The sequence below is a fragment of the Elusimicrobiota bacterium genome (assembly GCA_026388155.1).
GTDB lineage: Bacteria > Elusimicrobiota > Elusimicrobia > Elusimicrobiales > UBA9959 > UBA9634.
This window is the reverse complement of record JAPLKI010000016.1, coordinates 114,854-230,196: the sequence shown is the minus strand read 5'-3', so window position 1 is coordinate 230,196 and position 115,343 is coordinate 114,854. Positions and strand designations below refer to the sequence as shown.

The following is a 115,343-nucleotide window of genomic DNA, read 5'->3' as shown; positions in this document are numbered from 1 at the left end:
TGGTGCACGGCGACGATGAGGCGCGCGGCGCTCTGTCCGCCAAACTGGGGGAAGAAGGTTTTAAAAATGTTTTTTGTCCGCAAATGGGGGAAACCTTTAATCTGGCTTAACCCGGATAATGAACGCATGAGCGGGCAGGAAAAATGCCGTAGAATGTCAGCGGCCATCGGGGCGGCGCTCCTGCTCGTTTTCTTGGGGCTCCCGCCCGCCGGCGCTTCCCAAACCTATCGTTTTGTCTACGACCCGTCCGGTAATGGTTCCATGGAATCCGGCGCGGTTACCCTGTCGGCCGCCGAAGCCCTGCTTAACGACGGCTATGATTACGCCGCCCTGAAAGCGGGCGTGCATTCCCGCTGGTTCCTGCGGCCCCTCAACCTGCCCGCCTCAATATTGCTGCTGCCCTCTCCGGAAAAAATAATACACGAGTATTACGGTCACGGCTCGGTTATACGGGAATTCGGCTACAAAGACGCCCGATACGGCTGGTCCTGGTTCGTTTCCGATCCCCGCCCCAGTTATGCCATTTCCGACAAACTTACGGCGCTTGGAACTTATGAGCAAAAGCAGCTCTGGCTGGCCGCCGGCGCGGGAGCCAGCCAGCTTTACCTGCTTGACGCCGAAAAGGAGATATACCGCTCGGGCAGGATGAAAGTTTACGATTCCGGTATTTTTCGCGCCGCCTATTCGGACCTATCCTATCTGAAGGACGGGCTGGATCCCGCAAGGACTGAGGGCGGAGACGGAACCTCATGGCTGCGTAATTTCAGGACCCGTTACGGCGCGTCAGTGGGTCTCACTGAAAGCTATGCCGGCAAAAGCCGCCGGTCGTTGGACCGCGCCATGAAGTTCGACCCCTGTTTTTATTGGCTGTTTTACGTGTGGGCCCATTATTTCCTGACAGGCGGGCGCGACGCCCCGGCGCCCATGCTCCCCCTGGGAGGGGGGATCGGGGCCGCTTTCGCGCCTAAAGCCAGCCTGACACCTTCGGGCCCTGAGAACTATTATTATATCTTCCTCGGGGGAAAGGGCAGACTGCTTTCGCTTTACTACCGGACAGGCAAAACCCCCGAAGGTGAAATAAAAGGGGGCGGAGCGGAATTCGGCCCTGTTGATCTGGCAGGCCTTAAGCTGACCCCGGCGCTGGATATCTGGACCTTTCCCGGGGCAAAAGATCCGCAGCTGCCTTTGCGCGCGAGCGGGCGGAATTTCCAGTTAAAGGCGGATATGCCGCTATACCGCTCGCTCGGGCTGAGCGCAAAGGCCGCATATAAGACAAAAGGTTATCTGCTGGGATATCCTTCCCACTCAGGTTTTTACGGCTACGCCGGCGCTTCGCTTGCCTTTTAGCCCGCAAATCGGCAAATCAGCCTCCCATAACCATCCTCACGAAATTATGTATAATCATGTAATATATGATTAAAAGATTTATCTCGATGATGAAAGGAAAAGCCAAGGTTTCCGTTCCGGTTCCGGGCTTTTACGGGCTGGGCATAGCCCCGAAGCTCCTTGAAGCCCTTGACCGTATGAAATTCGTGGAACCCACCCCCATACAAAAACAAGCCATACCGATAGCCTGTTCGGGCAACGACATGGTCGGCATAGCCCAGACCGGTACCGGCAAAACCATAGCGTTCGCCATTCCGATGATACAGACGCTGGCCGCCAAGCCGGGCAAGGGGCTGATACTTGTGCCCACGCGCGAACTGGCCATACAGGTGAACGAAGTGTATAAACAATTCGCTCCGCTTCTGGGAATGACCTCCGTGGTGCTTATAGGAGGGGAAAACATCTCCGGCCAGCTTACCGCCCTTAAAAAGAAACCGCGCGTTATTGTGGCCACTCCCGGCCGCCTGCTCGACCATGTTCAGCAGAACACGGTAAAACTGGATGACGTTCAGGTGCTGGTTCTGGATGAAGCCGACCGTATGTTCGACATGGGATTCGCCCCTCAGATAAACCGCATACTGCAATATGTGCCGAAAGAACGCCAAACCATGCTGTTCTCCGCCACCATGCCGGATGAAATAATGAAACTCGCCGCCAAATACATGAAGCTTCCCACCCGCGTGGAAGTGGCCCGCTCCGGCACCGTGGTGGAAAATGTCGTGCAGGAAGTTTATGTGGTCAACCGCGGCCTCAAGCCGGCTTTGCTTTCAAAGCTGCTGGATAAGTATTGGGGCACCGTGCTGCTGTTCGTGCGCACCCGATATAACGCGTGCGACATCACACGCGATATCCGCGACATGGGCCACAGCGTGGCGGAAATTCATTCCGACCGCACTCTGGGCCAGCGCAAAGAAGCCCTTGAGGGATTTAAAACCGGCAAATACCGCATTCTGGTGGCCACCGACATAGCCGCGCGCGGCATAGATGTAGTAGGCATAGAAATAGTGCTGAATTACGACCTGCCCGACGACGATGAAAGCTATGTGCACCGTATAGGCCGCACCGGCCGCGCCGGTAAGGCGGGCCACGCCATTTCGTTCGTGACCCCCGAACAGGAAACAGACCTGCGCAATATTGAACGACTCATAAGAATGCAGATCAATATAGTATCCCATCCCGAAATTCCAGCCGCGAAGCTGATAGGCCTGCCTCCCCAGTCCAAGAACACCGGCGGGCGGGGAGGTTTCAGGGGAGGCGGAGGCGGAGCAAGCCCCAAAAACCTGCCCACCAGCTTCCGCATGAAGCGCCGCAGCATGTACAGAACAAAATAGCCTTTTAGTGAGCCGCAAGAGCCGTTGGCCCCACTACACATGAGCTAAGGGGCCCGCAACAGAATAATATGGACATTTGGCTGAGTCGATTTTGGAGCGAGCCGAAGCGGCGTGAAGCGACGCGTACTACATGTACGTTAGCGGAACGCCGCAAAGGCGCAGCCCAAAAGCGGCCAGCCCCCAGGGGGAGGCCCATCTTTGAACCGGCTGCCGCGTTGCTCCTCAGTCACATAGACACCGCTATGCTCCCTCGTCGCGCCTTGCATCCGGCTCAAATCTGGGCCTCCAAATGCTCATATTATTCTGTTGCGGGCCCTAAAGGCCCAAAGCAAAATAGAGCCGTTGACACAGCCGTTTAAGGCCGGGGGCCGCTATACTTAAGTTATGAAACCGGAAAAAGAAATAGTGGAAATACGCAGGGTGGCCGTGGAAGACGCGGCGTGGAAAAAGCAGTTTGACGCCTTTTACCGCGATTCTCCTCCGCCAAAGCCCACCCTTGCCATGCCCCACGCCTATTTCGCGGCCTATTGCGGCGGCGGTATAGTGGGACACTCGGTAGTTTATAAAAAGCGCTCGCGGTGGACGCTGGACGGTCTGCGGGTAAAACCTGAATGGAGAGAGCGCGGCATAGCCAAGGCCCTTACGGCGTCGCGCATCCGCTACGCCATTGAAAACGGGGCCAGGGAAATATGGTACGCCTGCGAGGACGGGAATTTAGTGACCACCTGCTGTCATTTGCGCTTCGGCTTTGAAAAAGTGTCCCCCAAGGGCCGCAACAGCACTCCGGCCGCTCTCAACAGCTATCGCCTTATAGTCACCGCCGAGCTGCTGCGGAAACTGAACCCTTAGGAACTGTTCAGGTGGAAAGATAAAAGCAAATGGCGAATAGTAGCAGCCGGAGAAACTTTAATGTTCACTATTAACTATTTGCTATTTGCTTGCTTAGTATTTGCCGCTTAATTATGACCGAAAACGAAAAAAACGATTCAGCAGGTTTCTACGGGCTTGGAATAGCCCCTAAACTTTTAGCCGCGCTTGACGCGCTGAAGTTTAAAACGCCCACGCCCATACAGGCAAGAGCCATCCCGCCCGCCCTTGAAGGAAAGGATCTTGTGGGCATCGCCCAGACCGGCACGGGCAAGACCATAGCGTTTGCCATACCCGTGCTTCAGCGCCTGGCGGGACTTAAAGGCAGGGGCCTTGTTCTTGTCCCGACCCGGGAACTGGCTTTGCAGGTAAACGAGGTGTTTAAACAATTCGCTTCGCTCGCGGGTATCCAGACTTCCGTGATAATCGGCGGAGAGTCCATAAGCCGCCAGCAGCAGGACCTGCGCAAAAAACCGCGCGTGATAATAGCCACGCCCGGCCGGCTTATCGACCACATGCAGCAGCGCACCGTGCGCCTTGACGATGTCTGCGTGCTCATACTGGACGAAGCGGACCGCATGTTCGACATGGGCTTTGCCCCGCAGATAAACCGCATACTTGAGCAGGTGCCCAAAGACCGCCAGACAATGCTGTTCTCGGCCACCATGCCCGACGGGATAATGAAGCTCGCCGCCGCCCGCATGAAACTGCCTCTCAGAGTGGAAGTAGCCAGGCCTGGCACCGCGATAGAAAAGACAAAACAGGAAGTTTTCATGGTTTCAAAAGCCGAAAAGGCGGCGCTGCTTACCACTATTTTAGGGCAATACGGCGGCAGCGTTCTTCTTTTCGTGCGCACCAAGCGCAGCGCTCACAGGATAGTGCAGAACATCCGCGAAAGCGGCTACAACGCGGCGGAAATCCATTCCAACCGTTCCCTTAACCAGCGGAAGGAGGCCCTGGACGGATTTAAAACTGGCCGCTACCGCGTGCTGGTGGCCACGGATATTGCCGCCCGCGGCATAGACGTTATCGGCATCGAGCTGGTAATAAACTACGACCTGCCGGACGAAAATGAAAATTATGTTCATCGCATAGGCCGCACCGGCCGGGCGGGCCAGCCCGGCCACGCCATTTCTTTCGCCACGCCCGACCAGCGCGGCGACCTGAAAGCCATAGAACGGCTTCTCCGGACTATACTGCCCGTTTTGCCTCTGCCGAAACTCGCTCCGATTGCCCGCACTCCGGCGAAACCCAAAGCCCCGGTCATACAATTAAATCCGTCGGCGCCCGTTTCAAAACCTGCGCAGCGGCCCAATCCCCCGCGACCGCCGGCACAAAGCCACTTTCAAAAAAGGGCTCCTCAATATCAGGGACAGCGCAGGCCTTCGGACAATACAAGGACCCCGGCGGCGCCTTATCGCCGGCAGTCAGGCCCCGCCCATAATTACACACGCCCGCATAACGCTCCAAACGAGCGGAGCAGGCCCCGCACTTTTGGCACAGAAAGCAGGGCTGGTCGCCCCGTTTATAACCCCACACACCAACAGATTGCCCCAAAAGCGCGGGGCAGAGATCAAAGCGGAAATTTCAGGTTTACCGCGCCGGGCGGGCACCGTGTTGAGGCTTCCCCTTATTTTGACGAACCGCGCAGCCATGGCCGCCCGCACGGCCCGCGCCCGCCTGCCCGCCGCAACCGCGGCCAGGGCGGAAGCCGCATGCGTCCGGAATGGCAGTCCGGCGGACAACGCCAAGGGCAACAGCCCCGCCAGGAACAGCAAAAAAAACCGGCGCCGGGAAGCTGGTTCGCCCGCTTCATGAAAAAAAAGAAAGACGATTACCTGGATTGAAATTGCCCTCTCCGAAAATAAAAGGTCCTCACGACGATAGCATGCTGGGTTTTGGGTGTTCTCGCAGCCAAATTTAGGGTTCGCGGGTCCTGTCGGGCGACTGGAACGCAAAACCAGGGTCGGGACAGTCACGGATAAACCGCATAGCTGTTTTCCGCGACCCCGGCTCGGCGGTTCTGCTGCGCAGGGAACCGCCTCCGCCCTTGCGGCCCGGACGCGAAGCATAATTATGCTTCGCTCTGGCCTATGGCCGTGCCGTTTCACGGGCTATGCCCATCAGACGGCCTAAAGCCGGACCTCACCGTGCCCGCCCTTCCGTTCCTCGGCCTCGCCGCTTATGCAAGTCTCGGCCTCCGGACGGTTTTGCTAACCCAGCTCCCCCGCCACCCGCTCCAAATAGTGAATCGCGACTTATTTAACACCAACCGCCCCCAACATAACCACCCGCCAAGTTTTCATAAATCGCGCTTAAACAGCAGGGGGTCTCATTGCGGAAGTTAGTAGCAGTCGGGCGATTTTGTTTTGTTATGGACTTTCTTCGGACGGGGGAGTATTGTATTATATGTACTGAAAGATTACCGCAAAGGGACATTACATGACAATTATAACGCAGGGAGTGCGATGGGACCTTAAAAGTTATTTCCCTGAATTCAACGGGCCTGAAATGCTCAAGTTTAAGAAAAAACTGGCGGCCGACGTGGCCGCGCTGCAGAAAAAAGCGGCAAAACTGGCCCCGCTCTCGGCAAAAACCGCCGCTGACTGGGAAAAGCTTCTGCTTACTGCAGAAAATGTTGAAACCCGGCTGGGCCATATTATTTCCTACGTAACCTGCCTTGAATCCGCTCACGCGGACAATGAGGAATACTCAGCTGAAAGCGCAAAACTATACTCGCTCGCGGCGGAATATGCAAAATTCGGAGTGGACCTGCTGCGGGCTTTCAAGAATGTCCCTGGAAATATTTTTACCGCTTTTACAAAGCGCGAAAAACTCGCGCCAGTGCGGCATTCCCTCGCTCGCGTGCGCGAGCAGGCGAAACACACCATGGGCCCGACCGAGGAAAAACTGGCGGCCGACCTTGGCGTGGACGGTTTTCAGTCCTGGGACCGGCTCTACAGCAAAATTTCAGGCAAACTTCAGTTCGACATGGTCTGGCCCGACGGGCGCAAAGAACGCCTGCCCGTCTCGCGCTGGCGCGCCCTTATGTCGGACGCGGACCGCAAGGTGGGCCGCGCCGCTTTTGAGGGGGGAAACATTGCCTGGGCCGGCATAGAAGACACTTGCGCAGCCGCCTTAAACGCCATTTCAGGCACACGGCTTACCCTTTACCGGCATCGCGGGATAAAACATTTTTTGGATCAGGCGCTTTTCGGCTCCGGCATAAAGCGCGGCACCCTTGACGCCATGTACGCGGCGGTATACAGGAACATAGATTCCGTGCGCGAGATACTGCGCGTTAAAGCCGGAGCTATGGACCGCAAGGGAATAGCCTTCTTCGAGCGCGAGGCTCCCCTGCCGATGAAAGATTCCAAACTCTATACCTGGGAAGAGGGCTCCGCCAAAGTTTCGGCGGCTTTTAATCAGTCTTATCCGGCACTCGCCCGCTACTATAAGGACTTCCTCGCGCATCGCCGCCTTGAGTCCGAGTCGCGCGGCGGCAAGCGGCCCGGCGCTTTTTGTACCGGTTCAAATTTAACCGGGGAGCAGCAGGTTTACATGACCTTCAACGGTTCGCTGGGCGACGTGAACACGATAGCGCACGAAATCGGGCACGCCTGGCACAGCCACCTGCTGAAGGAAATGCGGCCCTGGGCCAGGGAATACCCCATGACGCTGGCCGAAACAGCTTCCATTTTCGGCGAACATATACTGGCCGAGGGCGTGCAGGCCGACCCTGAAGTAAGCGATACGCAAAAACTCATGATGCTGGACGAATACCTTACCGGAGCGGCCGTCACCATACTGGATATAACCGTGCGCTTTGAGTTTGAAAAGGCCTTCCACGAAGAACGGCGCAAAGGTGAAGTTTCAGTGGCGCGTCTGAAAGAACTTATGACTTCCGCCCAGCGGCGCGTTTTCGGTGACGCGCTTGAGCCAGGCGGGGAAGACCCGCTGTTCTGGGCCTCAAAACTGCATTTTTATATGACCGGCGTGTCTTTTTATAACTTTCCTTACACCTTCGGCTTCCTGCTTGCGGCCACGCTTTTCAGAAAATTCAAGGCCGAAGGCCCGTCCTTCCTGCCTAAATACGAGGCCTTCCTGCGGCTGACCGGCTCGGATACCGTGGAAAACGTGGCCCGGCGCAGCCTTGGCGCCGATCTCGGCAGCCCCGCCTTCTGGGAGGCTTCAATAAAAGGCCTTCAGGAACCGCTTGCGCGCTACAAAAAACTCCTTGCCGCCGCGCGCGTCCCCGTCTGCTCCGGAAGCGCGCACAAGTTGTAAACGCCCCCGGTTTTTTTTATTATCATAGTGGGTAGCAGCGTGTTTCAGCAACTTTTAGGTGAAGTAGTGGAACTCGTATCGGAGAAAAGTTCACGCTAAATTGTTTATGTCCCCTGAAAATGGTCGCATAAATCGTACTGGAGGTCTCATGAAAACAAAAGTCTCAATTCCATGGTACAAGACCGCCCTCATCGGCGGGCTGTCGGGAGCCATAGTTTTCTTCATCCTCATCGGAGTGCGGGCCCAGACAGCTTTAACAGTGGCTGCCGTCCACGCCAACTCAAAGCTGTATGTAGGCACGGAAGTACAGGTGACGGGCATGGTCGCTAATGTCCACTCGGGCACTAAAACGGTCAACGGCCATAAGGTCCCCTGCACCAGGCTCAACCTCTACGAAATAGACTCCAAGGGCCGCGAAGGCAACCATTATATCTACGTGTCGCTGCCAACGAGCGATTTCACATCCATGCCGGTCAACGGCGGGATGGCAACGATAACAGGTCCCCTGAAGTGGCCTTATGAGATCGCCGCAATCGATCCATAAACCCGCTTCCGGCTGACGACTGATGTTTTTTGCCTCACCCTTCAGTCTTCAGCCTTCAGCCTTTCTTCATAAAGTAGGTCCAAAAACAGCGGGTGAGTAGGACCGATGGCCCATGACTTCGATCAAGGCGCAGGCTAGACTATTGGGTAAATATAGGGGGAAAACTATAAAAAAATAAACGGCATAATGCCGGCTGCAATAATAGCTGCCGTGCGCGAGTATTCAGCGCAGTCGGCTTCTTAAAGGGGCTTCTTCCGGCTGTTCATAATTTACGGACTGGAGGTTTGTGAATGCGTGTAACAAATACCATAAAAAAATCGCTGCTTTTCCCGCTGGCTCTATTTTCCATCCTGCCGTTAACCGGCGCTTCCGCCCAAAGCGCGCCTCAGGTGCCGCTGTATCTGGCGTTCGTTCTGCATATGCACCAGCCTATCTATAATCCCGGCGTTCCCATCAACTGGGATTACTTCAACATGAACACCGACCCGGATTCAAACTTCAGCGTCAGGCAGGTATTTGACGAAACCGGCTTCTGCTACCGCAGGCCCGCGACCATAATAAACAACAACCCCGAAGCCAAACTCACCGTGCATTTCACCGGCTCGCTTATAGAACAGCTGGATTTTCTGGCGAAGAACGGCTTTAATTCAAAAGGCACACCGCTTGACGGAATATGGAACGATTATAAAACCGCGGTAAAGACCGGCCGCCTTGAGATGATATCGGACGGTTATTATCATCCCATCTTCCCGCTTATAACCAAACAGGACGCGGAGCTGCAGGTAAAAAAACTGCTGCCGGTGGTCCAGGACCGCTTTCAGACCGTTCCAAAAGGCTTCTTCCCGCCTGAAATTGCTTTTGACACTTCAATAACTCCCTGGCTTAAGGAGTTGGGCTTTCAATGGTCGCTGTTCGACAGTTTCCATATTATGAACCTGCCGAACAAGGATAAATGGAGCAGGGAATACTCGGAGGCCGCTTTCAGGCCGCATCTTTCCGATTCCGGCGGAGTAAAATTCATCGTGATACCGCGCGAACACTGGCTGGGCTCCAATCAGAGCGACGGCATAAGCTCGGATTATCTTCTTCAACAGCTGGCCCAGATACAGAAATGGAACACCGACCCCGCAAGGCCTTTCCTTGTAGTAATAGTCACCGACGGAGACAACGGCTGGATGAGGCAGGCGGGCGGCGGCTACTACGACTGGTTCTGGCCCAATCTTCTGGACGCGCTGAAGGCCCCGCAGAACAGCTGGGTAAAGCTGGCCACGATATCCGAATATCTCAAAAACGTCTATACTCCTTCCGACGTCATTGCGGTAGAGCGCGGTTCCTGGGGAGTCGGTGGCGCGCACATAGACCTTTCAACCTGGGACAGCAGCGCGGTGCACAAGCAGATGTGGGACAAAGTCAACCAGGTCAGGCAGCAGTTGACCGCCCTTCAGGCCGCTGCCCCGGAACAGCAGAAAGCCCTGGCCTGGGATTATTTCGCCATGGCCGAGACCAGCTGCTACTGGTTCTGGAACAACACCGCCTGGGCGCAGAAATCCTCCGCCGCTCTTGACCTCGCTCTCAAAGCCATGCGGCAGGCCAAATCAGAGCCGGTTTCTGCAAGCGCCGGCGGTTCTCCCGCCTTCAAACAGCTGAAGGACATCGCCGTAGGAAAAAAGTGAAAATATTCTATCTGTCATTATGGAGAGTTCGAAAGGCTGTCAAATATAATAGAATAATCTGCATATCGCGGATCAGGGGTGAATGAATGAAAAACAAAGCGCTGCTGGTTTTATTATCGCTTGCGGGCTTTCTTGCTCCCGCTTTTTCAAAAGACGCTCGCGCCAATAAATGGGACTTCCGGGACGAAACCATTTACTTCGTTATGACCGACAGATTCGTGGACGGCGACAAGGCCAATAACAACATTTACGGCGATGAATACCAGCCGGGGAACCTGAAATACTATCAGGGAGGCGACTTTAAAGGACTGATACAAAACCTGGACCATATTAAGGACATGGGATTCACGGCTGTCTGGATTACCCCGCCTGTTATGCAGCCTCCCGGCAGGTATATGAACTCAAGCGGCTCCTATGACGCGGCGGGGTATCACGGTTACTGGGGCTGGGATTTTTCAAAGATAGACCAGCACCTGGAATCAAAGGATGTTTCTTACGCGGACCTTATCAGCGCCGTGCACGCCAAGGGGATGAAATTGATACAGGATATAGTGCCGAACCACGGCCACGGCGTAGACACGAATCCGTCCATACAATGGCATAACAGCAGGGGCAAGGTTTTCGGCCTCGGGAAGATGTTTGATTTCTACGACGACAAACAGAACTGGTTCCATCACGGCGGACCCACCGTGGCGGACCTTTTGGACCTTAACGAAGATAATCCGGAAACAGCGCAATGGCTGGTGGACATCTACAAGGGTTATCAGAACATGGGCGTGGACGCTTTCAGGATAGACACCGTAGCCTGGATGAAGCCGGAATTCTGGAAGACTTTCACCGGCGAAATGCACAAGAACCGGAAGGATTTTTTTATGTTCGGCGAGGTGTGGACCAACGGCGATTTCAACTGGCTGGCCAGCTACACGAACCTCGCTCCCGGCGACCCGATGAACTCGGCCATGAGCGTGCTGGACATGCCGGGCTCCGCCATGAGCTCGTGGGGCCAGTTTGAACAGGTGTTCAAGGGCGGGGATTACAATCAGGTGGACAATGTCCTGAGGAACGACCCCAAATACAAGGACGCCACTTACCTGGTGACTTTCCTGGACAATCACGACAAACCCCGGTTCAACGGCCCCGGCTGGGACGGCAGTTCGGCAACGACCGAGCAGTATTTTGACGGGCTGAATTTTTATTTTACCGCGCGCGGCATCCCCTGCGTTTATTACGGCACCGAAGTGCAGATGGTGGGGGGCAGCGACCCGGATAACAGAAAATACCTGGGAGTGGACGGAATAAAAGCCTCAAAAACGAACCCGGTCTATCTTCATCTGCAAAAGCTCAATGCCGTGCGGCGCGCGAACCCCGCTTTACAGAAGGGCGTTCAGACCCGGCTGTACGGTTCAAAGGACCAGTATGTTTTTAAGCGCGAATATAACGGAGAATCTGTTTTCGTGTTCCTGAATAAGGAGCAGAACGGGGCCTCTGTCACTTTGAGCGTTCTGCCTCCGGGCAATTACATCGACCTTTATAGCGGCGAGACCTTCACTGTCGCCGGCAAGAGGGGGAAAGGCAGGTTCACGATCACTATTCCGGCCCACGGACTGCGCGCCCTTACAAGCGGCGTTGTCCGGGGCGAGCCATGGAAAATGCCTGAAAGCTATAGATTTGACCGGCCGCAGGCAAAAACCGCGGAAGATATTCAGAAGATAGAAGCTGAGGCCCAAAAGCTGGTCCCGCCGGCAAAGTAAACCCCGCACTTTTTCCGACAGCCCAAAGTGCGGGATAAACCGGAAAAGGCTAAGGTCGTTTATTTTTTAGCTTAAATTCCCAATATGCTGCCAGGATACATCACGGGGTTCAGCATCCCGGACAGCATGCACCAGAAACCGTAGATCTTCGACACTATATACCATGTCAGAGCCGCTATCACGACTGTATACGCCCATTTGGCCCGGCGGGACAAAAGCGGAGATTTCCAAACAAAAACAATACTGAACGGCCCCATAGCCAATAACGTCAGCGTTATTATACCCCAGTGCTTATAATACCAGGGAACACACTTTCCCTGCCCCTTTCCGCAGAAACGGCAATAATTGTCCTCAGGGGCTATTATCCCGGCGCAGGCCCAGCAAGCCGATGTGACGGAGTCTTCCATATGTTTCAAAATTTTTATAGAGATGTGACCCTGAGTAATAACCAGTAGCCTTAGTTGAATTTCTGTTCCGTAAAATCGGCAGTGATCACTTTTACTTTCAGTAATTTAAGGTAGGTCTTCATGCGGCTGTCGGTGACGGCCACGGCGAGAGTTATTCTTTCCCCGCCCTCAAACACTTCTTCGCGGGAATATTTTTTAGCGTAAATTAACTGCCCGTTGCCGTCCATGAACACTATCTTGCCGCTGAAAGACTCAAAGCGGCGGTTCGTGACGTTTTCAAGTTCCACAAAAAGCTTCACGCCCACCCTGTTGCCGCCCATGATATTTTCTTTCTTGATAAACGTCGCCGTTATAGGCTTGGGCGGTATTTTATCTGAGGCCCGTGGGGCGGTTTTTCCGCTTTCAAGCCTGGTGACTCGTTTTTCCACCTTGACCACCCTGACTTCAAGGCCAGTCAGACGTTTTTCAATTTTCTGCTGACAATGCGCGCCCGGGGAAAGAAGCGCCAACAAAAGCACCGCGCAGCCTGTGTTAACCCGAATCCTGTAGTTCAAGATGGTTTTCATCGGTAATAGTTTACAAATTTAACGGTATATCCTATAGTTAAAATCCCGGTTCAGCCGATAAAGCCCAGGTGTTCAAACAGGATCTTAAGGCCTATGGCTATCAGTATAAGCCCGCCAAGAGCCTCCATCCGGTTTTCAAAAAAGTGCCCCGTTTTTGAGCCCAGCGCCACGCCAAGAACAGAAAGAGCGAACGTCACCAGTCCTATTATAAGCGCGGGGCCGGCTATAGAAACCGTCAGCATGGAAAATGTGATACCCACGGCCAGAGCGTCAATACTGGTGGCAATCGAAAGCAGGGTAAGGGTTCCCGTATCAAAGGGGGAGGATTTGCTCCCGCAGGTTTGCTCTTCTTTCATTTTGAAAGACTCATGGATCATTTTCCCGCCTATAAAACCAAGCAGGCCGAAGGCCAGCCAATGGTCAAAACCTGAAATAAAATTTTTCAGCCGCAGGCCCGCAAGCCAGCCAAGCGCCGGCATCAGCGCCTGAAAGCCGCCGAAAAAAAGCCCCATTTTAACGGCATTGGGCAGATGCAGTTTTTTCATAGCGGCCCCGCTTGCCACCGCCACCGCAAAAGCGTCCATGGAAAGCCCCAATGCTATCAGCAATATTTCCAATGTTTTCACAATACGATTGTATAATTTAATGGACGGCGAGTTAAAATTCCAGAGAATAGAGGAGAGAGGTTAGCGGTTAGGGAAGGAGTCCCTTATTCATCCCCTAATCCCCTAACCGCTAGCCCCTATCCGCTGCCGTATAGGCCTTTAGACCCATACTCCGGGGGGGCTTTGGACCCTTAAAAAAGCTATTCATGTAAGCTATACTAATAAGTACAGACTCTGCAAAGTTAAGGGGTGAATAATGAAAAATATACTATATCTGATACTTGCCGTTACTATAGCTCCCAACGCCTATGCTTTGGATCTTGTTTCCCTTAAGGCTTCCGACATTAAACAACAGGAAATAAGCGTACCTGCGCCTGTTGCGCAAAAAGCGGAGCCGGCGGTAAAAACCGAGCAGACCAGGGCATACACAAACCTCTGGATGAACATCAATAATAATGTTTCCATGAAAGAGGTGGAAGCGCAGGATTATATGGCGAGAATAGACGTCACGGTCCGCAAAGTTTTTGATAGCCAGTTCGACGTGAACTGCAGAGTGGACAATAATTACCAATGGGCCACGGTACGCAAAAGCGGTAATACAAACTACCAGCTGAGCGGCTCGGGCATGTTCCTTAGTATGGATGAATGGGGGGGAAACTATAATATTTCAGGCAACGTGACTGAAAACGGCCAGACCAAATACCTCAATCTGACCATGTACAAAAGCTTCGACGAGTTCTCCTTCAACGTTAATTCCTACGGCCTGAACCTTAGTATAAACAAGACCGGAATAAACGGCAGCTTTGACACCACGCAATATTCAAAAACCGCCGTGGCCGCCGTAGTCACGTTCGCACTGGCCGTGCAGGCCGACAAATCAGCCCCCGCCGCTCAGCCCTCCAAGACGAAAACCAGCCAGTACGTACAGGTTTCCGGCGACGTAAACCTGACCGGCAACGGCTTTGTGCCGCAAAACGGCGGCTATACCACCGTCAATCTCACCGGCTCGGCCGCCTTCAGCGACGCCTCCGGCAAGATCCGGTCCAATCAGGCGTACATTACCGTGCCGGCCTCCATGTGGATACACCCGAACCAGTATGTGTTCCAAACCGTGTGGCCCAACGTTTCCGCGCAGTTTTACCAGGACGGCAAATATGTCGGCTCCGCTAATATGAGCGGCAGCATCAATGTCAGCGGCTGGCCCAGCGGCAGCTTCGTCTATCTAAACGGCAGAGGCCGCCTGAGCGGTTCCATTTACGTGAACGACGGGCAATAGCTCCGCTTTGACAAAAAAAGCGCCCCACTGCGGGGGCGCTTTTTTTATTGGCAAGCAGACTGTGGGTGCGGGGCCGATGGTTTACAAATGGCTATCCGAGCCTGTTTCTCACTTTATCCCAGGATCGGGTTATCAGAAAACTTTCTTCCATATTAGCGGCCATACGGAGGAATTTACTCATCGGCGCCGCGAACGTAAGCGTTTCTTTCGGTACATACGGTCTGGCCGACACGTCGAACATCCCGATGACCCCCCTTGGACGGGCGGAAGCTTTTTCGAGATAGGGGTATTGGATAATAGAGCCGCAGCCGGCGCAAAAAGGACAGAAAACCCCGTTCGGTTCCGCTTCATCGTAGTTCGCGAGAGTAAAAAGACCCGACAGGACATCAGGCGTCGCGAAGAAGACGACCGCGTCCGGAGAGTCCGATTCCTCCAGAAAGTCAAACCGCTTAAAAACTATATATTTGGCCGGAGCTGTGAACTTTGAAGCTGCCCCGAGCATCTCTTTGACCAGTTCGGGCGATTTTTTATAGCGCTCGCCTTCAAGCCTGTCCGGAATACCGCATGACAGGAAATACTCAAAGTTCGGCGCGAGGTCCGTTGTAAATCCGGCGTATCTTTTGCCGCCGGCGCAGCCGATAGAACCCGCTTCAAAGCAAAGAGAGGCGCCTTTGCGGACTTTTGCCAGCGCTCCGATAATACACTGGCGGCCTGATGGCGGCGCTGTCAGCTCGGCGCGATCCCCTGTGCCGGTGTAATAAAAAGCGATAGGGAGTTCCGCGCCGTTAAAATATTTATTCCATTCTTCTATGAACTTTTTTTTCACTGTCATGTCCATAGCGCTTTACCTCGTAATTGTTCTGTCAGCGTAACTGCTCAGGTAGCCAGAAGTAAGAATTCAGCAGTCAGAAGCAGGCCATCCTGAATTCTGACTACTGAATTCTGTATACCTGAAAGGGGCTGTTGGCTTTTCCAGCCGCCCCTATTTAGCCGGCGGATTTATTTTACTCAGGGCTTTGGCGGCAAATTTGCGCACGCCGGCGTCGGAATCGTTCAACGCTTTGTTAAGTTCAGGGATCGCGCTTTTGGCCTTTGTGCCCATTTTACCCAGGGCTTGGGCGGTTAATATGCGCACGCCGGCATCTGAATCGCTCAACGCTTTTATAAGTTCAGGAACGGCGCTTTTGGCCTTGGGGCCTATTTTACCCAGGGCTTGGGCGACGGCTTTGCGCACGCCGGCATCGGAATCGCCTAATGCCAGCGCAAGGTCAGGAACCGCGTTTTTGGCTCCGGAACCGAGTTTACCCAGGGTGCGGGCGGCAGCTGTGCGCGCGCCTATGTCAGAATCGCTTAAGGCTTTTATAAGTTCGGTAACCGCGTCTTTGTTTTGAGGACTTGTTTTATCCGGAGCCTGGGCATACGCTTTGCGCGCAATATCCTCAGCCTCGCTCACAGTGGTTTTGCTTTCAGGAACGGCGGTTTCGGCTTTAGGGTTTATTTTATCCAGGGCGGCGGCGGCATTCGCGCGCGCCTCATCGTTAGGATCGCCCAATAGTTTGGTGAGTTCCGGAACAGCGTCTTTGGCCTCAGGGCCTATTAAACCTAATGCGCCGGCGGCTAATTTGCGCAGTTTATCGTTAGAGTCACTCAACGCCTTTGTAAGTTCGGGAACGGCGCTTTTGGCCTCCGGGCCTATTTTCCCCAGGGCGCCGGCCGCGTTTTCGCGCACTTTGTTGTTAGAATCGCTTAATGATTTTGCGAGTTCAGAAACCGCGGTTTTGGCTTCGGGGCCTATTTTCCCCAGGGCGCCGGCCGCACTTATGCGCACCTCGTCATTAGAATCGCTCAACGATTTGATAAGGTCGGGAACAGCGGGTGCGGCGTCAGGACCTATTTTCCCCAGGGCCCAGGCCGCATTTATGCGCACCGCATTAAAATCGCCCAATCCCTTTGTGAGTTCGGCAATGGCGGTCTTAGCTTCCGGACCTATTTTACCCAGGGCGTCGGCGGCTAATGCGCGTACATCGACGGCGGAATCGCTCAATGCCTTTGTAAGTTCGGGGACGGCGGTTTTGGCTTCAAGGCCCATTTTGCCCAAGGCGGCAACAGCGCGGCTGCGCACCTTTTCCTCGGAATCGCTTAACGCTTTTATGAGATCGGCAAGAGTGTTAGAGCCTATTTTAGCCAGGGCGACAGTAGCCTCCCCGCGCATGTCGGCATTGTAAGAGCTTGAAAGCTTTGTAAGTTTAGGAACGGCAGTTTTGGCTTCCGGGCCGATTAAACCCAAGGCAACGGCCGCCGCCACGCGGACATCGGGATTGGAATCGCTTAACGCCTTTACAAGTTCGGGAACCGCGGTTTTGGCGTCGGGGCCTATTTTACCCAGAGCGTCGGCGGCAAATGCGCGCACATCGGTATCAGAATCACCCAACGCGTTTGTAAGGTCGGGAACCGCAGTTTTGGCGTCGGAGCCCAGTGCGCCCAGGGCGACAATGGCTGCCTTGCGCTTATAGCTGTTGGAATCGGTCAATGACTTTGTAAGGCGGGTAACCTCCGCTCTTGACTCGTAAGAATCGGCCTGTAATTCGGTTGCGGAATAAACAGCCAGAGAAACACAGGCGAGTGCCATAAAAATCCCGCGCTTGCGCATATTGATGTGACTGGTAAAACCTTTCGCATTTTCAGACATTTAACCCTCCTTAACTTTTGTGCCGCCTAACATTTGAGTTCAAAATTTAAATCCGGCCTTTTACAGCCTGGCGCACGGCCCAAAGGGCTGACAACACTAATATATTAAAGATTGACCGTTATTTCAATAACTTTTATTTTCCGTACTGCTTCCATACTCAGGATGTATCGCCAGGCAGTAATTTTCAAGTATGAACTGTTCGGTGCCGGGCATTATCTTTTTAACTTTACACACATCCGAGTTGGGCGGGCAGAGGCGCGCGAGCGGATGTCCGGCCTTGATATACTGAGGGCAGGCGGAACAAATACCTTCCAGTGTTTTCAACACCTGCTTCTTCTTCTCTTCCTTCAGCGTTTCAAAAAACTTCGCCGCGTCGCTTTTCATCCTGCCGGCAAAAGTGCGGGTGGGGTAAACCAGACTTAACTTCGGCTTGCAGAGTTTGGGCCAGGAGGCAGCCGCCGCTCCCGCGCCGCCGTAAATCAGCTCCGTACGGCTTAAAATACGCCCGCGGAGCGCCGCAGGGGCGGCCACATCCGGCGAATACTTGCTATGCGAAGTGAACCCGCCATAAAGGTCATATTTGGAAATACAGGCTTCAATGGCCGGATAAACTTTTTCTTTTTTCGGACCGGTCACAAAGCCGCCCTTGATGTCGCCCTCGCCGATAAAGAAAAAACCGAGCACGAACGGTTTTGCGAGCGTTTCATAAACGGAATCGGCCGGCAGGTCCTGGTATATCTCCGTTTTGGTCTGAGGGTAAAGCGCGTCCAGCCCCTGGCTCAGAAAGGCCGGGATATCGGTGCAGGCTTTCAAAGTTATCGAATCCTTAAATTTTGATTTTTCCGGCAGTGAGCAATTTCCGGTGAAGATCAGGAACCTGCCCTGGGAGCAGAAATCAATTATTGGCTCGTCGCCCTGAGGCGCGGCGTTATCCACATAAAACTGGCCAAAGCCCGGTTTAGGCAGTAAAAGAATAAAGGCTATAAGCCATATTTTCATATAAGGCAATTCACTGTTTTTTCCCGCCGACGGCTCCGGAGCTTTGGCGGAGCGGCCATCATAAGCAAAACTCCCCCGGCTGGTCCGGGGGAGTCGCGTTTTTTCCGTGTTTTTCCCTGTCAATCCTCTTCCAGTTTGGTCGGCATGATAAGCTTCTCGTTCTTCTTCAGTAGCGCGGCGGGAACCGGCCTGACCATTTTTGTCTGGGTCATCTCTTCCAGATACTTTTTGACCGTTGTTTTCCAATAGTTCTGGGTAATGTAGAAAACCTTGGCGCCGCCGAGCTCGTGCTGTACGTCGGGCCACGGATAAGAAGGCTGGGCCATTCCTATGCCCCATCTCTTGAGGCCGTTATAGCTTTCATAGGTCGCCCAGAATTCCTTCTGTTTCAAAGTTTCGAAACAGTATTCGCACTTCGCGTAATACATTATCGCCCCGGCCCGCAATCCTCTTCTGAAAGCCAGAGAATGAAGGCTGATATTGATATTCTCGTTCATCAGACGGCCGTTACAGAACGCAACCACATGTCCGTCAATAACACCGACGAGATGATAGGGGTCTTTCAGGCGGTTCCTGACCCAGCCGAGAATCTCGGCGTAGACCCGGGCTCCCACGATGTCGTAAAAATCATGGTCAATGTCCATTAACTTTTTGACATAGTCAAGGAATAAAGGGGCTTCCTCTCTTTTTATCGGGCGGATCACCATCGTTTCGCCGGTTTTCAGCTTTACCATCGCCGGCTCAAAAGGCGGTATATCCATTGACGGGCCGCACAATAACGGCTCAAGTTCAGAGACTTTGAAGGTTACCACTTCCTGCGAGACCTTTTCAGGGGGTGCTTTTATCATTTTTTTCTCCATTGTACGGACATTTTACCGCATCTTTTCAACAGGCAGGGATTCGCGTTGCCTGTCTGAGAAGTGCTTTTTCAGATTATACAATACTTTTTCAGATGAATATAACGCTTATCCGGCGCGGCGTCCGTTTATAAGGAGCCTGTTTAATATATTGAGAGGCCAAAGCGCTTTTTTAGTCAGGAAGGGGAAGTTGTTGACAATAAAAGCGGGCTTGTGATAAGATTATTACGCATTCATTTTTAATTGGCTATTTACTGAAAAAATCCGTCATTAAAAACGACTCAGATCAAGAGACTCCAGGAGGTTCCAATATGGGCAAAAAACATCAGATAGCATGGCTCCCCGGCGACGGCGTCGGCAAAGAAGTAATGGAAGCGGCGCGTATCGTCCTTGACCGCGTTGAATTTGACGCCGAATACATCCACGGCGACATCGGCTGGGACTTCTGGTGCAAGGAAGGCGACGCGTTCCCGCAGCGCACCATTGACCTCCTTAAGAGCGTGAAAGCCGCGCTGTTCGGGGCCATCACTTCAAAGCCGGTTAAGACCGCCGAGAAGGAGCTGATACCCGCGCTCCAGGGCAAGGGGATGGTTTACCGCTCGCCTATCGTGCGCATGAGGCAGCTGTTCGACCTCTATGTTTGCCTGCGCCCCTGCAAAGCCTACCCCGGCAACCCTCTCAACTACAAAGAGGGCATTGATATAGTGGTGTTCCGCGAAAACACAGAGGACCTCTATTCAGGCGTGGAATTCAATACCGTGCCGGACGAACTTCGCGACACGCTTATCAAACTTTCACCCCCGTTCAAAGCGTTTAAGAACTTAAAGAGCGATGAATACGCTATTTCCTGCAAGATAAACACAAAAAAAGGCTCGGAGCGCATTGCCCGGGCCGCCTTTGAGTTCGCCCGCAAGTTCAACCGGAAGAAAGTAACGGTGGTTCACAAAGCCAATGTCGTACGCGCGACAGACGGGCTGTTTTTAGAAGCGGCGCGCGCCGTGGCTAAGGACTACCCCGAGATAAAGATAGATGACGCGAACATTGACGCCATGACCATGTGGCTGATCAAGAACCCGTTCAACTACGACGTAATGGTCGCCCCGAACCTGTACGGCGACATAATCTCGGATCTGAGCGCGCAGCTGGTGGGGGGACTGGGTTTCGGCTGCTCGGCCAATATCGGAGAGAAACTGGCGGTGTTCGAACCCTCTCACGGCTCTGCGCCCAAGTACGCCGGCCTTTACAAAGTCAATCCCATCGCCACCATTCTCGCGGCAAAGATGATGCTTGAATGGCTCGGAGAGGCCGACAAAGCGAAGGCGATAGAGGACGCAACCGCCCTGGTGATTAAAGAGGGCAAAGTGCGCACTTACGATATGGGCGGTTCTGCCAGCACTCTTGATATGGCGCGGGCCATAGCGGACAAGTGCGCAGTAGCCGGCCCGGCGCGGACATGAATATAACACAGAATAATTCGCCGCGCATCCTGCTGCACGAAGTCGGCCCCCGGGACGGCCTGCAAGTGGAGAAGGAGGTAGTCCCCATTGAGAAGAAAGAGGCCTGGCTCCGGGACCTGATGGAGTCCGGTCTGGACATCATTCAGGTCGGCTCTTTCGTGCATCCCGAAAAAGTCCCGCAAATGGCGGACACGGACGAGCTGTTCCGCCGGCTGACAGCGAAAAAGACTTCCGCGGCCGTCCTCTCGGGACTGGTGCTTAATGAGAAAGGTTTGGAGCGGGGACTTGCCTGCGGCGTTGAGATGTTCTGCATGGGCGCTTCGGCCAGCGAGACCCACAGCCGAAAGAATACCGGCATGGGAACAGAGGAATCCACAAAGCGTATAATCGGCGCCGCGAAAACCGCCGTAGCCGCCGGTAAAAAAGTGCAGGTCTCGGTACAATCCGCGTTCGGCTGCGGGTTTGAAGGCGCTATCCCTGAGGAACGCGTACTCAATATGGTGCGGGCCTACCTTGAAGCGGGCCTGCGCAACATCAGCCTTGCCGACACGGCGGGACATGCCCATCCGGCGCAGGTGGAGCGGCTCTTCGGCGAAATTTTCAAGATGGACAAGGGCGTTGAGTGCGCCTGTCATTTCCACAACACTTACGGCCTCGGCATGGCGAACATCTTCGCCGCCATGCGCTCCGGTGTGACTTCAGTTGAAACGTCTTTTGCAGGCCTGGGCGGCTGCCCGTTCACAAAAGTCGCGGCCGGCAACGTTGCCACCGAGGATTTTGTCCACGCCCTTCAAAGGGAGGGCCTGCGCATGGACGTGAGCCTGGGCCTCCTTATCGCCGTCGCCCGCGACGCGGCCGCGCATTTCGGCCGCGACATGCAGGGCTTCGTTTACAAGATCGGACACATCCATATTAACAAGTCGCAGACCGTCAGCCAGCAGTAGCGAGTTACAGGATACACGCCACAGGTCACAAGCAAGCTTAGTATCAAGTTTCAAGCGAACTCTCATTCTTCACTTGTGACCTGAGACAAGCCTATGGTAGTGCAGTATCAGGGCCTATGGCTAACAAACGGCCATGAGACTTGCAACTTGTCATGTGACATGCAACTTGTGACAGCGGCGTGAACGCCGCTTAAAGGAGCATTTATGAGCAAACCAATCCTCTCGGGAATACGGGTGCTTGACCTTACCAACGTGTTAGCCGGGCCTTTTGCCACTCTGCACCTGGCGCTGCTGGGCGCCGAAGTAATTAAGATCGAAAACCCAAAAGACGGCGACCTGGCCCGGAAGCTCGGCATAATGCCGGCTTTGAACGACCAGTTGATGGGAACCAGTTTCCTGGCCCAGAACGCGAACAAAAAGTCGCTGACCCTGAACACCAAGACTCCGGAGGGTAAAGAGATCTTCCGGAAGCTGGTGAAAAATGCGGATGTGCTGGTGGAGAACTTCCGGCCCGACGTTATGGACCGGCTGGGCCTCGGCTATAAATCCCTTTCCGAAATAAATCCCCGCCTAGTCTACTGCGCCATCTCCGGCTTCGGCCATACCGGGCCCGACGCGTTCAAACCCGCCTACGACCAGATAATCCAGGGCTTGAGCGGCGTTATGGACATCAACGGCGATGAAAGGCTCAACCCCCTGCGCGCGGGCTTCCCCGTATGCGATACGGTGGGCGGGCTCAACGCGGCCTTTGCCGTATTAGCGGCGCTCTATCATCGCGAACGCACCGGCGAAGGGCAGTTTATCGATATAGCGATGCTGGACTCGATCATGCCCCTTATGGGCTGGGTGGCGGCGAACCTCCTTATCGGCGGCCAGCATCCGGTGCCGATGGGCAACGACAATTTAACCGCCGCGCCGTCAGGAACGTTCAAGGCCAGGGACGGCTATATTAATATCGCGGCGAACAAGCAGGAGCAGTGGGAAGCCCTCTGCGACATTCTGGGAGTTCCGGAACTGAAGAAAGATCCGCGGTTCGAAAAGCGGGACACCCGTAAAAAGAACCGCAAACTTCTGACCCCGCTGCTGGAAGTGAAGCTTGCCGAAAAGCCGACCGCCGAGTGGGTGGAGCTGCTTAACGCGAAAGGCGTGCCGAGCGGCGCCATTTTGGAACTTGAAGCTGCGCTTAACCAGCCGCAGATAAAGCACCGCGGGATACTCAAAGAGGTGTCTGCCGAGGGCATAGGCACGCTGAAACTGTTCGACCTCTCCGCCAAGTTTGAAAAGATGCCGGGACAGCTTAACGCGCCGCCCCCGCGCCTTTCGGCCGACACGGCGGAAATACTCAAAGAACTCGGAGTTGATGAAACCGAATTGGCCGCCCTGAAAGCTAAGGGCGTGGTGTAGGGCATAGCGAATAGGGAACAGCGAATAGCGAATAGTTTATTAAAAAACATAATCTCTTCCGCAGACCCTATTCACTATTCGCCATTTGCAAGTCGCTAGTTGATATCTACTCAAATTAGCATTAAGGAGATAATAATATGGGCATGACTTATGTTCAGAAGCTGTTGGCAAAGGCAGTCGGACGTCCGCAGGTGGCGGTCGGAGAAGTACTGGAACCGGAAGTCAACCTGGCAATGTCGCATGAAAACGGCGCTTTGGTGATCAGCCAATTTGACGAGATATTCAAGGGAACGGGACGCGAGGCGAAAGTCTGGAATCCGGACCACATAGCGATAATCTTTGATCACCGCGTTCCCGCCGAGTCATCAAAGACCGCGGGCAACCAGAAGAAGATACGCGAGTTCGTGGGTAAGCAGGGGATACGCAAATTCCACGATATCCGCGGCGATGTGGGCGGTATCTGCCACCAGATACTGGCCGAAAACGGGTACGTGCGTCCGGGCAGCGTGCTGGTGGGCACCGACAGCCATACCACCACACATGGCGCGCTGGGCGCGTTCGCGTTCGGCATCGGCGCCACAGAGATGGCCTCGGTATGGACGCTTGGCAGGATACTGAATGTGGAGGTGCCGGGCTCGATAAAAGTGATAGTCAACGGAAAATTCCAGGAGCATGTCTACCCGAAAGACCTGATACTGCACGTGATAGGGCGGCTCACCGCGCAGGGAGCCAACTTCAAGGCGATAGAGTTTTATGGAGACACTATCAGCAATATGCCCACCTCGGGGCGGCTGGTGCTCTGTAACATGAGCGTTGAAGCCGGCGCCACCGCGGGTCTGGTGCCGCCCGACGCGGAAACCCAGCGCTACCTGCGGGAAGAAGCGGGCGTGAAAGAACCGCTGGATATTTTCGGTCCCGATCCGGACGCCGTCTACGACCAGGTGCTTGAAATAGACGCCTCCAAACTTGAGCCTCAGATAGCCTGCCCGCACACGGTGGACAATGTTAAACCGATTGGAGAAGTCGCGGGCAAGAAGCTGCACCAGATCGTGATCGGCTCCTGCACCAACGGGCGGCTGGACGATCTCGAAATCGCGGCAAAGATACTGAAAGGCCGCCGCGTGGCGGACGGAACGCGGATGCTGGTGTTTCCCGCGTCGTGGCGGATTTACCACAAAGCGCTTGAAAGCGGCGCGATAAGCGCGCTGGCAAAAGCCGGCGCGGTAGTTTGTAATCCCGGCTGCGGGCCGTGCCTCGGCATACATCAGGGCGCGCTGGGCGACGGGGAAACCGCGCTGGCGACCACTAACCGTAATTTCAAGGGGCGCATGGGCAACCCTAAGGCCGAAGTGTATCTGTGCTCGCCGGCTGTGGCGGCGGCAAGCGCCATCACGGGCAAAATAACAGATCCCAGAGGAGCGCTGGTTGCAAAATGAGCAAAACAGGAAACATTGAAGATAGAAGAATTTAATATTGGAGGTATTTTTCACATGGCTACTAAAAAAATTGTTCTAAAGGTTGGCGACGACGTGTCCACCGATATCATTTATCCCGGCCGGTTCATGGCGACAGTGCTGCCCACCGAAACACCGCAGTTCGCGTTCGCCGACAACACGGCTTTCAACGGCAAACTCAAGGCGGGGGGGATCCCCGCCGGAAGCGTTATATTGGGCGGCAACAACTTCGGCTGCGGCTCCTCGCGCGAGCAGGCGGTATCCTGCCTTAAGGGCCATGAGCTGACGATAGTGGCCAGGAACATCGCGCGTATTTTCCTGCAGAGCGCGATAAACCTGGGCCTGGACATAGTGATCTGTCCGTCGATCGAAGCCGCGGAAGGCGACGAACTGGAAATAGCCCAGGGCAGGGTTTTCAACCGCACGTCCGGCGAATCGTTCGCGATCGAGCCGCTCCCGAAGGCGCGCCAGGCTATTATAGACGCCGGCGGACTGGTCTCCTATACACGCAAATTACTGATGGAAACAGTGAACCGCTAGGCCGTCTTATGGGCATAGCCCTTGGTACGGCACAGCCATAGGCTAGTAGGCGAGTAAGATTGCCAGCTAGTATGCTTGTATGCTTAATTCAGGGACTTCGGAAAGCATACCAGCGTACTAGCCCGCCAGCATTAAAACTTCACTTATATAAGGAAAAAATAATATGAAACACACACTTATTCATACGGAAATACCCGGGCCGAAAAGCAGGGAACTGACCGCAAGAAGAAAAACCTGCGTCGCTTCCCCGATGGAGTCGCTTGCCCCGTTTTACATAAAAAAAGGCCACGGCGCGGTAATTGAGGATGTGGACGGGAACAGGTTCCTGGATTTTACCGGCGGCTGGGGCTGCCTTGTTACGGGTTATTCGCCGAAAAAAGTCGTTGAGGCTATAAAAGCGCAGGCTGAAAATTACCTTCATTCCGACTTCACCGTGATCCCGTACGAGCCTTGGATCGAACTGTCGGAAATACTGGCTACAAAAGCGCAGGGGAAATCCGAAAAAGCCGTCGCATTTTTCAACAGCGGAGCGGAAGCGGTTGAAAACGCGGTCAAGATAGCGCGGGGCGTTACCAAGAGAAGGAGTATAGTGGTTTTTGAGGGAGCGTTCCACGGGCGCACGGTTCTCACTATGACCATGACGCAGCGGCCTATGCCGTATAAATATATTTTCGGCACCGCGCCGGACGTTCACCGGCTGCCATACCCGAATCCGCGCAAAAACAAATATTCCCCGAAAGATTTTGAAAAGCTGCTGCTGGAGACCGTCTGCCCCGAAGACGTCGCGGCGGTCATAATCGAGCCGATACAGGGTGAAGGCGGATTTAACGTTCCGCCAGAAGGTTTTCTTCAGGAGATACGCAGAGTCACCGAAAAATACGGGATTCTGATGGTCGCGGACGAAGTCCAGTCGGGTTACGGCAGAACGGGCAAATTCTTCGCCATTGAAAACTGGGGAGTGGAACCCGACCTTATAACCCTCGGAAAATCGATCGCGGCGGGGCTGCCGCTGTCCGCCGTGGTCGGAGGTAAAAAATATTTTGATGCGCTGCCGAAAAGCTCGATAGGCAGCACTTTCGGCGGGAACCCGCTGGCGTGCGCGGCGGCGATAGAAGTTATAAAAATGATAGACGGGGAAAAGCTGCTTGAAAGGGCTCTTCACCTGGGGAAGATCATCAGGGGCAACTTTGAAGAACTTAAACAAAAATATCCCGTTATAAAAGATGTGCGGGGTATAGGCGCTATGCTGGCGATTGAGTTCATTGAAGATGAAAAAACATGGTCGCCCGCCACTGAAATATGCCAAAAAGTCATACAGGACGCCCGCGACAACGGAGTAATACTTGCGGGCGCGGGACTGCACAAGAATGTGATCCGCCTTTTACTTCCCCTTGTGATAACGGACGAACAACTGGCGGAGGGACTGGATATCATAGGCAAGGCAATTGCAGGCGCCGCAAAAAAACAGCCGGAGAAAGTAAAAACAAAAAAGTAGTTTTTGTTTCCAATTTTAAAGGAGCTTTGATTGGCGGGTAAAACGCTGATAATTCACATTATAACCCGGCTTGAACCGGGCGGCCCGGCGCGCAATGTTATTGACAGCGCCATCTATCAGGCAAAGGACCGGGACGTATTGCTGGCGGCGGGCCCCTGTTCCGCCGCGCTTGAATTGCCTGAAAACGTGCAATACCTGGAACTGCCCGATTTGAAAAGGGGGATTTCACCTTTAAGCGACCTGAAAGTTTACTTTGGATTAAAGCGGATATTTTTAAGGCTTAAGCCCGGAATAATACATACCCACGCCGCAAAAGCAGGTTTTTTGGGACGCTTGGCCGCCAGGGCTTATAATCGTTCCGTGAAAAGCGGAAAAGCCCTGGTTATACACACTCCTCACGGTCACCTTCTCTACGGCTGTTTCGGCCATTTCAAAATATTTATATTCAAGCTCTCCGAACGCCTGGCCGCGCGTTGGACAGACCGCTTTATAGCCCTGACGCCGGGAGAACTTGAAGAGTCCGTGGCTGCCGGCCTGGGCGCGCGGAAAAAATGGACCGTTATTCACAGCGGCGTGCGTTTTACGCCCATGGGATCCGAAAGGGCGTCAATACGCAAAGAAATGGGACTATCCGCGGACGAGACGGTTATGGGCGTGGCGGCCAGGCTTGAACCCGTTAAGGGAGTTGAATATTTCATAAGAGCGGCAAAACTCATATCTGACAAAGCGGAAAATAAAAAATTGCGTTTTATTGTAGTCGGGGACGGCGGACTTGCGACGGAACTGCGCACACTGGCAAGACAGCTTGCACTGGGGGAGAAAATAAATTTTACCGGCTTTCAAAAAGATATTTCCCGCTATCTTTGCGTCATGGACATATATGTCCAGCCTTCCCTCAACGAAGCCATGGGGCGCACCATCCTTGAAGCGCAATACGCCCGCCTGCCCGTGATAGCCTCAAAGGTATGCGGACTGCCTTATGCGGTTAAGGATGGCGTAACCGGGATCCTGGTGCCGCCGGCCGATCCGGGCGCTATTGCGGGAGCGGCCGAGCCCCTTCTTAACAACGAAGCCAAAAGACGCGCCATGGGAGAGGCCGCCCGCCGCTGGGTGCTACAAAAAGACTATACCGGATATCCGCAGTTCAGCGTGGAAGCCATGAACATCTCGCTTAAAAGTTTATATAATAAGGTACTGGACGGTGGCAAGTCTTAGAGTCTCAGAGGCGCGGATTGTCAGAGTCAACTCTCCGACTCTCCGACTCTCTGACTCTTAGCCCCTCAGACGCACGACTCTCCCGGGGGTTTATGCTTAAAATACTCGCTATTGACGACGACCTTTGCATATTGGAACTTTACAAGGAAATTTTCACAAAAGCCGGCTTTGAGATCCAGACCGCGGAGGACGCAAGCGCGGCCGTCATGCGCTACCAGCAATTCAAGCCGGATCTTCTGGTGCTTGATGTCGACATGCCGGCGGGCGGCGGCCAGAAAGTTTTTGACCGCCTGCGCAATATTTTACAAACGGCCACCCCCATAATATTTTCAACCGGCAAGCCCGAAAGCGTTGAGAAACTGGGGAAAGCCTTCAATGTCAGCGTACTCAAAAAACCGGTAAATCCCGAAACACTGATAAGCGAAGCCAAGAAACTACTGAAAATACAATAAAAGCCGTGATTTTTAACCGGCAAAAAACGGGCGCTAGGCGCCCATTTTTTTTGATATACTTTAAGAACAGGCTTTTTATAGAACGCGGCTTCCGGCAGCCCGACACATACCCGCCGAGCTCTGCCAGCCGCGCAAAGAAACCCTGAGTGAACGCTGCAATCGAGCTTTACCGCGACAGCAGCCCTGTCATAATAAGCCTGGCCGTACGACGGACACAGTCCTTTACGGCACATCCATAGTCTAATATCGGGAGGTTATAATGCCTAAAATGGAAGTGGAAGTGGATAAGTGCAAGGGCTGCTATCTTTGCATACAAGTCTGCCCCAAGAAGTGCATTGAAAAATCCCATAAATTCTCTAAGACCGGCTACTACCCGGCCCTGGACGCCAAGGTCGGCTGCTGCATAGCCTGCCAGAGTTGCGCGCGCATCTGCCCGGATTTGGCAATAAAGGTTTACAAGTGACAGGGGCTAGGGGATAGAGACTAGGGGATAGGGAAGAAGTTCCTTAATACCTCAACCCTAACCGCTAACCCCTCGCCCCTATACCCTTACGTTGAAGGAGCATATGATGTCTGAAAAAAAATTAATGAAAGGCAACGAAGCCCTGGCCGAAGGCGCCGTACGCGCCGGGTGCAGGTTCTTCGCCGGCTATCCGATAACCCCGCAAAATGAAGTCCCCGAATACATGTCGTGGCGCCTGCCGCAGGTGGGAGGAGCTTTCATACAGTCCGAATCGGAAGTAGCGGCAATAAATATGATTTACGGCGCCGCCGCCACCGGCAAACGCTGCATGACCTCTTCTTCCAGCCCCGGCATCAGCCTGAAGCAGGAAGGCATATCCTACTGCGCCGGCGCGGACCTTCCCTTTTTAGTCGCCAATGTAGTGCGCGGCGGCCCGGGGCTGGGTAATATCGCGGGCTCGCAGAGCGACTACTGGCAGTCCACCCGCGGCGGCGGCCACGGCGATTACCGGCTGTTCGTTATGGCCCCGAATGGCGCGAACGAAATGGGTAATTTTCCGCAAAAGTGCTATGAGGTGGCTTTCAAATACAGAGTACCGGCCCTGGTTCTGGCCGACGGCATTATAGGCCAGATGATGGAACCGGTGGAATTCAAAGATCCTGAAGTGGATGTTACAACGCTTAAAGAACCCGACTGGGCACTGGGCGTCAACAACAGCCGGGCCAAGCGCCAGGTAAAATCTTACGACCTGCGCGAAGGCTACCTTGAAATAATGGTCAGGGAACGCGCGAAACGCTACAAGCAGATAGAGGAAAACGAAGTCCTCTATGAGGAAAAGATGCTTGAGGACGCCGAGGTTGCCCTGGTGGCCTACGGTACTTCCGCCAGGGTTTCAATGGCGGCGATGAAAATGGCCCGCGAGAAAGGGCTTAAAGTCGGACTGTTCCGGCCCATCACGCTTTGGCCTTATCCTAAAAAACGCCTGATTGAGCTTTCAGGAAGAATAAAGAAATTCATCGCCGTTGAGATGAGCCTGGGGCAGATGGTGGAAGATGTGCGCCTGTCACTTAACGGCCGCGGTGAGGTTTACCTGCATTCAAAGCCGGGCGGATCGGTTATAACCGCCGAAGAAGTGCTTGCCACCATTGAAGGCGTAATGAAAAAAGGAGCCAAAGAATATGCAGCTATTAAATAAAAGGCCTGAATCCCTGCTGGACCTGAAAATGCATTACTGCCCGGGCTGCGGGCACGGCATAGTGCACCGCCTGATAGCGGAGGCAATGGACGACCTGGGCATACGCGCAAGAACGATATGCGTGGCCCCGGTGGGCTGCGCGGTATTCGCGGACGCCTACTTCAACTGCGACACGATACAGGGCGCGCACGGGCGCGGCCCGGCCATCGCAACGGGCCTTAAAAGGTCTAAACCCGACACTATAGTGTTCTCCTACCAGGGCGACGGCGATCTGGCCTCCATAGGCATGGCGGAAATAGTACATGCGGCCATACGCTCGGAAAACATAACGGTGATCTTTATTAACAACGCCATCTACGGTATGACCGGCGGCCAGATGGCCCCGACCACCTTAATAGGCCAGAAAGCCACCACCTGTGTGGAAGGCCGCACGGCAAAACAGGCGGGCTATCCCATACGCATGTGCGAACTGCTTGCCACCATAGACGGGGCCGCATACCTTGAACGCACCTCGGTGCATACCGCGCCGGGCGTGCTTAAAACCAAGGCTGCCATAAAGAAAGCCTTCCAGAACCAGGTGGACTGCAAGGGCTTCTCAATGGTGGAAGTGCTCTCGATGTGCCCGACAAACTGGGGAACCAGGCTGGACAATCCGTCGGAGGCCACCAAGTTCGTGGCCGAGGGGATGCTGCCGGTGTTCCCGCTGGGAGTTTATAAAGACGCGCAAAAGCAGGGGTAAGCGGACAGCGTATAGGGTTTAGGGAAGGAAATTTCCTCCCTAAACCCCTAGCCGCTAGTCTCTATACGCTGATTTGCTAGGAGGAACTAACATGTATCAAGGCATAAGAATTTCGGGTTTTGGCGGACAGGGAGTTATTTCGGCAGGCGTACTGCTGGCATATTCAGGGATGCTGGAAGGACGGGAAGTAAGCTTCTTCCCTTCATACGGGGCTGAAATGCGCGGCGGAACGGCCAACTGTTCGGTGGTGATATCTTCCGACGAAGTCACCACTCCGATAGTTTCAGAACCTGACACAGTAATAGTGCTCAACGAACCGTCACTTGCCAAGTTCGAACCGCTGGTGAAACCGGGGGGACTGTTAATAGTGAACAGTTGTCTCGTTCACTCAAAAGCTTCCCGCAATGACATAAAGGTGCTTTACGTGCCCTGCAACCAGATAGCCGGAGAACTGGGCAACGCCAAAGTAATGAACATGGTGGCCCTGGGAGCTTTTGCCGCGCAGACCGGCGCGATTTCCATAGACGCAATAGCCAAAGCCCTGCCCAAAGTTTACAAAAAGCTGAAACCGGAAGTTATAGAGCTGAATATAAGAGCCCTGAAACGCGGCGCGGAAGTAAAGCTGAATTAGGAGCGGGCGATAAAAAAAGGCTTGAGCTGAAACCTCAAGCCTTTTTGTCATAAAAACCCCCTTAACTTTACACTTTTGTCATTGTCTAAAATGTAAATTTAAGGGGGCGGGGATGAAATTCATTGCGGATTCCATGCTGGGGAAACTGGCCAATTGGCTCAGGATAATGGGCTATGACTGCGCCTTCGTGCCGCATGACAAACGCGATACCGGGCTTATTCTCCTTGAAGCCAGAGAACCCGGCGTCATCCTTCTCACCCGTGACACCCGTCTGCGCCCGGGCAATGACGTCAAAATGATACTGTTCCGCGAACAGCACTGGCGCGACCAGCTTCGGAAATTTTTCCGGGAATCGGGACTGAAACCGGACGAGAAGGGCTTTTTTACCCGCTGTACCCTCTGTAACAAGCCGCTTGCCGGGATATCACGGGAAGAGGCCCTGAAGACCGTCCCCGCGAAAACCGCCGAACATGATTATGCTTTTTTAAAATGCCCCGCCTGCGGAAAGATCTACTGGCCCGGCACCCACCTGAACGCCGTCAAACACGAAATCCGCGAAATAACACGGGGTTTATAGAAAACCTGCGCTATAATTTCAAGCCCGCATTGCAAACAGCCAATGCGGGCTTGAAACATATTTTATAGAATATCCTTATGCACGGCGACAACGACTCACACTACGACGAAAGCCAGGACCAGAAGGAAAAAATAAACTACAAAGCCACCTTCCGCATGCTTTACGGCCTCATGCTGCCGGAAAAGCGGGGGTTCGCCGTCGCCGGCGCCTGGCTCTTCCTCTCCTCCGCGCTGAACCTGCTGTCGCCGATAATCGCGAAATATATCATAGACAAAGCCATGCCGGCAAAGGATTACCGCCTTGTCATCCTTTCGGTCACTGCCCTTTTCCTCAATTCCCTGCTTTTCCTGGTCTTCACCTACTTCCTGCGCATGGGACTGGTGCGCACCGGACAGCAGATAATGACGAACCTGAAGAAAAAGATGCTCGCCCATATGCTCGGCCTTGACCTTCCGTTCTACGCGCAATACCCCGCGGGGCGGCTGATGGCCCGCATCCAGTCTGACACGGCGAGTCTTTACGAACTTTTCACCGAAACCTCCATCACCATCTTCCGCGATATACTGATGTTCTTCGTCACCTTCGGCATAATGGCTTTCTTCAGCCTACGGCTCACGCTGCTGCTTATGAGCGTGCTGCCCTTCGTTATGGTCATCAGCATGGTCTTCCTGCACAAAAGCTCCACCATGTTCGTGACGGTAAGAAAACTGGCCAGCGAAATATCCGGCTTTTTAAGCGAACATGTAAGCGCCATCGCGCTGCTACAGGCCTACAACCGCGAAGGCATGGCCGCGGCCAGGCTGAACGCCGTTAACAAGCGAAAATTCGACGCCGAGCTGCGCGCTGAAGTAATGTCGGTGATCTTTTATATGGCCGTGATACTCCTTAGCCCCATATCCATAGCCATAATACTGGGCGCGGGCGGCAGCTGGGCGCTGGAAGGCAGCATCAGCATAGGAACGCTGGTGATGTTCATTCTCTATATAGACAAACTCTTTGAACCGGTATTCCGCCTGTCCGAACATATAAGCATCATACAGCGCTCCTTCTCGGCCGGCCATCGCATAGCCCGGATAATGGAACGCCGCCCCGACATAACCGACCCGGTAAAACCGCATTTTATACATTCCATGCGCGAGAGCATAGAATTCCGCGATGTCTGGATGAAATACGCCCCGGAGGACCCCTGGGTGATAAAAGGCGTTTCGTTTACTCTGCGCAAAGGCAAGAGCCTGGCTATAGTGGGCGAAACCGGCGGCGGTAAGACCACTATAACCAACCTGCTTTTCAAGTTCTACACGCCGCAGAAAGGCCGGATATTGATAGACGGCACGGATATCTCCGACATAAGCCTGAAATCCCTGCGCACCGCCATAGGCCTGGTGCACCAGGACATCTATCTTTTCCCCGGCACGATAATGCAGAACCTCAAGCTGATGGACGACGCCGTGCCGGACGCCCTGGTGCACGACGCCATAAAGACCATAGGCCTGGACGCCTTCTTCAAACATCACAGCCTGACCAAGCAGATAGTGGAAAAAGGCGTGAACCTGTCGGCCGGGGAGAAACAGGTTATTTCCCTGGTGCGGGCCATGGTCCTTAACCAGGAAGTGCTGGCGCTGGACGAAGCCACTTCGCACATAGACCCCTACACCGAGCGCATGATAAACACCGCCATGCAGCGGCTCCTCAAACATAAGACCATGATAGTCATAGCGCACAGGCTCTCCACAATAAGGAACGCCGACGAGATAATACTGATATCCGAGGGGGAAGTGAAGGAGCGCGGCACGCACGAGTCCCTGCTAGCCCACGGCGGAATTTACTCAAAGTTCTATAAATTGCAGTTCGGGGAAAGCTAACGGAAGAACTTAGAGCTTAGAACTTAGAACTTAGAATAGGAAGAAATGGGAGAGAAAGTAAAGGTTAAATACCAGGAAAACACAAATGTTTAATTTTGAAAACCTTATTGTTTGGCGGAAAGCTGTAGATTTCTCTGCCGCCATTTACGATTTAACTGCTAAATTTCCCAAAGAGGAGATTTTTGGGGTAACAAGCCAATTGAGACGGGCCGCTGTTTCGGTAGCTTCGAATATTGCTGAAGGGGCGGGAAGAAAATCAAAAAAAGAATTTATCCATTTTCTGAGTATCTCTTATGGTTCACTATGTGAGGTTATAACTCTTCTAAATATCTGTTTGAAACAAAATTACATAAGCCAGGATTCTTATAAAGAACTTTACGCCCAAAGTGAGGAAATAGCGCGTATACTTAATACGCTGTCGTCCACTCGGAAAGTAATTTAGCAATTTAGAACTTAGCATTTAGTTGAGAATGGAGAGTGTCTAAACTAACCGTCTACTCTCTAAGTTCTAAGCTCTAACTCTTTATGCTTTTCACCCTTAAATGGCTTTTACCTCACTGGAAGCGGCATAGGTACCAGATGCTGGCCATCGTAGTACTCGGCATGGTCAGCGCCGCCCTCAACGCCCTTTACCCGTACATTATCAAGCAGATAATAAACGGCCTCAACGCAGGAATAACCAGGGAACTGCTGCGCCGCGACGTCTATCTCATCCTGGGAGTCGGCGTCACCAGCACGATAATCAGCATAATCGCCCAGTGGAACCGCGCTTACATGAACATGCGCCTTGAATGGGAATTCCGCCAGCAGCTCTTCGAGCACATCCTGAAGCTGGACCAGGCCTTCTACCATCGCTATACCACCGGCGACCTTGTCACCCGCCTGGTGGACGACATCTCCAACAAGATCTCGTGGTTCTCCTGCTCGGGAGTGTTCCGCTTTATCCAGTCCCTGTTCACGCTTATCGGCGCTATCACGATGATGGTCCTGCTGAACCCAATGCTTGCTCTATGGGTGCTCGCGCCCGCCCCGCTGCTGCTTGCGGCCTCCATAAAAACAGGAAAGAAACTGCACGAACGCTACGACAATCTTCAGAAGTCCATCTCGCTGATATACGATTTTCTTGAAACCTGCTTTACCGCGATAAAACTCATAAAGGCCAACGCCAAGGAACCCGCCCAGGGGGTGTTTTTCTCCGCCAAGGCGGACGCGCAGAGGGACGCCGAAATTTCGGTGGCAAGGCTGGATATTATCTTCTCGTATTTCTACCACTCCGCCAATTTCATCGCGGTCGCCATGGTCTTCCTGGCCGGAGGCATTATGGTGATAAGCGGCAAGGCCAGTCTCGGCGACCTGATAGCCTTTTATTTCTACGCGGGTATGATCATGATGCCGCTGATGGACATAAGCCAGTTCTTCGTCGCCGGCAACCGGGCCGGCGCTTCCATCAAGCGCGTGGACGAATTGCTGCAGGCTAAATCAGCGGTGAAAAAGCCTTCCACGCCCGCGCAGGGGCCCGCCCGTATTGAAACAGTGGAATGCCGCGGCGTCTCGGTAACCACCGGCAAGGACGACGTCCAGCTGCTTAAAGGGATAACCTTCGCGGTAAAGTCCGGCCAGCTTGTCTCGGTGGTAGGAAAGATCGGTTCCGGCAAAAGCAGTCTGCTGGCAATGCTGACCCGCTTCTCGGAATATTCGGGGGGGGAGATATGCGTCAACGGCACGGACATACGCAAGTTTACGCCGGCGGCGGTAAGGGAGCGGATGGGGCTGGTGACGCAGGACCCGTTCATTATGACGGGCACGGTTCTCAACAATATAACCCTGGGAAGGGAGAATATTCCGGAGGGGGCCGTTGATACCGCGATACAGGTTTCCCAGTTGAAGCACGATATTTCAAAGCTGCCCAAAGGCCTGGAGACTTCTGTGGGGACGCGCGGCTTCTCGCTCTCCGGCGGGCAAAAGCAGCGGGTGGCGGTGGCGCGGGCACTGTTGCTGCGGCCTGATCTGCTCCTGCTGGACGACGCCACCTCGGCCATGGACGCACAGACGGAAGACAATTTCTGGCGCGATTTCCGCAAAGCGATGCCCGAAACCATCTGCCTTATTGTTACCCACCGGGTGAAAACCATTGAGCATTCCGACCTTATTCTGACGCTGGACGAGGGCCGCCTGGCGGAGAAAGGCACCCACACCGAGCTGATGGCCCTGAACGGCCTCTACAAGCAGATCTACGAACGCCGCAAACTGGAAGAAGAACTGCAAAGCCACTAACAACCAACAAGGAGTTTCTGACCGCTCTGGGTCCTGCCGCCGGGCTAGTTTGCGGGGGTCGGGTCGGCCAGCGCGGCCGCCCTTATCCTCGGCCTCCTGAATGCGCAGGTCGGCCTCCGGAAAACCCCCGTAAACTAGCCCGCCGCCACCCCGAGCGAACGGCCGGAGATTTTGAATATATATATGTTCCCGCCCTCATTAATGGTAAATCCAAATTGACCCACCCGTCGGGAAACAGATATTCTTACAAAGGAACCTGGTTCCTTTACCCCCTGCTTTTGGTATTATAGCGAGAGGGCAATGCTTTTGTAAATTTTTTTAGGCGTCCGGAAGTTTCAGATGAAGTGGGAACCAACGATAAGTTCTTATGTTCCCTACAAATCTAAAGCAGTGGTTTTATGGAGGCAATATATGAAAAGAATGCTGGCTACTTTTGTTTTACTTTCTGCGACTACCAGTGTGTTTGCAGGTAGTTATAACAACATTTCAGTACAGGGAAAGCTGGAGTCTGCAATACCCATTTATGGGGTTAAAGTGCATGTCTTGTCTGGTGGGGTGGTTGTGGGCACAGCCTCTGATGTGGCTCTTATCCCTGATGTGGACGGTTTCTTTTCTACACAGACCTACCTTTCTAACCCTAAAATATTTTTAGCGGGGTCCGAATATACAATACGTCTTAGTAGTTCTGATGCAACCGTGATATCCAGCTTCTCTCTAACGGCAGCTCCGTTTGCGTTGACTGTGAAAGGGAATGCCCAGACAGGAGACCAGAATGTTTTTGGCGCATATGGGAATGTGGGTATAGGCACTTATACACCTAACTACCGGTTGGTTATCTCAAGTGGGGCCGGCACATCTGGCAAGATGCTTGTAATTTCAACAGGCACGTCAGAAGTTATACAAATGACTGGTGCAGGTCAGATTTATGCTACTACGTATTACGGAGATGGCTCCTCCTTGACGGGGTTAAATGCATGTTATACTGGTGGCGCGGGGAATACCTTGGTGGGGGTGGGGACCGACGGTGGTCTGAATGGTTGGTCGAACACCGCTATGGGATATTTGGCTTCGTACAGCCTTGAGGACGGTTATGAAAATACTTTCTATGGGGATGCTGCGGGGATATTTTTATCTAGCGGTGCAGATAATACATTTATAGGTTATGAGGCTGCTGCCTGGGCGACTAGCGGTTCTTCGAATATCATAATCGGAGATCGTGAAGATAAATCATTACCTGATGCGTCTAACGAGGTAAATATAGGTGGTATAATCTTTGGCAACCGTGTTGCCAAGACGGTCGGGATATCTACGCGTACTCCGCAAGCGGCCTTGGACGTCGTTTCTCCTGGCACGTTTGCCCAGATATGGCGTAATTCTTCTGGGGTTATCCAGGCATCTATGTCCGCGACCGGTGTTATGATGGCGACTAACCTAACCGTTACTGGTAATGTGGGGATATCCTCCGCGACTCCGACGCAGAAGCTTTCAATTCAGGGCAATGTGGATATAAGTGGTGACTATTATATTAACGGGAGACCGAATAATATTGGGATGGTGTCATTTTTTGCTTCATCTGGTGCCTGTCCTAGCGGATGGGTGCTTGCTGATGGAAAATCATATCCGACTTCTACTTATCCAAATCTTTTCGCGGCGACAGGATATGTTTATGGAGGCGCCAGTGGTAATTTCAGTGTCCCGGATTTGCGTGGTATATTTATGCGTGGATGGAACTATGGCTCAAATGGTTCCACAACGATTTCCACTGATACCGGAAGAGGCTTTGGAACGATGCAGACTGATGCGTTTCAAGGACATAAACATACTTTTTTACCCTATAGGTATAATAGCTTCCGCGGTGATGCAGCCCAGCGGTGGGCTGATGAAATAAGTTCCGATGCAAATAGTAATGCGACATATTATACAAGGATAGGGGCACCATATCCTGACGGATCAAATGGGGTTCCTCGTACTGCTTCTGAAACAAGACCTGCAAATATTGCGCTTCTACCGTGTATTAAATATTAAGGTGTTTGAGCGTGAAAAAAATATTTTCTATTATTGTTTGCAGTCGCGGCGATTATAATAAAATCAGAATTTCATGGCTTTAAAAGCCTGCAAATACATCCAATGTCCAAAATCATTAGGGTGGTTTATATTGTTTCCAAGTAATGAAGATTGATCTTTGCGTCGCAATGCCATATCCCATGTAGTATAAACATCTACATAGGCACACTTAGCTTTGACAGCGGCTTGCTTTGTAGCCGCAGCGTAAAGATTCATACGATGGGTGCCATAATGCCAATCATTATGGGGTGGGAATGATGAAAATAGTACTACTTCAGCCCCTTTTCGCATTCTAATCATGCCAACAAGTTGAATCAAATTTTTTTTAAACTGTTCCGGTTCCACCCCTTTAATGTTGTGGTCATTCATTCCCCAGCCTAGCAGCACCAAGTCCGGCATAGACTTGCCGATATATTTATCCCACCATGCGATAGCTTGAATGGTTGAGTGCCCCGGGATGGACCTGTCCTCTATTTCAATCCTAGTCCGTGGAAACTTGCTTTGCAGATACTTAGCATACCTCTCTGTGAAACGCAAATCTGGTTCGGATGCTTCACCTCCGGCTGTTATGCTGTCCCCATATGTTACAATTCTGAACGGGCCGCCGGTCTCAAGCTTTTTCCGGCTTTTTCTTAATAATTTTATTTGATCGTTCGGTTCGGCCCAAGGTTTTCCGTTTGTAGTATAGTAGTCCACCCACACAAAAAACTCATGATTTGACGCTGCTGGAAGTCGCTCTTGCCCAAAGTCTTTCTTCCCATAAAACGGATTTAGTGAAAAATCTGGAATACGCGATTTTTTTGTTCTTCTTATGGTTCCTGAAGTGTAGTTGACGATGTAGTCAATATCCTCTTTATAAATTATATTTTTCTTGTCATCAGCCTTATACTTGCTTCGAACCTGAACCCGTCCCTTTACTAATCTGTCAAAACACAGGTAGGAAGGATTTCCCTTGGCCAAAACAAGACTTTCTCCATATACAAACTGAGGGGCTTCCGTTTTAAGGCCAGCTCCGATGAAAGAAAGAAACGGTACTAGAATTAATGTGCGCTGAAACTTTAGTCGAATTTTGTTGACCATTGTTTAAAGGAGATTACAAAAAAATATTATATTTATAGATTCTAACAAATTCGGCCGCCCCTTTGTTTATTGAGCCGAGCAGTACCCCGGAAGCCCTAAATAGTGTCCTATAACAGGGCACTATTTAATCACTTTTTACGACCCTAAAAACACCCTCCTGAAACCGTGCATTTGCCTGTGACAGCCCTATAATATTGTTAAAACTCTGCATTTGGGCGCTGCAATAGAGCCCGCCCCAGTTGAACCATCCTAGAACTCTTAACTAGCCCGGACACCCGCCGGGTAGGTGGGGATTTTTTAAAATTTCAGAAAAACACCCTGCTTTTTGTATTATAGCGAGAGGGGAATGTTTTTGCAAATTTTTTTAGGCGTCCGGAAGTTCTAGATGGGGGGGTAACTTACTGGGGGGGATAGGGGACGTTGCTTAAACGCTTAAATGTTGTATAATTCCGGATATGCCGCGACAAGCTCGGATAGATATTGAAGACTGCCTGTATCATGTGATAGCGCGCGGTATTGAACGGCATGAAATATTCGGCGGCGAAGCGGACTGCAAAGATTTCCTGGAACGGCTCAAAAACTCCCTGGAACTCACCGGGGGTAAATGCCTGGCCTGGTGCCTGATGCCGAATCATTTCCATCTGTTGATATTGCGCGGCTCCCGTCCTCTTGCCGAGATCATGAGGCGGCTTATGACCGGTTATGCCGTCGGTTTCAATATACGGCATAAGCGTTCCGGCCATATGTTCCAAAACCGCTACAAGGCTATTTTGTGCGAGAAAGAACCCTATCTCCTTGAATTGGCGGCCTATATACACCTTAATCCGTTGAGAGCGCGTATTGTAAAAAACCTGAAAGAATTAAAGGAATACCGCTGGTGCGGGCATGGCACGTTGTGTGCCGGAAAAGAAGACGGAATAATTGACAACCGGGCGCTGCTTGAGCATTTCGGCCCCAATAGACCAAAGGCGCGGCAGGCCTACGAGAAGTTTATCGCTGAGCGGGTGAATCGCTTTAAAAAGGGGGAATATTCCGGCGGAGGGCTTTTGAGGAGTATCGGGGGGATAATCAATGCTACCCACAGGGCCGATGAGCGGGAGGCGTTTGACGATCGTATCCTGGGCGGCGGCGAGTTCGTTGAAAGAATAATTAAGGAGATCGATGGGGAAACATCTCCCGGGCGGATGACAAAGGAAGATGTTTTGCGCGAAGTGGAACGGGTTACCGGGGTAACAAAAAAAGATCTGCTGAGTGAGAGCAGGCAGCCGCGTATAGCGCGCGGAAGGGCATTGTATTGTTATCTGCGCAAGACGGCGGGAGGGGTGAACGGCGCGGTGTTAATGAAGGAACTCAATATAAGTTCCGGCGCGGCTTCGTATCTGGCGCATAAGGGCGAGGAAATAGCGAAAAAATAGTATTTAAGCGTTTAAGCAGCGTCCATATCCTGAATTCATTACTTATTTTACCGCCGGGGAACTTCCCCGGCGGTTTTGTTTTTTGTCGGGAAAAGGTATCGGTGCCTTTTTACACTGTTCGCGCGCCGGCTCACTGGCCCGGCAGAAACACTTTCGCATCCGGATTGGGGGTGGTTTCCCCCGGAACGATTATTTTGGCGTCCGGGTTCGGGGCAGCCTGACCGGGGATGATTATCCGGGCATCCGGATTGGGCTGGGCCTGGCCCGGCAGTATCAGCCCCGGCCTGGGCATCTCCGCCGGCTTGCCCGTCCATTTATCCACTTTGGCGGCCACCCATTTGTCAGCGGAGTTTATGGCGTTGGAAACCGGATTGTTGGAGAGATTTATATTGATCCTGGGGTCCATGCCCATGCTGATGTCTTTTGTCATTACTCTGGTCAGGATGCCGGGCTCGTTCTTGCCTAGCATGAACTTATTAAAACTGCTGAGCTCTTCGGGCGGCTTCTGGTAAGGCTTGCCGTCGGCCCCCAGTATAGTGGACTGCTCCTTGCCGGTGAAGGCGTTCTTCACCTCCTTGACATTAGCGGCCAGCTTGAAGACGCCGCTTACAGTCTGGGGGGATTTGAGTGCGTTAGCCGTCAGGTCGGTGACGGCGGCGTAATACCTTTCTTTGCTTTTGGGGTCGTTCTCGTCGAAGGCCCGGTAAGCCTGCACGAACTCCACACCGGAAGCCCCTGTATTGTAAACCCCTTTCACGGCCAGGTAAGAGCTGTAGGTCTTGCTCGCAATATTGCCCACCGTGCCGGCCTTCTCGGCGACTTTGGAGAGGGCCGGGCCGCCCAGAGGCGCCGTTATGAGCGAAGTGGCCACGCCGTTGGAGAATTCCACTCCGCCCTGCAGGACCGCGCCCAAAGTGGGTTGGCCCATACTGGCCATTTCCTTACCCACATTCTGGATATTATGGTCTTCCTTGACCTCCAGCCTGGCGTAGCCCTTCTCGTAATTGTCGCCGATGAAATTCTTACCCAGATTCCGGCTGACATCGTTGCCGTAGAAGTTGGACTTGGCCCGCTCCATAAACTCGTCCTGCAGGTTCTTGTCCGCCCAGCCAAGCGTGCCCGCGCCCGCCACGGCCAGGGCCGAACTGGTCAGTTGCACCGTGCCCTTGCCCAGTGTGCCCATGGCTATGCCGGTCTGCCCCAGTATGTTGGGACTGGAATAGAGCGTTTGAGTGCCGGTCTTGATATTTTTTATCGCGGCTCCGGTGTCGGAATTGTAGCGGTGCACGTAATTATCCGCTTCCGCGCCGTAACCGGTGAACCAGTTCCCGGTCGTCCGGCTTTCGGCGTAATAACTGTCCAGCACATTGTCGCCCGAGAACCTGAAAGGTTTCAGGTACGGCTTCTTGTTTATGTCCTCGTTCTTTCCGGCAGAGCGCAAATTAATATCCAAGCCGATGTTGTTGGCAAGACCGGCACTCTCCTCTTTGGAGAGTGTCGTCCACTGTCCCAGCACCTGCTTTTTGTAGCCGTCCGCCGTCAGGATATTGGCCTGGTAGACGGTGTTGCCCTTGTCGTCCTTTCCGGTGATAATGCTCACCTGGTCATTGGGGCCCGACTGTTGATTTACCTGGGCTATGAACTGCTTTAGCGGCCCGGTCCGCGGCGCGTTCCCGCCGGTCATGACGGAAGCGGCGGCCTTAGCGGCCTCGCCGCGCTGGTTCTCGGGCAGACGCTTTATGGCGTCCATGTCCACCTCAAAGCCGGCGCTATGGCCGTCTATCTTTGTCTCAAAAACATAATCGCCGGAGCGGGCTTTAACGGTCTTTATGTCCAGCTCCATTTTATCAATCACCAGGCGGCCATCCACCACCCTGCCGCTCTGTTTGGGATAGCCGTCCTTTCCGGAGAGGGACTCAAGCTCGAACGTGCTGCCGCCCTTGGCATCCGTGAAAATGGTCCTCTTTATTCCTTCCTTGTCCAGCACCACCGCCTCTATCTGGGAACCGTCCGGTTTCTTAACCCTTGAGGCCGCCGCCTTGCCGTCGTCTCCGTAAACCTCCAGCGCCACGGTGCCGTCGGGCCTGTGCTCCTCGGTCCGGAAAAGCTTGCCGTTGGGGCGCCGCTCAGCCACGTTCACGGTGCCGTCTTTGGAAAGCCGCTGCTCTATCACCCGCTTCTCGCCCGAAGGGTCCATAACTTCGTTCACGCGCACCTGGTCGTCGAAGCTCTGAAAATGCGAGAGCCCCTTATCGTCCGTGTAGGAAAGACCGCGGGCGCCGTCCAGAGAGCCTTCCGGTCTGCGGCTTATTACGACTTTCTGGCCCGGAGGCAACTGAAGGCCCAGTTCGTCGGAGGTAAACTCCGCGCCGTCCTTAAAATCGGCCATGCGGGAGCGCATGAAAAGCTGGGCGTCGGCTTCGGTTTTTCGCGCCTTGAGATATTGCGGGTTGTTCATGTAGAAGTCGGCCAGCTTTTTGCCGGACTCGTCATATTCCTGCCCGTGCTCCTTTATCCAGTTGGCCCGCTCCGCGTCCGTTTTCAGGCCGGCATACCCGGCGTCAAACGCGGCCTTCCTGTCCACGAGGGCCTTTTCGGCCTGTCCTTCCTGGGAATTGTCCATAAGCCTGGAGACGGAAGTGTTCCATTCGCCAAGAGCTTCGGAGCGCTGGTCCACGCCGTCCAAACTCGTCGCCGCGCTCTTTTTCCCTATCATTTTTTCTATATTTCCGGCAACGTTCACGTATTGTTCTTTTTCCGAGGCGTTCTTTGTCTTGCCGGCCAGATCCATAAAATCCTGGCGCTTCTTCTCCAGCCAGTCCGTTTTTGCGTCGGCCGCGATATTCAGCTTGGTTTCCCGCAGGTGCGGAGCCGCCAGCGTGGGTGAGAGCTTGTCCACGGCGGACCACATGCCCAGCTTTATGTCATTGGAAGTGATGAAAGGCTTGCCGTCATTACCCGGCTGGGTTTTAAGGCCGACCGCCGCGGACGCGTTATCCGACGGGATGGCTGTGCCGCCAATGCCGGGAACCACGGCCCCCGCCGGCCTGGAGAGCGGGCGGGAGCCGGTCTCTTTAGGACCTGAAAGATAGGCCGCGCCGGTCCTTCCGGCGGACGGGGCGTCCGCTTTAAGCTGCGTGGTGTAATTGCCGCGCTCTTCCGGGGAAAGCCCGTCGAAGAAGCTGCTCATCATCCGGTCGCCCTTCTGGGGGTCCATGGCGGAGAACTGCTTTATGGCGTTGAATTCTTTTTCCTTGTCGCCCATAGCCCGGGCTTTTTCCATGAGCTTAAGCTGCTGCTGCTTTTCCCGCTCCACGGCCTGGGGGTCGGCGTTCTGATAGCCAGCCTGCCCGGAGACGGCGGCCTGTTGCTGCTTCTCCATTTTTTCCGCGATCCGCTCAAGTTTCCGGAGCTCATCTTTGTAGCGGTCTTTTATCGCCTCCGTTCTTTCGGCGGCGTAAGCTTTAAGGTCCAGAAGCTCCTGCATATCGTCCGGCTTGGGCTCGCCCTTCTCCAGTTCCTCCACCGTTTCAGAGAGTTTCTTCTGGTATTCGGCCAGCTTCTTTATCTCGCCGCCGGTTTTGGCCAGGCTGTTGTTGTAATCAGCATAGGCGTCGGCGGTGATGACAGGAGTGGACACGAGCTGGCGGTATGCGGAGTCCGTCAGGTCCAGGCGGCTATACAGCTCTTCGAAGGTGAGTTTAAGCTTGCCCTTTATTTCCTGGGAGTCAATGCCGGACGGCTCCGCGAACGCCGACGCGGGGAATAAGGCTAAAAATATATATATAAATAGTTTTTTCATAAAATTCAGAAGTCTCCTTAACCAACGCTAAGATGACGCAATAGTATACATACGGAAATGGTTTTTTTCAACCCCTCTGGGGGGTCGGGGGCCGGACCACGAACGCAAGGCATTTAATATCCGGCAATTTCAGGTAAATAGGCCTTACAGCGCCAGAGTCATTATCCAATCGTAGAGATAGAGGAAGGGGAAGAAAATCAGAGTGGTGAAGATTATGGACTGTGAAACCAGGTCCGCGTCGAAGTCAAACTCCTTTGCTATCACGAAATTCAGCACCGCCACCGGCATGCACGCCTCCAGATAGCCCACCCGCGCCGCCCCGCCCTTAAAACCCAAGGAGTAGGCCAGCAGCAGATAGAATAACGGCAACACCAACAACTTCAAGCCTGCGATAAACGAAAGCTTCCCTATATTGCCGGAGACGCTCTTGCCATAAAGGCTAAGCCCTATCGTAAAAAGGGCCAGCGGCAGGGTCGTTTTGCCGATATCGGAAAGCACCGTCTTTGCTAGCCCAGGGACCGGTATGGCAAACCATGATATCGCAAGTCCCGCCACTGAAGCCCAGAGCACAAGGTTATGCAGGACTATCTTCTTTAAACTTGAGATGCCGGGGCAGCTTCCCTCGCATATCACGTGTATCAGCAGGAAGCCAAGCGTGAATATCACGATATTCTGGAGGGAGCCCAGCACGGCGGCGTAGCCTATAGACCACTCGCCCAGACGCATAGAAACCACGGGGAAACCGAGATACACCGTATTGCCCAGTACCGCTACTATCACTATAGTCCGCGCCAGCCGCCAGTCCAGCACACGCGCCCGCCATAACCCGGTTATTACCGCCATCAGCGCGATTATAGGAAACGTGTTTACCAGCAGGAAATCAACGCCAAGGCCCTTAAGAGGCGTATCCACTATCTTCACGAACGTCAGGGCCGGCAGAGCGGCGTAGTAAAGATACTGGTTGAAAGCATTTTCCGCGCCGTCCGGTACCAGGTCGTACTTGCGGAACAGCCAGCCGATGGCCATGACAATGAAGATGTTGGCTATGATAGAAGTCATAAATTAAGGCTGAAGGCGGAAGGCTGAGGGCTGAAGATTTTTAGGCACAACTTATTAGTTTGTTTTGTTTCATCCTAAGCTATTTACTCTAATTCCAAAATCCTACTTAAAAAAAAGCAGCACCATCACCTGCGCTGAAATTATGCGCAGTATCATTACAAGCGGGTAGACTGTGGCGTACGACATGGCGGACAGGTTTGACGGGGCCATAGCGTTGGCAAAGGCTAAAGCGGGGGGATCGGTCATGGAACCGGATAAAACACCGCACAGAGACATATAGTTAAGCTTATATCTGGCCTTGGCTAATATCCCGATAAAAAGGATGGGGATAACCGTAAGAGCGAAAGCCAGGGCCATTATGGTAAGGCCATTGCCGTGGACTATGGTCTCAACGAACTTTCCGCCGGACTTTAACCCCACGCAGGCCAGGAACAGCACAATACCCAGCTCACGCAGCATCAAATTACCCGCTGGCGGCATGTACCAGTTAAGCGGACCGATAGTCTGCGCGTAGCTCAGGCATATTGCCGTTATAAGCGGCCCGCCGGCAAGCCCCAGTTTTATAGGTGAAGCAAGGCCGGGCACTGAGAATGGAATAGACCCGAGAATAACGCCCAATGCTATGCCAATGAAAGCCGGGACAAGCTGCGGGTGATTCAGATCCTTCGGGGAATTGCCCAGCATGGCCGCGGCCTTCGCCACCGAGACCTCTTCTCCGACTATAACAACGTTATCCGCGAATTGCAGCACGTACTTATCTGAAACTATAAATTCCACATCGGCGCGGGAAGCGCGGGTGACCGCCACATTATACTGGGATTGCAGTTTTACTTCTTCGAGGGTTTTTCCGATGACCGCCTTGCGGGTTACTATAACGCGGGAATTTATTATGCGGCTGGGCAGTTCTTTAAGGTCTATGTCGCTTTTTGACCCCACCACCAGTATGAACTTGGCTACATGCTCTTCACTGCCCACGGCCAGCACCACATCGCCCAGATGGATGACGGTGTCATCGTGCGCTATTACCAGCTGACCGTCGTGATAGACGCGGGAAATTACGACATTCAGCTCGGAGAGTGAGGGGATGTCTTTTATCTTTATGGCTTCCAGATTCTTGTTTTCCACTTTTATATTGGTATTGGTCAGGCTGGAGCCGGCTTTTTGTTCATGGACATAGCGCATGTCTTCCTGCGCCTCGGCGCGGAAAATGCGCTTTATAATTATCATCGTGAGTATGACGCCGAGTATCGCTCCTGGATAGGCCAGGGCATAGCCCACCGACGCGCTGTTGGCCGCTTCCGGGCTGATACCGCCAAGGGTCTGCTGGGCCGCGGCCAAAGAAGGCGTATTGGTAACGGCGCCCGCGTACATACCCACAGCCGTGGGTATGTCTATGCCGAAGAACTTGCTTATCAAAAAGGTTATACCGATGCCGCCAAGAACTACGGCCGAGGCAAGCAGGTTAAGCCGCACGCCTTCTTTGCGCAATGAGGAAAAGAAGCCCGGTCCCACCTGCGTGCCTATGGAGTAAACAAAAAGTATCAGGCCGAAATCGCGCAGAAATTCCAGCGTGTCGTGATTAATGTCGACTCCGAAATGTCCGAAAAAAATGCCGGAAAATAAAACCCCGGCTATGCCGAGGTTTATGCCGGAGATCTTAATATTGCCTAGGGCCAGCCCCACAGCCGAGACCACCATTACGGCGAAAACGGACCAGGCCACCGACTGAGGCGAGAAAAGCACATTGAAGAATTCCATACTATAATTTTAGCAAAATATAAAAAGGCATCTATCTTTTCCTTTTGGCCGGATTATAGCCGGGGTGATGCGGTAAACTGACTCGCCAACCGCCTTTTTGGTATCATAGCCTTTAAAGCGCCTCAATCCCGGCAGGGTTTTTTAACGGAGAAACCATGATTTCCAAAGCTGAAAGCCGCAATCCCTGGCACTTTGTGCCTACCATCTATTTCGCAGAGGGGCTGCCTTATGTGATAGTAAATTCGGTTTCCGTCATACTCTATAAAAACATGGGCGTTTCAAACGCCCGGATAGCCTTCTGGACCAGCTGGCTCTATCTGCCCTGGGTCATAAAAATGCTCTGGGGGCCCATGGTGGATATGTACGGCACGCGCCGCAAATGGACGGTATATACTCAAGCTATTATGGCTTTCTGCCTTGCGGCCGCCGCCATGTCGCTTGGCACGCCGCATTTTTTCACCATTTCTCTTGCCGCTTTTGCAGTAGCGGCCTTCGTCTCGGCCACCCACGACATAGCCGTGGACGGCTTCTACATGCTCGCGCTTACCAAGGAGGACCAGGCCTTCTTTGTGGGCATACGCTCCATGTTCTATCGCTTCGCCATGATTTTCGGCACCGGGTTCCTGGTATATCGGGCCGGGCAGCTGCAGGAGGCGTTTTGCAGCGTACCGGACAGCTGGGCCATAATGCTGCTGGCGCCCGCCCTTATTTTCCTGATACTTTTTATCTATCACCGCTTTATTCTGCCTTATCCGTCCGAAGACATCCCTAAGGCCAAGGCGGAGCCTTTAACCATCCTGCGCTCAATAGGGACTCTTGCCGCGTACCTGCTTGCGGCAGGAGCCCTGGTATGGCTTTTCAATTCACTCTCGGGCCTCTGGCAGAAACTGGGACTTGCCGCCGCGCTTACCGTCGCGCTGGTAATTATCTGCCGGAAATTTATTTTTCCTTATCTCAGGCGGAAGATGGCGGCCGAGGGAAGTTCTTTCAACGAGGCTTTTATCTCTTACTTCACGCAGGACAGTATCGGCTATATAATCGCCTTTATCCTGTTTTACCGCTTCGCCGAGGCTATGCTTTTAAAACTTACTTCGCCGTTCCTGCTTGACGCGTCCGTAAACGGCGGGCTTGGCATTTCAACTTCCGAAGTAGGCATTATGTACGGAACCGCGGGCATGATAGCGCTTATAACCGGCGGGCTGCTTGGCGGCTGGCTCATTTCACGCTACGGTTTCCGCAAATGCCTGTGGCCCATGGTTTTCGCTCTGCATGTGCCGGATGTATTCTACCTTTACATGTCTTACGCGCAGCCGGCAAAATGGATAGCCTATGTGCTGGTTTCAGCCGAACAGTTCGGCTACGGGGTGGGCTTAACCGCGTTCACCGTCTATCTTATGATGATCTGCAGGGGAAAATATAAGACCGCGCATTTCGCCATTTCTACCGGCATAATGGCTTTGGGGATGATGGTGCCCGGCATGATAAGCGGAAAAATTCAGGAAAGCCTGGGCTACAGGCATTTCTTTCTGACGGTATGCCTGCTCACGATACCGGGAATACTGGTTATTTTAAAGCTTCCGATAAAGGAAGATGAAATAATGCCGGCTTAAGGCTGAAGGCTTAAGGCTCACAAGGGAATTTTCTCAACTTCAGCTTGGAGTAACAGCAACTGCAATTTTCGGGGTAAACGCAAATAAAAACCGCCCGCCTTTCAAAAAGGCGGGCGGTTTTTATATTTATCCGATCAACGTCTTAATTCGTGATTATTTACGGCCTATTCGCACTTAATGCACTGCACCGGGCAGTTAGTGGCGGCGGTCTTGCAGGAGTCTTCCTTGCCGGCCGGGACATCGCCCTTTGCAACGGCTTTCTCGCCTTTCATCTCAAACACTTCAGGGCAGTCGCTGGAGCAAAGGCCGCAGCCTATACAGGCATTTTCATCAATAATAGCTTTCATTTTGACCTCCGTTAAAATGGCACAGTAAAATCTTCTACACTATTATACTTAAAACCGTTATTTCAGGCAAAAAGTTACGGGAACAGCGATAGTTGAGAGTGGATAGTGTAGAGTGTAGAGATTTAAAGGAGTTTGTGATTTTTCTCTACACCATCTACTCTCCACTCTACACTTTTTTTATCCTATGCGTTTCTCCGTAAGCTTATCAAAAAAATGCATGTTGGCGTAATTCAGGCAGAAGGGCACGGCGCTGCCGGGGGCCTGGTTGAAGAACGCCTCAACTATGGACACCAGGCGGGTTTGCCCGGCTTTTAAGTAAAGATTCTCCCTGTGGCCCAGCAATTCGCTTACCTCAAGCACCGCCTGGAGTTTTTCAGAACAGTGTTCGGTCGCCTTGCCTCCCACCAGCACATCGTCCGGGCGCACGCCAAGCACTACTTCCCGGCCGTCAATCGCTTCCGCTTCGCTCAGCACGAAACCCGGCACGCCTATTGAAAAATCCTCGCTTTCAAAAACAGCTTTTCCGGCGGTCATTGACAGGCGGCCGCTTATAAAATTCATAGTGGGGCTGCCTATGAAACCCGCCACGAACAAATTCGCCGGTTTCCTGTAAACCTCGATGGGGCTGCCCACCTGCTGTATAATTCCGTGGTTCATTACCACAATGCGGCCCGCAAGCGTCATGGCTTCCACCTGGTCGTGAGTGACATAGATGATGGTGGCGTTAAGGCGCTGATAAAGCTTGGCTATTTCAACGCGCATCTCCTCGCGCAGCTTGGCGTCCAGATTTGAAAGGGGCTCGTCGAACAGAAACACTTTGGGCTTGCGCACTATTGCCCGGCCTATGGCCACGCGCTGACGCTGGCCGCCGGAGAGCTGCTTGGGCATTCTCTTGAGCAGCTTGGTCAGCTGGAGGATGTTCGCGGCCTCGGTGACGCGCCGGTGTATTTCAGCTTTTGGAGCCTTCCGGAGGCGCAGCGCGAAACTCATGTTCTCTTCCACGGTCATGTGAGGATAAAGGGCGTAATCCTGGAAGACCATGGCTATCTGACGCTTGCTGGGGTGCATATTGTTGACCAGGACATTATCGATATATATATCTCCGGCGGTTATTTCCTCAAGGCCGGCCAGCATTCTCAAAAGCGTGGTCTTGCCGCAGCCGGAGGGACCTACGATAACCACAAATTCGTGGTCGCGTATTTCCGCATCCACCCCGTTCAGGATCAGGTTCTCGTTAAATTTTTTTGTGACTTTGGAAAATTTTACTTCAGCCATAAGTTGGACCTCTTTTAAAAATACTCATTTGCCGTAAGCCGTAAGCCTATGGCGGATAGCGCTTCGCGCTATCCTTTTACACTGCCGAGCGTGAGGCCCGATATCAGCCACTTGGACGAATACAGGAACACCATGAGCACAGGTATGGTGACAAGCATGGAACCCGCCGCGAACATGCCCCATTGGGTTATGTACTGGCCCTGCAGTTCAAAAAGCCCCAGGGTCCAGGTGTACTGTTTGGCGCTGAACAGCACTACTCTGGCCACCAGATACTCATTCCAGGCAGTGGTGAAATTGAAAAGAAAAGCGATGCTTAATGCCGGCGTTGAAAGCGGGAGTATTATGCGGTAGAACGCCCCCAATTGGCTGGTACCGTCCACCAGCGCCGCTTCCTCAAGCGAGCGGGGGATGGTATCGTAATAACCTTTGAGTATCCAAATACTGAACGGCAGCGAGGATACGGAGTAGGCGATGATCATCCCAAGATAAGTGTTCATAAGCCCGAGTTTCATTATCATCAGGAACAAAGGCAGGATGAGCATGCCGGCGGGGATCATCTGAGTGGAGAGCAGCAGTATCATGCCGCCCTTTTTCCCGCCGAACTTAAACCGGGAGAAAGCGTAAGCGGCGGTGGAGGCCAGGCTTACCCCGATAAACGAGGTGGCCACGGTAATGAGGAGCGAATTCCAAAGCCAACGCAGGAACAGCGTCTCTTTGAGCAGCCGGACATAGGCCTCAAAGGTTGCGCCGACAGGTATGAGCGAAAGATCAGTGGATATCAACTTGTCACCGGGGCGTATGGAAACGGAGAAAATGCGCAAAAGGGGGTAAACGCATATAACCACGAAGGCGATGATAGCCAAATGGACAAGCAGGAACTTAATAGTTTTTTTTCGTCTGTGGGCCGAAGCTTCTTTGTTCATAATTTTATTTATTTGCCATATGCCCTGGACAAGACTGCCATACGCTTTAAGCCATAAGCCGTAGGCTTGCAGGAAACTCCTCAAAGCTTATGACTTAAGGCATACGGCCTACGGCACTTTCAGCCTTCGCGCTATTATCTCTCTTCCTTCGCCGCGTCAAAAGACTTCAGGTAGAACACAGAGATAAAAAACAGTATGGCGAAAATTACTATGGCGAAAGCCGCTGAATAACTGTAGCGATTATATGTAAAAGCCGCCTTATACAGAGCCGAAACCAGTATATCGGCCCGCTCGGTGCCTCCCGACTGGCCGGTGACAAGGTAGATCACATTTATGTTGTTGAAGGTCCAGACCGTGCCGAGCGTTACAGCCGGCATAAGCACCGGGCGTATAAGCGGGAGTGTGATAAAGCGCAGCTTCTGCAAATAGGAGGCCCCGTCTATGTCGGCGGCGTCGTAATAGGAACTGGAAATAGACTGCAGCCCGCCAAGAATCACCACCATCATAAACGGAATGCCCAGCCAGATATTGATGAGCGTGCAGGTAGTGAGCGGGTAATTGCTCAGCCATTGTACGGGCCCGACGCCCAGACGGGCCAGCAAAGGATACGCGGCAGCAAGTTTTACTAGCATAATATTGATGAACCCGTACTGCGAATGGAACTCTCCGCGCATGGCCAGCACCGCCACCACCTGGGGCATGGCCCATGGGATAACGAGCAGCGTGCGGTAAAAGCCCTTAAAACGGATATGGTTGTTAAGCAGAAGCGCCAGCGCGAACCCGCCGGTGACATGAAAAAACACGTTGATGAAAGTCCACCAGAGCGTGCGCCCCAAAAGTGCCCAGAAGGTTACTTCGGAAAGCGGCGAGGTGGTAAAAACGTTCACGTATTGTCTGAGACCCACAAAAGGCAGTAAGCCGGTATTCTTCCACTGCATAATGGTGGTAAGTTTCAGGTCGTGGAAAGAAAGATATATCTCAAAAATAAAGGGATAAACCAGCAGAAGGGCCAGACCGATGAATGCGGGGGCAAGCAGCAGATAGGCGAGCGAGTTCCTGCCCTTAACTATGTGCCGGAAAAACAGAGTTATAAGCGCTTCCGAGGCCAGGAACCACAGGAACGGCTTGACGGGGTCCGCGGCCAGCCCCAGGCAGCGGCAAAGCGCGGCGGCGGCCAGCGGGAACCCTATAAGCGCGACCGGGAAGAACCAACGCCGGTCGTAAAATTTGAAATGGTAATAGAAATAGCCCTCTATAAGCGCAATACCGGTGAGCACGATAAGCGCGAACCACAGGACTTCGTATATGGAATAGAGTATATCCATAAAAATCAATATCGCTTGTTTACCATCACTGCCATAAGCCGTATGCTTTAGGCCATATGCTTTTAAAGAGTTCCTAAAATCGCCTCTAGCTTACGGCTTAAAGCTTATGGCAATCTTTCTGCCTATGGCCTATGGCTTAAAGCTTATGGCGATCATAGCGCTTTGCGCTATGATCATCTGTTCATCTCCGTTATTTTCTCCGCGGCGTTTTCCTGCATCTTCCGGGTCGCGTCCTCAACGCTCAGCTTCCTCGAGGTGGCAAGGCCCAGGTAATTCCTGGCCGAATCCCAAATAGCGCGCATTTCAGTAGCCATGGACATGGGCCTGCCTTTTGAGATCTGTTCCATGGATACACGCGAGACATCGGTGCCGGTTATCTCAGGCGCCTTTGAGGCTTCCGCGAGCGCCGGCAGGCGCTGAAGCTCTTTAAACTGCCTTATCTGGTTCTCGCGGTTGGTATAAAATTCCATAAGTTTCTGTATAATACCAAGCTTCTCCGGCTTCACGCCGGAGCTTATCATGAAATATTTGCCGCTGACCATAGGGGCGGGCCAGAGCCCAGTGGATGAAACCTTCGGGATGAGCCCCAGGCCGAAATCTTTTTTGAAATGCTGCTGATAGCCAGAGATGGCCCAGTCGCCGTTTATAATAAAAGCGGTCTTGCCTTCCTTGAACAGCGAATCCATGCAGTTGTAATCGCACTCCGGCGGGGCGTATTTCTTAGTGAATTTGAGGTCCAGGTAGAAGTTGATGGCGGAGCGCATGGCGGGAGTGTCCAGCGTCGGGGTCTTGTTGTCTATAGGCCAGCCGCCGAAAGCCGCCAGCCAAGGCATAAGCCAGAACGGCTCTCCCATGTCAAAAGCCATGCAGAAGTCCAGCTTGTAGGCTTTGGCGTCCGTGGCGCAGAATTTAAAAAGCTCGTCGGTATCTTTGGGGGCGGTCTTAGCGTACTTCCTGTTGAAGAAAAACATCAGGTGGTTGCCGTTAGAAACAGGCACGCCCCAGATCTTGCCGTCAAGGGTGATGGCCTGCATCACGGCCTTATTGTATTTGGAGGCGTCTATCAGGCCGTCCACCGGGCGGATGAAGCCTGAAACGGCGAAAAGGCCGGCGGTGTCGGAAGGGCACATGATAAGGTCAGGCGCAACGCCCGCGAGCGAGGCCGCCTGGAACTGGGAGCGCAGGTCCTCGGTCTGATAATGGGTCCGCACTATCCGGATGGCTTTATTTTCCGGAAGCTTTTGAAAAGCGGTTAAAACAGAATCTATATAGGGGGCCACCTGCGCGTCTTCCTGCTCCCAAAGTATTATGGTGGAGGCGTCAAGGGGGGACTTCGGCCTTGAACAGGAGCACAAAAACAGCATGACCGGCAGCAATGCGAGCGCATCGGCGAAAAACATTCTTTTCACAGGGACCCCAAACCACGGTATGCGGTATTCAGCTACCGATAACCGATTACTGATTACCGCTGTTCTGCGAACCTTTTGAAACATGCGTAATAGCCGCAAGCAGCGCTACCAGCACGGAAAGTTTTAAAGCGGTCCACCAGGAGATTTTTTCCGCCACAAGGCCCGCGGCCACGGCTCCGGGAAATAAGCCCGGCACTGTCCACATCCAGAACCATTTTATAAGGAAAATACCCAGGACAAAAATACCCGCCACCCAAAGGATCACGGTGGGAATTCCAAAAAAAACCAGATTGCGGAGTTTCATACTGAAATTCTAACAAATAAACAGTCCGCGGCGACAGGGGAATAAAATGCGGGAATAAAATGCGGACTTTTAGGTATAATAAATTACGCAGTCTAAAGGACGGAGGGAGGATACTAATGAAAAAAACGATAACGGCAGCATCCCTGTTTCTGTTGCCGGTTTTCAGCGTTTTCGCCCAGGAAGCCCCAAAACCCCAGGCGCCGGAAACGCCCCAGGCGCAGCAAGTAGCTGCGACTGAAATTAAAGTCGAGAAAATAGCCACCGCGGCCTCGGTGGAGAACCGCGAACCGGTGGGTGAAACCGCGACTTTTGATAAGGCCGCGGAGAGGGTTTACACCTGGACTAAAATAACGGCGGCCAATACCCCTGTCACGATAAAACACGTCTACTACTTTGGAGAAAAGAAAGAATGTGAGGTCGAACTCTCCATAAAATCAAGCCCATACAGGGTATGGAGCAGCAAAGCCGTGCGGCCGGGCAACTGGAAAGTTGATGTAACCGACGAAACAGGCAAGGTGCTTTCAACAGCCTCCTTCTCCGTTTCACCGGAAAAACCGGCTGAACCGGCAAAGGAAACCGCCCCCGCGCAGCCCGCAGGCAAATAGACATTATCCGTCAAACCCGCCAAAGTAAACTTTGGCGGGTTTTTTTCGTCCCGCAGGCTGGTGAAATGAAAAAAACCGATTCCGGTCTTAAAACCTTCTGGCAACAGAAGGCCGGGCATTACCCGCTCCCGTTTGAAAGAAAAACAGCGGCGCGCACAGCGCGCATAGTGCGTATGCTTGAAAACATGGGGGTCGATTTTAACGGCCGTTCGCTTCTTGACATCGGCTGCGGCACCGGTATTTACGGGCTTTTTCTGGCGGGCAGGGCCTCACGGGTTTTGGGCGTTGACTCATCCAAAACAATGTTGAGTAAATTCCGCGCCCAGACCGGCGCCCGTAAGATAAAAAACGCCGCCTGCCTGAACGCCTCCTGGCAGGCTTTCAGGGCGAAACACGGTGAATCCCGCTTTGACATAGCGCTTGCCTCCATGAGCATGGCTGTGCGAAGCCGGGCCGATGTGCTGCGCATGGAAAGAATGGCGGAGGAACACTGCGTTTATATCGGCTGGGCCGGGAAAAAGAAAAATGCATTCATGGAGCGTATTTTCGCGGAACACGGGCTTGCCTACAGCTCCCCCGACGGAGGGGGAAAAATCATAAAAGTCCTCAAAGGGCTTGGCAGAAAACCGGAAATAAGATTAATAACCGACAACTGGTCCTGGAACGGCACTTGCAAAGAGGCAATGACGGACGTTTTGGCGCATCTGAAATTAAACAACGCCCGGGTCAGGCGGCAGTGGCTTGAGGAATTCATAAAGACCCGTGTTCACAACGGGCGCATCTCCCACAAAATACTGGCCCGAAAAGTCCTGATCGTCTGGCGGCCGCCCGGCCCGAAAAATATCACCCGCTGAAATAGCGGGTGATATTTTTCGGGAAGGCTGAGGGCTGAAGGCTTAAGCCTTGCATTCAATCAGCCAAGCAGTTCCCGCAGGCGCGCGACTTCCTCCGGCGTGCCAAGCGCCACCAGCACTTCGCCCTTTTTTATTGTCCTTGAAGGCAGGGGATTTATCTCGTAGCCTCCGTCCGCCCCGCTTTTAACGGCAACAACCAGCGCCCCCGCCTTGTCGGCCCCCTTGAAGGCTGCAAGTGTTTTGCCGTTGGCGCCGGCGCCGGCTTCAATATCCTCAAAACGACAATTGACGCTTTTGCCGCGCATCATTGAGTCCAAAAACTGCACTGTGGCCGGGCGCGTCATCTCCGAAACCATGCGGAGTCCCCCTATATGGGAGGGGCTTATCACAATGTCGGCGCCGCTGCGCGCCAGTTTTTCCTGCATTTTAGGGTCGTTTTCGTTCTGCACGGTAACGATTTTTATACCCTGGGCGAGCCCTCTGGCGGTAAGCGCTATAAAGGCGTTGTCTTTATCATTTTTTAGGGCGCAAAAAATACCCCTGGCTTTTGAGATTGAGCATTTAAGCAAAGCCTCGTCGGTGGAGGCGTCTCCCGCCACGACGCAATACCCCGCATCCATGAATTTCCTGACCTCTTCCTCTTTCAGCACGATCAGAGCAAAAGGCCGGTCGGTTTTGGATAACTCCTCGCATATGCTTATCCCCGCGTGCGTGGCGCCGCAGACAATGTAATGATCTTTAATGTGTTCCAGCGTGTTTTGCATTTTTATTCTCCTGAAAACATCCTTCAGCTCACCCTCTATCAGGAGGGCCGTGATGCTTGAAAAGATATAAGTCATCGTGCCTATGCCGCCCAGAATAAGAAAGATAGTAAATATCCGGCCGTTCTGGGACAGCGGATGAACCTCACCGTAACCTATAGTGGCCAGCGTTATTACCGTCATGTACAAACTGTCGAGGAAATCCCATTTCTCAATTAGGACGTACCCGATCACGCCGGCCGTGAAAAGAATCAGCAGGGCGCTGAAGGTGGTAAGGATCCTCTGTTTTATGTCTTTCATAGCTTGTAACTGCTTAGGCGGACAAGTACCAGCAAATAGCGAATAGTAGTAGCGGGAAAAACTTTACTATTAACTATTTGCTATTTGCTTTCTTGCTATTTGTTACTTCAGCCTTCAGCCTACCAGCTTGCCAACGGGTAACGCCGCTATTTTTTCCAAGCCGGGTTTTTTCTCGCATTCTTTTTCAAAGGCCTTGTCGCGCATAGTATTGCGATAACCCATGTTCTGGAAACTGTACTGGAACTTGGAGTGCACGTCGTAATTTCCCTTCAGCAGGCCGGCCGCGTCCTCCACAAACACCCGTTCTTCGTCCGTGGGAATCACAAAGACTTTCACCCGCGAGTTATCGGCTGAAATAAGGGTTTCGGCGTTCCGGGTTTTTGAAAGCGCGTTCTTGTTTTCATCAAGGGTTATTCCAAGCGTCTCAAGGCCGTCGAGCGCCTTAGCCCTTGTGACGGCGCCCTTTTCACCGACTCCGGCCGTGAAAACCACGGCGTCTATTCCGCCCACGGCGGCCGCATAAGCGCCGATATATTTTTTTATCCTGTAGGCTTCTATTTCCATGGTAAGCGCCGCGCGAGCGTCGCCTTTTTCGGCCGCCATTTCAACGTCGCGCCTGTCGGTAAACTTGCCGGTAATGCCCAGAATACCTGATTTTTTGTTCAGGAGCGAATCCATCTCGCGCGCTTTCAGGTTTTCCTTATCCATCACAAAAAGCCCTATTGCCGGGTCGTGGTCTCCGGCGCGGGTTCCCATTACCAGCCCTTCAAGCGGGGTGAAACCCATGCTGGTGTCGTAGGAAAGACCGTTTTTTACGGCGTTCACCGAAGCTCCGTTGCCTATGTGGCAGATGACCAGATTCACGCTGAAAGGATCCTTGCCAAGCAGGACCGCCGCGCGCTTAGCCACATAAAGGAAAGAAGTGCCGTGAAAGCCGTAGCGCCGTATGCCGTATTTTTCGTACCAGGCGTAAGGCAGGGCGTAAACATAAGACGATGCCGGCATGGTCTGGTGCCAGGCCGTGTCCATTATGGCCATGTGCGGCACGCCCGGCATAAGGTCGCGAGCCGCTTCAATGCCTAAGATATTAGGCGGATTATGCAGGGGAGCGAGCGCTGCCAGTTCGCGGAAAACGTCAAGGACTTTGTCGTCTATTAAAACCGATTTTACGAATTTCTCGCCTCCATGGACCACTCGGTGTCCTACGGCTGAAATGCCTTTCAGGTCCTTGATAACGCCATGAGAGGGGGAGGTGAGCGTGTCAATAACCAGTTTTATGGCCTCTTTATGGGAAGGGCAATCCTGTTTTATGGTCACTTTTTCTTTGTGCGGGACTTCATGCGCCACGAAAGAATCGGTTATGCCCACTCTTTCCACCACTCCGGCCGCGAGCACCGTTTTTTTCTCCCAGTCAAAAAGGGAATATTTTACAGACGAACTTCCGCAATTAAGGCAAAGTATTTTCATGTTTTTTCCTCGGAAGCATACTTATAAAGAGCTTACAGCGATGAAGCACAACGAGTACCGCAATATAATGAGTAACTACGGCAATAACAAACGGACGATTCCGGCATTTTATGTCTTATCACCGCTATCTATCTTAATCGCTGTAATCTCGTCTTTATTTTACAAAATAATACGGCATGCGTTTTTTTGATATACTGAATTTACATCATGAAAAAAAGGGTGATTGTTAAATATATTCTGGCGATCGCGATAGCGTTGGCGGGGGTATCTCGGGTTTTCAATTACTTTCACTCCATGAACGCCGCCGAAGTCATCCGTAAGCTTGCAGCCCTGCGAATTTCGCTTGAGCTTTACCGCCTGGACAAAGGCCGCCTGCCCGTGCATTTTTCTGACGTTGCGGTGAATGGGAATCTTGAAGCGGTGCCCGATCTTAAGCTGAAGCGCCACTTTAAATCCTCCACTGTAAAGAACGTCCCCTATTACAAAATAACCGACTCCGGTTCCTGGGCTTACGTGAACGACCCCAAAAGCCCCGATTTTGGCCTGGTATTCATAGACTGCTCCCACGCCGATGAAAAAGGCCGGGCCTGGAGCGAGTTCTAATAACAACAGAGGCTAGCGGCTAGGGGTGAGGGTAGGAGTACCTTCCCTAAACCCCTCTACCCTAGCCCCTAATCCCTGCCGCTTTCACACTTCCAGCGCTTCCTCATAAAGACGCAGCAGAAGGTTGCCGACAACCGGAAGCGACATATTGTCGCTTATATAGTCAAAAGCTATTCTTGACATTTTGTGGCAGGCCGGCGGATTTAAGATGAGAGTTTCTATCGCATCGGAGTAGGATTCTACGCTGCGCGGCTCAACCAGCAGACCATTGTGCTCATGCAGAGTAAAGTCACTAAGGCCCCTTAGACGCGGCAGAACGCAGGCCACTCCCGAAGCCTGAGCCTCAATAAGCGACATTGACAGGCCGTCGCGCCAGCTGGTTTTAACAAAAATATGCAGCATGGCCATTATTTCCGGAATATCGTTGCGCGCCCAGAGTATATCCACCTTGTGGCTGACGCCAAGCGAACGCGCCATCTCGCGGATCCGCTCGTCTTTAATGCCTACTATCATGAAATTTGTATCCGGCAGTTTAGTCAGCACCTTAATAGCCACTTTCAAAAAAAGCTCCTGCTCTTTAAGCGTCGGGTCCATGCTTACGGTGCCCACTTTGTAGGGGCGTTTGAGAAACATGGCCGGTTTTATGAGCATGGCGCTTTCCCAGCGCCCGATCTTGATGGCCGGCGGCACCATGAAAACTTTGCGCTGGTCGATTCCGGCGCGCAGAAAATCCTCCTTCGCTGAATTAGACGCGGCCACGAATTTGTCCACATAAGGTTCAAAACCGGCCAGTTTTGCAAAAGTCCCCTGATTGCCGAGTTTCAATTGGGTAATGAATACTTTGGAGGATGCCACTGCCTTTTTTAAGAGAAGCGCCGTGAGAGAAGCCGGATTATAAAAATGAGTTATGTCATAGCCCTTCCCCTCAAAAAAACCCAGTCTGGCCGAAAAGGTAAGCGGCACCGCCGCAAGATGATGTCTCAGGCATTCGGAATAAAGCTTGGAACTTTTAGGGCACATTACCACCGCGTTATGGCCTATTTTTTTGAAATAAACCGCCGTATACAGGGCCTGGTAAGCCACTATGTCAAACTCGTCAGAGTCGCAAATATTAAGAATGTTCATTTTGCAGGCCGGTTTGTAAGGCGCTCTTTCGGCTCCACAGCGGGTGTTGTGCCGGGAGCGATCCGCAGCAGAGCCAGTTTTTTCAGCTCTTTTTTTGCGTTAGACGTGTAGAACGGGTCTTTTGAGGTTTGAAGCATATCGGTATATAAAGCGGCGGCCGCGGCGTAATTGCCGGCCTTCTTGTTCAGAAAAGCGGCCAGCTGTTTCAGCATTACCGGGCAGTCGTGCTCGCGCACCAGCGGGGCGATGATTTGTGCCACTTTCGCGGGCTCAGCGGACTTGCTGTAACCAATAGCGGTAAGCATAGTTAGGAACTTCCAGTCGCGCGGCGTGTTTGCAAGCGCGTAGTTTAAAATATTCTCCGCCTCCTTTGGGCGGTTCATGTTGAATGCCAGCGAGCCCGCTGAGTAAAGCACGGCGTTTTTGAAATAGGGGTCCAGGGCCGCTATGTGGCGGGAGAGAGACAAGAACTCGGGGTATTTGCCTTCGCCGAAACGAGGGCCGCCGGGACATTCCCCATCCTCGTCGGGTTCTTCGCCGCCGGGACAGGGTTCATGGGAGCCGTAATACTGCATCAGCCTTATAAACCACAGATCCGCAAACAGCCTGCGCGCGCCCAGACTGAGCGCCAGCATATCCTCAAGCGCGCTATGCCTTACCTCGCGCAAAGCGGAAGGAGGCGGGAACGCCGGAGCCGGGCGTACGAGTGAATAAAAAAACAACAGCCCCGCAAAACCAAGCGCGGCTGCCGCATAAAAAAACTTTCTCATAAAGAACCGTGCCCCTAAAACTCTTTCTTTCTGAAAAGCAGGACCGCCGCCCCGTAAGCGGCAAGCGCCCAGAGCGCGGCGTAAGAAATCTGAAACCAGGCGCCGGGAGCGGCGGCCAAAGGCGCGTCCCGCAGGTTATAAAGCTGCAAATCAGGGATCAGCCAAGCCGCCCCTTTAAGTAAGCGGCCGGAAAAACCGCCGGTTTTTTCAATAAGAAACCTGGCCTCGGGCGTGAAGTGCCCGAGCGTCCAGATTATGCCTGAAATAACCATGGTGGATACCGGCGAGGTTGAAAAAAGCGAAATGAAAAGCGCCAGCGAGGTTATGATGACTATCTTCAGCCAGACGCACGCGAGTATCTGGAAATACGCCGGCCCCGGCGGAAAACCGCGCAGGGCCAGCAGGCTTAAGTGTATAGCGGCCATCACTGACAGCATGAAAGCGCTGAGCAGGTAAAGGCCGGCCGCTTTGCCAAACAGGTAGGCGGGCTTTGAAACCGGCCTTGAGAAAACAAGGTAAATGGTTTTAGTTTCCACCTCGCGGGGTATTGCCATGGCCGCGTGAAAAAGCGCGTAAGCGAGCGTCATCAGTTCCATCAAACCCAGGCCCAGGTCGGATAGCACTCTGGCTTCCTCGTCCATCGCCATCACGCCGGCAAGCAGCGAGGCGTAAATAGCGCAGACGGCAAAAATCACAAAGATAGTGAAGAAGCGGTTTTTAACGCTTTCCCTGAAAGTTTCAGCCGCCACGGAACGCGCGGTATAAAAAAAATCAGGGGATAGCGAATAGCGAACAGCGAATGGGCGGGGAGAAGAAACAGATTCGGAAACATTTTTCAGGGGGTTCATAAATTTTCCAAGTGGATTCCCGCCTGCAACATGCGGGAATGACAACTGAGAGAGTTTTTTTCAGGAACTCCTTCCCTGTTCGCTATTCGCCAATCTCTATTCGCTGCCGTTATTTTACCGCCTCCACAAACAGGGCTTCAAGGCCGCCAGGGGCCGTTTCCCACTCCTGCCTCAGAACCGCGCGCGCCTGCCGTCCGCACACCATAATAATCACCCGGTCGCATATTTTTTCAAGTTCGGAAATGCTGTGCGAAGAGAGAAATATTGTCTTGCCTTCGGCCTGCAGGCCGGAAATCAGGGCGCGCATATCGTGAATGGCCAGCGGATCAAGCCCGCTTACCGGCTCATCAAGAACCAACAACTCGGGCGAGTGCAGCACCGCCTGGGCAAGCCCCAGGCGCTGCAGCATCCCTTTAGAGAATTCCGAGATTTTTTTGGCAGTGTGGGGGGTAAGCCCCACTTTTTCTATCACAGCGGGCAGCGCGGCCTCAAGCGCCGAGGGGGACATCCCCGAAAGCCTGCCGTAATAGCGCAAAGCGGCGGACGGCGTGACATGCGGGGAAAAATAGGGAAGTTCGGGGAGAAAACCTATGGCGTTCTTTGCTTGCGGCTCGCGCGGGTCCAGCCCGAAAACGGAAACCATGCCGGTGGTGGGGAAAAGCAGGCCGGTGAGCAGTTTCATGACGGTAGTCTTGCCCGCCCCGTTCAAGCCCAGCAGCCCCAATATCTCGCCCTTGGAAATATCAAGGGTAAAATCGGTCAAGGCGGTCACTTGTGGTGTGCGGCCGAACCTGCGAAGACGGTAAATTTTACCTACGCCGTCAAAAGAAACTATCCCGCGGTTCATACGACCACCATCAGAGGATAGGGGCTAGGGGACAGGGTAGAGTAAAAAACAGACCTGAGAATGTTTTTTAGACTATTCATAAATTCGCTCTTTTTCCGGATCTTTCAACCCCTATCCCCTAACCTCTAGCCCCTATCCACTGCAGTGCGCTCATTTTACAGGGTTATCCTCGTCGCTTTTCTGCCGTCTCAGTTCCGCTTCCAGGTCGTCAATGGGGATTTCGCCCTCTTTCAGAAAGGCGGTATGGAATTTCCTCAGGTCAAAATATTTCTGTTCCGTGCGCTGATAATACTTGCGCATTTTGAGGATCCTGTCCATGCCCATCACAAAACTCAGCGCCTGCGTGGGCGAAAGCGAAATCCGCAGAACCTCGCCGCGCGCCTGGGCGTCGGAAAAATAAAGTTTATCTTTAAAAAAATCAATCGCCTCGGTCTCGGTCATTTTTTTAAGGTGAAGGGAGGCGTCGCAGTAGGCCCGCGCGGCTCTTAACGCTCGCACATAAACCCGCAGGAAGTGCGACCAGTAAGATGAGTAATACCCCATCTCGTCCGCCAGAAGCTCGGCGTAACAGGCCCATCCGTTTTCCGTCATGGGCTGGCTGGAAATTTTGCGTATCCGCGAAGGATTGGAGTTCGCCTCAAAGCTGAGAAGATGGAGTCCCGGCATTATGGCGTAGGCGCTGAGAAGCTCCATCTGGGCATAATTGAATCCGTCCTGAAGGATCTTCTCCCTGGCCGGCTCGGAAAGCTTTTCCGGGGGGAGAGACACAAAAAGCTCGGACACTCTGCTGCTGTCAAGAGAAAACGGCCCGCTGTAGTACACATAAGGGAAAACAGAAGCGGCAAATGCCGGCATGCGCTCTATGAGCAAACGCTGCTTGGGGAATGCCACAACCTTGTATTCGTCAAAGTGCTGATAGGCCCGGTCCATTTCATCCTGAAAGACCTTAAGGACCGCATCCTCGGGCGGGTGGTCTTTCGGCAGTTTTTCAAGCACCCCTTTCCAGCCTTTTTCATGGGCGAGAATTGAGTCGATATTTTCCGCCTCTTTCTCCAGGTCTTTCATGGACTGTTTGAAAGCCCCTTTCGCATAGCGGTAAGCCGAGCTGGCGGTAGTATCCAGCGCGTACCAGCGCTCAAGATAAAAACCGTAGGTGAGGTCGCCGGCCCGGAAATCCCCGTCGGAAACCGGCAGTATGTCTTTTTGCAGGAAGTCGCGGTAGCGTTCAAGCGCGGTTTTCACCTTTTCCAGCGTGTCATCCACCTGCGCTTTTAAAACCGGGTCGTAACGCGTGTAACCGCGGAAAATGGGCATAAAATCTGAAATGCCGGCGATTGAAACCTCGGTTTCCTTTATTGCGTGTTCCGTCCATATTTTAGGCGGACGTGACAGGTTCCGCTGAGCCTGTTCAAGAATAAGCGGAAACTGCTTCAGGCGCGAAATGGCGTTTGCCGCTCTGGTGTTATAGGCGTCAAAGTCCTTCCCCATCATCGAATAAACTGAAAAAAGCGGCTCCAGATAAGACTGTGGCCTGAGCTTCATAACGCCAAGGTTTTCACCCTCGTAAATATCCACCTCAAGCATCCGGTCAAGCAGGTTATAGTCGACACGCGCTGCGGGATACATGGAATCTTTTTTTATTTCGCGGAGTTTATCGCGGAGTTTACCGAAAGCCACCAGTTCTTTATCATGGCGCTCCTGAGTGCGCTGGGTCAGGGTAAAGTCCGACCCGTGCAGGCCCAGGCTGGTAGCCCGCTCCGGGTCAAACATCTGTATGGTAGCCAAATACTGTTCAAAGACCTCATTCAGTTTCGTTGTTTCAACCGCTCCCTGTATTTCCTCCGTGGGCATCCTGTCTTCGTAAGCAGAAACAGGAAACACAGGAAGACAGAAAAGGAATGCAAAAAATATTCTCTTCATTATCAGCCTTTTTTTGATGGCAGTGTACCAGCGCTGAAGAACTGAAGTTCTGAAGCGCTGAAGTTTAGAAGCCTGTAAATTTTTTCCTTCAGCTCTTCAGCGCTTTCAGCTCTTCCGGAACTTCAGACTTCAGTGCCGGGCGCCGGCCTGTTTCTTTCGCGGCGTCATCTTCGGTTCCAGCGCTAACGCCAAAGCCTCTTCTATGGAAGAAACGGGGATAAGCTTCATCTTAGCGCGGATCTCCTCCGGTATTTCTTCCAAATCCTTCATGTTTCCCTTCGGGAAAAGCAAAGTGAAGATCTCATCCCTGAAAGAGGCTATTACTTTTTCTTTCAGCCCGCCTATGGGAAGCACCCGGCCGCTGAGAGTGACCTCGCCCGTCATGGACAGGGCCTGTTTTACCGCCCTGCCGGACAGCAGGCTCGCGAGCGCGGTAGCGATGGTAATGCCCGCGGAAGGTCCGTCTTTGGGGATGGCGCCCTCCGGAATATGCACATGAAAGTTGTGAGAAGCCACGAAAGAATCGCGAGACATCTCCTTTGAACGCACATATGAAAAAGCCGCCTGGGCCGATTCTTTCATGATGTCGCCCAGTTTCCCGGTAAGGATAAGGTTTCCCTTCCCCGGCACGGCCACGGCTTCGACGGCTAGTATCTCGCCCCCGTTTTCCGTCCAGGCCAGCCCCGTGGCGATGCCGACGGCGTTATGGGAGGGGGACTCGTGCACGAATTTCGGGATGCCCAGAAATTCCCCCAGATTTTGCGGCGTCACGCTTACCAGGGTCAGTTTCTGCTCCACGATTTTCCTGGCCGCGCGCCGCGACATGGAGGCGATTTCCCGCTCAAGACTGCGCACGCCGGCCTCCCTGGTATAGCCGCGTATCACGGCGTCAAGGGTTTTGTCTGAAAGCTTCAGCGAATTTTCCTTCAGGCCGTGTTCCTTCGTCTGCTTCGGGAGCAGGAATTTATTGGCTATCTCTATTTTCTCGTTGTGGGTATAGCCGCTGAACTCAATTATTTCCATGCGGTCGCGCAGGCTTACGGGTATGCCCCACAGAGTGTTTGCCGTGGCGATAAACATCGTCTTTGAAAGATCGAACGGCACATCCAGAAAATGATCCAGGAACTCGGAGTTCTGCTCGGGGTCTAGCACCTCAAGCAGCGCCGCGGCGGGGTCGCCGCGCCAATCCATGCCCATCTTGTCGATTTCATCCATCAGAAAAACAGGGTTGCGGCTTTTCGCTTTTTTTATGCTCTGCACGATGCGGCCCGGCATGGAAGCCACATAGGTGCGGCGGTGGCCGCGGATCTCCGCCTCGTCGCGCACGCCGCCCAAAGACATGCGCACGAAATTCCTCCCCATGGCGCGGGCGATGGAGCGGGCGATGGAAGTTTTGCCCACTCCGGGAGGGCCCACAAAACAGAGTATGGGGCCTTTGAGTTTCTGCGTAAGCTTGGTAACCGCCAGATATTCAAGCACCCGCTCTTTGGGTTTGGACAGCCCGAAATGGTCCTCGTCCAGTATTTTTTTTGCCGCCGCCAGGTCCAGGGAATCTGTCGTTTCCACGGACCAGGGCAGGTCCACGAGCCAGTCAAGGTAGGTGCGGGAAACGGTGGATTCGGGAGAAAACGGCATCATCCGCGAAAGGCGGTCAAGCTCTTTTTCCGCCGCGTGCTCGGCTTCTTTCGGCAGTTTGGCGGCTTTCAGCTTCTTCTTTATTTCGTCCAGATCCCTGGAGAAGTCGTCTTTCTGATGCAGTTCTTTCTGTATGGCCTTCAGCTGCTCGTTAAGATAATATTCTTTCTGCGACTTGTCGATCTGGGTTTTTACGCGGCTATGGATCTTGTGTTCAATGTCCAGGATTTCCGTTTCCTTCGCCAGCAGCTTTATTATTTTTTCAAGGCGGTCTTTGGGGTCTTCGGTTTCAAGCACCGCCTGCCGATCCTCAAGATTAATAACGGAATTGGAGGCGATGGTATCGGCAAGCCTTGAGGGGTCATCGACCTGCTGCAGGAGGGCCACGGAGTCAAGCGTTATACGGGTACTGAGCTTGACGTAGGTTTCAAAAATTTCCACCGCGTGGCGCATGAGGGCTGTAATTTCCGGAGATTTTATTACCGGCTCCTCAACGTATTCAACTTCCGCCATCAGGCAGTTCTTCTCTTTGTCGGTTACAAGGCTTTTTACGCGGGCGCGCTTTTTACCCTCAAGAAAAACCCGCATGGTACCGTCGGGCATTTTAAGCGACTGCGCCACCGCGCTCACCACCCCGTAGGCGTAAAGGTCTTCCGGCGCCGGGTCGTTTATCTGGGGTTTTTTCTGCGCGAGGGAAAGTATAAATTTGCTTTCCCTGATGGCGGCTTCCACGGCTCCCACCGATTTCGGCCTGTCCACAGAAAGCGGCAGGGCCATATGGGGAAACATCACCACATCCCGTATGGCGATGGTAGGGATCAGGGAGGGATATGAAACGGCATCTGTTGAGCTTGCGTCCATGTGTTAAATCTCCATTATTTGTTACTGCACAGGTTCATGATTCAGCGGTTCACCGGTCGGAAATTAGAGAACACAAGAAGATTATGAAAAAAATAACCGCGAACTGTGAACCTTGGACCTATGAACCGTGAACCTGACAACCAGATCAGTCACTATTTTTTCTTAAATTCCAGCACCTCGTCTATAATGCCGTAGGCCTTGGCCTCTTCAGCCGACATATAGCAGTTTCTCTCCATATCGTCATGCACTTTCTTTTCGGTCTGGCCGGTGTGCTTGGCAAGGATCTGTGTAAGCCGTTTTTTATTTTCCTGCATTTCGCGGCTTTCTATCTCGATGTCGGTGGCCTGCCCGGAGATCCCGCCGCCCCATATCAGCGGCTGATGTATCATTATACGGGAGTTGGGGAGCGCATAGCGCTTGCCCTTGGTGCCGGCCGCAAGCAGAACGGCGCCGAAAGACATGGCCATGCCCATACAGGTGGTGGCAATGGGGGCCTTGATAAAATGCATGGTATCATAAACCGCGAGCCCCGCAGTAACCATGCCACCGGGGGAATTGATGTAAAGGTTGATGTCTTTTTCGTCGTCTTCCATGTTTAAATACAGCAACTGGGCTATAAGGCTGTTTGCGGAGGCGGTGGAAACTGCTCCTTCCGTGTCACCTATAAAAATTACCCGGTCTTTCAGAAGGCGCGAAAAAATATCGTAACCTACCATGGCTCCCTGGTTCCATTTTTCGATAATTGTCGGTATCAGCATAAACTATTCCTCCGTTATTAGTCTGAGAGTTTCCGGATCCTGAATTCGGGATCTTGAAGCTTCAATGTCTTGACTCTTTGACGCGAAGACTCTGCGACTCTTCTAATGTGTCTCTTCCTTGATCACGGCCTTTGACTTTACCATGTCCATCGTCCTGTTTTCCACGATGGACGCCAGTATATACTCCTTGCGGTTTTCAAAAAGCTCACGGGCTTTGACCTTCTCTTCGTCGGTATTCAGGCGCGCCAGCACCTTTTCAAGCTCCGCGTTCAGTTCCGCGTCGCCGGCTTTAATGTTCTCTTTTCTGGCTATCTGGTGCAGAAGAAAAGTAAGGCTCAGGTTGCGCTCGGCCACGGGCTTTAGTTTCTCGATGAACGCTTCTTCACGCACGCGCTCGTCATCGGCCGGCATTCTTTTTTTCATCAGCTCAAAAAGCTCATGCGTTTCCTGGCTTACCAAAGTGGGGGGGAGCTGCATAGGATTGGTTTTTATAAGGGCGTCTTCCAGCTGCGAAAGCAGGTCTTTTTCGGTTTTTTCCGCTTCGGTCTTTTCCAGCAGCTTGCGCACATTGTTCTTCAGCTCTTCCACGCTTGAGGCGCCCGCTTCTTTAAGGAATTCCCCGTCAAGCTCGGGAACTACCTTCTGTTTAATCTCCGACACTTTAACATGAAAGCGCATCTTCTTGTCGCCGAAAGGCGCGTCGAACTCGCGCGTTTCTCCCTTTTTGGCGCCCAGCACCGCCTCCGCGAGTCCCGCTATGGTCTGGGGACTCGCCATATCAACGATTTCACCCTTGACCTCACCGCCCTCCACTTTGACGCCATTCTCAAAAGTCTCGTAGTCAACTATCACGAAATCGGTCTTGGCCGCGCCCGTGTCATCGGGGACCGGCTTGAGATAGGCGTTATACTGCCTCACCTGCTCAAGGTATTTTTCCACATCCGTGTCGGTTACCTTGTGGACTTTGCGGATGGCGTTTATTTTGTCGTAGCCGCGCGGCTCGATCTGCGGGTTACATTCGAACTGGATCTCGAAATAAAGCGTTTTATCGGGCTCGTAGGTGAGGTTCTTTATCAGAGGTGACACAACGGGGGAAAGCTTGTCGTTTTTAAGTATTTCAGGCACCGCCGACTTGGCCGCTATATCTATAACCTCGTCCTTAACCATGGAAGGGAACTGCCCTTTTATCATGGCAAAAGGAACCTTGCCGACTCTGAACCCGGGCAGCGACACCACTGACTGCAGGCGCACAAGGGCGGCCTGAGTAGCTTCACTCAAGCACGAGGAATCCACATTCACGGCAAAAGTGTGAACACATCCCTCCTGCTTTACTTTTTTAATCCTGTCGCCGAAACCCAAGGCGATGTTCATTTGAAACCTCCTGGTGATATGCCACGGTCCAAATTTCCGCTTGATAAGCTTGGACGGCGGCCAAGCCGCCTTATTCAGTCAAATGCCGAGACGGGGACTCGAACCCCGACGGGTTACCCCATACGGTCCTAAGCCGTACGCGTCTACCAGTTCCGCCATCTCGGCCTAAACGACAGTAACCAGTGACCGGTTACTGGTTACCCCACCACCCGCTTATTTGCCGAAGGCAAATCTCCGATTTTCAAGCAGGTGGTGGGGTAACTTTTAAAAAGTGGGCCATACGGGATTCGAACCTGTAACCTTGCGCTTAAGAGGCGCCTGCTCTACCGTTGAGCTAATGGCCCATACTTTTTATTTTACATAAATTTTTTTGAAACTCAAAATACCCGGCCGGAAATTACACGACACACGGCAAATACGGTCATATGGTTATAGGGAATGCTTTTTGATTTATCTTTCTATAATTGCTAAATTCTTTTATTATGCGCAAACAGCACGCGTTTTTTTTATTTGTCCTTGGAGTTTTCGCTCCCGGACTTCTCCGGGCCCAGACTGAAGATTTAAAGAAATTTTACGGGGATGCTTTGTCCCAATGGGCGGATGGCCGCCCGGAAGACGCGGCCGAGGCCCTGAAATATGTCATCTATCGCTCCTCCGGTGAGCAGTTGGGGTTTTCGGCCATCATGGACCTTTCCACTTTGCTTGGTGAGGCCGGAAAAAATGAAGAGGCCATGGCCTATCTTATCAAAGGGGACATATTAAAGCCGGAAGATCCCTATATAAATTTCGAGAAAGGCTGGAACCTGCTTTCTCTTGAAAAAGACCTTGACGCGAAAACCGCCTTTGAGAAAGTTTTTACTCTGACGACCGACCAAAGTCTTGTCCAGCAGGCCCGGTTGGGATTGGCCATTGCCGAAACCCGGCTGACCGGCCCGGAAGAGAGCATTTCGACTCTTCGTACCATCTATACATCTTACCCTTACCTGCTTTCCCCGTCCGCCGAGCTCATAAGCCTGTCCTTTGAAAAGCTGAAAAAACGACCCCACTCAATAACTTTTCTTAAAGACGCGCTCACTTACGACCCACGCAATATGCAGGCTGAAATAGACCTGGCCCGGCTCTTTGACGAATCGGACTACTATTTGCCCGCCTGGCAAACCTATTACACTTTGGCCGACATGGACCCGGGGCAGAAGTTGTTCACCCAGAAGAGGGCTAAACTCGCGAAATACGTGAAGGGCAGGCTTGACGACTTGCTTTACTGGGCGCGCCTGGCCTGGCCTGCGCATGACCATCCCGTTGAATACGACGGCCGCAATCTCCTGCGTATGGCTCTTTACTCCAGTCATGACGGCAATCCCGCTCCTGTCAAAGCTTTCAGTTTCATCTGCAACGGCGATTTTGAAATTATTGACCAGCTCAGGGGAAATGTGGCGCTTGGCAAGGCCAACTCCCAATGGACCGTCCGTTACAACGCCATGAACCGCGTTATGGAACTGCTGAACAATTACGGCAGCCCCGTACATACTACCCGCAATCCGGTGCGCATAGTACCCAAAATAAAAGGCGGAGTTGTCCTTATTAAAAATCCGGAAATTGACCCGGACATAGCCGGCGTAAACAGGGGCGACAAGGAAATAACCGGAGAGCTCTTCCTTTCTTTCAACGGACCCGCCCTGCGGCTTGTAACTGCCGCGCCCATAGAAACACTGGTGCCGGCGCTGGCCGCTCAGTTCGCGGACGGCTCGAAGCTGATCGAAGAACTTAAAACGCTCACCGTGGTTGTACGAACCATGCTTTTCAAGCTGAAACGCGACCCGCCGCACCACGGAGAAAACTACGACATTTGCGATTCAGACCACTGCCTGGCCTTCAAAGGCCTTCAGACGGAAACGGATACGGCGCGCAAGGCGGCGGAACTGACAAAAGACGAAATTCTCTACGCCGGCGACACGCCCGCCGGCGCCGCCCTGCACCGCGCCTGCGGCGGTTTCACCGAAGAGGGCGCCGATGACGGGGGCCGCAGGCTGAAAAAGCTTTCACCTTTTGATCTTTACTCTCTTACCCTGGCGGCCCCGCCAGACGCCCTTTTATGCCTGGCTAAAGACAAAACTACCAGCTCCGATGTTTACTGGACCCTTCTTCTTAGCCCGCGCTGGATAGAGGACAGGGCGAACCTGAAATACAAGATCGGCTATCTGAAAGCGATCATCCCGCTGAAACGCGCGCCGAACGGTAAAGTAATGACTCTGCGCCTTGAAGGCACTGCGGGCAACGCCGTGCTGCAGGATTTCACTGAAATTTCAAAAATACTTTCAGCGGGAGCGCTCCGTTCAGCGCTGTTCAGCGTAAGGCCGGTCCTTGAGGGAAAATATCCCAAGTTCTTTATTCTGCGCGGCCTTGGGACAGGAAACGGCCGAGGCTACTGCGTGCTGGGGGGAAGGGAGCTCGCGGAAAATTTCGGCGACGATTACCGCAAGATATTATTTCACTATTTTCCCCGTTACACGGTAAGGAAACTGAAGTAACAGTGCTGGCGAATAGCGAATAGTGGCAACCGGAAGAACTTTACCATTTACGACTGGCTATTTATTATCTGCTTTTTTACGACATGCCCTTCAAAATCATTCACGTCATAACAAAGCTGGAACTGGGAGGAGCCCAGGCAAACACCCTCTATACGGCGGCGCACCTTGATAAAAAGCTTTTTTCAGTAAGCCTGGTTTGCGGACCGGGCGGGGACTTGAGCGCCGAAACCGGCGGCACTGATACGATATCGGTTCTTTCTCTGCGGCGTGAGATAAATCCTTTCAGGGACTGCGCCGCCCTTTTCAGCCTTTACCGCCTGCTGAAAAAAGAAAAGCCCGACCTTGTCCACACACATTCCTCAAAGGCCGGAATACTGGCCCGCGCGGCGGCGCGCCTCGCGGGTGTCCCCGCAATAATACACACTTTTCACGGCTTCGGCTTTAACGACCGCCAGATTTTTTTAAAGAGGCGGCTGTATATTTTTCTTGAGAAGCTCTGCGCGCGCTTCACGGACGCGCTTATTTTTGTTTCCTCTGCCAACATGGAAACCGCGCGCGCCCTCGGCATAGGGTCGCCCAAAACGTACCGCCTCATACGCAGCGGCATAAAACTCTCAAATTATCCCGCGCCGGGCGGGAGAGAAAAAAAGCGCGCGGAAATGGGGCTTGCGCCGGGCGAGCTTGCCGTAATAAGCCTCGGCAATACCAAGCCGCAAAAAAACCCGCGGGGATTTATCTCCATCGCTCAAAAAGTGACGCACGAGGTAAAAAACTCCAAATTTATTTTTGCAGGAGGGGGGAGAGAACTTGATTACTTCCGCGGCCTCGCGGAAAGCCTCGGCCTAAAAGACAAATGTATCTTCACGGGCTGGAGAACGGACACGGCGGAGCTGCTTGCGGCCGCCGACATGTTCCTTCTTGCTTCGCTCTGGGAGGGGTTGCCGCGCAGCCTGGTGGAAGCGCTCGCAAGCGGCTTGCCCGCCGTCTGCTATAAAACCGACGGGGTGGCGGACCTTATAAAGGAAGCGGTGAACGGTTTCAGCGCAATGCCCGGAGAGGAGGCGGAACTTGCCGCGGCGGCGGAACGGGTGTTGAAAGACGCCGGGCTGCGGATAAAACTAGCGGAGGGCGCCCGCGCCACCGACCTTTCGGCTTTTGACATAGACCTGATGGTAAAGCAGCAGGAAGAACTGTATCTGGAACTGTTGAAGAAGAACTTAGAACTTAGAAAGTAGGAATCCGAAGTCATAATTCTAAATCCTAAACTCTAAGTTCTAAGCTCTAAATTCCAAGTTCTATCGTCCTAAATGGAGTATTCTTATATGAACCCTGAAATTTCAGTTATCATACCGGTATTCAACGAGTCGGGCAATATCGCGCCTCTTGCGGCCAAACTTGAGGAAGTCTTCTCAAAAACCGCCGCAAGCCTGGAAGTGATTTGGGTGGACGACGGCAGCACTGACGGCTCCTACGGCGAGATCAGGGCAAATCTCCGCCCAAACGCCGCGGCAATAAGGTTCTCAAGAAATTTCGGCCAGACAGCGGCCCTTGCCGCAGGGATCGCCGCGGCAAGGGGAGTTTGGACTGTTCCGCTTGACGCCGACCTTCAAAACGACCCGCGTGACATACCTAAAATGATCGAGCGCGCCGGAGAGGGCTTTGATGTGGTAAGCGGCTGGCGCAAAAAAAGAAACGACAGTTTTTTTACGCGCGTGCTGCCCTCCATGGCGGCTAACGCCGTAATTTCACGGGTGACTGGTATACGCCTGCATGACTACGGCTGCACCCTCAAGGTTTACCGCACGAGCCTGCTTAAAGACCTGGACCTGTACGGAGAGATGCACCGGTTTTTGCCGGCGCTCCTCGGCTACGGCGGAGCTTCCATAACGGAGATGGAGGTGAGTCATCATCCCAGAGTTGTCGGCCGCTCAAAGTACGGGCTCACGCGCACTTTCAAGGTGCTTCTTGATCTTTTCACCGTAAAGTTCATGGGCGATTTTATTACCAAGCCCATTTATCTTTTCGGGGGTTTGAGCCTCGCTCTGGGCCTGGTGTCGGCATGTCTTGCGGGCTGCACGCTTTACAACAAGCTGGCCGCCCATATCTTTGTCAAAGACCAGCCGCTTTTCCTGGTGGCCATATTTTTGGCTTTGGTGGGAGTGCAGATGGCGTTTCTGGGGCTTGTAGCTGAGCTGATTATACGAAGCTATCACAGCTCCGCCAAAAAGCCTTTCTATCGGGTAAAAGAAACCCTCGGCGGAACCGGCTCGCAAGCGCCGCAAAATCCCATTGACCGCGCCCCCGTATAGTTTATATTCTATAAACACTTGTAATATTTATGGAAGAAAAAAATCCTTTTGTTTTCAGCCGCGAAGAAATCAGACAAAAAGGCGGGCTTAAGAGCGCCTTCAAACCCGACGCGGCTCTGTTCACGGACGCGCTTGAAAAGCCGGCCGTGGTAAAGAACCTTGAACTGAACATTGAGTTCTTCCCGGACGAGAAGGGACCGATAATCCTTGCAGGCGCGCTGAAAGCTGAACTAATGCTTGAATGTTCGCGCTGTGGCAAGCCTTTAACGGCCTGTCTCAAGGAAAATTTTGACGAGGTTTATGAAGATACTGTAGAATGTATAGACGTGCGCGAAGCGGTGCGTGAAACGCTGGTGTTGCTCGCACCCATGAAGATTCTGTGTTCGGACGCCTGCAGGGGGCTTTGCCCGGTCTGCGGCATAAACAGGAATATTAAAACCTGTTCTTGCCGTATGCCTGGCCGAAACCCATTCGCGGCATTGGACGATTTAAAGAAAAAAAACGGCGCCCGCTAGCGGCGCCGCCCGCAGCATACGATCAAGGAGCATATAAAATGCCTAATCCAAAAAGAAGACATACACGTTCCCGCCGGGATTCCAGACGGTCGCAGAATCAGAAAATGGAGTTAAAGTCGCTTTCCGTCTGCAAACAATGCGGCGCAATGCACCTGCCGCACCGCGTTTGCCCATCGTGCGGCTTTTACAATGGTAAGCTTGAAGTACCTAAAAAAGAAAAGAAAAAAGAAGGCGAAGAGCAGGGAAAATAGCGAAGCGGCGAAATAGCGGGCATGGAAGAGCTAACCGACAAAACAACTGACGAAGCCGTGAATAATTCCATCCCTGTTCGCTATTCGCTGTTGGCTATTCGCTGATGGTGGGTATATTATGAAAATCGCTTTAGACGCACACGGAGGAGATTTCGGTCTGAAACCGAATCTTGAAGGCGCCATAGCCGCCGCCAAAAAACTTAAACACGAAATACTCCTGGTGGGCAGGGACCCGGAGATACGGGAAGAACTGCGCAGGCTTGGCGCGGAAACGCTGGAAAAAATCAAGATCATTCACGCTCCCCAGATAATTGACATGGCCGCCGAGCCGGTTGAGGAGTGCCGTTCAAAGCCCGATTCCTCGCTTATGGTCGGCGCGGAGCTGGTGAGCGACGGAAAGGCCGACGCTTTCATCTCGGCCGGTAATTCAGGCGCTGTAATGGTGGCCTCGCTGCTGAAGTTGAAACGCATCCCGGGCATAATCCGCCCGGCCATAGCCGTGCCGTTTCCTACCACGAACGGTCTGGCCCTGCTGCTTGACGCCGGTGCGAACATGGACTGCAAGCCCTGGCACCTGGTGCAGTTCGCGGTTATGGGCTCCATTTTCATGCGCCTGCGTTTCGGACTGGAAAACCCCTCGGTGGGGCTGCTCTCGATAGGAGAAGAGGAAACCAAAGGCAACGCGCTTGTAATCGACACTCTGCCGCTGATGAAAAGCGTGGGTATTAATTTCAAAGGCCCCGTGGAAGGCCGCGATCTGCCCGCCGGCCTTACCGATGTGGTGGTAACCGACGGCTTTACCGGCAATGTGGTGCTGAAGCTTTCAGAGGGGCTCGCCTATTCCATTTTCAAGACGATCAAGGAACAGATAAAGCGCAAGTTCACCTACAAGATAGGTGCGCTCCTTATGAGGAAAATTTTTACGGACCTGCGCAAAAAAATGAATCCCGAAGAATACGGCGGCGCCCCGCTGCTGGGCGTGAACGGAGTCGTGCTCGTCTGCCACGGCAAGAGCACTCAAAAAGCCATCTTCAACGCCATAGCGGCCGCGGGAGATCTGGCGGAGTCGGGCCTGATAACGCAGATAAAGATCCACATGGATAAGGTAAAAGAAAAAATTTCAGCGGCCAGGGAAACGGAAGAATGACAAAAGCGCTGACGGGCAAAGCGGCGCTTGTAACCGGCGCGGCGCGCGGTATAGGCCTTGAAATCGCGTTCACTTTAGCCCGCGAGGGCGCAATGCTTGCGCTGTTCGATATTTCGCCCGGGGAAACGGCGCTCGCGGCCCAGAAAGTTTCCGCCGAAACAGGGGCAAAAGCCATAGCCCTCAGCGGCAATGTGGCCCTTGAGTCCGACTGCGCGGCGGCCGTAGACAAAACGGCGGAAGCCTTCGGGCGCCTTGACATTCTGGTGAACAACGCAGGTATCACAAAAGATAATCTGGCGCTCAGGATGAAAGAAAGCGATTTTGACGCGGTGATTTCGGTTAACCTGAAGGGCGCGTTTCTGATGGCAAAGGCGGCCTCCCGGATGATGCTGAAACAGCGCGCGGGCCGCATAATAAACATTTCTTCCGTGGTCGGCCAGATGGGAAACGCGGGACAGGTCAACTACGCGGCTTCCAAGGCGGGCCTTATCGGGCTCACAAAGTCGCTGGCGCGGGAATTTGCTTCCCGCGAGGTATTGGTAAACGCCGTAGCCCCGGGCTTTATCCTGACCAAAATGACGGAAGGGCTGAAAGATGAGGCAAAGCAGAAACTTCTTGAGATGATACCGCTTGGCCGCCTTGGCAAACCGGAGGATGTGGCAAGGGCCGTGCTTTTTCTGGCGGGGAAAGAATCCTCCTACATCACCGGGCAGGTCATCTCGGTAAACGGCGGCATTTACATGTGATTTGGGCAAATACTCGGTAGCCAGGAGGCCGTTTGATGGCCATAGGCCTTTTGAGACGGCGCCTCCAGTGACACTGGCCTGTCGCGGGCTTCTGGCGTTGTCCGCGACTGAGGATTGTCGGAATTCAGTAGTAAATGTGAAGTGTTTTCAAAAACCATGCAGGAGGAACAACGTAATGGCAGTAGCCGAAAACCTTGAAGAAAGAGTGAAAAAAATAATAACGGAGCAGCTTGCCGTTGATGCTTCGGAAGTAACCCCCAAGGCCCAGTTCGTACAGGACCTCGGCGCGGATTCCCTGGACACGGTGGAACTTGTGATGGCGCTTGAGGAGGAATTTGATATTGAAATTCCCGACGAAGACGCCGAAAAAATAAAAACCGTGGGGGAAGCCGTCACTTACATAAAGGATAAAGCGGGTAAGGGAAACTAGCCCTGCCTTTGCGGATACGGGCCCCGGCGCCGCACGGCGCCGGCCCCTTTTCCGCATTCAAAATGTCTTCTATTGAAGAAGTAATAGGATACGGTTTCCTGGACAAAGAACTCCTGCGCGAAGCCCTCACTCATAAATCTTATTCTTCAGAAGAGAGCTTTTCAAGCCATAATGAGCGGCTTGAATTTCTGGGAGACAGCGTTCTTGGCCTGGTCGTAGCCTATTACCTTTTCAAACGCCACCCGGGTAATGACGAGGGTTATCTCTCCAAAATAAAATCAGCTTTAGTCTCGCGCCCGAGCCTCGCCAAATGGGCGGCCGCCATGGGCCTTGGCGAACATCTGCTTCTGGGCGTGGGTGAAAATCTCACTGGCGGAAAGATGCGTTCAAGCATACTCTCAAACGCCCTTGAAGCCCTGATAGGAGCCGTTTATATCGACGGGGGGCTCGAGCCGGCGGAAAAACTCATAACGGCCTGGCTTGACACTCAGACAGCGGAACTGCTGGAAACAGATTATAAGAGCGCTCTGCAGGAGCGCATACAAAAAAGGCACAAGACCCCGCCCGAGTACGAAGTTCTGGGCACGCAGGGACCGGAACATGACAAGATATTCACTATGCGGGTAAGGATCGGCAAAAAAATACTGGGGCTTGGCTCCGGCAAGAATAAAAAAGAGGCCGAACAATCCGCGGCGGAAAACGCCCTTATATATCTGGAAAGCCACGAGATTCACCGGCATGAACTATGACCTTCTCAGAAAAGAATGAGACGGAATATTCGGACCGGGTTTTCAATTTCATCTCATCACAAGGGAAAGCGGCCTCGGAGAAAGAGTTTTATAATTGCGTTTTTAAGACGTGTGATTTCACCAAAGCTGTTTTCCGGAACTGCAAATTTTCGGACTGCCGGTTTGAAAGCTGCAACCTCAGCCTTGTCAAACTGACGGGGTCCTCCTTCTTCAACACCGTATTCAAGGATTCAAAGATAGTCGGAGTCAACTGGACGGAAGCTTTATGGCCGAGAATAAAGCTGCCAAGCCCTGTACAGTTCCTTAACTGCGTAATAAGCGATTCCACTTTTTTCGGATTATGCCTGAAGGATATCCGCATCAGGGAATGCCTGGCCCGCGACGCGGACTTCAGGGAGGCGGATCTTACCGGCGCCGACTTCGCGCGCACCGATTTGATTTACAGTTTATTCGGCAACACCAATCTTACCCGCGCCGACTTCACCCAAGCCAGGAATTACAGCATCCGGATATCGGAGAACAAGATAAAAGACGCTAAATTTTCAATGCCCGAAGCGATGTCCCTGCTTTATTGCCTGGGGATAAAAATAGTTTAAAAAACCTCATGCCCGGAATTATCAATAACGACTCGGAGCTTGAAAACGCCATTGGCGGCGGGGGAGGAATAGCGGCGCTGTTTTACTCCGCCGGGTGTCCGTTCTGCATACGCTTCCTGCCTGTCTTTGAAAAATACTCCGAACCAGGACCGGAAAAATTTCTGCGGGTGCTTATAGACGGCATGCCATCCAGCGAAGAAAAATACGCCATACAAGTAGTTCCCACCGTCATTTTTTTTAAGGACGGCGCGGTAAAGCGCCGGCTGGACGGCATACGCGGCGTGGGCCTTAATGAAGCTGATCTGACCGTTTTCCTCAAAGATTGCGGGTGGCAGTGATATGGACTTCAAACTGATACTTGTAAAACCAAGAAACCCTGATAATATCGGCGCGGCGGCGCGCGCTATGGCTAACTTTGATCTGGAAGACCTGAGCGTGGTTGCGCCCCATGTGCCGGTGTGGCGGGAAAGCGTGGAAGCGCTGCGCGCGGCCCAGGGCGCCGCCCACATAATAAGCGCCGCCCGCGTTTTTGATTCCATCCCCGACGCCGCGGCGGACTGCCGGACGCTGCTTGGCACCTCTTCCCTTCACAGGCAGAACCCCCAAAGAGATGTAATTTCGCTGCCGGACATGCGGCGCTATCTGGCCGGCAGGGAAGGCCCCGTGGGCATCCTTTTCGGCCCGGAAAAAACGGGCCTTACAAAAGATGAACTTTCGCACTGCCATGCCATACTGAATATCCCGACCGGTAAAACACAGCCTTCCATGAACCTCGGCCAGTCGGTGGCGCTGGTAGCATACGAACTTGCCGCGGCCCGAAAAACACCAAGCCGGCAGCGGCCAGCCGCCCCCGCCCCGTCCGAACAGGAAACGGAGCGCGTAGTTTCGCAGATCTGCACGCTGCTTGTAGGCATATACGGCCGGAACTGGGGAGGTTCGGCGCGGGCCGCTGAAATACGCCGGGGCCTTATAGACGCGCGCCTGACCAGGGGCGCCATGAACACTCTGAAAGCATTGCTGCTTCGCTCCACAAAGTTCAATTAATTCCTGAATTTCCTCCTTATTCCCCATAAAAAATACATAAATCAACGCGACAATACGCTGTCGCGTTGATGTGCTATAACATAACAACAGCGGCGAGCGGATAGAGGCTAGCGGTCGTATAAAGAACTCCTTCCCTAACCCCCTATCCGCTCTACGCTATACGCTGCCGTATTAAAGGGAGGACTTATGTTTAAAGGAGCGGGCGCTATTAAGGATATGCCGAGGGTGGAAAGGCCGAGGGAGAAACTCATGCGCTATGGCCCGGACAAACTGAGCGTTGAGGAATTGCTGGCTATCATAATCCGGACGGGCAGGAAAGGCGAAAGCGCTCTTGAAGTGTCCGCAAAGATAGTCAGGCGCTTTAACGCTGAAGGCCTGCCCGGATTAAGCCACGCGGAATTAAAAAGCCAGCCGGGCATAGGTCCCGTAAAAGCCTGCGAGCTTCTGGCTTGTTTTGAACTTGGCCGCCGTTTCATAAACGGCAAGAAAGCTTCAATTTACCTGAAGCCCAAAGATATATGGGAGGATTTGCGCGATATACGGGACCAGAAAAAGGAGCACTTTGTTGTTTTCTACCTTGACACCCGCAACCAGGAGATAAAAAGGGAAATTATCTCGATCGGCTGTCTTAACGCCAATCTGGTGCACCCGCGCGAAGTGTTTGAGCCGGCCGTAAAAAACCTGGCCGCCAGCGTAATAGTAGCGCACAACCATCCGTCGGGAAACCTTGAGCCCTCACAGGAGGACCTTGACCTGACCAAACGCCTTGCGGGCGCGGGAAAACTGCTTGGGATAGAACTGCTGGACCATGTGATAGTTTCAAAAGACGGCTTTTCAAGCTTTAAGGAAAAAGGGTTAATTTAAGTTAACAGGTTCACGGTTCCGGGTTTAGAGGTTCACAATTCACGGTTCGAGGTTATTTTTTCCATAATCTCTTGTATCCCGAGTTTCTAACCGTTGAACCTTGAACCGCTGAACCGTGAACCTACAGCATGTTTTTCCAACCGTTGAACCGCTGGACCGTGATTCAAACAAACCCGTTCTCTTTCAGGAACTCCATGGTTATATTGGAGTTGTTTTTTGGTGCGGCGTATTTGCCCAGGATGTCGTATTCGATATTCAGGCTGGCGCCCGGCTTAAGGTATTTTAAATTGGTGTTTTCCCAGCTGTGTCCGATAACCGAAATCTTAAATGCGTTTTTTTTGACTTCATAAACAGTAAGGCTTATACCGTTAAGCGCCACCGAACCTTTTTCAACCATTAAATTGTCCGTCTCGGTTAAAAACTCAAGCACACGGCTGTTGCCTTCCTCTTTAATTGAAAGCAGGCGCGCCAGCCCGTCTACGTGCCCGGTAACGAAATGTCCCGAAAATCTGCCGTCAGCCTTCATCGCCCTTTCCAGGTTCACAAGATCGCCGGCTTTTAAAGATATGAAATTGGTTTTTTTAAAAGTTTCAGGGCTGACCGAAAAAACCGTCAGGCCTTTTTGGAAATCAATTACCGTCAGGCAGGCCCCGTTAACGGCCACGCTCTCGCCCTTTTCAAGCGCCCAGGAGGGGGGAACGCCCACCGAAAGTTCCACCCTGGACACTTTCTTTATTTTTCCAACGCTTTCTATTATTCCATTAAACATAAGATGAGGACAGCGAATAGCGAACAGCGAATAGCGAATAGTGGTGGGAATGCGAATCTTGACGGTTTTTTCTATTTTTCATTCGCTACTTCGCTACTTCCCTATTTCGCCAATATAATCGCGCGGGCTTAACAGGGTAAGTTTTTGGATTCAGGCTGTATTCGACCATAAGATCCTCTCCGACTAAACTTAACCCAGCCATTTTAACCCTGATACCTAATTCCTTTCTTTTAGCGTTCAAAGAGTCGTTCCAGATAACCGGACTTTTAGAAGCCGCACCGCCGATAACCAATGGGGCGATAAAACAGACCAGACGATCCGCCAGCCCCTCAGAAATAAAAGAGCCTATAACCGTACCGCCGCCTTCAACCAGCAGGTGAGCTATGCCAAGCTTGCCAAGCTCCGTCAACAGGGCTTTAAGCGATACTCTGCCGCCGCTATCCGCAGGCAAAACCATGATTCGGGCGTTTTGCCGGTTAAGTTTTTTTATAGCGCGCGCCGGCGCTTTTTTTGTTGTGGCTATTATAACCCTGTCATTGGAAAACAGGGCGGCCGAACGGCTTATCTTTAAGGTGGAATCTAAAATGATTATGTACGGCTGGCGGCTTACTTTAACGCCTCTTACATTCAACATGGGGTCGTCTTTAAGAACGGTATTTATCCCGGCAAGCACCGCGTCGGACCGGGCCCGCAATTTATGGGTTTCAAGACGCGCGGCGGGGCCTGAAATCCAGCGGGCGCGGCCCCTGAAATCCGCTATCTTGCCGTCAAGGCTTTGGGCTGTTTTAAGCGTTACAAAAGGCAGGCCGGTGCGCATGAATTTATTGAAAGCCGGATTTAAAGCCAGGCAGACATTTTCAAGAACATGGCTTTTGGTCTTTATCCCGGCCGCCGAAAGTATTTTAGCGGCGCGGCCGCGGTTAGCGGGATTAGGGTCCGCGGCTCCGATTACAATCCGGCCCAGTTTAGCTTTTATCAGCGCCGCCGTGCAGGGGGGAGTTTTGCCGTAAGTTGAACAGGGCTCAAGGGTCACATAAAGCGTAGCCCCGGCGGCCGAAGCGGAACAGGTTTTAAGAGCGTTTATCTCGGCGTGGGGGCCGCCGAATGACCTGTGCCAACCTTCCCCAATTATCCGGCCGCCTTTCACGACCACCGCCCCTACCATAGGGTTTGGATGCGCACCATATTCGCCCTTGCGGGCCAGCACCGCTGCGCGGGACATGTAAAATTTATCCTTATCTATCATGGATATCATCTCTATTGCCATAGGCCATAAACATGCCATAAGCCATAAACATGCCATACGCCATAGGCCGTAAGCCGTAAGCTTTTATAAGGAGCTCCTCAAAACTTATGGCATATGGCTTATAGCTTATGGCTATAGATTTTTAAAAAGGTTTGCCATTTCTATGGCGGAGCGGGCAGCGTCCGCGCCCTTGTTGCCGTGTTTCACTCCGGCGCGCTCTATGGCCTGCTCAAGATTCTCGGCCGTCACCACTCCAAAAATAACCGGCAGTTTATGTTTAAGTGAAACCTCGGCTATGCCTTTTGCGGTTTCCTGCGCCACCAGGTCAAAATGCGGAGTTTCGCCTTTTATCACGGCCCCAAGGCAGACTATCGCGTCATATTTGCCGGCGGCCAGACGCTCGCAAGCCACGGGTATTTCGTATGAACCGGGGACTTTCACCACGGTAATATCCTTTTCCAGCCCGCCGTGGCGCTTTATGGTATCCACGGCACCTTCCAAAAGGCGCGAGGTTATAAAGTCGTTAAAGCGCGACATTACCACCGCGAATTTCAGCCCCTCAGCGTTCATATTGCCTTCAAGTGTTTTCATTTTTCCTCCTATTTCTTCCTTAAAACAAGTGTCCCAACTTTTTTTGTTTAGTTTTAAGGTATTTTAAATTATGGACATTCGGCTGTATGACTATAGGCACTCTTCGGGTTATTTCAAGCCCGTATCCCTCAAGCCCTATTATTTTTTTGGGATTATTGGTGAGCAGTCGCATTTTCCTGACCCCCAGGTCGCACAGTATTTGCGCCCCTATGCCGTAATCACGCAGATCGGCCTTAAAGCCCAGGGCCGTGTTCGCGGTAACAGTGTCATAACCCTTGTCCTGCAGGCCGTAGGCCTTTATTTTGTTCAAAAGCCCGATGCCGCGGCCTTCCTGGCGCATATAGAGTATAACTCCGGAACCTTCGGCGGCCACGGCGCACATGGCCGCCCTCAACTGCTGCCCGCAATCACAGCGTTTTGAACCGAACACATCGCCCGTCAGGCATTCCGAATGGACTCGCACCAGCACCGGATTTTCTATTTCGCCCATCACCAGCGCCGTGTGCTCAAGCCCGGTAAGAGTGTCTTTATAAACGCTTATTTTAAACAGGCCGTATTCAGTGGGCAAAATGGAAGACGCGGATTGCTCGATCAACGATTCGCGGGCCCGGCGATAGGCGATAAGACCGGCTATTGTAGCCATTTTAAGACGATGGCGCAGGGCGAATTTTTTAAGGTCGGCAAGCCTTGCCATGGTGCCGTCGCGATTCATTATTTCGCAGATAACGCCGGCCGGCTCAAGCCCCGCAAGTTTTAAAAGGTCCACACAGGCCTCGGTATGGCCGCAGCGCACCAGAACCCCGCCCTCCCTGGCCCGCAGGGGAAAAACATGGCCCGGCCGCGTGAGATCCCCGCCTGAGTAACGGCGCCCCGCCAGCACACGCAGCGTTTTGGCGCGGTCAGCGGCTGAAATACCCGTGGTAACGCCTTTTTTAGCGTCCGCTGAAATAAGCCAGCTGGTTTTAAAAGGGTCGCTGTTTTCCCGCTGCATGGGGCCAAGCTCAAGGCGAAGCGCGCGTTCCGGGCTTAAGGGGGCGCAGATCAGCCCGCGGGCGTGTCTGGCTATGAAGTTTATTTTTTTCTCGTCCGCGAACTGGGCCGCCAGCACAAGGTCTCCCTCATTCTCGCGGTTTTCGTCGTCGGTAATTATCGCCATGCGGCCCCGGCGCAGGTCTTTAACTATTTCCTCAATAGGGGAAAAAGATTTGCTCATATTTTGTCCATAAAAAAAGCCCCGAAGCTTTTTCTTCAGGGCGTCCAACTACAGCGAATTGCGAATAGCTATTAGCGATTAGGGGTGGAGGCATTCAGAGAAAAGGAAATTGTTCGCTATTCTCTATTCGCTATTTGCTGTTCGCTGCTGTTATCGTTCTTCTTTCATCCGGACTGTACCGTCGGCCCCGGAGTTTAACCGGGTCTGCCCTCGCGGGCTTGCGGGCTTCCTTAGGAGGTTACCGCCGGTGGGGAATTACACCCCGCCCTGAAGAACTAAAATAATTATAGCAAATAAGAGGAGAAACAGAATTTACCAACACGCATTATTATTCCCTGATGGGGTCCCGAAACCAACCCGCACCCATGAGCCGGCCACTACACCGGTGGAGACACAAAGGTCTTGTAAGGTCGAACTGCCAATAACCTGGCCGACCGCGGTTGCAGGAAGCGTCTGTATTTCGGCTGAGGTGAGCCAACGCGGCTGCCAAAAACCCTCGGCTGTAATAGTGGAGCGGGTAGCCGCGCTTCCAAAACTTGCCGTGCCCCGCACATCCAGCGGCGTAGCGGGGGAACTGGTGCCTATCCCCACATTGCCGCTGGCCGTGCTTACAAAAAGTATAGGAGAAGTAGCGGCCGTGCTTATAAGCACGTTGGTTGCCACATGGAACCTTTCCGTCGGGTTGTTAGTCCCTATACCGAATTTCCATGAGCCGCCGGAGGAATTGGCGGCGATCCTGAAAACCTCAACGCCATTGCTGAGATCGCTTGCGCCGGCTTTGTAAACCAGATCATTGGAATTGAGCGCGAAGCCCAAAACACCTTTGTTCCGGTAGCCGGATTGGTTTTCGCTCCAGCTTATATAGGTGGGGCCGCCAACCGGGCGCAAAATAAGAGAAGCTATGGAATCCCCGCCGTCCTCGGCGCCTATCCTTATTGAGTTAACGACCTGCAAATTATTAGTCGGCTCGGTTGTATTAAAATCCAAACCAATGCCTACACGGCCTCCTGCAGTGACGGCAAAATCATAATACTTGGTGTACTCATCAGGTGTACCATGCATGCCTACGGCCAGGGTATACGCAGCGCCGGCCTTCGCCACATATAGACCCGCATCCGGCGACGGACTGCTTCCAATGCCGGTATTGCCGTTAAGGGTAATACCGCTCTGGTTTCCATAATAGCCGCCGCGCGCGGTAATTGAAGAAGTGGCAAGAATGCCGCCATCGACCGTCAGTTTGCTGGTAATTGAGGTAGTTGAAATACCCACGCCGGAAGAATTTGTGCTCACATACATTATAGGCGAATTCAGGTCAGCCCCGAAAAGTGTATTTGCGTTTATATGCAATCCCGCTTGCGGAGCAGCGGTTCCGATGCCCGCGCTCCAGTTTCCGGATTGGTCGGATCTTATTCTGAACGCTTCCTGGCCGCCGGTGACCGGGTCCGAACCGGCCGCCCGGTAGACCAGGTCCCTTGTGCCGGCCGGAAAACCCAAAGCGCCCTGGCTGACGCCGCCGCCCAGTGAGGCCCAGCTTATGAAACCGTTCTTGGCGGAGTTTGAAATTTTTATCTGCTGATTAACCTCAAGCGGAGCGGTGGGGGCTGAAACCTGCACACCCACATATCCATCGGTGGTTACAGCCAGGCTGTACGCGTTCACACTGGAGGGGCTTGAAACCGTAAATGAGTAGGTTTGCAGGTTTGAGCCTGTTATCAGCAAACTCCCGGTCATGATGTCGCCTGCCTTTGAAACTTTATTGGTGTCGGTCCCGTTAATATTTGTCAGCCCTGAACCGTCACCTGTAAATCGCCCTGTAAATCGCCCGGTTGTAGCCACAAAATCAGGAGCCGTCACTATGCCCGTGTGAACCATTACGCTGGAAGCGGTTTCTATACTATAGGTGTCGAAATTGCTGAAGATGGCCCTGGAGGTGTAACCAGGCAGCATTCCTCCTATTGTTATTGCATCCGCATAAAGCCCTGCCTGTGTTGTTATACTTGAAGTGGCGATAATTCCTCCACCCACGGTAAGCCGCGCCAGGTAGGAAGAACTGCCCACGGCGGTATTACCCCCGGAAATGGAGAAAGTGCTTCCTCCCACGGAGAAAGCATTGCCGGTTACGGTCATCGTGGAGTTATTACCCAGGGTCAGCTGTCCGGTCATTGTGTCGCCGTTCTTGGCCACTTTCGTCGGGTCGACCACCGGCACGCCTTGAAGCTGGGAACCGTCGCCATAGTATTTCGCCCCCGCAGGCAGATACACATTGGTTGAAATATAGACGCCGCCCTGGAAAGCCGTCGTAGCTGAAGAAAGCTCTACATTGTCGGCAAGCTTTATTTTGGGAGCGGACAATCCGAGCGGAGAAGTCACCGTCAGCGGGCCTGTCATGGAATCGCCGGCCTTTAAGACCAGGCCTGAAAGTCCCGTGCCGTCGCCAACGAACTTTGCCGCCGTCATTACGCCGGTGGCGGACATGGAGGCCTTTATCACGCCGCCGGAATCACGCCATATCTGCGCCATGTCGGTCTGCGCGGAGCCGGCAGAAAGAACATCAAGCCGGGCCTGCGGCGTGTCGTTGGCGATACCCACATTGCCCGTGTTTACGCTGTAAAGGTCGTTGCCGGTGCCGCTCAGCTTCCACATATTTTGGGCGGCGGCCTCCGTCTGCGTATGGCCGTCGGGAAACATAAAACCGCCGACTTTGCTTTCCACAATGCCGGTCACGGAAAGTCCGCCCTGCACAACGATATTTGTGGAAACTGTTATGGCGCCGTTTTGGGTTTGCGGCAAAGCATTTATGGTATCGGCCGAGAAATTTTGAGTGGCGGCGGAAGCTGTGGAAGCGTAGAGGGAGTTGAAGGAGTAAGGAGAAGCCTGCATTTTTATCCTCGGCAACATTGCCTCGTAATTGCTGCTTTGGTTCTTAACCTGTATTTCAAGCCAAATCTCCGTATCTCCCCGGAACACGGAAAACGGTATGCCGCCGGTTACCGAACCTATCTCCACATCATAGCGTCCTTTCAGAACCGGGACATTAGAGCGGCTCTCGGTGAAAAGCGCGTTTCCGGACTGAGGCGCGTCATAAAAAATAAATTTCATGTCCTGCGGCGTATCAACGGCCAAATTAGTCACCTTGTTCAGCAGAAAGCCCTGATAACTCAGGGTCGGCGTGATGGCGGCATAGGAAGGCAACAGGCAGCCGGTAACGGGCAACAGGAAGAGAAAAGAACCGACACTGCGCCTGATTTTTCGGGAAATCCGCAAATTACCGTTTTCTATTGAATTCATAAATCCTCCGCGTTTAAAAATCCCTTAAAAACCCGCCAATGATAAGTTCCAGTATAGAGAAGTAAGTCTGCTATTCGCTACTTTACGACCACCACCGTTCCGTTGTACACATGGCCGCTTGCTTCTATCTGATAAATGTAGACGCCGCCCGGCACCGCCTGGCCTCCGGCTTTCGCGTCCCAAACCAGAGAATTTGCCACCAGTCCTTTCTTCATTGTGGCCACAAACAAGCCTTTAATATCAAATATACGGCCTTTCACCGCCGTGTCATCGGGGTTGTCAAAAATAAAGACCATGGTATCATTTTTGCCGTCGCCGTTGGGAGTTATAAGGCGGTTGGAGAGACCGGAGAGATCAGCCGAAAAACCGCCTGGACGCTCGGTTGAGCGGATCTGATAACGCCCCAAAAGCGTGGTGTTAAGTTGAATATTTTTTCCGGTCTCGTCCACTTTGCCGTAAAGCTGAAGCCACTTGGCTCCATTATAAAAATAAAGGCTTAGGGCTTTTGCGGCGGTCAAAGCGGTGACTTTGGCCTGCCGCGGGCTTCTGGCGCTGTCCGCGGCTGAGGGGACTATTTCCGCGCCGTTCTTTTGGTAATACAGCCTCAAAACGGAGGGCTTGGACAGTTTAAATGTGTCATCCCGCTGCAGGCCGCCTTTATAAGCGGCGAACTCCACCGACTTAACCACTATTCCGGATATCTCCTCGGGATGGGTGGATATTTCTATTGAATACGTATCAAGCGGGTCGGCGCCGGCCGAGAAGAATTGGCCTGCGGCGTCGCCAGGCACCTCCAATACACTTTCGTTATCCGGCGCCAGAAAATAAAGAGCGCCCGACTGGCCTGCCCTCGCGTAAGACGGCTGCGAGGCCCCCGCCTTATTTATAGCTTTTACATGATAGTAGTATTGCGAACCCTGGTCCACTACATCGGTCCAGGCGAATACGCCGGAAGAGACTTCAGCTATAAACCGCCAATCGGCGTTCGCGGACGCTGTAGCCCGAAACACCTGGTAACTATTCACCTCGTAGGGTGAGGCCGGGGCAAAGCGGCTGCCAAAGGGAATGCGGTTCTGATAGCCGGTCGGCGCCATCCAGGTTACGCGATATGAGGAAGTTCCGGATGAGATCACATTTAAATTTATGGGGGGAAGCGGCGGGAGCGCCGAAGCTATAACTGAATTTGATATTTCGGAGCTAAATCCCTGATCGTTGACGCTCTCTATGGAAAAATAATAGGTGGTTCCCGGATTAAAGTTTTCAATTATCCGTTCCTCACCCGACCCGGGCCCCAGCGGCGGCCAATCTTGCGAAAAATCGGATGCGGAGCGGAAACCGGCGTCGCTCGTAATCGGAATCGCCGTGCTGTAGCGCAGAATATAACTCAGCGCGGCCCCCCTGTTGTGGGTCCAGTCCGCCGTGGGAGCCGTCCATACAAGGCGAAGGGTGTTGCTTGAAAAAGCCACAGCGGCTAAATTATTTACCGGCGCGGGCATGGGCCAAAAAGACAACTTACCGGAACGCCCTGAGTAGGACTCCGCGTCCCCGGTTGAAACCGCCAGTTCCTGGGCGTTACCCTCCGATTCAAAATCCGATGAATACATCATGCCGGAACCATAGGACATTATCCCGTTGATGTCGGCAAAAGAAAGCGAAGCCGTCCGTGCAGCCATGGCCGGCGCGCAGAAAAGCAACGCAAAAAGCATGGGCGGAAAAGCCGCCCGCAAGCTTAGCTTCATGGCTAAAGTATATCTTTCCCTTGCGACTAAATTATTACAAACAAATGACTGACACCATCCATAATTCCGTAATAAAATAGTCACAATTGAAAAGTAGAATTGTGAATAGCAAATGGCAAATAGCAAATGTATGGAATCGCCTTATAAAAAACCAAAGCGGGCGCCGGCAAGCCTGCCGCAGGTCAGCAGGTGGACACTGGCTTCGGCTGTTTTACTGCTGGCGTGTTTAACAATGCCGCGCGCCGCCATAAATGTCGGCGACTCCCGCGCCCTTTCAAGATTGGTCACGCCTAACGGCGACCATAAAAACGACACTTTTGTTTTCCAGTGTTACAACCCGCGGGCGGCCGCCATAGAGGCTACGATATACGATCTGGCCGGCGCGGAAGTGGCCCAGATGCGTCTTAAAACAATACATCTTGATAGTTCTTACTACTACGACCTGGAATGGGACCCCAATTCCGGCGGCAAAAAACCCGGGGGGGTGTATCTTTACCAGATAAGACTTGAAAAGAGAGTTTATAAGGGCACCGTAGTAGTGATACGGTGAGCAGTTACAAAAGCCATAAACTATAAGCCTTAGGCTATAGGGCTAATAAGGAAGCTTCCCTGGCTTATGGCTTAAGGCTTACGGCGTATAGCGAACGGTAGAGTATATTTATGAATATTCTAGCGCAGAATAAACGGCCAGCGTCATTTTTGGCAATCCTGCTCGCTTTTATCCTGTGCCCAATACCCTGTACCCAGTATCCCGCTTTCGCCGCTTTTGAGGACATGGGCCTCGGCGCCAGGGCCGCCGGCATGGGGGATGCCTTCACGGCCGTGGCCGACGATATAAACGCAATTTATTACAACCCGGCGGGCCTTGCGGATATAGGACGGCCAAAAGCCATGGCCTCGCATTCCATATTATACAGCGGGCTTAGCGACGGCTCAAGCCTCGGGCTGAGCAACGCCGCCTTCGCCATGCCGCTGGATAACGGACGCCTGGGCGGACTTGGCTTTTTATGGAACCAATTCTCACTTTCCGGGATTTACGCTGAAAAAGCCATGCAACTTTCATACGGATACCGTTTTCCTAAAGGTACTTCTTTGGAAAAATTTTCCGTCGGCACTTCGCTAAAGTACCTCACACACTCCTTCTCCCGCCTGGACGAAGCCTATAATGCCGTTAATTCCGTGGACGGTATTTCAGCCACAAACGCATCCGACCCCGTTCTGGTGGGGGCGAACTCCAAATCCGCCCTGGGCGCGGACCTGGGTATTCTTTACCGCCTGGATAAACACTATACTCTGGGGCTGGCCGTACTGGACGCGAACCAGCCCGATGTCGGCTTCTCGCAAAAAGATCCCGTACCCATGAAAACCCGTTTGGGCGCGTCGTACAAAGCCCTGTGGCTTCTGCTTACCTCGGAAATTAAGATGCAAAAGGGCCCTGGCGGCACGCAGGACAAGCAGTTTATTTTCGGCGCGGAAAAAACTTTCCCAAGTCTGGACAAGGGTGATATTTCGGCAAGGATGTCGCTGGGCATAGGAGACAGGGAATTCAGGCAGATTACAGCCGGCCTCTCCTACAAGATAAGCAAAATTCAGTTCGATTACGGTTTTTCAATACCGCTTGGAACCGTGCAGAATACTATCGGCAGCCATAAACTGGCCATGGTCTACCATTTCGGCTCTCCCACGGCGGATGAGCAGGCGGCGACCGAATTCCTTGAGCAGTACAAAAAAATCCGGGAAGCGGCGGACTATAAGAGCGGGCGCGACACGGCAAGCCTTGATGACCCGCGTCTCGCGCAAATAAACGCCGAAGTTGAAAAAGAGAACTACCAGGCGGCAAGTAAGCTGTTAGTAGACAAGGCGGGGGAATTACTGCCGGACACTTCGGTGATAAATCTTACCCGCCGCTTAGCCGCGGTGGCAGCTTTTTATCCGGCCATGCCGCCAAAGGAGGGCCGTGACAAGGCCACCCAGCTTCTTTCGTCGGGGATTCGGGATTTTTTACGCGGAAAGGACATAAACGCCATGCATGAACTTTCATACGCCCAAAGCCTCAACCAGCAGGATTCGACCCTCTCAAACTTCGTCGACAAGGCCGAAGAAGTATCGCGCATTAAGGCGGACAGGGTGCCGGTGACTTTCAACCGCGGCTGGCCCCAATATAAAATTGAGGAATCGGATCTTTTCTACGCGCAAAAGAAATATGAGGACGCCCTGGAGCGGCTGGATGCAGCGATGGAATTTGAGAAGGACAATCCGATCGCGCTAAAGAAAAGCGGTTCCTGCCATTATCTGCTTGGCAATTACATCCAGGCGGATAAGGACTGGGAACGCGCCCTTAAACTTGAAACCGACCCGACGGAAAAGGAAAAACTTGTTAAAGCGATAGCCGAGGCCAAGTCCCAGCAGGGCCCGAATTGGCAGACTCCGGCCACTGCGGGCACTACGGCTGCTACGGCGACGGGGCCGGGGGCGGCGGCGGCAAAGGAAACGCCGAAGCCTTCCGGCAAAGACCCGAGGGAAATAGAGAAATTATATCAGCAGGGCGCCGACTTCTACACAAAAAGCGACTACGGCAAAGCGGCCGACATATTCAGAAGAATACTCACACTGGATCCCGGAAACACCCAGGCCAAGAAGGCGCTTGAAAGGATAATAAGGCTGTCGAGATAAAGCAGAGGATAGGGGCTAGCATATAGGGGTGAGGGCTGGAAATAAGGAACTCCTTCCCTAACCGCTATTCTCTAACCCCTATTCTCTATACATATACTTTGGACTTACCATGAAACTGTATTATAAATTAAGCGCCGCGCTGCTTGTTATAGCCGCCACGGCCTCTCTTGCGCTTTCTTTCTTTTTTATAAAGTTTCAGGAGAGAGAGCTTGTCAGAACGCATAAGGAAAGGGCCGCCCTGCTTATCAGCGGAACACGCGACATTCTCTCGGAAGCGGAACTGGCCGCAGATCCGCTTATGGTGGTGGATTACCTCTCGGACTTGCTTTCAAGCCGCCCGGAGCTCGCAGGCGCCGAACTGGACCTGGGCCGCGGATTCAGGCCGATAAAACCAAGACGGACTCCGGCAAGGCTCAGGCGCGCCCCGCCGCCTGCCCCGCTCTTTTGGGGCCGGGGGAAATTGCCATCGGAGAAAGACAAGATAATTAACCGCACCTCCCCGGCCAAAAGGGCGGGGCCTGCAAAAAACCCGGTAGAAGAAATCCATTCGCTCAAGTACGCGGCCAGGCTTGAATTTGACGCGGCATACCTGGAAAGCGAGGTCCGGGCGCGCCTGACCGCCGTTTATCGCGATTTGTCTATCGCCTTTCTATGTTCACTTTTTGTTTCAGCGGGCGCCGGCTTTGCCCTCTCCTATCATCTTACCAGGCGTCTGAAAAGGCTTTCCGCCGCCGCCAGCGCCGTGGGGGAAGGCCGTTTTGGCGCCGAAATAGAGGCCCGCGGCTCCGATGAGATCGCCGAACTTGCGCGCACTTTCAACGCCATGTCGGCGAGACTGCTGGAGCTGGAGGCCATGAAAAAAAATTTTATTTCCTCAATTACCCACGAGTTGCGCTCCCCTCTGGGCGCGATAGAAAGCTATGTGGAACTGCTGCTGCGGGATGGCAGGGCCTGGACGCGCCGTGAACTGAGCGATCTGGCGCGCATAAAGACCAATGCTTCGCGCCTGTCAAATTTTGTCACCGTCATGCTCGATCTGGCCAAGATTGAAAGGGGAAAAATGGAACTGCGCCTTTCAAACTATGAGCCGGGCGCGCTTATTGAAGATCTCGCGGCATTTTTCGGCTCTGAAGCCGCAAAAAAAGGCGTCAAACTAACGGTGGATATTTCCGGCTGCCGCGGCCCAATGCTTCTTGACCGGGAACTTACAACGCACGCGCTTACTAATTTAGTCTCAAACGCCCTGAAATTCACCCCCGCGGGAAAGGAGGTCGGAATTTCGGCCTTTATGGACGGGGAAAAACTGCGGGTGGAAGTGCGCGACGAGGGTCCCGGCATTGAGCCGGAGGAGATCAAAGGCCTGTTTTCCGTTTTCGGCCAGACCGCGCGCGGAGCCCAAAAAAAGGGCACCGGTCTCGGACTCGCGCTTTCAAAGGCCATTGTGGAGCTGCATAAAGGCCGTATCGGAGCCGGAGCGGCGCCTGAAGGGGGAGCTCTTTTCTGGTTTGAGGTCCCGCGGAATATAAACCCGTAATAACTTTGTAACGGCAATTAGTTAGAATATAGCAACTACTCAGGTAGCCAGAAGTCAGAATTCAGGAACCAGAATATTCAAGAATTCTGAATTCTGACTACTGAATCCTGTCTTCTGAGTGAAAATAAATGTTTCTGTACCTGTTCTTACTATGAAAACAATCTATTTAGCTCTTTTACTCTCGCTTCTATGGTCCGGCGCGTTTGCCGCCGAGGAACCGCTGAACACCTCCCCGCTCAGGGAAGCTGAAATTTCCTCCCGTCTGCAGGCCGATGTGGGAAATCTCCTTGAGCAGCTGGTGGGAAAAGGCAAAACCCGGGTTTTTGTAAACGCCGAGGGTGAAATACTGCTGAAGGCAAAAAGCGAATCCGCCACCCCCCAGCAGGAGGAAAGTCTTCCCCTGCCGGGATATGCCGGCTCAAGCCTGTTGGAGAAAACGAGCCAGTATATTAAGCAGCAGCGCGAGGAAGGCGAACGCAGCTCGGAATTTCGCCTTAAAAAGCTGAGCGTCTCGCTTATTTTTGACCGGAGCGTGCCCGACAACAGAATAAACGCCGCCAAACTTCTGATTTCCGATACGCTGCGGCTGAACGAACAGCGCGGCGACAGCATTATCACCGCTAAGGCGGACATGATCCCCTGGTGGAACGATCTGCTGTACTCCCCCGAGAACCGCAAAATTCTTCTGGCGGCCCTGGCGGGGGCGCTGGGGCTCGTGATATTGGCTCTTTTCGCCTACGCCCTGGTCTCAAAACTGCTCAATAATTTCATTGACTACGCCAAGCTTAACGCAGGAGTCTCCAGAGGCGAGGGCCCCGCCGCGGGCCCCCAGGCGTCGGGCGGGGGAGGTGAAACCGGAGAAGTGGGAGAAGTGATAGATGTGGAAACCGGCGCCGCGCCAGGCGGCATGATCGAAGCGGGACAGGCCTTTGACTTCCTTGAAAAACTCCCTCAGACCCTCGCCGCTGAATTTGTGGGCGAGCTGCCGCAGGAAGACGCGGCTATCATTATCGCGAACTTGGCGGATAAACAGCCTCATCTGTCATCCCGCCTGCTGCTCGCTCTTCCGCCTGAAAAAAAGCAGGCCGTAACGGACCAGCTGATCAGCCTGAAGCAGGCGGAGCCGGAGCGGATATATGAAATTGAGAACGAACTGCGCATGAAAATGGAAAAAAGCCTGAAAGGCACGGAAAAACTCAGCCGCATGCTGAGCCTTGTAAACGAAACCGAGCGCAACGAGATTATTGAGCAGCTTGCCCGCTCAAACCCGGAAAAATCGAGAGAAATCACAAAGAGCCTGTTTACCTTTGAAGATATCTGCCACCTTGAAGAAAAGAACCTGCGGCCCGTTGTGGTGGCGCGGCCATACGCCGACTGGGCCTGCGCACTGGCGGGTATCCCGCCTGCCAGCGCCGCCAACGTGACTAAACTCATGTCTGAAGATGTGCGACTTATCGTTAAAGATCTGCTTTCAGGCCCCCAGGAGTTGGAAAAGACCATCAACGCAAGGGCGAAAATAATTGCCGCGGCGCTTGAACTGGAAAGAAAAGGCCGCACAACGCTTCCGACGCGAGGCTGATTTCTATGGGTGAAGGAATGGAAAACATCCCCGATAAAACCATTTACTCCGAGATGGATTATCTCTGGCAAAGCGTGCGCGACGCGCAAGAGAGCGCCTCAAGCGCCATTGAGGACCGCAAAAAAACCGCACAAGAGGCGTCCGCTTTGAGTTCAAGGCTCGCGCACCTGGAGCGGGCTCTAAAAGAATGTCTGGAACGGGAAACCGGGCTGAAAACTGAAATCTCCGCCCTGCAAGGAAAAATTGAGGGGGATGCGGACATCGTAGCCAGAGCGCGGAAACTGAATGAAAGCGCGGGCAATGCCCCCGGACGCGAGGCGGCTTTAGCGGAGGAGCTCGCCGGGAAAAAAGGGGAGAATTCTATTTTGGAAGCCGAGATCGCGGCCCTGCGCTCGGAACTGGCCGGTTTAAAAGAGACCCTTGCCGCAAGGCAGAGGGCGGTGGACGCCCTGCAGGGCAAAGCAGCCGCTCTGACATCGCTTGGAGAAATCGCCGAAATAATAAAAGCCGATTGTCTTGCCTCCGGAAAAACGGCCTCGGCCTACGAAATTCTCGCGGCCAGGCTTGGAGAAGCCGTTGCCGCACGGAAACGCGCGCTGCATCAAACGAGCGCTTTTAAAGCCGTACTGGGCAAAACCGCCGAAAAAATAGTAAATCTGGAGAAAAACAACTCCGCGCTCAGGCGCGGGATAGCGGAGCAAGAGGAAGCGGCGGCGGCTTTGAGGGCGCAGCTTGAACTCAAGGAAAACCGCCTCGCGCTTTCTGCCGGAGAGAAAATCGAGCTTGAAAACCGGCTCGCGGCCGTCCTGGCCTCGCGGAGCGGGCTTGAAGAACGCCTGAAAGACGCCGAAAACCGCTGCGCGGAGTACAAGGAAACCGCGCGAAAAGCCGAAGCTCTCTCTTCGGAGCTTGAATTCGAGCTGGCCGGAACGCGCCTGAAAGCCGAGGAGCAAAAAAGTAATTTTACCGGAGCCGTAAAACAGATTTTCGGTCTGCAGGAAAAGGCGGCGGAATTAAGGCGCGGGCTTGAAGAAAGCTCGCAAAAAACACGGGCGGTTCAGGCGGCCCTTGAGGCCAGAAATTCCGACATTGAAAAGATCAACCTGATTTTACGCGACAGATCCGCCGACCTATTCCAGGAAAAGGAAATACATAAAAAAGCTCTGGTAAAAATAAGAATTCTCCAGGAAAACACTGAGACGCTCAACGAACGCCTGGTAAAAAACCAGGAATACGCCGCCGCGCTTATGCGCCGCCTGGAAGAAAAAGAAAGGACGCTTACGGACCTGAAGGAAGAGAACAAGAGGGTGGGGGCGCTGGAACGCGAAATTGACGATTTAAAACGCAAAAATCTGCACATAACCGAATTAATAAAACGCGAGCAGTTTAATTTCACCGATAAGGTCAGCGCAAGCCTGGAAAAGGCTTCAAAGGGCATAAAAGGGTTCAGCATAAGACTTTCGGTTCCCGAGCGGCGCGGCTTTGAACCTTCCCTTAAAAGCCTGGCTGACGCGGTGGAAATTATTAAAGGCTGGCGGGAATATATGGACGAGGAAACGCCTGAGCTTTCAGAAGAAAACCTGGCGCATTTTCTGTCCGATCAGGCGGCGCACTGGGAAACGACTTTCCGCACGAAAAGACTCGCGCTTTCAAAGCAAATACTTATGCCGTACGCCACGGCACGGATAAACGCGCAAAAACTCAAACTTGCGTTTACCAATATAATAACGAACGCCTACGAACATCTTGGAGCCGGCGGCGCTCTAAAGCTGGTGCTTAAAGCCTCGGAAAACGAAGCAGAAGCCGTCTTTGCCTTTGAGGATTCGGGGCCCGGCTTCAGCCAGGAAGCACTTGAGAAACTATTTCTGCCCTTTAACCCGGGAGGCAAGGACAAAGTCGGCATCGGGCTTACCATTGCCGAAGCCGTGGCCCGCAAACACGGCGGAAAGCTCACGGCTAAAAACGGTAAGATGAGAGGGGCTTTAGTTGAGCTTACACTGCCGATAGCAAGGGAGCTGCCTAAATAGAAGGCTGAAGACTGAAGTTTAGGAAATTCCTTTATAAACCTTCAGCCTTAAACATATATCCTAGGCCGAAAACGGTGCGGATGGCCCGGCCGAAACTCCCCAGCTTGAAACGCAAAACCTCTATCCTCTTATCCACCGCGCGCGCGTTCACTCCGAAATCCCTGCGCCACACCTGCTCCACAAGCGTACCGCGCGATACCACCCGGCCTTGCCGCGAGAGGAAGTAAAGTAAAAGATCAAATTCAAGAGCCGTCAGCTTCAGGCTTTTCCCCGAAAAAAGAACGGTCCTTTCAAGCGGGCGCGCTTCAAGTTGTCCGAGCCGGATTACTTCCGGCTCCGGCGCGTCTTCTTTATTCAGCCGTGCCCGGGCAAGAAGGTTCAGGAGCCGCGCCCTGAAAAGCGCGGGATCGGGAGGGAAAGCGAAGCATTCATCTGCGCCGGCGGCCAGTGTTTCACCCGCTATGCGCGCGTCCGGAGCGGCAAGCAAACCGACCAAAACAAGCCGCCGCCCGCCGCAGCCGCGCAGCACGGAAATCAGGTCGCGGGCGCTGATGGAAGGCGGAGTTACGCCGATGATTACCAGTTCGGGGGATTTTTTGGCTAAAACATTAAGGAGGAGCGCCGCTTTCGGGTAAATTTCGGGCCTCAGTCCCCAAAGCGCGGCTTTCAACTCTTTAACCTCGGCGGGGTCCGCGCTTACAAGCGCGAGGCGAAACCTGGCGTCCGGCCTCATGCTAAAAGCGCCTCAACCCTGGCAAGCAGCTCCTGCATGTCAAAAGGCTTGAGGATGTACCCTGTATCAGGGATTTTCAGGCCCTCCGCCACGATATTAGTTTCAGAGCGGACGGTAAAAAAAAGTATCGGCACGCGCGACATGGAGGGGAGCTTGCGTATTCTACGGGCGGCTTCAAGCCCGCTTATATCTGGAAGCCCTATGTCAAGCAGGATAAGGCCGGGCCTGTTTTTTCCGGCCGCCGCCACTCCGTCAAGTCCGCAGGCGGATTCTAAAATCCTGTAGCCGGCGCCTTTCAACAGCCTGGCGGCTATGGCAAGGTAATCGGCCTCATCGTCTACAACAAGCACTAAGGGCGCTAAGGGAGCGGTCATTTTCAGGTTTTTTTGGGCAGGTGCGCTTCAACTTTTTTTTGAAGAAAGGACATTTCCACGGTTTTGCTCATGAACTCGCGGCAGTTGGGCTCCTGCCTGAAAAGTTCGCCCAGGTTCTTATTAAGGTAAGTGCCGGTAATTACAAGTATCGGGATATTACGGGTATCATCGTCCAACTGCAATTCGCGGATCACTTCTATGCCGCCCACACCCGGCATCATCACATCAAGGAATATAATATCCGGCTTCTTGGTCTTGGCTTTTAATATGCCTTCACGGCCTTCTTCGGCGGTTTCGAGTTTGTAGCCCAGCTCCATGAAATAGTCGGACACCATGGTCTTGAATTCAAAACTATCATCGATCACAAGTATAGTTAGCATATAGCGGTCCTCATTGTCGCACCCCGTGACGCACTGCACAGCGCACGGGGCGGATTAGCCGCCGGGCTTTATAAGGTGACGCCCGGTGCTCCACAAGGAGGGCTCTGCCCTCCATTAACTCGTCGCTTGCTTCCTGCGCTTCGCTTGGTCGCTGCGCTGAACCTCCCGAAGCGGAAATTTCCTGAATAACGAGGAGAAACTATCCTCCATCTGTCGCACCCCGTGACGCACTGCACAGCGCACGGCCGTCTGATGGCCATAGGCCCTGTTACGGCACCTGCGCAGGCATTGGGGCGGATTAGCCGCCGGGCTTTATAAGGTGACGCCCGGTGCTTCCCGGTCTGCCGGCTTGAGAAAACTGTTTTTTTGCAACTCTGACATACTAAACAAAAATGCGCGCGTTTAATCAAGCTTTTGTTTCAGCTTGCGTCTCGGGTTTTGCCTCCTGCGTCATTTTTTTTGAAACTGTGAAAAGGAAATCGCTGCCCTTACCCACCTCCGACTCCACCCATATCTTGCCCTTATGCAGCTCCACGGTCATCTTGCACATGGCAAGCCCCAGGCCGAAACCCATGCTTTTATGCTCTTCCATCTGGGAATATTTCTCAAAGATCATCTGCCGCTTGTCTTCCGGTATGCCGGGGCCGGTGTCCCGCACGCTAAAAAGAACCTCGTCCGCGGTTTCCGAACAGGAAAGCGTTATACTGCCTCCGGAAGGCGTGAACTTCAAGGCGTTGCCCACAATGTTTGTGACCACGCGCTCAAGAAGAATCGGGTCACCGTTGAATATAATCGGAACGGCAGGCTGCGGCGCGCTTATCTTTATGTTCTTCGGGCCCGCCACCGGTTCGTGGTTTTCGCAGACTCTGGTTATAAGCTCGCCGGCGGACATTTTATCTATCTGGAGAGCCATGGTGCCGCGCTCAAGCTTGGTGGTATTTAAAATATCGTCTATCATACCCCGCAGGCGCCTGGAAGAATAAAGCACACTTTTAAAATACTTGTCCGTGGAAGGCGAGGGGGGAACTTTTTTCATCAGCAGTTCGGCATAACCCTGTATGGTGGCAAGCGGAGCGCGCATATCGTGGGTAATCATGTGGAAAAAATCTTCCTTCGCCTTTTCAAGCTCCTTTTCGTAGCTTATATCCCTGATAATAATGACGCGGCCGTGGCGTTTCAGGGTAGCCAGCATGAACTGGTTGGCTATTATGCGGAAACTTTTCAGCACGGTGGAGGTAGTGTTAGAAAGAGGGGCTTCCAGCTCCGAACGGAAAAATTTTTCTTTGGACAGGCTCAGTTTGGAAAATTCCGCGTAAAAAGCCTCGTTTTTTACGGAGCGCGGTATCAGGACATCAGCCGCCATCCTTGGTATGCCAAGCAGGTTCAGCGCCGTCTGATTGGAATAGATAAGGCCGCCCCTGTCGTCGATAAGCAGCACCCCGTCGGGGATCGTATCGATAAGAGCCTGGGCCTTATTTTTCTCTTCCACTATCTGGTTAAGCTGGAAAGCGCGGTAGGCCTGCAGCTCCAGCATCATGCGGTTTAAAACGCCGACCAGTATTTTTATCTCGGGCCAGCCTACCGCCGGTATTATTTTGTCAAGGTGCTGGTTTTTAAGAAAACCCTTCACCCCGTTGACCATGTTGTTGATGGGGCCTATAATGCGGTTTGAAATCAAAAACACCACAAAAAGCGTTATGGCGAATACCGTCACGGCGAACACTGAAAAGATAAATATGGATTTTTTCTGGCGGCCGTAAAGCTCGTCATCCGTCTGCACGGACAGGGCCGCCCAGTCCAGTTTGCCCACGGCAGAGTAGGCGCCTGAATAGGGCTTGCCCACAATCGTAATGGCGTCAAGCCGCCCCGTCCTGCCGCCGGCGCGGAAGATCCTCAGCAATTCCGCCGGATCCGGTTTGCCGCCGCGTAATCTCTGGCACGGCAGCGCCCTGCCCCGGCCGTCGGTCAGCACAACTTCCCCGGTACGGCCGGTCTCCTGTGAATTTATTTTTGCCAGAAGCTTATCCATTAAAAAATGGAAAACCACCACCCGCCCGTCCACCAGCGGGTAGGCCAGCGGATAATAAGCGTGGCGGCTAAGGCACAAAACATCCCCGCCGGAAACGATGCCGCTTGCCTGCACTCTTTTTATCAGCTCGGTTTGATAAGATGCAAGAGGGCTGGCCGATTGTACAGTCTCGCTCTGCAGGAAAAACAGCTCCTTCCCGTCCTTGGCAAGCATGCTGAGCGACATGATATCGGAATTAATGCGCGTAGCCTGTTGGATTACCTGAATGTCGCTGATATTCTTTTTATTAAGCGGATTTTCTATTTCATAGAGAAAAGCAAGGTCCCTGTTAACACCCAGGAACCATTCGTCCACGTTGGCGGCGGAAAGGCTTGAAATGCCCTTGTGCAGATCGTAATAGCTGGTAACAGAGGAGTTATACTGCTTGATGTTCCAGGCGACCGACAGCAATAGAGGCACCACAGCTATGCCGAGCAGTATAAGAAAGAATCTGGTGGTAAGTTTCATGATTTACGATACATCGCCAGGGTATAGAGGCGAAGGTAGAGAGTTTAGGGCAGGAGTTCCTTACACCTCTCCCCTAGCCCCTAAGCGCTAGCCCCTGCTGTCATTATATTTCATGCCGGATTATATTTATCTCGATGCGCCGGTTGGCTCCGCGGCCCTCCGGGGTATCATTGCTCTTTATGGGCTTGAACTCGCCATAACCCACGGCCGAAAGCTTCTCGGGCGCTACCCCCTTGGAAAGGAAAAACCTCAGCACCGAGAAAGCCCGGGCGGCTGACAATTCCCAGTTGGAACGGTAGCGGGCATTCCTGCCCAGCGGCCTGTTGTCGGTGTGGCCTTCAATTTGTATGGGGTTCGGCAGCTCGCTGAAAACCTTCGCCAGGTCCTGTAAATGCGGGAAAGAGGAGGCTTTCAAATTATCGCTTCCCGGGTCGAACAGGATGGGCTCCGCAAAATTTATGGTTATCTTGTTGGCCGAAATTTCAACCTGCGCTATCTGTTGTATGCCATGTTTTGAAAAAAGAGTGCTGACTATCTGGTTATCGTGCCCGAAAGTTTCCTCAAGGCTTTTCACGCTAAACTGGGAGGTAATATTTTTGGAACTGTAAAAGGCGAACAGGATCATGAAGAAGATCATCAGATAACTCATCATGTCTCCGTAGGTAATAGCCCACAGCGCCCCGCGGTTCAGTTCGTTTTCAAGCTCGTCTTCCCTTTCGTAAAAACGCATGGTTTATCCCTTGGCGGATGACGCTGACTGCTTCTCGTAACCGCGCAGATGTATTTCTATAAGGTGCGGCGTTTTTCCGGCCATTATATCAAGCACCCCTTCAAGCAGTACCTGCAGCGCAAGTGTTTCCTCCATCGCGCGCAAGCGGATTTTATTCGCCACCGGCACAAAAACAAGATTGGACAGGGCGATACCGAAAAAAGCGGAACTGATCGCCACGGCCATAGATTTGCCTATCGCCGCGGGGTCTGAAATATTGCTGAGAGTCTGTATGATGCCGAAAAGGGTGCCTATAAGGCCGAACATGGGTGAAAGCACGCCCATGGTGCGGTAAAGGTTGGAGTCTTCCTGTATGTCCAGCCGGCGGCGGCGCACCTCTTCCTCCAATATAGCCCGGGTTTCATGCGACTGGGCGCTTATCATGGCCACGCTCACCGCGCGTTTAAGAAAACCTCCGGCGAAACGCCCGTCCACATTCTGCAGGGCCATAAGGCCGCCCTGCTTCTGCGCGGTATCCGCAAGCCCCGTCACCACGCTCACACATTCCGCCAAAGAGGGGACGGGAGGGGTTAAAAAAATATTAAAAAACGCCTTCACCCCGCTGGAAAACCTTGTAAATGAGGTGTTTACCACCGTAGCCGCGAGCGTCCCGCCCAAAACCAGCACAATACCTTGAGGGTTAAAAAGCTTGTCGGCTATACTGGTGGAAAGCACACCCCAGATTACAACCGCAGCGCCCAACGCGAAACCCGCTATTGTCATTACATCCATGATTTTGTCCTTTTAAAATCCGTGGCCCGCACACTTTTATTATACTTGTCCGGTATTAACTATTTCTTACATAAATATAATATAAAAAATAGAGGCGCCGAGCCCAGCTTAAGAAAGGCAGAGCGGGAACGGAACAGAGACATAAAGTGAGGGGTATCCTTTAATTTTGCCCCTTTGAGCCATTGCACATTTTCTTCACAGGAATTGTAACCCGATTTTGTTATTTGGTAACATAGGCACATGGACTCCATTCTTAATATCAGCCCGGTGGACGGACGGTACGCCGCGATTACGGCACCCCTGCGGCCCTATTTTTCCGAAGCCGCCCTTATAGGCCGCCGCCTCGAAGCGGAATGCGCCTATCTGGAACTGCTGTGCGGCTGGCCGGGGACCGGCATACGAAAACTTACAAGCGCGGAGCGGCGCAGGCTCGCGCGGGTAGCGGAAGGTTCCGCGGCCGCGCTGAAAAAAATAAAAAAAACCGAGGCGAAAATCAACCACGACATGAAGGCGGTGGAATACTACCTTAAGGATGAACTGGCAGCCACCTCCATGCGCGGCCTGAAAGAATACGCTCATTTCGCACTCACCTCCGAGGATATAAACAACATAGCCTACGCCATAATGCTTTCGCAGGCCCTTAGCCGCGTGCTGATACCGGAATTGAGAGTTATAACAAAAAAACTATCCGCGCTCGCGAACGCTCACGCTCTGACCCCCCTGCTCGCCCGAACACACGGCCAGAGCGCGGTGGGCACCACCTTCGGCAAGGAATTCCGGGTTTTCTCCGAACGCCTGAACCGCCAGGTCTCCGGGCTTAGCGCCCTTACCATCTCGGTAAAATTCAGCGGAGCCGCCGGAAATTATAACGCTCATACAGCCGCGTGGCCGGCCGTTGACTGGCTCAGGTTCTCTAGAAACCTGGTAGGAAGTCTTAATCAGGACCTTGATATAAAATTAAGGTTGAACCGCTTCGCCACCCAGATAGATCCGCATGACACGTATGCCGAACTCTTTGACAACCTGCGCCGGACAAATACTGTGCTGCTCGACCTGGTTCAGGACCTGTGGCGCTACATAAGCGACGGGCTGATCATCCAGAAAGCGCTGGAACAGGAAGTCGGGTCTTCCGCCATGCCGCAAAAGATAAACCCGATCCAATTTGAGAACGCCGAGGGAAACCTTGGGCTCGCAAATGCCCTGGCCGGTTTTTTCTCGGCCAAGCTGCCTGTTTCAAGGCTCCAGCGGGATTTATCGGACTCCACTGTGGAACGCAATTTTGGAACGGCCTTCGCACACTGCCTTATAGCCTACCGCTCCGTAATAGCCGGGCTGGAACGCATGGCCGTTGACCCGGCTCGAGCCGCCCAAATGCTTGGCGACCGCCCGGAAATTTATGCGGAAGGCATTCAAACCATACTGCGCAAACACGGTTTCAGCAAACCCTACGAAGCGCTTAAGGCCCTCACGCGCGGGCGGGACGTCACCATGCGGGACCTTAAAACGTTCGTGGAAAAACTAGCGGTAAAACCGGCGGTGCGCGCGGAATTAAGGGCGCTACTTGCCAAACCTTACATCGGGCTGGCCGGGAAACTGGCCAAAATGGCCGTCTGATACACATCGTGCCTTTGCAGACGACCCTTTCCCGACAGCTTAGGGGACACCGCATGGCGGTTTCCCCTCCTACGCAAGCCCCGCCCTTTTGGCCGTAGCAATAGACGTATAGGCAGCACGTTGTTTGCAGAGTCAGGAGTTGCGCACCAAAAGAGCGGGGCAAGTATTGGCCGTCTGAGGCACACAGGCCGTTTGATGGCCATAGGCCCTGATACGGCACTGCCATAGGCTTGTGCCTGTTACGGCACCTACGCAAGCCCCGCTCTTTTGGCCGTAGCAAAAGACGTATAGGCAGCACGCTGTTTGTAGAGTCAGGAGTTGCGCACCAAAAGAGCGGGGCAAGTATTTGGAGGTTCAATATGCCGGTTGATATTATAGTTGGCGGACAGGGGGGGGACGAAGGCAAGGGCAAGATTTGCGCCTACCTGGCTTATAAAGACGATTACCGGTATTCAATAAAGGTCGGAGGCCCCAATGCCGGTCACACCGTTTTCTTCAAAGACCGTATCTTCGCGCTTAAATCCATTCCGGCCGGTTTTGTGAACAAGAACGCCAAACTGGTGCTTGGCGCCGGCACCTATTTTATAACCGACTGGCTCCTGAAGGAAATGGCCGACACCGGCTCCGCTAACCGCGTCATAATAGATCCTAACGCAGTGGTGATAGAAGCGCGGCAGATGGAGAAAGAACGTGCCGACGCCCGCATAATGAACAACATCGGCAGTGTGGGCACAGGCCTGGGAGAGGCGGTAAAAGAAAGGATCGAGCGCAGGAAGATACGTTTCGCCAAAGACGAACCCCGCCTCAAACCTTTTATTAAGGATGTCGCCGGCCTGCTCAATAAAGCCCTGAGCAACGGGGATAAGGTGCTGCTTGAAGGAACACAGGGAATAAAGCTTTCCCTCCTGCACGGGGAATATCCCTTCGTCACGTCGCGCGACACCACCGCCTCAACTTTTCTGGCCGAAGCGGGCCTGGGCCCGAAATATGTGCGCGATGTTTACGCCATATTCAAGCCCTATGTCACCCGCGTGGGCCCCGGGCCTCTTGAAAAAGAAGTGAAAGATCCCAAAAAGATGAAACTCCACCACACAAAAGGCCGTGAGGTGGGCTCGGTAAGCGGGCGACTGCGGCGCATAGGCGAGTTTGAGGAAAAAACCGCTTTCAGGGCAATAGCCATAAACTCCGCTACGCGCCTTGCGGTGACTCACATAGATCTATATCAGGGCGGAGCCTCCCCCGCGAAACTTTCCGACATAAAGGGGAAAGCCCGGGCTTTCCTTGACAGGATAGAGCGCCTGTCTGGAATTTATCCGTATCCGGAACTTTCACTCGTTTCCTACGGCCCAGGGCTTCTGGATGTGCTTGACCTGAGGAAGGCTTAAGGCTGAAGGCTGAAGTTAAGAAAATTCTCTTGTAAACCTTCAGCCCTCAGCCTTTAGCCTTCAGCCTATTCACGGAGGTGACCATGAACTATTTACTGACCGAACAACAGATCATGACGCGCGATCTAGCGAAGAAAATCGCCGATGAAAAAATAAAGCCCGTCGCGGCGCATTACGACGAGACCGAAGAATTCGCCTGGCCGATAATGAAAATACTGGCCGACAGCGACCTGTTCGGCGTCTACATACCGGAACAATACGGGGGCCTGGGCGGCGGCATCATGGACATGTGCCTTGTGACCGAGGAATTGTCCAGAGCCTGCGGCGGCATAGCGCTTGGATTTGCGGGTACGGGACTTGGGGCTATCCCGATACTTTTGTATGGCTCGGAAGAGCAGAAGCAGAGGTTCCTGCCCGACATAGCCAAGGGCAAAAGGCTCGCCGCGTTCTGCATAACCGAGGCCGAGGCCGGCTCGGACGCGGGCTCAATAAAAACAACCGCCAGAAAAGAAGGCGACCACTACATATTGAACGGGACCAAGCAGTGGATAACGAACGCGGGAGAGGCGGAAGTCTACACGGTGATAGCGATGACCGATAAGACAAAGGGAACGCGGGGCGCGAGCGCGTTCATCGTTGAAAAAGGCACTAAGGGCATGGATTTCGGCAAGAAAGAAAAAAAGCTGGGAATACGCGCCTCGGCCACGCGGGAGGTCATATTCACCGACTGTCAGGTGCCCGCCGCGAATCTCATATCCAAAGAGGGCATGGGTTTTATTGTCGCGCTGAAGACGTTCGATAACTCAAGGCCGGGAGTGGCGTCGCAGGCGGTCGGTATAGCGCAGGGCGCGCTGGATCACGCCGTGGAATATGCCAGAACGCGGGTCCAGTTCGGCCAGCCCATCTCAAGTTTTCAGGCTATCCAGCATATGCTGGCCGACATGGGTACCCAGGTGGAAGCGGCGCGCGCGCTGGTATACGCCACGGCACGCATGGTGGACTCGGGCGCGAAATCCGTGGCGAAAGAATCCGCGATGGCAAAGCTTTTTGCGAGCGATGTGGCGATGAAAGTCACAACCGACGCCGTACAGATATTCGGCGGTTACGGCTATATGCGGGATTATCCTGTGGAAAAATATATGCGCGACGCAAAGATCACGCAGATCTACGAGGGCACAAGCCAGGTGCAGCGCAACGTAATAGCCGCGAACATGATCAAGGAAAGCCTGAAGAAATAGTAAATTCTGAGTTCTAAACTCTAACCAATGAACATCATCGTCTGCATAAAACAGGTGCCGAACACCACGGATGTAAGGATAGACCCGGTAACAAATACGCTTATCCGGGAGGGGGTGGAGAGCGTTATAAATCCGTTTGACGCATACGCGATCGAAGAAGCTGTGCGCCTGAAAGAGCGTTTCGGCGGAAAAGTCACGGTTCTCACCATGGGCCCTCCGCAGGCCGAGAACGCGCTGAAAGAAGCGCTATCATTAGGCTGCGACGAAGCCGTCCTTGTAAGCGACCGGAAGTTCGCGGGTTCCGACACCTGGGCTACAAGCTACACGCTCGCGGCCGCTATACGGAAGGTCGGCGCTTTTGACGTTATAATATGCGGGAAGCAGGCCTCCGACGGAGATACCGCGCAGGTCGGTCCCGGTATATCCACCCACCTGGACATTCCCCAGGTCACCTATGTCAAAAAAATAGAAAACATCTCCGCAACCCCCGCACTTTTTCCGAACGGGCCAAAGTGCGGGGCAGGCACGGCGAAAGTGGAGCGCATGACGGAAGAGGGCTATGATATAGTTGAAACCCCGCTCCCCTGCCTGTTCACCGTGGTAAAAGAAATAAATACTCCGCGCCTGCCGTCGTTAAAGGGAATGATGCGGGCCAAGTCAGCGAAGATATCAAAATGGACCGCGCATGACCTTGGAGCGGATCCAAAATCATTGGGGCTCGACGGTTCGCCTACGCGCGTGATAAAAATATTTACGCCCGCACCCAGAAAAGGCGGCGAAATATTAAAAGGCGAAACGGCGGATATTTCAAAAGAGCTGATTGAATTGCTGAAAGACATCGTAACGTAATCCGCCGGAGGGCCGGGAGCGGGTTGCACCCTTTCCCAACAGCTGAGGGGACACCGCACCGCGGTTTCCCCTGGAGCCGTATAGCGGACCGATTATTTTTTTACCAGAGAGCTGTGAAATAAAATGCCAAGCCACATAACAATATTGCTGGATAAATGCACCGGCTGCACGCTCTGCGTAAAGGCCTGCCCTTTTGGCGCCATACATATGGCCAATAAGAAAGCCGTTATTGACATGGCCAAATGCACCCTCTGCGGCGCATGCGTGGAGATATGTAAATTCAACGCCATAGAACTGCATAAGGAAGCGGAGCAGAAGAAGGATCTTTCCGGATATAAGGACGTCTGGGTTTTCTGCGAACAGAAAAAAGGCGTCATACAATCGATATCATTCGAGCTTTTAGGTGAGGGGAGTAAACTCGCAAAAAAGCTGGGAGTGAAACTCTGCGCTGTCATTCTGGGAAGCGGCATAGAATCCGCGATAGAGAAGCTTTCAGAGCGGGGCGCTGATAAGATCTATATAATCGACCATCCCGCGTTAAAATCCTATCAGGACGACCCCTATACGGAAATCCTTGTAAAGCTCGCGCAGGAATATAAGCCTGAAGTCATACTTTGCGGCGCCACCACCATCGGCAGAAGCCTGGTATCGCGCGTAGCGGTAAAGATCGGAGCGGGACTTACCGCCGACTGCACAGGCCTGGACATTGATGAGGGGGAGAGGCTTCTTTTACAGACCCGGCCGGCGTTCGGCGGCAATATCATGGCCACCATCATAACTCCGAACCACAGGCCACAGATGGCGACGGTCCGGCACAAAGTAATGAAAGAGGCCGAGATAGACAAGTCGCACAAGGCCGAAGTTATAAGAAAGAGTTATCCGGAAGAAGTGATGAAATCGCGCACCAGACTGCTTGGGGTCATCGAAGAGCTGGAAGACACCATGAACCTGGCGGAAGCGGACATCGTTGTCTCCGGCGGGCGGGGCCTGGGCGGGCCTGAAAATTTCGCAATGATACGTGAGCTCGCCAAGGTACTCAGCGCCGCCGTGGGAGCGTCCAGAGCCGCCGTAGACTCCGACTGGATCCCATACTCGCATCAGGTGGGGCAGACCGGCAAAACGGTGTGTCCGAAGCTCTACATAGCCTGCGGGATATCGGGGCAGATACAGCATCTGATAGGCATGCAGTCCTCAAAAGTCATCGTAGCCATAAACAAGGACCCCGACGCCCCCATCTTCAAAGTAGCCACCTACGGGATAGTCGGAGATATCTTTGACATCGTCCCGGCTCTCACCAAAGAATTCAAGCGAATCCTGAAAAAGTAAGCTGAAAATAAAAAATAGCGGATTTATACGCTTTTAAGACCCTGTCCGATAGAAGTGAGAATGCGTATTTCGTTGAAGGCAGGCAGCTTTCAAAGAGCGCAATATCCTTTTCCCAGCAGCCCTTTGTTATAATGGTCGGCTATCTCGCTCCGGTTCAGCGCCCTGTTATAGACCGCAACCTCGTCTATTACCCCGTTTAAGGGGGCATGGTATCCCGCCGCAGCCTCCGGATCCCACCCTATAAACGCATTGTTGGTCCCACGCTCCAGCAAACCGGCGGCTCCGAACGAGCTGTCTATCTCCCCGTTAATGTAAGAAGTTATCCTGGAACCGTCATACGTGACCGCGACATGGTACCATGTATTAGGAAGCAGACGGGTATTTCCCCTATACCAGCCCGGGTTTGACAAACCCCACATATAAATGGCCAGATTGCTATCGTGATTTTCCGGCCCTCCGATAATGAAACAGTAAGAACCCGATCTGCAGAATATTCTAGCTCCGGAATCGAAAAAATTTATGGTCTTATAGTTTACCCAGGCTTCTATCGTGACCTCTTTAGATATCTTAATACCCGGCCAGTCACTTACTTTCAAGTAGTTATTGCCTTCGAACGTCAGCGCGGAATTTACTTTTCCCGACATCGTAGGTACTGGGCCATTGAGCCAGGCGCTATTGCCCCCGAATACATCATTTGCCACAGTACCTGAAACATCGTCAAAATTCCAGTAATACACCATCCCGCCAGGGCAGTTCGTCCGTTTAACCGGAGTAGGGGAAACCTTTCTGGTTATTGAAGTCACGGAAGAAACAGGCCCTGCCGCGGGCGTAACTGCTGGGACGACGGCCGTCTCCCAATCCGGCATAACGGTTTCTGCCGCCGCCGAAAGCACCGCCGCGCTTTCCGTCTTTATCAGGCGCGCGTTTATCTCTATCAGCCCATTCCTGTATTTGGTAAGAGTGCCGGTCACCACCGCTTCCACGCCAAGTATCTTGCCTAGGCCTTTTATGGAATTTTCATCTATGGCGCCGGAATGCTGAAGTTTCAGTTCGGAGAGCACTTTTTCAAGCAGGCCGCGTTCTATTACTTCTAATTCTCTTCTATTAAGGATGCGGGTTAACAGTCTTTCCGATATGACCACCCCGTCGGTAGAAACACGCTTGTCGGTATAGGAGAACGGCAAAACGGCCACCTTTTTATTTGAAAGGTATTTATGCCCGTCGGAGATCTTTTCCGCCAGCCGCTCATAAGGATCGGGAGCGAAAATATTTGTTATTTTCCCGTCTTTAATGTTTTTACCACAGCCAGCCAGAAAAACAAAACAAGCAAGAAAAGCGAGACAGTTGTTAATCTTCACGGCAGCTCCCTGAGCCATCTTAATATACCGGGAACATGATAGCACTTTTCCGTGTAGTAACGGCCTACGGGCCTATGGGACGTTGCTCATAGAATGATAGATCAGTGCCTTCCGGCACTCAATTCTTTCCCTTTGTAAAAAAAGATAAAATACGCTTATGCCCGCATTGCCTCCGGTTTTGGAATTTTTACTTGCGTTTTGTCTGATAGGAGCCCTTATATGGCTTCCAAAACTGATACGACATAAGCCGCAGTCGATCCCTTTGGTTATCGATGGGCTTGTCTTAACAGGACTGGCAGTGTTCTCCGTGTTTAAGTTAAGCTCGGAGAGTTCCCGGCAGGCGGTCTTCATGCTTTTATTTTTTGCCGGGCCTATCCTTCTGCTTATAGGCCTGCTTATCATAGCCGCGGCCCATTGCCTGACTGCACTTCTGCTTTACGCTTATTTAGTATGTAAAAATCCCGGGGCGGCGGCAAACCTGCGCAGAGACCAGATGGGGGCTGGCTTTCTGGCCGCATCTTACTTTGTTCTGTCGGGTTCAGGTTTCCTGGCGCTGTGGTTCCATAAATGGCTTTTAGCCGGCGTTATGGGGGCGGCCACAGGAGTTTTACTATTCAAGGCCGGGGTCCGACGGCCGCCGCGATCACGGCTTAAGGCGTCGCTTTCCCCGGACAAGGACGATAATCCATCAGATGATAAATCTAAACCCCAAACCTTGGACTCTCTCTTCCATAAACCCCGATAAAGCCAAAAACAGCCGTGCGTCTCGTAGCCTTACCTGATCAGGACCTTTCCCGGCGTATAAATAAAAAGACCCTTATCCGAAGGGTCTTTTTTATTTAGCTTCAGCTGTGTAGGAATACCGCGTATGGAGTGTTTATCGCACGTTAAAGTTCCCAAAAAAATTGCGGACACCTTCGCTGAGTGCAGTTTCGCAAGGCGCGGAGCACGCCTGCACCAGATAAAAATCGTATTTTTCGCCGGTATCTTTTTTTGCCATTACCCTGAATTTCGTTCCGTGCTTTAAAATGACTTCGTCTTCCTGCGCGTCTATAAGTATTCCTTTTTCTCCAGGGCGGTTATTATAGATAGCCAGGATAGCTTTCCGGGAATTACCGTCACCGTCATCCTTTTCGACCGCGAAGTAGTGCGCCACTTTAAATGAAGTCGAGGTGGAAGCATAGCCTTTTTCAATAAATTCCTCGCCTATCTCATAGCTTTTGTTAGCCCGGAATCCAAGACCGATGCCGCGGAACAGAATTATATCTCCGGGAAGAGGCGGCACTCTTGTGAAAACATGGTCTATATTATTCACCATGGCTTTAGCCGCTTCAGGACTGGTACCGTACCAAGTGTAAGGCTCTGGATAATAGCGCAGATAATCGTTGACCTCTTTATAAAAAGTGTCTTCCTTGCTGGTATAAGTTTCCAGATCCTGGACCTCCTCCGGACTCGCGCCGAAATAGGCGGGGTCCGGATAGCCCAAATCTTTATAAAGCGTCCTAAAGTCGTAAGTCCTGGCGCCGGAAATGAGCGCAGTGGAAGGTGTGGTTCCGGCGTAAACAGTGGCGACGGAAGGCTGGAGTTTATACCCATTCAGGCTTTTCGTCTGTTCTTTGATGTTCAGAACGGCTTCGGAAAAAGAAAGCCCGCTGGACGAGCCGTCAAAATAAATATCAGCGGCCTTTACTCCGGTATTGGAGAGAAGTGAAGCCAAAACCGCCATTAACCCGGCTTTGCGTATATGTTTAAAGATTCGCATACAAGAAAGCATACAAGAAAGAACCGGAATCCATAAGATACAAAAGACCCATTCCGCCCTGGTCTTTTGGTCTACACTGCATCCATGGGACTTTGGACCCATCCCGCCATGGGCCAAAAGCAGGTTGATTTTCATCAACCCCGGTGATATAACATACCATGCAGCACGGAGGCAATATGCAAACTCTGATTAAAGCGATTTTCACCGCCATGATATCAGCCGGCGCCGCCCACGCGCAAACCGCTTTGCCACAACTTCAGTTTTTTACTCAGGGCCTGAGCGTCCAGGAATTTTCCCGGAGCCAGGATTATATTCCGATCTCTATACCCTCTCCTGCCGGCTTCAATGCAAGCGTAGGCGCGGCGGTTAAAGCTGCGGCTGACGGAGAAATAGACACCGACAAGGCCGCCCTGTTGGCGGAGCTCGCGCTCAAACATCCGTTAAATGATTTCCACGGCCGTTGCTATCAGGCTGTCTGGTACGACGTCCTGGTGAAGGCCGGTTTTCCGGACGACCCGGACGTACCAGGCACCAGCGCATTCCAGTTCGCAAAATACGCGAAAGACAACCCGGAATGGCTCAAGGGCTTCAAACTTAAAATCATCCCTACCCCGGACAGTTTCGAGGCGATGTCGGCGGGCAGTATAGTCGTGTATGACCCGCGCCAGCAGGACGCCTATGGCCATGCCAACGCCGATCACGGCCATATAGAGGTGATAGCGGACAGGGACGGGGTGCGCTACGGCTGCAGCGACGCCTGCGCGGATATAGGCGGTTCGGGTGATTTCCTGGCCCAGCCTGAAGCCAAGGAACATGTGACCGTTTTTGTTCCTGTAAAATAAAAAAAGCCCGCAAGTCGGCAGATGCGGGCGGGTAATTAAACAAGTTACCAAAAACTGAAGTGTTACCCTTAGTTGACTCCGGGAAAAGAATATCCGGCCGGAGCGAGCAGTTTTTTGATCTTTTGGTCAAATTGCACTTGGTCAGCCGGTTTGATCATATAATCCACCGCGCCGAATTTGAAAGCGGTTTCAAGGTCGTCAACCCTCTGTTCGCCTGTTATCATCATCACCGGAATCTCCCTTGTGGACGGTTCTATCTTCAGGCTTTGAAGGATCTGCAGGCCGGTGATCCCCGGCATCATGATGTCCAGCAGAATAAGCTGCGGCTTATATTTTTTTGCCGATGACAGCGCCTCTCTGCTGTCAAATACTTTAAGCGCCTTGCAGTTCAAAGCTTCCAAAAACGCTTCATACATTTCCATCAGCATTAAATCATCATCCACCATCATAACCAGCGGTTCTTTAGATTTGAAAATATTAAGCAATGACATAATAACCCCCAGCGCAAAGCGTTAATGTCATATTATATTAAAATTCACAGTAAATCCGCATTTTAAATTCAGCCGGGCAACGCGCTTAATATGCAAGCGTAAGGGGCTGTTTGTTTGTGTCCCTTTCGGTTGACGGCGCCCCGGTCAAAGCAAAAGCCCGGAAAAGTTTCCCCGGGCTTTCGCTCTTCGCTATCCCCTATCCGCTATTCGCTGCTGTTATGGCATTTTCACTATGCCTTCTTTCTGCCTTAGCTCAGTGTCCTTTATGGCGCGCCTTATGGCGAATTCGGCGGTTTTGCGCAACTCAGCCTCGGAGAGGATTTTTTGGGCCACACCCTGCTTGATGGCCATCAGCCCCACGGCAACAGCTTCCTCAACAAAAACCTCAGGCTCATCCATGCGCGGCATAATATAATCCGCCCTAAGGCCCTTCCTGGCGGCGTAACCGGCCAGCGCCTCAGCCGCGGCTATGCACATTTCATTGGTAATGGTTTTTGCGCGCACATCCAGCACTCCCCGGAAAATGCCGGGGAAACCCAGCGAGTTGTTAACCTGGTTCTCGAAGTCCGAGCGGCCGGTGGCAACCACGCGCGCACCCGCCTCTTTCGCATCCCACGGCCAGATTTCCGGAATCGGGTTCGCCGTCGCGAAAACGATGGAATCCTTACTCATTCCGGCGACCCATTCTTTCTTGATAGTATCCGGCCCCGGGGTGGAAGCCGCGCTCAGCACATCCGCGCCCGCCAAAGCGTCCTGCGCGCCGCCTTTTATCTGCCTGCCGTTGGTAATTTCACACATGTGCCACTTTTCTTTCTGGTCTTTAAGATCGGCGCGGCCCTTGTGGAGAGTGCCTTTGGAGTCAACATAGATCAGGTTTTCCGGCTTAGCGCCATAAGCCATATAAAGGGTGCCTATGCGTATATTGGCCGCGCCCGCGCCTACCAGCACTATCTTTACATCCTCTATTTTTTTGCCCACTATTTTAAGGGCGTTTATTAGCCCCGCCAGGCACACGGTGGCCGTGCCCTGCTGGTCATCATGCCATACCGGGATCTTCATGGTCTTGCGGAGCTCGTCCAGAATGTAGAAGCACTTAGGCTGGGAGAGGTCCTCAAGGTTGATACCGCCAAAGCTGGGCGCCAGGTACTGGACGGTCTTTATGATCTCGTCGGGGTCTTTTGTAGCAAGGCAGATGGGAAACGAGTCCACTCCGCCCAGATATTTGAAAAGAAGGCTCTTGCCTTCCATAACCGGCAGGCCGGCCTCGGGGCCTATGTCGCCAAGACCCAGCACGCGGGTACCGTCGGAAACCACGGCTACCATGTTTCCCTTATTGGTATGTTCATAAACTGTTTCGGGGTTTTTCTCTATGTCCTTGCAGACGGCCGCGACTCCCGGCGTATACCATATAGCGAAGTCGTCCATATTCCTGACGCAGCATTTGGGGGAAATTTCTATCTTACCCTTATAAAAAGGATGAAGTTTCATGGCGTCCAGCGCCGGCTTGTTGGCTTTTTTAAGAAGTTCTTCTTTTGACAGCTTTTGGGTTGTGTCGGACATTGTATCTTCCTTTTTTTGTTAAGATTTTACGCCAAATCCATGTCTGAATTCTAATAAATAAAGTTTGTTATTACAATTCTTTTTTTGATATACTTTTTTTTCACCCGAAAGCCGGCGGACTGCCGGCTCCCGGTGAAGAAACCTGCCCGCAAAAAAGCAGCGACCCGTAAAGTTGCCGGTTACCGATAAGCGGCCGCTGTTTGCCAGATTTAGGTGGCACCGTAGCTCAGTGGTCAGAGCGGGCGTTTCATAAGCGCTAGGTCAGTGGTTCAATTCCACTCGGTGCCACGCTATTTTCAGCCGCGAACAGGGGTACGGCACAGGGAAGAAGCCAGAGGTCAGAAGGCAGATGTCAGATTCCTTTCCGACCTCTGATTTCTGCCGCCTGATTTACTCAAGGGCACGCAGTGCGGCGCGGGATGCGACAGGTGGGGGGGAGAACAATGATGTCTGAAACATATATTACCAGGGACGGTTTTGTAAAACTTAAAGAGGAACTGGCAAATTTCCACCGCCAGAA

The 115,343-nt window shown here is 52.9% G+C and carries 101 protein-coding genes, 3 tRNA genes and 1 riboswitch (2 of these 105 running past the window's edge); of the genes, 59 read left to right on the top strand and 45 right to left on the bottom strand.

What is annotated here, in order from left to right:
* The 9 genes from NTX59_07230 to NTX59_07190 all read left to right on the top strand — a co-directional run.
* Positions 1-110 carry the end of an MBL fold metallo-hydrolase gene (locus tag NTX59_07230; protein MCX5785464.1) on the top strand. It extends 1,306 nt beyond the left edge of the window, so only the last 110 of its 1,416 coding nucleotides appear in the window; its start codon lies beyond the left edge, outside the window; the stop codon is at positions 108-110.
* Between the two features lie 16 nt (positions 111-126).
* Positions 127-1,347: a hypothetical protein gene (locus NTX59_07225; GenBank protein MCX5785463.1), complete on the top strand. Its 1,221-nt coding sequence runs from the start codon at positions 127-129 to the stop codon at positions 1,345-1,347.
* Positions 1,348-1,412: 65 nt separating this feature from the next.
* Positions 1,413-2,717 carry a DEAD/DEAH box helicase gene (locus NTX59_07220; protein ID MCX5785462.1) on the top strand — a complete coding sequence of 435 codons (1,305 nt, stop codon included), beginning with the start codon at positions 1,413-1,415 and terminating at the stop codon, positions 2,715-2,717.
* A 384-nt stretch (positions 2,718-3,101) separates the two neighbouring features.
* Positions 3,102-3,566: a GNAT family N-acetyltransferase gene (locus NTX59_07215; protein MCX5785461.1), complete on the top strand. Its 465-nt coding sequence runs from the start codon at positions 3,102-3,104 to the stop codon at positions 3,564-3,566.
* 113 nt (positions 3,567-3,679) lie between these two features.
* The gene (locus tag NTX59_07210; GenBank protein MCX5785460.1) at positions 3,680-5,431 is read left to right on the top strand and encodes a DEAD/DEAH box helicase; all 1,752 of its coding nucleotides are present in this window, start codon (positions 3,680-3,682) and stop codon (positions 5,429-5,431) included.
* A 595-nt stretch (positions 5,432-6,026) separates the two neighbouring features.
* Positions 6,027-7,871: a M3 family oligoendopeptidase gene (locus NTX59_07205; GenBank protein MCX5785459.1), complete on the top strand. Its 1,845-nt coding sequence runs from the start codon at positions 6,027-6,029 to the stop codon at positions 7,869-7,871.
* A 148-nt stretch (positions 7,872-8,019) separates the two neighbouring features.
* Positions 8,020-8,415, top strand: a complete 396-nt coding sequence (locus NTX59_07200) for a hypothetical protein (protein MCX5785458.1) — start codon at positions 8,020-8,022, stop codon at positions 8,413-8,415.
* 290 nt (positions 8,416-8,705) lie between these two features.
* A complete protein-coding gene (locus NTX59_07195; GenBank protein MCX5785457.1) occupies positions 8,706-10,088 on the top strand; it encodes a hypothetical protein in 1,383 nt (460 codons plus the stop codon).
* 86 nt (positions 10,089-10,174) lie between these two features.
* On the top strand, positions 10,175-11,839 hold the full coding sequence (locus NTX59_07190; protein MCX5785456.1) for an alpha-amylase family glycosyl hydrolase: 1,665 nt from the start codon (positions 10,175-10,177) through the stop codon (positions 11,837-11,839).
* Positions 11,840-11,910: 71 nt separating this feature from the next.
* On the opposite strand, the gene NTX59_07185 is transcribed toward NTX59_07190, so the two are convergent.
* The 3 genes from NTX59_07185 to NTX59_07175 are packed head-to-tail and all read right to left on the bottom strand — an operon-like array spanning position 11,911 to position 13,438.
* Positions 11,911-12,246, bottom strand: a complete 336-nt coding sequence (locus NTX59_07185; GenBank protein ID MCX5785455.1) for a hypothetical protein — start codon at positions 12,244-12,246, stop codon at positions 11,911-11,913.
* 50 nt (positions 12,247-12,296) lie between these two features.
* Positions 12,297-12,812 (bottom strand): hypothetical protein, encoded by a 516-nt coding sequence (locus NTX59_07180; protein MCX5785454.1) that lies wholly within the window; start codon positions 12,810-12,812, stop codon positions 12,297-12,299.
* A gap of 50 nt (positions 12,813-12,862) precedes the next feature.
* Positions 12,863-13,438 (bottom strand): manganese efflux pump MntP family protein, encoded by a 576-nt coding sequence (locus NTX59_07175; GenBank protein ID MCX5785453.1) that lies wholly within the window; start codon positions 13,436-13,438, stop codon positions 12,863-12,865.
* A gap of 235 nt (positions 13,439-13,673) precedes the next feature.
* On the opposite strand from NTX59_07175, the gene NTX59_07170 reads away from it, so the two are divergent.
* Entirely contained in the window at positions 13,674-14,693 is a 1,020-nt protein-coding gene (locus NTX59_07170) for a hypothetical protein (GenBank protein ID MCX5785452.1), read from the top strand.
* Between the two features lie 91 nt (positions 14,694-14,784).
* On the opposite strand, the gene NTX59_07165 is transcribed toward NTX59_07170, so the two are convergent.
* From NTX59_07165 to NTX59_07150, 4 genes are all read right to left on the bottom strand, one after another.
* Positions 14,785-15,531 carry a DUF169 domain-containing protein gene (locus NTX59_07165; GenBank protein ID MCX5785451.1) on the bottom strand — a complete coding sequence of 249 codons (747 nt, stop codon included), beginning with the start codon at positions 15,529-15,531 and terminating at the stop codon, positions 14,785-14,787.
* A gap of 144 nt (positions 15,532-15,675) precedes the next feature.
* Complete coding sequence (locus NTX59_07160; GenBank protein MCX5785450.1) at positions 15,676-17,382, bottom strand: HEAT repeat domain-containing protein; 1,707 nt, start codon at positions 17,380-17,382, stop codon at positions 15,676-15,678.
* 123 nt (positions 17,383-17,505) lie between these two features.
* Positions 17,506-18,381, bottom strand: coding sequence for a hypothetical protein (locus NTX59_07155; GenBank protein ID MCX5785449.1), 876 nt, complete (start codon positions 18,379-18,381; stop codon positions 17,506-17,508).
* A gap of 119 nt (positions 18,382-18,500) precedes the next feature.
* The gene (locus NTX59_07150; protein MCX5785448.1) at positions 18,501-19,229 is read right to left on the bottom strand and encodes an N-acetyltransferase; all 729 of its coding nucleotides are present in this window, start codon (positions 19,227-19,229) and stop codon (positions 18,501-18,503) included.
* A 320-nt stretch (positions 19,230-19,549) separates the two neighbouring features.
* Between NTX59_07150 and NTX59_07145 the strand changes: the two genes are divergently transcribed.
* The 17 genes from NTX59_07145 to NTX59_07065 all read left to right on the top strand — a co-directional run bounded on the left by NTX59_07145 (position 19,550) and on the right by NTX59_07065 (position 37,965).
* A complete protein-coding gene (locus NTX59_07145) occupies positions 19,550-20,695 on the top strand; it encodes an isocitrate/isopropylmalate dehydrogenase family protein (protein ID MCX5785447.1) in 1,146 nt (381 codons plus the stop codon).
* On the top strand, positions 20,692-21,639 hold the full coding sequence (locus NTX59_07140; GenBank protein ID MCX5785446.1) for a hydroxymethylglutaryl-CoA lyase: 948 nt from the start codon (positions 20,692-20,694) through the stop codon (positions 21,637-21,639). The genes NTX59_07145 and NTX59_07140 overlap by 4 nt, the downstream gene beginning before the upstream one ends.
* Positions 21,640-21,843: 204 nt before the next feature.
* A complete protein-coding gene (locus tag NTX59_07135; GenBank protein ID MCX5785445.1) occupies positions 21,844-23,043 on the top strand; it encodes a CaiB/BaiF CoA-transferase family protein in 1,200 nt (399 codons plus the stop codon).
* Positions 23,044-23,180: 137 nt separating this feature from the next.
* Positions 23,181-24,479 carry a 3-isopropylmalate dehydratase large subunit gene (locus NTX59_07130; GenBank protein ID MCX5785444.1) on the top strand — a complete coding sequence of 433 codons (1,299 nt, stop codon included), beginning with the start codon at positions 23,181-23,183 and terminating at the stop codon, positions 24,477-24,479.
* A gap of 54 nt (positions 24,480-24,533) precedes the next feature.
* Entirely contained in the window at positions 24,534-25,037 is a 504-nt protein-coding gene (locus NTX59_07125; protein ID MCX5785443.1) for a 3-isopropylmalate dehydratase, read from the top strand.
* Between the two features lie 163 nt (positions 25,038-25,200).
* Entirely contained in the window at positions 25,201-26,532 is a 1,332-nt protein-coding gene (locus NTX59_07120) for an aspartate aminotransferase family protein (GenBank protein MCX5785442.1), read from the top strand.
* A 30-nt stretch (positions 26,533-26,562) separates the two neighbouring features.
* Positions 26,563-27,747, top strand: coding sequence for a glycosyltransferase family 4 protein (locus tag NTX59_07115; protein MCX5785441.1), 1,185 nt, complete (start codon positions 26,563-26,565; stop codon positions 27,745-27,747).
* Positions 27,748-27,839: 92 nt separating this feature from the next.
* Positions 27,840-28,199, top strand: coding sequence for a response regulator (locus NTX59_07110; protein MCX5785440.1), 360 nt, complete (start codon positions 27,840-27,842; stop codon positions 28,197-28,199).
* Positions 28,200-28,458: 259 nt separating this feature from the next.
* Positions 28,459-28,662 (top strand): ferredoxin family protein, encoded by a 204-nt coding sequence (locus tag NTX59_07105; protein ID MCX5785439.1) that lies wholly within the window; start codon positions 28,459-28,461, stop codon positions 28,660-28,662.
* Positions 28,663-28,768: 106 nt separating this feature from the next.
* Positions 28,769-29,857: a 3-methyl-2-oxobutanoate dehydrogenase subunit VorB gene (gene vorB, locus NTX59_07100; GenBank protein ID MCX5785438.1), complete on the top strand. Its 1,089-nt coding sequence runs from the start codon at positions 28,769-28,771 to the stop codon at positions 29,855-29,857.
* Positions 29,841-30,596, top strand: a complete 756-nt coding sequence (locus tag NTX59_07095) for a thiamine pyrophosphate-dependent enzyme (GenBank protein ID MCX5785437.1) — start codon at positions 29,841-29,843, stop codon at positions 30,594-30,596. Before vorB ends, NTX59_07095 begins: the two co-directional genes overlap by 17 nt.
* A gap of 91 nt (positions 30,597-30,687) precedes the next feature.
* Complete coding sequence (locus NTX59_07090; protein MCX5785436.1) at positions 30,688-31,227, top strand: 2-oxoacid:acceptor oxidoreductase family protein; 540 nt, start codon at positions 30,688-30,690, stop codon at positions 31,225-31,227.
* Positions 31,228-31,339: 112 nt separating this feature from the next.
* Positions 31,340-31,804: a Mut7-C RNAse domain-containing protein gene (locus tag NTX59_07085; GenBank protein ID MCX5785435.1), complete on the top strand. Its 465-nt coding sequence runs from the start codon at positions 31,340-31,342 to the stop codon at positions 31,802-31,804.
* 77 nt (positions 31,805-31,881) lie between these two features.
* Positions 31,882-33,666 (top strand): ABC transporter ATP-binding protein, encoded by a 1,785-nt coding sequence (locus NTX59_07080; protein MCX5785434.1) that lies wholly within the window; start codon positions 31,882-31,884, stop codon positions 33,664-33,666.
* An 85-nt stretch (positions 33,667-33,751) separates the two neighbouring features.
* On the top strand, positions 33,752-34,108 hold the full coding sequence (locus NTX59_07075) for a four helix bundle protein (protein MCX5785433.1): 357 nt from the start codon (positions 33,752-33,754) through the stop codon (positions 34,106-34,108).
* A gap of 137 nt (positions 34,109-34,245) precedes the next feature.
* Entirely contained in the window at positions 34,246-35,940 is a 1,695-nt protein-coding gene (locus tag NTX59_07070; protein ID MCX5785432.1) for an ABC transporter ATP-binding protein, read from the top strand.
* Positions 35,941-36,351: 411 nt separating this feature from the next.
* Entirely contained in the window at positions 36,352-37,965 is a 1,614-nt protein-coding gene (locus NTX59_07065; protein MCX5785431.1) for a phage tail protein, read from the top strand.
* A 63-nt stretch (positions 37,966-38,028) separates the two neighbouring features.
* Here NTX59_07065 and NTX59_07060 read toward each other — a convergent pair whose 3' ends face one another.
* Complete coding sequence (locus NTX59_07060; protein MCX5785430.1) at positions 38,029-39,084, bottom strand: GDSL-type esterase/lipase family protein; 1,056 nt, start codon at positions 39,082-39,084, stop codon at positions 38,029-38,031.
* Between the two features lie 455 nt (positions 39,085-39,539).
* On the opposite strand from NTX59_07060, the gene NTX59_07055 reads away from it, so the two are divergent.
* Complete coding sequence (locus NTX59_07055; GenBank protein ID MCX5785429.1) at positions 39,540-40,499, top strand: transposase; 960 nt, start codon at positions 39,540-39,542, stop codon at positions 40,497-40,499.
* A gap of 130 nt (positions 40,500-40,629) precedes the next feature.
* Here NTX59_07055 and NTX59_07050 read toward each other — a convergent pair whose 3' ends face one another.
* The 3 genes from NTX59_07050 to NTX59_07040 all read right to left on the bottom strand — a co-directional run bounded on the left by NTX59_07050 (position 40,630) and on the right by NTX59_07040 (position 47,118).
* A complete protein-coding gene (locus NTX59_07050) occupies positions 40,630-44,301 on the bottom strand; it encodes a hypothetical protein (GenBank protein ID MCX5785428.1) in 3,672 nt (1,223 codons plus the stop codon).
* Positions 44,302-44,445: 144 nt separating this feature from the next.
* On the bottom strand, positions 44,446-45,360 hold the full coding sequence (locus tag NTX59_07045; GenBank protein MCX5785427.1) for an AEC family transporter: 915 nt from the start codon (positions 45,358-45,360) through the stop codon (positions 44,446-44,448).
* 102 nt (positions 45,361-45,462) lie between these two features.
* Positions 45,463-47,118 carry a putative transporter gene (locus NTX59_07040; GenBank protein ID MCX5785426.1) on the bottom strand — a complete coding sequence of 552 codons (1,656 nt, stop codon included), beginning with the start codon at positions 47,116-47,118 and terminating at the stop codon, positions 45,463-45,465.
* Between the two features lie 155 nt (positions 47,119-47,273).
* On the opposite strand from NTX59_07040, the gene NTX59_07035 reads away from it, so the two are divergent.
* Entirely contained in the window at positions 47,274-48,728 is a 1,455-nt protein-coding gene (locus NTX59_07035; GenBank protein ID MCX5785425.1) for an MFS transporter, read from the top strand.
* A gap of 164 nt (positions 48,729-48,892) precedes the next feature.
* Here NTX59_07035 and NTX59_07030 read toward each other — a convergent pair whose 3' ends face one another.
* From NTX59_07030 to NTX59_07005, 6 genes are all read right to left on the bottom strand, one after another.
* Positions 48,893-49,075 (bottom strand): ferredoxin, encoded by a 183-nt coding sequence (locus NTX59_07030; GenBank protein ID MCX5785424.1) that lies wholly within the window; start codon positions 49,073-49,075, stop codon positions 48,893-48,895.
* A gap of 177 nt (positions 49,076-49,252) precedes the next feature.
* A complete protein-coding gene (ugpC, locus tag NTX59_07025) occupies positions 49,253-50,350 on the bottom strand; it encodes a sn-glycerol-3-phosphate ABC transporter ATP-binding protein UgpC (GenBank protein MCX5785423.1) in 1,098 nt (365 codons plus the stop codon).
* A 68-nt stretch (positions 50,351-50,418) separates the two neighbouring features.
* Positions 50,419-51,273 (bottom strand): carbohydrate ABC transporter permease, encoded by an 855-nt coding sequence (locus NTX59_07020; protein MCX5785422.1) that lies wholly within the window; start codon positions 51,271-51,273, stop codon positions 50,419-50,421.
* A 134-nt stretch (positions 51,274-51,407) separates the two neighbouring features.
* Entirely contained in the window at positions 51,408-52,598 is a 1,191-nt protein-coding gene (locus NTX59_07015) for a sugar ABC transporter permease (GenBank protein MCX5785421.1), read from the bottom strand.
* Positions 52,599-52,771: 173 nt separating this feature from the next.
* Positions 52,772-53,998, bottom strand: a complete 1,227-nt coding sequence (locus NTX59_07010) for an extracellular solute-binding protein (protein MCX5785420.1) — start codon at positions 53,996-53,998, stop codon at positions 52,772-52,774.
* 55 nt (positions 53,999-54,053) lie between these two features.
* The gene (locus NTX59_07005) at positions 54,054-54,311 is read right to left on the bottom strand and encodes a hypothetical protein (GenBank protein ID MCX5785419.1); all 258 of its coding nucleotides are present in this window, start codon (positions 54,309-54,311) and stop codon (positions 54,054-54,056) included.
* A gap of 116 nt (positions 54,312-54,427) precedes the next feature.
* On the opposite strand from NTX59_07005, the gene NTX59_07000 reads away from it, so the two are divergent.
* Together NTX59_07000 and NTX59_06995 are read left to right on the top strand one after the other, a co-directional pair.
* Entirely contained in the window at positions 54,428-54,916 is a 489-nt protein-coding gene (locus NTX59_07000; protein ID MCX5785418.1) for a DUF2914 domain-containing protein, read from the top strand.
* A gap of 65 nt (positions 54,917-54,981) precedes the next feature.
* Positions 54,982-55,770, top strand: a complete 789-nt coding sequence (locus tag NTX59_06995; GenBank protein MCX5785417.1) for a class I SAM-dependent methyltransferase — start codon at positions 54,982-54,984, stop codon at positions 55,768-55,770.
* 59 nt (positions 55,771-55,829) lie between these two features.
* Here NTX59_06995 and NTX59_06990 read toward each other — a convergent pair whose 3' ends face one another.
* Positions 55,830-56,831, bottom strand: a complete 1,002-nt coding sequence (locus NTX59_06990; GenBank protein MCX5785416.1) for an NAD-binding protein — start codon at positions 56,829-56,831, stop codon at positions 55,830-55,832.
* Between the two features lie 114 nt (positions 56,832-56,945).
* Positions 56,946-58,298, bottom strand: coding sequence for an acetate kinase (locus NTX59_06985; GenBank protein ID MCX5785415.1), 1,353 nt, complete (start codon positions 58,296-58,298; stop codon positions 56,946-56,948).
* A gap of 207 nt (positions 58,299-58,505) precedes the next feature.
* Between NTX59_06985 and NTX59_06980 the strand changes: the two genes are divergently transcribed.
* Positions 58,506-58,901 carry a hypothetical protein gene (locus NTX59_06980; GenBank protein ID MCX5785414.1) on the top strand — a complete coding sequence of 132 codons (396 nt, stop codon included), beginning with the start codon at positions 58,506-58,508 and terminating at the stop codon, positions 58,899-58,901.
* Positions 58,902-58,985: 84 nt separating this feature from the next.
* Here NTX59_06980 and NTX59_06975 read toward each other — a convergent pair whose 3' ends face one another.
* From NTX59_06975 to NTX59_06930, 10 genes are all read right to left on the bottom strand, one after another.
* The gene (locus tag NTX59_06975; protein MCX5785413.1) at positions 58,986-60,026 is read right to left on the bottom strand and encodes a glycosyltransferase family 4 protein; all 1,041 of its coding nucleotides are present in this window, start codon (positions 60,024-60,026) and stop codon (positions 58,986-58,988) included.
* The gene (locus tag NTX59_06970; protein ID MCX5785412.1) at positions 60,023-60,796 is read right to left on the bottom strand and encodes a hypothetical protein; all 774 of its coding nucleotides are present in this window, start codon (positions 60,794-60,796) and stop codon (positions 60,023-60,025) included. The genes NTX59_06975 and NTX59_06970 overlap by 4 nt, the downstream gene beginning before the upstream one ends.
* A 14-nt stretch (positions 60,797-60,810) precedes the next feature.
* Positions 60,811-61,644: a hypothetical protein gene (locus NTX59_06965; GenBank protein MCX5785411.1), complete on the bottom strand. Its 834-nt coding sequence runs from the start codon at positions 61,642-61,644 to the stop codon at positions 60,811-60,813.
* Positions 61,645-61,753: 109 nt separating this feature from the next.
* A complete protein-coding gene (locus NTX59_06960; GenBank protein ID MCX5785410.1) occupies positions 61,754-62,491 on the bottom strand; it encodes an ABC transporter ATP-binding protein in 738 nt (245 codons plus the stop codon).
* Positions 62,492-62,641: 150 nt separating this feature from the next.
* A complete protein-coding gene (locus NTX59_06955; protein MCX5785409.1) occupies positions 62,642-64,342 on the bottom strand; it encodes a DUF885 domain-containing protein in 1,701 nt (566 codons plus the stop codon).
* Positions 64,343-64,540: 198 nt separating this feature from the next.
* Positions 64,541-66,907: an endopeptidase La gene (lon, locus tag NTX59_06950; GenBank protein MCX5785408.1), complete on the bottom strand. Its 2,367-nt coding sequence runs from the start codon at positions 66,905-66,907 to the stop codon at positions 64,541-64,543.
* 152 nt (positions 66,908-67,059) lie between these two features.
* On the bottom strand, positions 67,060-67,665 hold the full coding sequence (locus tag NTX59_06945) for an ATP-dependent Clp protease proteolytic subunit (protein ID MCX5785407.1): 606 nt from the start codon (positions 67,663-67,665) through the stop codon (positions 67,060-67,062).
* A gap of 102 nt (positions 67,666-67,767) precedes the next feature.
* The gene (gene tig / locus NTX59_06940; protein ID MCX5785406.1) at positions 67,768-69,036 is read right to left on the bottom strand and encodes a trigger factor; all 1,269 of its coding nucleotides are present in this window, start codon (positions 69,034-69,036) and stop codon (positions 67,768-67,770) included.
* A gap of 83 nt (positions 69,037-69,119) precedes the next feature.
* A tRNA-Leu gene (locus NTX59_06935) sits at positions 69,120-69,201 on the bottom strand.
* A 107-nt stretch (positions 69,202-69,308) separates the two neighbouring features.
* Positions 69,309-69,380 (bottom strand) — tRNA-Lys (locus tag NTX59_06930).
* Positions 69,381-69,518: 138 nt separating this feature from the next.
* Between NTX59_06930 and NTX59_06925 the strand changes: the two genes are divergently transcribed.
* The 13 genes from NTX59_06925 (at position 69,519) to radC (ending at position 80,215) form a co-directional block, all read left to right on the top strand.
* Positions 69,519-71,564, top strand: a complete 2,046-nt coding sequence (locus NTX59_06925; GenBank protein ID MCX5785405.1) for a hypothetical protein — start codon at positions 69,519-69,521, stop codon at positions 71,562-71,564.
* A gap of 83 nt (positions 71,565-71,647) precedes the next feature.
* Positions 71,648-72,799, top strand: coding sequence for a glycosyltransferase family 4 protein (locus tag NTX59_06920; GenBank protein MCX5785404.1), 1,152 nt, complete (start codon positions 71,648-71,650; stop codon positions 72,797-72,799).
* An 87-nt stretch (positions 72,800-72,886) separates the two neighbouring features.
* The gene (locus NTX59_06915) at positions 72,887-73,873 is read left to right on the top strand and encodes a glycosyltransferase family 2 protein (GenBank protein MCX5785403.1); all 987 of its coding nucleotides are present in this window, start codon (positions 72,887-72,889) and stop codon (positions 73,871-73,873) included.
* A 29-nt stretch (positions 73,874-73,902) separates the two neighbouring features.
* Positions 73,903-74,388: a DUF177 domain-containing protein gene (locus NTX59_06910; GenBank protein MCX5785402.1), complete on the top strand. Its 486-nt coding sequence runs from the start codon at positions 73,903-73,905 to the stop codon at positions 74,386-74,388.
* A gap of 38 nt (positions 74,389-74,426) precedes the next feature.
* A complete protein-coding gene (rpmF, locus tag NTX59_06905) occupies positions 74,427-74,639 on the top strand; it encodes a 50S ribosomal protein L32 (protein MCX5785401.1) in 213 nt (70 codons plus the stop codon).
* 118 nt (positions 74,640-74,757) lie between these two features.
* Entirely contained in the window at positions 74,758-75,786 is a 1,029-nt protein-coding gene (plsX, locus tag NTX59_06900) for a phosphate acyltransferase PlsX (protein ID MCX5785400.1), read from the top strand.
* Positions 75,783-76,532 carry a 3-oxoacyl-[acyl-carrier-protein] reductase gene (gene fabG / locus NTX59_06895; GenBank protein ID MCX5785399.1) on the top strand — a complete coding sequence of 250 codons (750 nt, stop codon included), beginning with the start codon at positions 75,783-75,785 and terminating at the stop codon, positions 76,530-76,532. The genes plsX and fabG overlap by 4 nt, the downstream gene beginning before the upstream one ends.
* Before the next feature lie 175 nt (positions 76,533-76,707).
* Entirely contained in the window at positions 76,708-76,962 is a 255-nt protein-coding gene (acpP, locus tag NTX59_06890) for an acyl carrier protein (GenBank protein ID MCX5785398.1), read from the top strand.
* A 62-nt stretch (positions 76,963-77,024) separates the two neighbouring features.
* Positions 77,025-77,711 carry a ribonuclease III gene (gene rnc, locus NTX59_06885; GenBank protein ID MCX5785397.1) on the top strand — a complete coding sequence of 229 codons (687 nt, stop codon included), beginning with the start codon at positions 77,025-77,027 and terminating at the stop codon, positions 77,709-77,711.
* Entirely contained in the window at positions 77,708-78,307 is a 600-nt protein-coding gene (locus tag NTX59_06880; protein ID MCX5785396.1) for a pentapeptide repeat-containing protein, read from the top strand. Before rnc ends, NTX59_06880 begins: the two co-directional genes overlap by 4 nt.
* 8 nt (positions 78,308-78,315) lie before the next feature.
* Positions 78,316-78,645: a thioredoxin family protein gene (locus NTX59_06875; GenBank protein ID MCX5785395.1), complete on the top strand. Its 330-nt coding sequence runs from the start codon at positions 78,316-78,318 to the stop codon at positions 78,643-78,645.
* A gap of 1 nt (position 78,646) precedes the next feature.
* A complete protein-coding gene (locus NTX59_06870; protein ID MCX5785394.1) occupies positions 78,647-79,351 on the top strand; it encodes an RNA methyltransferase in 705 nt (234 codons plus the stop codon).
* Positions 79,352-79,537: 186 nt separating this feature from the next.
* Positions 79,538-80,215, top strand: a complete 678-nt coding sequence (radC, locus tag NTX59_06865; GenBank protein ID MCX5785393.1) for a DNA repair protein RadC — start codon at positions 79,538-79,540, stop codon at positions 80,213-80,215.
* 163 nt (positions 80,216-80,378) lie between these two features.
* Here the strand turns inward: radC and NTX59_06860 are convergent, their stop codons facing one another.
* From NTX59_06860 to NTX59_06835, 6 genes are all read right to left on the bottom strand, one after another.
* Entirely contained in the window at positions 80,379-80,984 is a 606-nt protein-coding gene (locus NTX59_06860) for a riboflavin synthase (protein ID MCX5785392.1), read from the bottom strand.
* An 85-nt stretch (positions 80,985-81,069) separates the two neighbouring features.
* Positions 81,070-82,251: a bifunctional diaminohydroxyphosphoribosylaminopyrimidine deaminase/5-amino-6-(5-phosphoribosylamino)uracil reductase RibD gene (gene ribD / locus NTX59_06855; GenBank protein MCX5785391.1), complete on the bottom strand. Its 1,182-nt coding sequence runs from the start codon at positions 82,249-82,251 to the stop codon at positions 81,070-81,072.
* Between the two features lie 111 nt (positions 82,252-82,362).
* The gene (ribE, locus tag NTX59_06850) at positions 82,363-82,821 is read right to left on the bottom strand and encodes a 6,7-dimethyl-8-ribityllumazine synthase (protein ID MCX5785390.1); all 459 of its coding nucleotides are present in this window, start codon (positions 82,819-82,821) and stop codon (positions 82,363-82,365) included.
* A gap of 19 nt (positions 82,822-82,840) precedes the next feature.
* Positions 82,841-84,034 carry a bifunctional 3,4-dihydroxy-2-butanone-4-phosphate synthase/GTP cyclohydrolase II gene (locus tag NTX59_06845; protein MCX5785389.1) on the bottom strand — a complete coding sequence of 398 codons (1,194 nt, stop codon included), beginning with the start codon at positions 84,032-84,034 and terminating at the stop codon, positions 82,841-82,843.
* A 152-nt stretch (positions 84,035-84,186) separates the two neighbouring features.
* A riboswitch (FMN riboswitch) is annotated at positions 84,187-84,313 on the bottom strand.
* Between the two features lie 33 nt (positions 84,314-84,346).
* Entirely contained in the window at positions 84,347-87,322 is a 2,976-nt protein-coding gene (locus NTX59_06840; GenBank protein MCX5785388.1) for a hypothetical protein, read from the bottom strand.
* A gap of 77 nt (positions 87,323-87,399) precedes the next feature.
* Positions 87,400-89,061: a gliding motility-associated C-terminal domain-containing protein gene (locus NTX59_06835; GenBank protein MCX5785387.1), complete on the bottom strand. Its 1,662-nt coding sequence runs from the start codon at positions 89,059-89,061 to the stop codon at positions 87,400-87,402.
* 112 nt (positions 89,062-89,173) lie between these two features.
* Between NTX59_06835 and NTX59_06830 the strand changes: the two genes are divergently transcribed.
* The 5 genes from NTX59_06830 (at position 89,174) to NTX59_06810 (ending at position 96,874) form a co-directional block, all read left to right on the top strand.
* The gene (locus NTX59_06830) at positions 89,174-89,611 is read left to right on the top strand and encodes a gliding motility-associated C-terminal domain-containing protein (GenBank protein ID MCX5785386.1); all 438 of its coding nucleotides are present in this window, start codon (positions 89,174-89,176) and stop codon (positions 89,609-89,611) included.
* Between the two features lie 110 nt (positions 89,612-89,721).
* The gene (locus NTX59_06825; GenBank protein ID MCX5785385.1) at positions 89,722-91,734 is read left to right on the top strand and encodes a hypothetical protein; all 2,013 of its coding nucleotides are present in this window, start codon (positions 89,722-89,724) and stop codon (positions 91,732-91,734) included.
* 109 nt (positions 91,735-91,843) lie between these two features.
* Positions 91,844-93,268 (top strand): HAMP domain-containing sensor histidine kinase, encoded by a 1,425-nt coding sequence (locus NTX59_06820; protein MCX5785384.1) that lies wholly within the window; start codon positions 91,844-91,846, stop codon positions 93,266-93,268.
* A gap of 151 nt (positions 93,269-93,419) precedes the next feature.
* The gene (locus NTX59_06815; protein MCX5785383.1) at positions 93,420-94,847 is read left to right on the top strand and encodes a hypothetical protein; all 1,428 of its coding nucleotides are present in this window, start codon (positions 93,420-93,422) and stop codon (positions 94,845-94,847) included.
* A gap of 5 nt (positions 94,848-94,852) precedes the next feature.
* On the top strand, positions 94,853-96,874 hold the full coding sequence (locus NTX59_06810) for an ATP-binding protein (protein ID MCX5785382.1): 2,022 nt from the start codon (positions 94,853-94,855) through the stop codon (positions 96,872-96,874).
* A gap of 31 nt (positions 96,875-96,905) precedes the next feature.
* Here the strand turns inward: NTX59_06810 and NTX59_06805 are convergent, their stop codons facing one another.
* The 6 genes from NTX59_06805 to NTX59_06780 form a co-directional block, all read right to left on the bottom strand.
* Positions 96,906-97,607 carry a response regulator transcription factor gene (locus tag NTX59_06805; protein MCX5785381.1) on the bottom strand — a complete coding sequence of 234 codons (702 nt, stop codon included), beginning with the start codon at positions 97,605-97,607 and terminating at the stop codon, positions 96,906-96,908.
* Positions 97,604-97,981, bottom strand: a complete 378-nt coding sequence (locus NTX59_06800) for a response regulator (GenBank protein MCX5785380.1) — start codon at positions 97,979-97,981, stop codon at positions 97,604-97,606. Before NTX59_06800 ends, NTX59_06805 begins: the two co-directional genes overlap by 4 nt.
* A gap of 2 nt (positions 97,982-97,983) precedes the next feature.
* Positions 97,984-98,361, bottom strand: a complete 378-nt coding sequence (locus NTX59_06795; protein MCX5785379.1) for a response regulator — start codon at positions 98,359-98,361, stop codon at positions 97,984-97,986.
* Positions 98,362-98,767: 406 nt separating this feature from the next.
* Positions 98,768-100,897: an ATP-binding protein gene (locus NTX59_06790; protein ID MCX5785378.1), complete on the bottom strand. Its 2,130-nt coding sequence runs from the start codon at positions 100,895-100,897 to the stop codon at positions 98,768-98,770.
* Positions 100,898-101,000: 103 nt separating this feature from the next.
* Positions 101,001-101,627: an OmpA family protein gene (locus NTX59_06785; protein MCX5785377.1), complete on the bottom strand. Its 627-nt coding sequence runs from the start codon at positions 101,625-101,627 to the stop codon at positions 101,001-101,003.
* Positions 101,628-101,630: 3 nt separating this feature from the next.
* The gene (locus NTX59_06780; protein ID MCX5785376.1) at positions 101,631-102,398 is read right to left on the bottom strand and encodes a MotA/TolQ/ExbB proton channel family protein; all 768 of its coding nucleotides are present in this window, start codon (positions 102,396-102,398) and stop codon (positions 101,631-101,633) included.
* Between the two features lie 240 nt (positions 102,399-102,638).
* Between NTX59_06780 and purB the strand changes: the two genes are divergently transcribed.
* The 5 genes from purB to NTX59_06755 all read left to right on the top strand — a co-directional run bounded on the left by purB (position 102,639) and on the right by NTX59_06755 (position 108,810).
* A complete protein-coding gene (gene purB, locus NTX59_06775) occupies positions 102,639-104,012 on the top strand; it encodes an adenylosuccinate lyase (protein ID MCX5785375.1) in 1,374 nt (457 codons plus the stop codon).
* A gap of 359 nt (positions 104,013-104,371) precedes the next feature.
* Positions 104,372-105,397, top strand: coding sequence for an adenylosuccinate synthetase (locus NTX59_06770; GenBank protein ID MCX5785374.1), 1,026 nt, complete (start codon positions 104,372-104,374; stop codon positions 105,395-105,397).
* A gap of 83 nt (positions 105,398-105,480) precedes the next feature.
* Positions 105,481-106,635 (top strand): acyl-CoA dehydrogenase family protein, encoded by a 1,155-nt coding sequence (locus NTX59_06765; GenBank protein MCX5785373.1) that lies wholly within the window; start codon positions 105,481-105,483, stop codon positions 106,633-106,635.
* Between the two features lie 27 nt (positions 106,636-106,662).
* Positions 106,663-107,484 carry an electron transfer flavoprotein subunit beta/FixA family protein gene (locus NTX59_06760; GenBank protein MCX5785372.1) on the top strand — a complete coding sequence of 274 codons (822 nt, stop codon included), beginning with the start codon at positions 106,663-106,665 and terminating at the stop codon, positions 107,482-107,484.
* A 123-nt stretch (positions 107,485-107,607) separates the two neighbouring features.
* On the top strand, positions 107,608-108,810 hold the full coding sequence (locus NTX59_06755) for an electron transfer flavoprotein subunit alpha (GenBank protein ID MCX5785371.1): 1,203 nt from the start codon (positions 107,608-107,610) through the stop codon (positions 108,808-108,810).
* A gap of 89 nt (positions 108,811-108,899) precedes the next feature.
* Here NTX59_06755 and NTX59_06750 read toward each other — a convergent pair whose 3' ends face one another.
* Positions 108,900-110,168 carry a FlgO family outer membrane protein gene (locus NTX59_06750; protein ID MCX5785370.1) on the bottom strand — a complete coding sequence of 423 codons (1,269 nt, stop codon included), beginning with the start codon at positions 110,166-110,168 and terminating at the stop codon, positions 108,900-108,902.
* A gap of 349 nt (positions 110,169-110,517) precedes the next feature.
* On the opposite strand from NTX59_06750, the gene NTX59_06745 reads away from it, so the two are divergent.
* Complete coding sequence (locus NTX59_06745; protein MCX5785369.1) at positions 110,518-110,913, top strand: hypothetical protein; 396 nt, start codon at positions 110,518-110,520, stop codon at positions 110,911-110,913.
* A gap of 132 nt (positions 110,914-111,045) precedes the next feature.
* On the opposite strand, the gene NTX59_06740 is transcribed toward NTX59_06745, so the two are convergent.
* Positions 111,046-111,930, bottom strand: a complete 885-nt coding sequence (locus NTX59_06740; GenBank protein MCX5785368.1) for a hypothetical protein — start codon at positions 111,928-111,930, stop codon at positions 111,046-111,048.
* 176 nt (positions 111,931-112,106) lie between these two features.
* On the opposite strand from NTX59_06740, the gene NTX59_06735 reads away from it, so the two are divergent.
* Positions 112,107-112,772 (top strand): hypothetical protein, encoded by a 666-nt coding sequence (locus NTX59_06735; GenBank protein ID MCX5785367.1) that lies wholly within the window; start codon positions 112,107-112,109, stop codon positions 112,770-112,772.
* 68 nt (positions 112,773-112,840) lie between these two features.
* On the opposite strand, the gene NTX59_06730 is transcribed toward NTX59_06735, so the two are convergent.
* Both NTX59_06730 and NTX59_06725 read right to left on the bottom strand, forming a co-directional pair.
* Entirely contained in the window at positions 112,841-113,263 is a 423-nt protein-coding gene (locus tag NTX59_06730) for a response regulator (protein MCX5785366.1), read from the bottom strand.
* A gap of 216 nt (positions 113,264-113,479) precedes the next feature.
* On the bottom strand, positions 113,480-114,823 hold the full coding sequence (locus NTX59_06725; GenBank protein MCX5785365.1) for an NADP-dependent malic enzyme: 1,344 nt from the start codon (positions 114,821-114,823) through the stop codon (positions 113,480-113,482).
* 215 nt (positions 114,824-115,038) lie between these two features.
* On the opposite strand from NTX59_06725, the gene NTX59_06720 reads away from it, so the two are divergent.
* Together NTX59_06720 and greA are read left to right on the top strand one after the other, a co-directional pair.
* A tRNA-Met gene (locus NTX59_06720) sits at positions 115,039-115,111 on the top strand.
* Between the two features lie 155 nt (positions 115,112-115,266).
* A protein-coding gene (gene greA, locus NTX59_06715) for a transcription elongation factor GreA (GenBank protein MCX5785364.1) crosses the window boundary here: on the top strand, positions 115,267-115,343 show its 5' end (the start). Its footprint extends 394 nt past the window's final position; 77 of the gene's 471 nt are visible here — the first part of the coding sequence; the start codon lies at positions 115,267-115,269; the stop codon falls past the right edge of the window.

Coding starts and splice junctions, on each gene's coding strand:
- NTX59_07225 (MCX5785463.1), top strand. CDS start 127: ATGAGCGGGCAGGAAAAATGCCGTAGAATGTCAGCGGCCATCGGGGCG.
- NTX59_07220 (MCX5785462.1), top strand. CDS start 1,413: ATGATTAAAAGATTTATCTCGATGATGAAAGGAAAAGCCAAGGTTTCC.
- NTX59_07215 (MCX5785461.1), top strand. CDS start 3,102: ATGAAACCGGAAAAAGAAATAGTGGAAATACGCAGGGTGGCCGTGGAA.
- NTX59_07210 (MCX5785460.1), top strand. CDS start 3,680: ATGACCGAAAACGAAAAAAACGATTCAGCAGGTTTCTACGGGCTTGGA.
- NTX59_07205 (MCX5785459.1), top strand. CDS start 6,027: ATGACAATTATAACGCAGGGAGTGCGATGGGACCTTAAAAGTTATTTC.
- NTX59_07200 (MCX5785458.1), top strand. CDS start 8,020: ATGAAAACAAAAGTCTCAATTCCATGGTACAAGACCGCCCTCATCGGC.
- NTX59_07195 (MCX5785457.1), top strand. CDS start 8,706: ATGCGTGTAACAAATACCATAAAAAAATCGCTGCTTTTCCCGCTGGCT.
- NTX59_07190 (MCX5785456.1), top strand. CDS start 10,175: ATGAAAAACAAAGCGCTGCTGGTTTTATTATCGCTTGCGGGCTTTCTT.
- NTX59_07185 (MCX5785455.1), bottom strand. CDS start 12,246: ATGGAAGACTCCGTCACATCGGCTTGCTGGGCCTGCGCCGGGATAATA.
- NTX59_07180 (MCX5785454.1), bottom strand. CDS start 12,812: ATGAAAACCATCTTGAACTACAGGATTCGGGTTAACACAGGCTGCGCG.
- NTX59_07170 (MCX5785452.1), top strand. CDS start 13,674: ATGAAAAATATACTATATCTGATACTTGCCGTTACTATAGCTCCCAAC.
- NTX59_07165 (MCX5785451.1), bottom strand. CDS start 15,531: ATGGACATGACAGTGAAAAAAAAGTTCATAGAAGAATGGAATAAATAT.
- NTX59_07160 (MCX5785450.1), bottom strand. CDS start 17,382: ATGTCTGAAAATGCGAAAGGTTTTACCAGTCACATCAATATGCGCAAG.
- NTX59_07155 (MCX5785449.1), bottom strand. CDS start 18,381: ATGAAAATATGGCTTATAGCCTTTATTCTTTTACTGCCTAAACCGGGC.
- NTX59_07150 (MCX5785448.1), bottom strand. CDS start 19,229: ATGATAAAAGCACCCCCTGAAAAGGTCTCGCAGGAAGTGGTAACCTTC.
- NTX59_07145 (MCX5785447.1), top strand. CDS start 19,550: ATGGGCAAAAAACATCAGATAGCATGGCTCCCCGGCGACGGCGTCGGC.
- NTX59_07140 (MCX5785446.1), top strand. CDS start 20,692: ATGAATATAACACAGAATAATTCGCCGCGCATCCTGCTGCACGAAGTC.
- NTX59_07135 (MCX5785445.1), top strand. CDS start 21,844: ATGAGCAAACCAATCCTCTCGGGAATACGGGTGCTTGACCTTACCAAC.
- NTX59_07130 (MCX5785444.1), top strand. CDS start 23,181: ATGGGCATGACTTATGTTCAGAAGCTGTTGGCAAAGGCAGTCGGACGT.
- NTX59_07125 (MCX5785443.1), top strand. CDS start 24,534: ATGGCTACTAAAAAAATTGTTCTAAAGGTTGGCGACGACGTGTCCACC.
- NTX59_07120 (MCX5785442.1), top strand. CDS start 25,201: ATGAAACACACACTTATTCATACGGAAATACCCGGGCCGAAAAGCAGG.
- NTX59_07110 (MCX5785440.1), top strand. CDS start 27,840: ATGCTTAAAATACTCGCTATTGACGACGACCTTTGCATATTGGAACTT.
- NTX59_07105 (MCX5785439.1), top strand. CDS start 28,459: ATGCCTAAAATGGAAGTGGAAGTGGATAAGTGCAAGGGCTGCTATCTT.
- vorB (MCX5785438.1), top strand. CDS start 28,769: ATGTCTGAAAAAAAATTAATGAAAGGCAACGAAGCCCTGGCCGAAGGC.
- NTX59_07095 (MCX5785437.1), top strand. CDS start 29,841: ATGCAGCTATTAAATAAAAGGCCTGAATCCCTGCTGGACCTGAAAATG.
- NTX59_07090 (MCX5785436.1), top strand. CDS start 30,688: ATGTATCAAGGCATAAGAATTTCGGGTTTTGGCGGACAGGGAGTTATT.
- NTX59_07085 (MCX5785435.1), top strand. CDS start 31,340: ATGAAATTCATTGCGGATTCCATGCTGGGGAAACTGGCCAATTGGCTC.
- NTX59_07080 (MCX5785434.1), top strand. CDS start 31,882: ATGCACGGCGACAACGACTCACACTACGACGAAAGCCAGGACCAGAAG.
- NTX59_07075 (MCX5785433.1), top strand. CDS start 33,752: ATGTTTAATTTTGAAAACCTTATTGTTTGGCGGAAAGCTGTAGATTTC.
- NTX59_07070 (MCX5785432.1), top strand. CDS start 34,246: ATGCTGGCCATCGTAGTACTCGGCATGGTCAGCGCCGCCCTCAACGCC.
- NTX59_07065 (MCX5785431.1), top strand. CDS start 36,352: ATGAAAAGAATGCTGGCTACTTTTGTTTTACTTTCTGCGACTACCAGT.
- NTX59_07060 (MCX5785430.1), bottom strand. CDS start 39,084: ATGGTCAACAAAATTCGACTAAAGTTTCAGCGCACATTAATTCTAGTA.
- NTX59_07055 (MCX5785429.1), top strand. CDS start 39,540: ATGCCGCGACAAGCTCGGATAGATATTGAAGACTGCCTGTATCATGTG.
- NTX59_07050 (MCX5785428.1), bottom strand. CDS start 44,301: ATGAAAAAACTATTTATATATATATTTTTAGCCTTATTCCCCGCGTCG.
- NTX59_07045 (MCX5785427.1), bottom strand. CDS start 45,360: ATGACTTCTATCATAGCCAACATCTTCATTGTCATGGCCATCGGCTGG.
- NTX59_07040 (MCX5785426.1), bottom strand. CDS start 47,118: ATGGAATTCTTCAATGTGCTTTTCTCGCCTCAGTCGGTGGCCTGGTCC.
- NTX59_07035 (MCX5785425.1), top strand. CDS start 47,274: ATGATTTCCAAAGCTGAAAGCCGCAATCCCTGGCACTTTGTGCCTACC.
- NTX59_07030 (MCX5785424.1), bottom strand. CDS start 49,075: ATGAAAGCTATTATTGATGAAAATGCCTGTATAGGCTGCGGCCTTTGC.
- ugpC (MCX5785423.1), bottom strand. CDS start 50,350: ATGGCTGAAGTAAAATTTTCCAAAGTCACAAAAAAATTTAACGAGAAC.
- NTX59_07020 (MCX5785422.1), bottom strand. CDS start 51,273: ATGAACAAAGAAGCTTCGGCCCACAGACGAAAAAAAACTATTAAGTTC.
- NTX59_07015 (MCX5785421.1), bottom strand. CDS start 52,598: ATGGATATACTCTATTCCATATACGAAGTCCTGTGGTTCGCGCTTATC.
- NTX59_07010 (MCX5785420.1), bottom strand. CDS start 53,998: ATGTTTTTCGCCGATGCGCTCGCATTGCTGCCGGTCATGCTGTTTTTG.
- NTX59_07005 (MCX5785419.1), bottom strand. CDS start 54,311: ATGAAACTCCGCAATCTGGTTTTTTTTGGAATTCCCACCGTGATCCTT.
- NTX59_07000 (MCX5785418.1), top strand. CDS start 54,428: ATGAAAAAAACGATAACGGCAGCATCCCTGTTTCTGTTGCCGGTTTTC.
- NTX59_06995 (MCX5785417.1), top strand. CDS start 54,982: ATGAAAAAAACCGATTCCGGTCTTAAAACCTTCTGGCAACAGAAGGCC.
- NTX59_06990 (MCX5785416.1), bottom strand. CDS start 56,831: ATGAAAGACATAAAACAGAGGATCCTTACCACCTTCAGCGCCCTGCTG.
- NTX59_06985 (MCX5785415.1), bottom strand. CDS start 58,298: ATGAAAATACTTTGCCTTAATTGCGGAAGTTCGTCTGTAAAATATTCC.
- NTX59_06980 (MCX5785414.1), top strand. CDS start 58,506: ATGAAAAAAAGGGTGATTGTTAAATATATTCTGGCGATCGCGATAGCG.
- NTX59_06975 (MCX5785413.1), bottom strand. CDS start 60,026: ATGAACATTCTTAATATTTGCGACTCTGACGAGTTTGACATAGTGGCT.
- NTX59_06970 (MCX5785412.1), bottom strand. CDS start 60,796: ATGAGAAAGTTTTTTTATGCGGCAGCCGCGCTTGGTTTTGCGGGGCTG.
- NTX59_06965 (MCX5785411.1), bottom strand. CDS start 61,644: ATGAACCCCCTGAAAAATGTTTCCGAATCTGTTTCTTCTCCCCGCCCA.
- NTX59_06960 (MCX5785410.1), bottom strand. CDS start 62,491: ATGAACCGCGGGATAGTTTCTTTTGACGGCGTAGGTAAAATTTACCGT.
- NTX59_06955 (MCX5785409.1), bottom strand. CDS start 64,342: ATGCCCACGGAGGAAATACAGGGAGCGGTTGAAACAACGAAACTGAAT.
- lon (MCX5785408.1), bottom strand. CDS start 66,907: ATGGACGCAAGCTCAACAGATGCCGTTTCATATCCCTCCCTGATCCCT.
- NTX59_06945 (MCX5785407.1), bottom strand. CDS start 67,665: ATGCTGATACCGACAATTATCGAAAAATGGAACCAGGGAGCCATGGTA.
- tig (MCX5785406.1), bottom strand. CDS start 69,036: ATGAACATCGCCTTGGGTTTCGGCGACAGGATTAAAAAAGTAAAGCAG.
- NTX59_06925 (MCX5785405.1), top strand. CDS start 69,519: ATGCGCAAACAGCACGCGTTTTTTTTATTTGTCCTTGGAGTTTTCGCT.
- NTX59_06920 (MCX5785404.1), top strand. CDS start 71,648: ATGCCCTTCAAAATCATTCACGTCATAACAAAGCTGGAACTGGGAGGA.
- NTX59_06915 (MCX5785403.1), top strand. CDS start 72,887: ATGAACCCTGAAATTTCAGTTATCATACCGGTATTCAACGAGTCGGGC.
- NTX59_06910 (MCX5785402.1), top strand. CDS start 73,903: ATGGAAGAAAAAAATCCTTTTGTTTTCAGCCGCGAAGAAATCAGACAA.
- rpmF (MCX5785401.1), top strand. CDS start 74,427: ATGCCTAATCCAAAAAGAAGACATACACGTTCCCGCCGGGATTCCAGA.
- plsX (MCX5785400.1), top strand. CDS start 74,758: ATGAAAATCGCTTTAGACGCACACGGAGGAGATTTCGGTCTGAAACCG.
- fabG (MCX5785399.1), top strand. CDS start 75,783: ATGACAAAAGCGCTGACGGGCAAAGCGGCGCTTGTAACCGGCGCGGCG.
- acpP (MCX5785398.1), top strand. CDS start 76,708: ATGGCAGTAGCCGAAAACCTTGAAGAAAGAGTGAAAAAAATAATAACG.
- rnc (MCX5785397.1), top strand. CDS start 77,025: ATGTCTTCTATTGAAGAAGTAATAGGATACGGTTTCCTGGACAAAGAA.
- NTX59_06880 (MCX5785396.1), top strand. CDS start 77,708: ATGACCTTCTCAGAAAAGAATGAGACGGAATATTCGGACCGGGTTTTC.
- NTX59_06875 (MCX5785395.1), top strand. CDS start 78,316: ATGCCCGGAATTATCAATAACGACTCGGAGCTTGAAAACGCCATTGGC.
- NTX59_06870 (MCX5785394.1), top strand. CDS start 78,647: ATGGACTTCAAACTGATACTTGTAAAACCAAGAAACCCTGATAATATC.
- radC (MCX5785393.1), top strand. CDS start 79,538: ATGTTTAAAGGAGCGGGCGCTATTAAGGATATGCCGAGGGTGGAAAGG.
- NTX59_06860 (MCX5785392.1), bottom strand. CDS start 80,984: ATGTTTAATGGAATAATAGAAAGCGTTGGAAAAATAAAGAAAGTGTCC.
- ribD (MCX5785391.1), bottom strand. CDS start 82,251: ATGGCAATAGAGATGATATCCATGATAGATAAGGATAAATTTTACATG.
- ribE (MCX5785390.1), bottom strand. CDS start 82,821: ATGAAAACACTTGAAGGCAATATGAACGCTGAGGGGCTGAAATTCGCG.
- NTX59_06845 (MCX5785389.1), bottom strand. CDS start 84,034: ATGAGCAAATCTTTTTCCCCTATTGAGGAAATAGTTAAAGACCTGCGC.
- NTX59_06840 (MCX5785388.1), bottom strand. CDS start 87,322: ATGAATTCAATAGAAAACGGTAATTTGCGGATTTCCCGAAAAATCAGG.
- NTX59_06835 (MCX5785387.1), bottom strand. CDS start 89,061: ATGAAGCTAAGCTTGCGGGCGGCTTTTCCGCCCATGCTTTTTGCGTTG.
- NTX59_06830 (MCX5785386.1), top strand. CDS start 89,174: ATGGCAAATAGCAAATGTATGGAATCGCCTTATAAAAAACCAAAGCGG.
- NTX59_06825 (MCX5785385.1), top strand. CDS start 89,722: ATGAATATTCTAGCGCAGAATAAACGGCCAGCGTCATTTTTGGCAATC.
- NTX59_06820 (MCX5785384.1), top strand. CDS start 91,844: ATGAAACTGTATTATAAATTAAGCGCCGCGCTGCTTGTTATAGCCGCC.
- NTX59_06815 (MCX5785383.1), top strand. CDS start 93,420: ATGAAAACAATCTATTTAGCTCTTTTACTCTCGCTTCTATGGTCCGGC.
- NTX59_06810 (MCX5785382.1), top strand. CDS start 94,853: ATGGGTGAAGGAATGGAAAACATCCCCGATAAAACCATTTACTCCGAG.
- NTX59_06805 (MCX5785381.1), bottom strand. CDS start 97,607: ATGAGGCCGGACGCCAGGTTTCGCCTCGCGCTTGTAAGCGCGGACCCC.
- NTX59_06800 (MCX5785380.1), bottom strand. CDS start 97,981: ATGACCGCTCCCTTAGCGCCCTTAGTGCTTGTTGTAGACGATGAGGCC.
- NTX59_06795 (MCX5785379.1), bottom strand. CDS start 98,361: ATGCTAACTATACTTGTGATCGATGATAGTTTTGAATTCAAGACCATG.
- NTX59_06790 (MCX5785378.1), bottom strand. CDS start 100,897: ATGAAACTTACCACCAGATTCTTTCTTATACTGCTCGGCATAGCTGTG.
- NTX59_06785 (MCX5785377.1), bottom strand. CDS start 101,627: ATGCGTTTTTACGAAAGGGAAGACGAGCTTGAAAACGAACTGAACCGC.
- NTX59_06780 (MCX5785376.1), bottom strand. CDS start 102,398: ATGGATGTAATGACAATAGCGGGTTTCGCGTTGGGCGCTGCGGTTGTA.
- purB (MCX5785375.1), top strand. CDS start 102,639: ATGGACTCCATTCTTAATATCAGCCCGGTGGACGGACGGTACGCCGCG.
- NTX59_06770 (MCX5785374.1), top strand. CDS start 104,372: ATGCCGGTTGATATTATAGTTGGCGGACAGGGGGGGGACGAAGGCAAG.
- NTX59_06765 (MCX5785373.1), top strand. CDS start 105,481: ATGAACTATTTACTGACCGAACAACAGATCATGACGCGCGATCTAGCG.
- NTX59_06760 (MCX5785372.1), top strand. CDS start 106,663: ATGAACATCATCGTCTGCATAAAACAGGTGCCGAACACCACGGATGTA.
- NTX59_06755 (MCX5785371.1), top strand. CDS start 107,608: ATGCCAAGCCACATAACAATATTGCTGGATAAATGCACCGGCTGCACG.
- NTX59_06745 (MCX5785369.1), top strand. CDS start 110,518: ATGCTTTTATTTTTTGCCGGGCCTATCCTTCTGCTTATAGGCCTGCTT.
- NTX59_06740 (MCX5785368.1), bottom strand. CDS start 111,930: ATGCGAATCTTTAAACATATACGCAAAGCCGGGTTAATGGCGGTTTTG.
- NTX59_06735 (MCX5785367.1), top strand. CDS start 112,107: ATGCAAACTCTGATTAAAGCGATTTTCACCGCCATGATATCAGCCGGC.
- NTX59_06730 (MCX5785366.1), bottom strand. CDS start 113,263: ATGTCATTGCTTAATATTTTCAAATCTAAAGAACCGCTGGTTATGATG.
- NTX59_06725 (MCX5785365.1), bottom strand. CDS start 114,823: ATGTCCGACACAACCCAAAAGCTGTCAAAAGAAGAACTTCTTAAAAAA.